The sequence below is a fragment of the Nostoc sp. genome (genome assembly GCF_036918015.1).
In the GTDB taxonomy this organism is placed as follows: Bacteria; Cyanobacteriota; Cyanobacteriia; order Cyanobacteriales; family Nostocaceae; genus Nostoc.
The window spans coordinates 55,811-143,996 of sequence record NZ_JBALEO010000012.1; the positions used below are offsets into that span (position 1 = coordinate 55,811).

78 protein-coding genes and 1 pseudogene are annotated in these 88,186 nt (G+C 41.2%); 39 read left to right on the forward strand and 40 right to left on the reverse strand.

The window, feature by feature from the left end:
• Window positions 1-284 precede the first annotated feature (284 nt).
• Window positions 285-1,559 (forward strand): glycosyltransferase family 4 protein, encoded by a 1,275-nt coding sequence (locus V7K61_RS03560; RefSeq protein WP_335050974.1) that lies wholly within the window; start codon window positions 285-287, stop codon window positions 1,557-1,559.
• 363 nt (window positions 1,560-1,922) lie between these two features.
• Here the strand turns inward: V7K61_RS03560 and V7K61_RS03565 are convergent, their stop codons facing one another.
• Window positions 1,923-2,054: a hypothetical protein gene (locus tag V7K61_RS03565; protein ID WP_335050976.1), complete on the reverse strand. Its 132-nt coding sequence runs from the start codon at window positions 2,052-2,054 to the stop codon at window positions 1,923-1,925.
• Between the two features lie 94 nt (window positions 2,055-2,148).
• Between V7K61_RS03565 and rsfS the strand changes: the two genes are divergently transcribed.
• The 5 genes from rsfS to V7K61_RS03590 all read left to right on the forward strand — a co-directional run bounded on the left by rsfS (window position 2,149) and on the right by V7K61_RS03590 (window position 6,573).
• A complete protein-coding gene (gene rsfS, locus V7K61_RS03570; RefSeq protein ID WP_094349127.1) occupies window positions 2,149-2,607 on the forward strand; it encodes a ribosome silencing factor in 459 nt (152 codons plus the stop codon).
• Entirely contained in the window at window positions 2,604-3,104 is a 501-nt protein-coding gene (locus tag V7K61_RS03575) for a CGLD27 family protein (protein ID WP_335050978.1), read from the forward strand. The genes rsfS and V7K61_RS03575 overlap by 4 nt, the downstream gene beginning before the upstream one ends.
• A gap of 94 nt (window positions 3,105-3,198) precedes the next feature.
• Entirely contained in the window at window positions 3,199-4,152 is a 954-nt protein-coding gene (locus V7K61_RS03580; RefSeq protein WP_335050980.1) for an asparaginase, read from the forward strand.
• Window positions 4,153-4,590: 438 nt separating this feature from the next.
• Window positions 4,591-5,073 (forward strand): group I intron-associated PD-(D/E)XK endonuclease, encoded by a 483-nt coding sequence (locus tag V7K61_RS03585; RefSeq protein ID WP_335050982.1) that lies wholly within the window; start codon window positions 4,591-4,593, stop codon window positions 5,071-5,073.
• 42 nt (window positions 5,074-5,115) lie between these two features.
• Window positions 5,116-6,573 carry a YcjF family protein gene (locus V7K61_RS03590; RefSeq protein ID WP_335050984.1) on the forward strand — a complete coding sequence of 486 codons (1,458 nt, stop codon included), beginning with the start codon at window positions 5,116-5,118 and terminating at the stop codon, window positions 6,571-6,573.
• A 303-nt stretch (window positions 6,574-6,876) separates the two neighbouring features.
• Here the strand turns inward: V7K61_RS03590 and V7K61_RS03595 are convergent, their stop codons facing one another.
• The gene (locus V7K61_RS03595; RefSeq protein WP_335050986.1) at window positions 6,877-7,926 is read right to left on the reverse strand and encodes a sugar transferase; all 1,050 of its coding nucleotides are present in this window, start codon (window positions 7,924-7,926) and stop codon (window positions 6,877-6,879) included.
• 198 nt (window positions 7,927-8,124) lie between these two features.
• Between V7K61_RS03595 and V7K61_RS03600 the strand changes: the two genes are divergently transcribed.
• A complete protein-coding gene (locus tag V7K61_RS03600; RefSeq protein ID WP_335050988.1) occupies window positions 8,125-8,922 on the forward strand; it encodes a 7-carboxy-7-deazaguanine synthase QueE in 798 nt (265 codons plus the stop codon).
• 279 nt (window positions 8,923-9,201) lie between these two features.
• On the opposite strand, the gene V7K61_RS03605 is transcribed toward V7K61_RS03600, so the two are convergent.
• Window positions 9,202-9,846 carry a DUF3318 domain-containing protein gene (locus tag V7K61_RS03605; RefSeq protein ID WP_292729213.1) on the reverse strand — a complete coding sequence of 215 codons (645 nt, stop codon included), beginning with the start codon at window positions 9,844-9,846 and terminating at the stop codon, window positions 9,202-9,204.
• 77 nt (window positions 9,847-9,923) lie between these two features.
• Complete coding sequence (locus V7K61_RS03610) at window positions 9,924-10,481, reverse strand: hypothetical protein (RefSeq protein ID WP_292774879.1); 558 nt, start codon at window positions 10,479-10,481, stop codon at window positions 9,924-9,926.
• A gap of 687 nt (window positions 10,482-11,168) precedes the next feature.
• On the opposite strand from V7K61_RS03610, the gene V7K61_RS03615 reads away from it, so the two are divergent.
• On the forward strand, window positions 11,169-12,047 hold the full coding sequence (locus V7K61_RS03615) for a LysR family transcriptional regulator (protein WP_335050991.1): 879 nt from the start codon (window positions 11,169-11,171) through the stop codon (window positions 12,045-12,047).
• Between the two features lie 131 nt (window positions 12,048-12,178).
• Here V7K61_RS03615 and V7K61_RS03620 read toward each other — a convergent pair whose 3' ends face one another.
• From V7K61_RS03620 to V7K61_RS03645, 6 genes are all read right to left on the reverse strand, one after another.
• Window positions 12,179-12,910: a HEPN domain-containing protein gene (locus tag V7K61_RS03620; RefSeq protein ID WP_335050993.1), complete on the reverse strand. Its 732-nt coding sequence runs from the start codon at window positions 12,908-12,910 to the stop codon at window positions 12,179-12,181.
• Window positions 12,894-13,955 carry a ParA family protein gene (locus V7K61_RS03625; protein WP_335050995.1) on the reverse strand — a complete coding sequence of 354 codons (1,062 nt, stop codon included), beginning with the start codon at window positions 13,953-13,955 and terminating at the stop codon, window positions 12,894-12,896. Before V7K61_RS03625 ends, V7K61_RS03620 begins: the two co-directional genes overlap by 17 nt.
• Before the next feature lie 117 nt (window positions 13,956-14,072).
• Complete coding sequence (locus V7K61_RS03630; RefSeq protein WP_335050997.1) at window positions 14,073-14,690, reverse strand: Uma2 family endonuclease; 618 nt, start codon at window positions 14,688-14,690, stop codon at window positions 14,073-14,075.
• A gap of 196 nt (window positions 14,691-14,886) precedes the next feature.
• Window positions 14,887-16,695, reverse strand: coding sequence for an ABC transporter ATP-binding protein (locus V7K61_RS03635; protein ID WP_335051111.1), 1,809 nt, complete (start codon window positions 16,693-16,695; stop codon window positions 14,887-14,889).
• Window positions 16,696-16,886: 191 nt separating this feature from the next.
• Complete coding sequence (locus V7K61_RS03640) at window positions 16,887-18,017, reverse strand: aldo/keto reductase (RefSeq protein WP_335050999.1); 1,131 nt, start codon at window positions 18,015-18,017, stop codon at window positions 16,887-16,889.
• A 153-nt stretch (window positions 18,018-18,170) separates the two neighbouring features.
• A complete protein-coding gene (locus V7K61_RS03645; RefSeq protein WP_094349146.1) occupies window positions 18,171-18,668 on the reverse strand; it encodes a bifunctional nuclease family protein in 498 nt (165 codons plus the stop codon).
• A gap of 340 nt (window positions 18,669-19,008) precedes the next feature.
• Here V7K61_RS03645 and V7K61_RS03650 point away from each other — a divergent pair, with 340 nt between their 5' ends.
• Window positions 19,009-19,689, forward strand: coding sequence for a riboflavin synthase (locus tag V7K61_RS03650; RefSeq protein WP_335051001.1), 681 nt, complete (start codon window positions 19,009-19,011; stop codon window positions 19,687-19,689).
• A 100-nt stretch (window positions 19,690-19,789) separates the two neighbouring features.
• Here V7K61_RS03650 and V7K61_RS03655 read toward each other — a convergent pair whose 3' ends face one another.
• Window positions 19,790-21,391 (reverse strand): M23 family metallopeptidase, encoded by a 1,602-nt coding sequence (locus V7K61_RS03655; RefSeq protein ID WP_335051003.1) that lies wholly within the window; start codon window positions 21,389-21,391, stop codon window positions 19,790-19,792.
• Window positions 21,392-21,481: 90 nt separating this feature from the next.
• A complete protein-coding gene (locus V7K61_RS03660) occupies window positions 21,482-22,300 on the reverse strand; it encodes a biotin--[acetyl-CoA-carboxylase] ligase (protein WP_335051005.1) in 819 nt (272 codons plus the stop codon).
• 77 nt (window positions 22,301-22,377) lie between these two features.
• On the opposite strand from V7K61_RS03660, the gene pgeF reads away from it, so the two are divergent.
• Window positions 22,378-23,163, forward strand: a complete 786-nt coding sequence (pgeF, locus tag V7K61_RS03665; RefSeq protein ID WP_335051007.1) for a peptidoglycan editing factor PgeF — start codon at window positions 22,378-22,380, stop codon at window positions 23,161-23,163.
• Window position 23,164: 1 nt separating this feature from the next.
• Here pgeF and V7K61_RS03670 read toward each other — a convergent pair whose 3' ends face one another.
• The 4 genes from V7K61_RS03670 to csaB all read right to left on the reverse strand — a co-directional run bounded on the left by V7K61_RS03670 (window position 23,165) and on the right by csaB (window position 25,476).
• Window positions 23,165-23,617, reverse strand: coding sequence for a retroviral-like aspartic protease family protein (locus V7K61_RS03670; RefSeq protein ID WP_335051009.1), 453 nt, complete (start codon window positions 23,615-23,617; stop codon window positions 23,165-23,167).
• An 84-nt stretch (window positions 23,618-23,701) separates the two neighbouring features.
• Window positions 23,702-24,085, reverse strand: coding sequence for an aspartyl protease (locus V7K61_RS03675; RefSeq protein ID WP_335051011.1), 384 nt, complete (start codon window positions 24,083-24,085; stop codon window positions 23,702-23,704).
• Complete coding sequence (locus V7K61_RS03680; RefSeq protein ID WP_335051013.1) at window positions 24,082-24,399, reverse strand: hypothetical protein; 318 nt, start codon at window positions 24,397-24,399, stop codon at window positions 24,082-24,084. Before V7K61_RS03680 ends, V7K61_RS03675 begins: the two co-directional genes overlap by 4 nt.
• 30 nt (window positions 24,400-24,429) lie before the next feature.
• A complete protein-coding gene (gene csaB, locus V7K61_RS03685; RefSeq protein ID WP_335051015.1) occupies window positions 24,430-25,476 on the reverse strand; it encodes a polysaccharide pyruvyl transferase CsaB in 1,047 nt (348 codons plus the stop codon).
• Between the two features lie 326 nt (window positions 25,477-25,802).
• Between csaB and V7K61_RS03690 the strand changes: the two genes are divergently transcribed.
• From V7K61_RS03690 to V7K61_RS03715, 6 genes are all read left to right on the forward strand, one after another.
• The gene (locus V7K61_RS03690) at window positions 25,803-26,513 is read left to right on the forward strand and encodes a TVP38/TMEM64 family protein (RefSeq protein ID WP_335051017.1); all 711 of its coding nucleotides are present in this window, start codon (window positions 25,803-25,805) and stop codon (window positions 26,511-26,513) included.
• Window positions 26,514-26,622: 109 nt separating this feature from the next.
• Window positions 26,623-27,621 carry a glycosyltransferase family 2 protein gene (locus V7K61_RS03695; protein WP_335051019.1) on the forward strand — a complete coding sequence of 333 codons (999 nt, stop codon included), beginning with the start codon at window positions 26,623-26,625 and terminating at the stop codon, window positions 27,619-27,621.
• A gap of 406 nt (window positions 27,622-28,027) precedes the next feature.
• Window positions 28,028-28,360, forward strand: a complete 333-nt coding sequence (locus V7K61_RS03700; protein ID WP_334927709.1) for a DUF2499 domain-containing protein — start codon at window positions 28,028-28,030, stop codon at window positions 28,358-28,360.
• Entirely contained in the window at window positions 28,357-28,656 is a 300-nt protein-coding gene (locus V7K61_RS03705) for a DUF3593 domain-containing protein (RefSeq protein ID WP_322637628.1), read from the forward strand. The genes V7K61_RS03700 and V7K61_RS03705 overlap by 4 nt, the downstream gene beginning before the upstream one ends.
• A 47-nt stretch (window positions 28,657-28,703) precedes the next feature.
• On the forward strand, window positions 28,704-29,477 hold the full coding sequence (gene hisA / locus V7K61_RS03710; protein ID WP_099099639.1) for a 1-(5-phosphoribosyl)-5-[(5-phosphoribosylamino)methylideneamino]imidazole-4-carboxamide isomerase: 774 nt from the start codon (window positions 28,704-28,706) through the stop codon (window positions 29,475-29,477).
• Between the two features lie 441 nt (window positions 29,478-29,918).
• The gene (locus V7K61_RS03715; protein ID WP_335051023.1) at window positions 29,919-30,323 is read left to right on the forward strand and encodes a hypothetical protein; all 405 of its coding nucleotides are present in this window, start codon (window positions 29,919-29,921) and stop codon (window positions 30,321-30,323) included.
• A gap of 186 nt (window positions 30,324-30,509) precedes the next feature.
• On the opposite strand, the gene V7K61_RS03720 is transcribed toward V7K61_RS03715, so the two are convergent.
• The 3 genes from V7K61_RS03720 to V7K61_RS03730 form a co-directional block, all read right to left on the reverse strand.
• Window positions 30,510-30,701, reverse strand: coding sequence for a hypothetical protein (locus tag V7K61_RS03720; RefSeq protein ID WP_335051025.1), 192 nt, complete (start codon window positions 30,699-30,701; stop codon window positions 30,510-30,512).
• A 479-nt stretch (window positions 30,702-31,180) separates the two neighbouring features.
• On the reverse strand, window positions 31,181-32,719 hold the full coding sequence (locus V7K61_RS03725) for a hypothetical protein (protein ID WP_335051027.1): 1,539 nt from the start codon (window positions 32,717-32,719) through the stop codon (window positions 31,181-31,183).
• A gap of 102 nt (window positions 32,720-32,821) precedes the next feature.
• Window positions 32,822-33,424, reverse strand: a complete 603-nt coding sequence (locus tag V7K61_RS03730; protein WP_099103437.1) for a DUF3318 domain-containing protein — start codon at window positions 33,422-33,424, stop codon at window positions 32,822-32,824.
• Window positions 33,425-33,656: 232 nt separating this feature from the next.
• Here V7K61_RS03730 and V7K61_RS03735 point away from each other — a divergent pair, with 232 nt between their 5' ends.
• A complete protein-coding gene (locus V7K61_RS03735) occupies window positions 33,657-33,917 on the forward strand; it encodes a hypothetical protein (protein WP_292729270.1) in 261 nt (86 codons plus the stop codon).
• A gap of 81 nt (window positions 33,918-33,998) precedes the next feature.
• Here the strand turns inward: V7K61_RS03735 and V7K61_RS03740 are convergent, their stop codons facing one another.
• From V7K61_RS03740 to V7K61_RS03760, 5 genes are all read right to left on the reverse strand, one after another.
• Complete coding sequence (locus tag V7K61_RS03740; RefSeq protein WP_335051029.1) at window positions 33,999-35,648, reverse strand: iron uptake porin; 1,650 nt, start codon at window positions 35,646-35,648, stop codon at window positions 33,999-34,001.
• Window positions 35,649-35,780: 132 nt separating this feature from the next.
• Window positions 35,781-36,410 carry a Crp/Fnr family transcriptional regulator gene (locus V7K61_RS03745; RefSeq protein ID WP_335051031.1) on the reverse strand — a complete coding sequence of 210 codons (630 nt, stop codon included), beginning with the start codon at window positions 36,408-36,410 and terminating at the stop codon, window positions 35,781-35,783.
• Between the two features lie 430 nt (window positions 36,411-36,840).
• Window positions 36,841-37,509 (reverse strand): phosphate signaling complex protein PhoU, encoded by a 669-nt coding sequence (phoU, locus tag V7K61_RS03750; RefSeq protein ID WP_094349164.1) that lies wholly within the window; start codon window positions 37,507-37,509, stop codon window positions 36,841-36,843.
• Window positions 37,510-37,537: 28 nt separating this feature from the next.
• Window positions 37,538-38,857, reverse strand: a complete 1,320-nt coding sequence (locus tag V7K61_RS03755) for a sensor histidine kinase (RefSeq protein ID WP_335051034.1) — start codon at window positions 38,855-38,857, stop codon at window positions 37,538-37,540.
• 53 nt (window positions 38,858-38,910) lie between these two features.
• The gene (locus tag V7K61_RS03760; RefSeq protein ID WP_094349166.1) at window positions 38,911-39,663 is read right to left on the reverse strand and encodes a winged helix-turn-helix domain-containing protein; all 753 of its coding nucleotides are present in this window, start codon (window positions 39,661-39,663) and stop codon (window positions 38,911-38,913) included.
• Between the two features lie 511 nt (window positions 39,664-40,174).
• Between V7K61_RS03760 and V7K61_RS03765 the strand changes: the two genes are divergently transcribed.
• Together V7K61_RS03765 and V7K61_RS03770 are read left to right on the forward strand one after the other, a co-directional pair.
• The gene (locus tag V7K61_RS03765) at window positions 40,175-41,158 is read left to right on the forward strand and encodes a hypothetical protein (protein WP_335051036.1); all 984 of its coding nucleotides are present in this window, start codon (window positions 40,175-40,177) and stop codon (window positions 41,156-41,158) included.
• Window positions 41,159-41,211: 53 nt separating this feature from the next.
• Complete coding sequence (locus tag V7K61_RS03770) at window positions 41,212-42,291, forward strand: hypothetical protein (protein ID WP_335051038.1); 1,080 nt, start codon at window positions 41,212-41,214, stop codon at window positions 42,289-42,291.
• A gap of 602 nt (window positions 42,292-42,893) precedes the next feature.
• On the opposite strand, the gene V7K61_RS03775 is transcribed toward V7K61_RS03770, so the two are convergent.
• Window positions 42,894-44,663 (reverse strand): pentapeptide repeat-containing protein, encoded by a 1,770-nt coding sequence (locus tag V7K61_RS03775; RefSeq protein WP_335051040.1) that lies wholly within the window; start codon window positions 44,661-44,663, stop codon window positions 42,894-42,896.
• Window positions 44,664-45,208: 545 nt separating this feature from the next.
• Between V7K61_RS03775 and V7K61_RS03780 the strand changes: the two genes are divergently transcribed.
• The 3 genes from V7K61_RS03780 to V7K61_RS03790 all read left to right on the forward strand — a co-directional run bounded on the left by V7K61_RS03780 (window position 45,209) and on the right by V7K61_RS03790 (window position 49,054).
• Window positions 45,209-48,229, forward strand: a complete 3,021-nt coding sequence (locus V7K61_RS03780) for a zinc-dependent metalloprotease (RefSeq protein ID WP_335051045.1) — start codon at window positions 45,209-45,211, stop codon at window positions 48,227-48,229.
• An 82-nt stretch (window positions 48,230-48,311) separates the two neighbouring features.
• Window positions 48,312-48,731, forward strand: coding sequence for a XisH family protein (locus tag V7K61_RS03785; RefSeq protein WP_094349046.1), 420 nt, complete (start codon window positions 48,312-48,314; stop codon window positions 48,729-48,731).
• Window positions 48,719-49,054, forward strand: a complete 336-nt coding sequence (locus V7K61_RS03790; RefSeq protein WP_094349045.1) for a XisI protein — start codon at window positions 48,719-48,721, stop codon at window positions 49,052-49,054. The genes V7K61_RS03785 and V7K61_RS03790 overlap by 13 nt, the downstream gene beginning before the upstream one ends.
• Window positions 49,055-49,078: 24 nt before the next feature.
• Here V7K61_RS03790 and V7K61_RS03795 read toward each other — a convergent pair whose 3' ends face one another.
• A complete protein-coding gene (locus tag V7K61_RS03795; RefSeq protein ID WP_335051047.1) occupies window positions 49,079-49,603 on the reverse strand; it encodes a histidine phosphatase family protein in 525 nt (174 codons plus the stop codon).
• 97 nt (window positions 49,604-49,700) lie between these two features.
• Entirely contained in the window at window positions 49,701-50,435 is a 735-nt protein-coding gene (locus tag V7K61_RS03800; protein ID WP_335051049.1) for a DUF1995 family protein, read from the reverse strand.
• 290 nt (window positions 50,436-50,725) lie between these two features.
• Between V7K61_RS03800 and V7K61_RS03805 the strand changes: the two genes are divergently transcribed.
• From V7K61_RS03805 to V7K61_RS03815, 3 genes are all read left to right on the forward strand, one after another.
• Window positions 50,726-51,538, forward strand: coding sequence for a DUF2382 domain-containing protein (locus V7K61_RS03805; RefSeq protein WP_335051051.1), 813 nt, complete (start codon window positions 50,726-50,728; stop codon window positions 51,536-51,538).
• A gap of 468 nt (window positions 51,539-52,006) precedes the next feature.
• Window positions 52,007-52,912, forward strand: coding sequence for a DUF2382 domain-containing protein (locus V7K61_RS03810; RefSeq protein ID WP_335051053.1), 906 nt, complete (start codon window positions 52,007-52,009; stop codon window positions 52,910-52,912).
• Window positions 52,913-53,424: 512 nt separating this feature from the next.
• Window positions 53,425-54,300 (forward strand): DUF2382 domain-containing protein, encoded by an 876-nt coding sequence (locus V7K61_RS03815; RefSeq protein WP_335051055.1) that lies wholly within the window; start codon window positions 53,425-53,427, stop codon window positions 54,298-54,300.
• A 379-nt stretch (window positions 54,301-54,679) separates the two neighbouring features.
• On the opposite strand, the gene V7K61_RS03820 is transcribed toward V7K61_RS03815, so the two are convergent.
• On the reverse strand, window positions 54,680-54,961 hold the full coding sequence (locus V7K61_RS03820; RefSeq protein ID WP_335051057.1) for a hypothetical protein: 282 nt from the start codon (window positions 54,959-54,961) through the stop codon (window positions 54,680-54,682).
• Between the two features lie 322 nt (window positions 54,962-55,283).
• Between V7K61_RS03820 and V7K61_RS03825 the strand changes: the two genes are divergently transcribed.
• The 3 genes from V7K61_RS03825 to V7K61_RS03835 all read left to right on the forward strand — a co-directional run bounded on the left by V7K61_RS03825 (window position 55,284) and on the right by V7K61_RS03835 (window position 60,486).
• A complete protein-coding gene (locus tag V7K61_RS03825) occupies window positions 55,284-56,198 on the forward strand; it encodes an ion channel (protein ID WP_335051059.1) in 915 nt (304 codons plus the stop codon).
• A 459-nt stretch (window positions 56,199-56,657) separates the two neighbouring features.
• Complete coding sequence (locus V7K61_RS03830; RefSeq protein ID WP_335051061.1) at window positions 56,658-58,370, forward strand: alpha/beta hydrolase; 1,713 nt, start codon at window positions 56,658-56,660, stop codon at window positions 58,368-58,370.
• 1,294 nt (window positions 58,371-59,664) lie between these two features.
• Window positions 59,665-60,486 (forward strand): SDR family NAD(P)-dependent oxidoreductase, encoded by an 822-nt coding sequence (locus tag V7K61_RS03835; protein ID WP_094349034.1) that lies wholly within the window; start codon window positions 59,665-59,667, stop codon window positions 60,484-60,486.
• Between the two features lie 82 nt (window positions 60,487-60,568).
• Here V7K61_RS03835 and V7K61_RS03840 read toward each other — a convergent pair whose 3' ends face one another.
• Window positions 60,569-61,792, reverse strand: coding sequence for a ScyD/ScyE family protein (locus V7K61_RS03840; protein WP_335051064.1), 1,224 nt, complete (start codon window positions 61,790-61,792; stop codon window positions 60,569-60,571).
• Window positions 61,793-62,228: 436 nt separating this feature from the next.
• Between V7K61_RS03840 and V7K61_RS03845 the strand changes: the two genes are divergently transcribed.
• The 4 genes from V7K61_RS03845 to V7K61_RS03860 all read left to right on the forward strand — a co-directional run bounded on the left by V7K61_RS03845 (window position 62,229) and on the right by V7K61_RS03860 (window position 67,096).
• Window positions 62,229-63,725 carry a glycosyl hydrolase family 57 gene (locus V7K61_RS03845; RefSeq protein WP_335051066.1) on the forward strand — a complete coding sequence of 499 codons (1,497 nt, stop codon included), beginning with the start codon at window positions 62,229-62,231 and terminating at the stop codon, window positions 63,723-63,725.
• Between the two features lie 293 nt (window positions 63,726-64,018).
• Window positions 64,019-64,603, forward strand: a complete 585-nt coding sequence (locus tag V7K61_RS03850) for a hypothetical protein (protein ID WP_335051068.1) — start codon at window positions 64,019-64,021, stop codon at window positions 64,601-64,603.
• A 248-nt stretch (window positions 64,604-64,851) separates the two neighbouring features.
• Window positions 64,852-66,009 (forward strand): FIST signal transduction protein, encoded by a 1,158-nt coding sequence (locus V7K61_RS03855; protein ID WP_335051113.1) that lies wholly within the window; start codon window positions 64,852-64,854, stop codon window positions 66,007-66,009.
• Window positions 66,010-66,016: 7 nt separating this feature from the next.
• Window positions 66,017-67,096 (forward strand): sensor histidine kinase, encoded by a 1,080-nt coding sequence (locus V7K61_RS03860; protein WP_335051070.1) that lies wholly within the window; start codon window positions 66,017-66,019, stop codon window positions 67,094-67,096.
• Window positions 67,097-67,190: 94 nt separating this feature from the next.
• Here the strand turns inward: V7K61_RS03860 and V7K61_RS03865 are convergent, their stop codons facing one another.
• Window positions 67,191-68,549, reverse strand: a complete 1,359-nt coding sequence (locus V7K61_RS03865; protein ID WP_335051072.1) for a sensor histidine kinase — start codon at window positions 68,547-68,549, stop codon at window positions 67,191-67,193.
• 261 nt (window positions 68,550-68,810) lie between these two features.
• On the opposite strand from V7K61_RS03865, the gene V7K61_RS03870 reads away from it, so the two are divergent.
• Together V7K61_RS03870 and V7K61_RS03875 are read left to right on the forward strand one after the other, a co-directional pair.
• Window positions 68,811-69,560 (forward strand): Uma2 family endonuclease, encoded by a 750-nt coding sequence (locus tag V7K61_RS03870; protein WP_335051074.1) that lies wholly within the window; start codon window positions 68,811-68,813, stop codon window positions 69,558-69,560.
• A gap of 103 nt (window positions 69,561-69,663) precedes the next feature.
• Window positions 69,664-70,836: an S-layer homology domain-containing protein gene (locus V7K61_RS03875; protein WP_335051077.1), complete on the forward strand. Its 1,173-nt coding sequence runs from the start codon at window positions 69,664-69,666 to the stop codon at window positions 70,834-70,836.
• A gap of 255 nt (window positions 70,837-71,091) precedes the next feature.
• Here the strand turns inward: V7K61_RS03875 and V7K61_RS03880 are convergent, their stop codons facing one another.
• Window positions 71,092-71,529, reverse strand: a complete 438-nt coding sequence (locus tag V7K61_RS03880) for a CAAD domain-containing protein (RefSeq protein WP_335051079.1) — start codon at window positions 71,527-71,529, stop codon at window positions 71,092-71,094.
• A 1,027-nt stretch (window positions 71,530-72,556) separates the two neighbouring features.
• Here V7K61_RS03880 and V7K61_RS03885 point away from each other — a divergent pair.
• Window positions 72,557-74,230 carry a sensor histidine kinase gene (locus tag V7K61_RS03885; RefSeq protein ID WP_335051081.1) on the forward strand — a complete coding sequence of 558 codons (1,674 nt, stop codon included), beginning with the start codon at window positions 72,557-72,559 and terminating at the stop codon, window positions 74,228-74,230.
• A gap of 271 nt (window positions 74,231-74,501) precedes the next feature.
• Here the strand turns inward: V7K61_RS03885 and V7K61_RS03890 are convergent, their stop codons facing one another.
• The 4 genes from V7K61_RS03890 to V7K61_RS03905 form a co-directional block, all read right to left on the reverse strand.
• The gene (locus tag V7K61_RS03890; protein ID WP_335051115.1) at window positions 74,502-75,203 is read right to left on the reverse strand and encodes a carbonic anhydrase; all 702 of its coding nucleotides are present in this window, start codon (window positions 75,201-75,203) and stop codon (window positions 74,502-74,504) included.
• Window positions 75,204-75,231: 28 nt separating this feature from the next.
• Window positions 75,232-75,543 (reverse strand): P-II family nitrogen regulator, encoded by a 312-nt coding sequence (locus tag V7K61_RS03895; protein ID WP_292743274.1) that lies wholly within the window; start codon window positions 75,541-75,543, stop codon window positions 75,232-75,234.
• 4 nt (window positions 75,544-75,547) lie between these two features.
• Window positions 75,548-76,516: a sodium-dependent bicarbonate transport family permease gene (locus V7K61_RS03900; RefSeq protein WP_334705803.1), complete on the reverse strand. Its 969-nt coding sequence runs from the start codon at window positions 76,514-76,516 to the stop codon at window positions 75,548-75,550.
• A 365-nt stretch (window positions 76,517-76,881) separates the two neighbouring features.
• Complete coding sequence (locus V7K61_RS03905) at window positions 76,882-77,115, reverse strand: hypothetical protein (RefSeq protein ID WP_335051084.1); 234 nt, start codon at window positions 77,113-77,115, stop codon at window positions 76,882-76,884.
• Window positions 77,116-77,130: 15 nt separating this feature from the next.
• Between V7K61_RS03905 and pcrA the strand changes: the two genes are divergently transcribed.
• Window positions 77,131-79,455 carry a DNA helicase PcrA gene (gene pcrA / locus V7K61_RS03910; RefSeq protein ID WP_335051086.1) on the forward strand — a complete coding sequence of 775 codons (2,325 nt, stop codon included), beginning with the start codon at window positions 77,131-77,133 and terminating at the stop codon, window positions 79,453-79,455.
• Between the two features lie 392 nt (window positions 79,456-79,847).
• On the opposite strand, the gene V7K61_RS03915 is transcribed toward pcrA, so the two are convergent.
• Genes V7K61_RS03915 through V7K61_RS03930 form a run of 4 tightly spaced genes read right to left on the reverse strand, consistent with a single transcriptional unit; the run spans window position 79,848 to window position 83,108 of the window.
• The gene (locus tag V7K61_RS03915; protein ID WP_335051088.1) at window positions 79,848-80,141 is read right to left on the reverse strand and encodes an antibiotic biosynthesis monooxygenase family protein; all 294 of its coding nucleotides are present in this window, start codon (window positions 80,139-80,141) and stop codon (window positions 79,848-79,850) included.
• A gap of 47 nt (window positions 80,142-80,188) precedes the next feature.
• Window positions 80,189-80,839, reverse strand: coding sequence for a retron system putative HNH endonuclease (locus V7K61_RS03920; RefSeq protein WP_335051091.1), 651 nt, complete (start codon window positions 80,837-80,839; stop codon window positions 80,189-80,191).
• The gene (locus V7K61_RS03925; protein ID WP_335051093.1) at window positions 80,836-82,185 is read right to left on the reverse strand and encodes an AAA family ATPase; all 1,350 of its coding nucleotides are present in this window, start codon (window positions 82,183-82,185) and stop codon (window positions 80,836-80,838) included. Before V7K61_RS03925 ends, V7K61_RS03920 begins: the two co-directional genes overlap by 4 nt.
• 5 nt (window positions 82,186-82,190) lie before the next feature.
• Entirely contained in the window at window positions 82,191-83,108 is a 918-nt protein-coding gene (locus tag V7K61_RS03930; RefSeq protein WP_335051095.1) for a metallophosphoesterase family protein, read from the reverse strand.
• Window positions 83,109-83,243: 135 nt separating this feature from the next.
• Here V7K61_RS03930 and V7K61_RS03935 point away from each other — a divergent pair, with 135 nt between their 5' ends.
• The gene (locus V7K61_RS03935) at window positions 83,244-84,131 is read left to right on the forward strand and encodes a hypothetical protein (RefSeq protein WP_335051097.1); all 888 of its coding nucleotides are present in this window, start codon (window positions 83,244-83,246) and stop codon (window positions 84,129-84,131) included.
• A gap of 66 nt (window positions 84,132-84,197) precedes the next feature.
• Window positions 84,198-85,028, forward strand: coding sequence for an ATP-grasp domain-containing protein (locus V7K61_RS03940; protein ID WP_335051099.1), 831 nt, complete (start codon window positions 84,198-84,200; stop codon window positions 85,026-85,028).
• Between the two features lie 321 nt (window positions 85,029-85,349).
• Here V7K61_RS03940 and V7K61_RS03945 read toward each other — a convergent pair whose 3' ends face one another.
• Window positions 85,350-87,383 carry a GAF domain-containing sensor histidine kinase gene (locus V7K61_RS03945; protein ID WP_335051101.1) on the reverse strand — a complete coding sequence of 678 codons (2,034 nt, stop codon included), beginning with the start codon at window positions 87,381-87,383 and terminating at the stop codon, window positions 85,350-85,352.
• A 94-nt stretch (window positions 87,384-87,477) separates the two neighbouring features.
• Here V7K61_RS03945 and V7K61_RS03950 point away from each other — a divergent pair.
• Window positions 87,478-88,186 (forward strand): annotated as a pseudogene (locus V7K61_RS03950) (cobaltochelatase subunit CobN); the annotation flags it as partial.

An 88,186-nucleotide genomic window follows, 5' to 3' on the forward strand; every position in this document is an offset into this window, starting at 1 on the left:
ACTATCCCAATTTGGTTTTAAGAGTTGGTAAAACCTAATATACTTAGAGCTTCTACGTAAGTACCAATCAAAAAATAACAATTGAAAAACTGTTTAAATAGTAAAAAAAATTTATAGTTCCCCTAAGTATTACATCTCAAAGTTTACTCAATCTTTAAGGAAAACACCTGACAGAAAAACAGTCTGGAGTCACAATTAGATATAGGGTTTTCCAAGCCCAAATGATATTTCAGACAAATATTTGTCACTAAATAAAAAACCGGGGTACTTCGGACTAAATTTTTATGCGGATTTTAATTTACTCCTACAACTACTATCCAGAACCGATTGGTATTGCCCCACTAATGACTGAATTAGCAGAGGGACTAGTGAAACGTGGGCATGAAGTGCGTGTAGTCACCGCTATGCCCAATTACCCTGAGCGGCAAATTTACCAGGAATATCGGGGTAAATGGTATGTCAACGAATACAAAAATGGCGTTCAAATTCAGCGCAGTTATGTTTGGATTCGTCCACAACCCAACCTATTAGATCGGGTGTTATTAGATGCTAGTTTCGTCGTCACTAGCTTTGTACCCGCTCTTATCGGTTGGCGCCCAGATGTGATTCTCTCAACATCGCCATCCTTGCCAAGCTGTGTACCAGTTGCTCTTTTAGGATGGTTACGTGCTTGTCCTGTGATTTTAAATCTACAAGATATATTACCAGAAGCAGCCGTCCATGTCGGTCTACTGAAAAATAAATTACTTATCCGATTGTTTACATTATTGGAAAAATTTGCATATAGCAGTGCCAGTAAAATTAGCGTCATCGCCGATGGGTTTGTGGACAATTTGCGAGCTAAGGGCGTAGAAGCTGAGAAAATTGTGCAAATTCCCAACTGGGTTGATGTAAATTTTATCCGCCCTTTGCCTAAAGAGGATAACCCTTTCCGCACAGCACATAATCTGAATGGCAAATTTGTAGTACTTTATTCTGGTAACATCGCCTTAACTCAAGGTTTAGAAAGCGTCGTCAAAGCTGCTTCTGTATTGCGCCATATCCCAGAGATTGTCTTTGTCATCGTTGGAGAGGCAAAAGGTTTACAGCGATTGCAACAGGAATGTCTAGACTGCGGCGCAGATAATGTGTTGTTACTACCATTTCAACCCCGCAAAGATTTACCACAGATGTTAGCAGCTGCGGATGTTGGTTTAGTGGTGCAAAAGAAAAATGTTGTATCCTTCAATATGCCGTCAAAAATTCAAGTGCTACTTGCTAGTGGAGGGGCCTTAGTTGCCTCTGTCCCCGACAATGGTACGGCAGCAAGAGCCATTAGGCAAAGTGGCGGTGGAGTTATCGTTCCTCCAGAAGATCCCCAAGCTTTAGCGATGACAATTTTAGATTTGTACCAAAACCCCGAAAAAGTCAAAACTCTGGGTTACAAAAGTCGCCAATATGCCGTTGAGCAATATGCTTTTGAGCAAGCTTTAAATCAGTATGAGTCCTTATGTGACTCATTGACAGCAGAACGTAGAACAATTCATTCTAGAGGCATAGTTACGAAACAAGAAGTTTAATCTTTGCAGCAAAGTTATTATGCCCTCATGTCTAAGTATTATGAGATTTTGAGGGTAGCTAATTTTACTATTAAAAATATAGAGATATACAAGCAGGTTGTCAGTTGGATTGTTGAACTAAAAATCTCACGGCTTCACTTCATTCAATCCGTAGGTTATTATTTATAAAGTATATATTAATACTTATTGCTGCGCGTATATAATAAAGCGCACTTTTGCTAGACCAGTCATTAGTATGCTGTGTTGTATCATAATTTTTGGTAGACAGTATAAAGCGTAAATGTGTAGTTACCTGAAAATTCCTAGCTTTACATTACATATTATGCTGTTTGATGAATCTGCAATTATTTTCGCTGTCAATTCCTACTGGAAAGCTATTGGTTGATTCATCGCTGCACAATAACCATCAGCTTTTAAGCTGTTGCGGATATCGAAATCTAAACAGCCAATGATCAAACTAATCTCATAGACACCTGTTTTTTTGTTAGTATTCAAAAAAACCTATTGACACATTTGTCAGATCAATTGTTCGTTGTTTGTAAGTAAATGTCAACAATTGTTTCAAAAGGAAGAAAGCACCTGAGGTTTAATGACTGATTATTTCCAAGGAAATTTCCCATTGCAATCTGTCCCACTGACGAAGAGTGCGGTAATAAGCCACGGCCAAACCGAAGAGGCGAGCGAAAAATTAGCTGCAACGATCGCTGTTGCGGCCTCAGACCGCAAAGCAGGTGAGATTTTATTGCTCAAAGTAGCAGAGGTATCTTACCTGGCTGATTACTTTGTGATGATGACTGGCTATTCTAGGGCACAGGTCAGGGCGATCGCTCAAGCAATTGAAGGAAAAGTCGAAACTGAGTTGCAACGCCGTCCCTTAAGGACAGAAGGAAAAGTTGAGGGGAGTTGGGTACTACAAGACTACGGTGATGTGATCGTTCATATCATGATGCCCAAGGAACGGGAGTTTTATAATTTAGAAGCGTTCTGGATTCATGCAGAACGTATTTCCCTTCCAGAATCTGATGAAGGTGAGGGTAAGCCAACATGATTAGGTCTTCGGTTTCTAATTGCCCAGTTCCTACAGACCAACAACCACTCAATGAGTATGAAGAGTTAAAAACTTCCTGGCTGTTTCGTGATACCACTTTAGATTTGCGCGAGTATATCACGAAACTTTCTTGGATTTGGGGTTTATCTTGGTTTTTTGCAGGGCCAATAGCTGCGGCAAGTTTTCCCCCTCACAAGTATATTGCACATTTTATTCTCTGTGGTGCAGCCGGAGCGAGTGTCGGGTTAGTACTGGTACTGGTAAGGTTGTACTTAGGTTGGTTCTACGTGTGCGATCGCCTTTGTAGTCCCACAGTATTTTATGAAGAGTCCGGCTGGTACGATGGTCAAACTTGGACTAAACCAGAGGAAGTTCTCAACCGCGATCGCTTAATTGTCGCATACGAAATTAAACCCATTCTGCGGCGGTTACAATTTACCTTTGCTGGCTTGGCGGGAATGTACGTTACTGGTACTATAGTTTGGCATTTGTTTTAAAAAGTTAGGAGTTAGGAGTTAGGAGTGATTAGTTAATAATTCATAACTCTTAACTCCTAACTCCTAACTAAAAAAAGGTAATAAATATAAACCCATGACAATGGGAAAACGAACTCAAGCCGCAGCACTGGAAGTCCGGTTGCTGCGGGAAGGTATTATTGAATCCAGGCATATAGTTCAAGCTGTTGTCTGCGACGAACGAGGACGGGTTCTAACCGTTGCCGGAAATTCTGAAACTGCTGCATTTATCCGTTCAGCCCTCAAACCATTTCAGGCACTCGCTGTCACCACCACAGGTACACTAGAACGCTATCAACTCAGCGATCGCGACTTAGCAATTATCACAAGTTCCCATAAAGGAAGAATAGATCAAGTCCGACAGGTATTTAACATCCTTTGGCGGGCGGATCTTGACCCAACTATACTCCAGTGTCCAATTCCTGAAGGAAAGCGGAGTGCTTTAGAATACAATTGCTCTGGAAAACACGCGGGAATGTTAGCTGTTTGTCAGCAACGCCATTGGCCCTTGAATAACTATTTGGATCGCAAGCATCCAATACAGCAGTTAATTTTGGGCAAAGTCGCAGAGTTGCTGCGGATGCCAGCAGCAGAATTTATCAGCGCTCATGATGACTGTGGCGCACCAACTTATCTGATGCAACTCGGTCACATGGCATCTTTGTATGCACTGCTAGCATCTAGTACCAACTTGGATATGGAGCGGATTGTCCGTGCGATGACTCATCACCCCGCGATGGTCGCAGGAGATGGGGAATTTGATACGGAACTGATGCGCTTAACTCCAGGAGAACTAGTCAGCAAAACTGGTGCTGAAGGAGTGCAGTGCATTGGTAGACTCGGTGAAGGCTTAGGATTGGCAATCAAAGTTATGGATGGGGCGAAACGCGCAAAATACGCCGTGGCTATTCACTTACTCCAGCAAATGGGGTGGATTAGTCCCAGCGCCGCCGAAAGCCTCTCAGAAAAGTTTGTCACCTTGGGAAAATACAAGCGTTTAGAAGTAATTGGAGAATTATCGTTTTTGTAGTTGCCAAACTCTTGACTATAGGTTATTATAAATAAGTCGAGAGCAACGCGGGATAGAGCAGCCTGGTAGCTCGTCGGGCTCAACGGGCAAAGTTAACTACACGCTTATTAGTTAGGTTTGCTATGGGCGGCACATAAAGAAACTTATGTGCGTTTATCTGTCAAACTCGGGGAAGCCAATAGCGTGGTAATCCCGAACCAAGCTCCAGAAATGGAGAAGGTGTAGAGACTGGAAGGCAGACACCCTAACGATAACGCCGAGGGTGAAGGGACAGTCCAGACCACAAACCAGTAAATCTGGGCAACGAAAGTTGTAGTTGGTAAGCATAACCCGAAGGTCAGTGGTTCAAATCCACTTCCCGCCACCAAATTAAAACAAAACCCCGGAATTTGAAAAGATTCCGGGGTTTTGTTTTATTTAATTATTTTTATTTTGCAGATGGACACAAAGCTTAGAGGAGACATAGCTGAACAAGCTGCTGTTCTTCATGCCTTAAAGCGTGGTTGGGGAGTTTTGAAACCTTTTGGCGATCGGCTACCTTACGATCTAGCATTTGATGTAGAGGGAACTCTAATTAAAATCCAAGTCAAATATGCTTGGTTTGATGAGCCTTCAGGCAATTATGTTGTAGATAACCGCCGTACTAAAACCAATCGGCGGCTGATGCTTCGAGAAGCATATAAGCTATCAGACTTTGATTTTGCTTTAGTTTATATAGAAAATCTTGACCTATTTTATATCTTCCCAATAGACATATTCATTGGCTACGGTAGCGAAATACACCTTGTTGAAGCTGAGAAAAGACAGCGTAAACCGCGTTCGGCACAATATAGGAATGCTTGGGAGTTAATTTTACAGGCATCTGTAGGTAAAGAAAGTTGTGTTCGATCGCCTGTTAAATTCCCAGAAGCAGAATTTTAATCTATTCTGGAAGAAATAGCCATCTAAAAGGCGCGGAGAATCATGGTTGTGAAGTTGCAGCGACCAATTTTAGTGGGAGGATTGGGACTTTCCTTTTCCCTGTGGATGTTGGACAGTTGGCACGATTCTATAGTGCAGGTGGGTGAGTTTGGTTTGTTGAGTGCCTTAGCTGTAGGTGGTGGTTTGTGGTTATTCCAGCAAAAACGCCCCAAAAACAGTTTAGAACAGCTAGATGGGATGGTAGTGGATCGAGCGACTGTGGAAAGTGCGATCGCTAAAACTGAAACTGTAATTAACCAACTGGCACAAGAATCAGAAAACCATCCAGCCTTAGAGACACTCAGAGAACAAATTGCCCAATTGTTGTTGGAATTAGACAGACAACAAATTAAAGTAGCTGTGACTGGCGGGAAATCCGTGGGTAAAAGCACTTTAATTCAAGTGCTAGAGCAAAATCTAGAGACACAAAATGTCGTGTCTTTACAAGAGACAGCACCTTTATTTAGGGAAGTGGGTGAAAATTCAGATGCGGCTATTTTGGCAGAAGTAGCAAAATCTGATTTTGTGCTATTTCTGACAAACGGAGATTTGACAGATTCCGAATTTCAAATCTTACAGCAGCTAAAGGCAGCAAATCAGCCTAATATGCTGGTTTTCAACAAACAAGACCAGTATTTAACCGATGAAAGTGCCAACATCTTGCTGTCTTTGAAACAGCGGATGCAGGGAAATGTAGTTGCAACTGCGGCCTCTCCCATTGCCATCAAAGTCCGAAAGCATGAGGCTGATGGTTCTGTGCAAGAGTGGATGGAGCAACCAGCAGCAGATATCCAGCAGTTAACGCAGCAATTGGGTGAAGTTTTAGCACAGCAAAGACAACGGCTAGTTTGGGTGACAACCATGAGGAAAGCCGGATTGTTGAAAGCTGAGGCGAAAAATTGGCTGAATGGAACCAGACGCGATCGCGCCACTCCAATTATTGAACAATATCAGTGGATAGCTGCTGCTGCTGCCTTTGCTAACCCAGTACCAGCCTTTGATATCCTAGCAACTGCGGCAATTAATGCTCAAATGGTAATGGATTTAGGTAACATCTATCAGCAAAAATTTTCCCTAGAACAAGCACAAACCGTAGCTGGAACAATGGGAAGTTTGATGCTGAAATTGGGTTTAGTTGAACTTTCTACAAAGGCTATTAGTACTGTTCTGAAAAGTAATGCCGTTACCTTTGTTGCTGGTGGCGTAGTGCAGGGAGTAAGTGCAGCTTATCTAACTAGAGTGGCAGGGTTAAGTCTAGTTGAGTATTTCCAACAGCAGGAAATAGCCATAGATTCTGGAACTGGTTTGAATTTGGAGAATTTGCGGCAAACATTGCAAAAGGTATTTCAGCAAAATCAGCAGATTGGTTTTTTGCAGGGATTTGTTAAGCAAGGTATGAAGCGTTTATTGCCAGAGGTGCAGCCGATTGAAGTGGTTAGTGTTCAGAAGGCAATGGGATAATCTCACACACAGGATTACCAAATTTTAGATTTTTAATTTTGGATTTTGGATTGAATGATTCAAAATCCAAAATTTTTTCAAACCCTGATTTTAATAGAGGATAAAAATACATAAACATCTTTGTTTTAATAAAAAGGATTGATCCGTGGGTTCAGTCTAAAATCTCAAAACCAAAATTGGCTGACACTTGCGTGGTGTTATAAGTGAACCTAAAATTTACCCAAGCCCATAATAGGCTTGGGCGTATTTAAGAATATCGTGAGAGTTGCGAGTTCTCAAAAAATTGTGAATAAGGATAATTAGCTAAACAGCACCACTGTTTCTATTAAACAGAATAGCTATAGTTTTGAAAATTAGCTTTAAATCGTACAGTAAACTCCAATTTTTTTGATACTGCAAATCCAGACGAATTACATCTTCAAAACTACGGACTGTAGAACGTCCATTTACTTGCCATTCGCCAGTCATACCGGGTTTTACATCTAAACGTTGCCACTCAGGTACTTCATAGCGTTCTACTTCATCGGGTGTAGGTGGTCGAGTGCCTACTAAACTCATTTCTCCTTTGAGGACGTTCCAAAATTGGGGTAATTCATCAAGACTAGTTCGCCGTAACAAGCGCCCTACCTTAGTAATTCTGGGGTCATTTTCATTCTTGAAAAAAGCACCTTGCACTTGGTTTTTGACTTGGGATTTCTTTGCTTCTGCATCCACACACATAGAGCGGAATTTCCAAATCTTAAAGTGTTTCCCCATCCAACCACAACGAATTTGACTAAAGAAAATGGGGCCGGGATCGTTAATTTGAATAGCGATCGCAATTGGAATAAACAAAATTCCTGTAATTAATAAACCAATCACTGACCCAATAATATCTAAGAACCGTTTCATCCAAGATGCCATAGAAGGATGAGTAGTGGGTAACTGCTCTACTTTACGGGAAGTTGTCTTCCGATTATCTACTATGTCATTTTGTTCTATTAACGACCCATCCTCCACAAGCTCTAAAGGAAAAACCTGATCCAACCCTGTGAGTTTTAGAACTGCCATGACTTGAGGTGTTACATTCCGCAGTGTTAATGTAATATCCTTAGCCTGAGCATATTTAAAATTACTTACCAGGGCACCTAAACCACTACTATCGATAAAAGTAGTTTGGTGAAAATCAATGATGATTTGCTTGGGATGTGAATTGGGCCCAATTAAGCCTTGGCAGGTTTGCTTAAAGCCTAAAGCCTCCAGCACGCTCAACCGCGTCGGCACCTGCACTATAGCAATGTCGTTTAGGGAATTAACTGGAAAATCGACCTCTGTCGGTTGGCTAGTCATGAAGCTCTGCACTTTCGTTGCCATGTATAATGTAATATGCCAAACATTAGTTTGTCCTACAAAATTACTTAACCTAATATCGAAATTAGTGGTAATCAGGACTAACTGCTATTTACCGAGGCTGAGATTGGAGATCGCTAGCGACGATTCACAATAGAACAAGAAGCCAAAAAACATCCTTGCTGTTGTGCCGACGCAGCGCGATCGCGTTGCTCTCATCAAATGATTTCTAAAAATACGGTTACACCTACCGCACGCCTGATTGAGGTCTTTTCTGCCATTCAAGGGGAAGGACTGAATGTAGGGACACGTCAGATATTTATTCGTTTTGCTTTGTGTGATTTGCGCTGTCACTTTTGTGATAGTGCCCACACTTGGAGTGCACCTACAACTTGTCGGATAGAGCGATCGCCTGGATTGCGCGACTTTGAAATTCACTCTAACCCTGTCCCATTACCCATATTACTCGAATGGGTGGAACAGCAAAATCTGCCTTGTCTACACGATAGCATTAGCTTAACTGGCGGCGAACCACTTCTTCATGCCTCATTTTTAACGCAGTTTCTACCCCAAGTGCGAGCCATCACTGGTCTCCCTATATACTTAGAAACCGGCGGACATCGCCCAGAACAACTAGCAATGATTATCCCATACTTAGACTCTGTAGGTATGGATTTAAAATTGCCCAGTGTTAGCGGCGAAAGTCATTGGCAAGAACATAGTAAATTTCTCCAGTTATGTTATGACTCATATTTAAATGTTTTTGTCAAGATAATTGTGTCTCAAAACACAGATCCCGCCGAGTTGGAACGTTCAGCTTCGTTGGTGGCAGAGGTTAGTCCAGATATCTCAGTATTTTTACAACCTGTTACGCCTTTGGCAGTATCAGAACAATTTTCTCCAGTACCTGTACTTGCGCCTTCCAGCGATCAAGTTTTGACGTGGCAAGCTTTGATGAAGAGGTTTGTCAAGCACGTGCGCGTGATTCCCCAGACGCATAAAATGCTGAACCAGTTGTAAAATTTGAGTTTGATAAAGATGTAGTCAAGAAAAAAGTAAGATTTTATGAAATGGTAATTGGGCTGTTGCTGCTAATTAGGGAGGCAGGAGCCTCCTCAATAGGAAGTCTAATTAGCTAAATCAAAAGACCACTAAGAGGTTTTATTACGTAAAACCTTCACTTTCCAACTTAGAGAGAAACTAAAATTAAAGTTCAAGACAGGGAGAAGTTCGTCAAACCCACCTTGATTTAGGTGTTTCGAGGGGTGGGCAATACCCACCCAACCTAATTTCTAGTTTCTATAACGCCCCCTCATCTGGAGCTTTGGATTTAGCTTTTGCCTTATTGGCACTGCGTTTGAGGGCAGAGAGTCTTGCTTCGTATCTCGATCGTTGACGCTTACTAGGAGTATTATCAATCAGGGTTTTCAAGGCGCTACCGAGACTCTTGTAGGCATTGGGGAGGCTATAACCAAAACGAGTTGCTAAAGCGATCGCTTTCTCATCAGCATTGAGCAATTCTCTTAGTTGCTTTTCCCCATTATTCTTTTGGTACAGTCGCCAGCCTGACACGCCACAAAGCGACAAAGCTAACACCAGCAGCAATCCATCTTGTACCCACAATTCTCCTACAGCACCACCTAAACCGATGGCTAGTGCTGCCATTTCCCAACCATCTTTAGGAATTGTGTCATTTTGAACGCGAGCAACCTCATGCCAGAACAGCAGATTACGCTGATCCATTGCGAGGGCATCCCATTTCACCAAATCAATTTGAATTTCTACCTGGTCTTTACCAATTTCTTCGCAGCGAACCAGGGGTGGATTGACCTCAGTTGTGCCTTCAACCGTGACCCAGCTTTGCAGTTCTGGTGGTAGTAAAGCTTTCAACCGCCGGAGTTCGCTCATTTCCGCTTTGGCAGAGGAGGTTGCATAGGATGTCATAATATCCAGCCCCAGAAAATTTCAGTATATAGTGAGGGTATCACTTTGGAGTATAGCTATTTAAGTGATGATCCGTCTCACTCACTAGGAAAACTTCCTCGCTTTTTTCGCGCTTCCATTGCTTTTTCTAGTAAATCTAACAATCCTGGTGCTTCTTCTTGGATACTGAGTAATAGTCTTTCCCCAAGTTCTATATTCCCCGGATCGAGACCTGTTGCCATCACTTCTGTCAAGCGAGGTATTGCTATGCCATCCACAATCTGAATTAATCCACTCAGACAACGGTGAAATTGTTTTTCTGTGAGAATCGAGTCTTCTAAAGGAAACTCAATAATGGCACGAATTTCACCATCGGATGGGTCATACTCCCATTGCAACATTTTGGTTTCCCAGGAAATGGCAAGCATTGTCTGGAGGATAGCTGCCTTGTGAGGATGGTCTTGGATTCCTCCCAGAACTTGAGGGGCAAATACCCGAAAAAATTTTCCTTCTTCATCCAGTTGGACAACTATTAGGAAATCTTCTAGATTATCAGCCTCCACACCTGTTATAATTCGGTCTTCCTCATCATCAAAACGGTAGTCCCAACCAAGGTTGTCTAAATAGTTGGCAATCTGTTTGAGGTTAGCTCCCATAAAAGCCTCATAAGGAACGTGGAGCAGTTGTTACCAGACCTAGTTTAACCTGCTAGGGGTAATTGTTTGGGTTGGTGTGGATACTTCTAATCCCATAGAAGTATGCAATTAAGGTATTGGTTATAGGGCATGGGGCATTGAAGATCAGAAAAATAGATGATTATTCGGCGCTATGAATAATATTTTTTGAAACACTCTTGCTCATTATTAAAGAAGCGATAATTACTATTTTTAAAATCTTAGCTGGTAAAGCATATAGCACTAAATCGCTTAAAATTTAATATTATTTTATAGTTTGAATTAATCTCTTGGTAGATCAAGTCTGGTGGCAGGATTTGTAATCAAACTTGAACGCTGAAGCCAAGTTTAAATAATTTCTACATAGCATCTGAGGCTTTTATAAAAATACGTAAAAACTTCAATAGCTGCTTCTAAAAACTAATAAATATAGCATATAGACTGATACAGTTTTATATTACAAGCAACAATTTTTTTCACGGGATGATTCTAGTGAGCAATACATTTTTGATTGTCGAGTATCAATGAAATTTATACGTAAATCAGCATTAATCATAGCGATCGCACCTCTAGTTTTTGTTACAAATTATCTAAAATATTTGCGCTACCTTGCGCCTCTCTGCGTTTATATATTTATAAAAAATTGAAACATTATAAAATGTAAAAGAAATGGAATTGCGACACTTGCGCTACTTTATTGCTGTCGCTGAAGAACTGCACTTCAGTAGAGCCGCCGAGCGACTGCACATCGCTCAACCGCCCTTAAGCCAGCAAATTCAGCAATTAGAGGCGCAATTGGGGGTAGAACTGTTTTACCGCAAAACCAAACGACAGGTGCAACTAACAGAAGCAGGGCAAGTTTTTTTGCAAGAAGCCTATCAGCTTTTAGCTCAACTCCAAAAAGCAATTGAGCTAACCCAAAAAACGGGAAGAGGTGAAAAGGGGCAATTACGAATTGGGTTTACCAGTTTGGTAACTTACGATTTGCTTCCTGTGATTTTGCGGCGGTTTAGAGAACAGTTTCCAGAAGTAGAGTTGGTATTGCAGGAATTAACCACAACTCAGCAGGAGCAAGCGCTACAGGATCGCCGCATCCATGTAGGTTTTGCCCATCCACCCTTAGAAGACAACACACTCAATCAAGAATGCATTCAGCAAGAAGCTTTAATTGTGGCTATGTTGGAAACTCATTCTTTAGCTGAACAAGAAAAGATTTCAGTGCGATCGCTAGTAAACGAAAACTTTATCATGTTCCCTCGCCATTTGGGGCCAGGACTTTACGATCAAATCGTAAGTCTTTGTCAGCAAGGAGACTTCAGCCCAAAAGTGACTCAAGAAGCGATTCAGATGCAGACGATTATCGGATTGGTTTCAGCGGGAATGGGGATTGCGATCGCACCGTCTTCATTGCAAAATCTTCAGAGAACTGGTGTAGTTTATCGTACTCTGGAAGAGAAAACACCATTAGTAGAAACGGCTATAGTGTGGCGGGAAGAAGATATGACACCTGTACTAAGGGAATTTCTACAAGTTGTCAGGAGTAGTTAACTAGCACCATAGTGATTTTATCTAAGTTGGTGGGAAATGGGGCGATCGCAGTCTTGATCGTTCCACAACCATGTCCTGCATATCTTGCTTAATTAGTTAGTTAACAATATCTACTATTAATCTACCCAAAGCTACAAAATTTGATGAATACTCTCAACAAGCTGCTCAATAAAATCAACTGTATCACCAACCATTGATTCGTCTATATACCAGCGATTACCTATGTTGAGGGTAGGATCTATATCTGCTTCATGAGCAATTTTGTTTCTGCGATCCACAATTAAGGTAAGTTGTTGCTTAATATCTTCAGGAGGTTTACTCATTTTCCTAGCAACCTCATTCCACAATTGTTTATCCGAAATTTGCCTAATTGCATCAGCTATTTTCTCAGGCTGCTGAAAGCTTTTATAACTTAAACCTTTTCTAATCTCATCTTCTAACCATGAAGTATTATTTAATCTATTCAAAATACTATTTGATATAGCTGGAATTAAACCAGAAATAGTATGAGACTGCTGTAAAAAGTTAGCTCCATAAACCTGCTGAATGTCACTCTCTATCCAAGAGGCGATATCTATGGCTATTCTTCTATCCTCACGAGCGCTTCCTAAGGAAACTTGAAAACGGGAAAAGGCTGAAGATGCTGGTTCAGCACGTTGTCCTCGATGAATTTCCAGCATACCCAACGTGACAACCTCATGGATATAATAATCCAAGGCACTAACAGTTAGAACTAGGGCAGCTCGTAAAATGTCTGAAAGATCCAGGGCAGCAGTAGCTTGAGCCTTAACAGAAGTATGAAGAGCAATCAGATCCCGAACACGCTGAATACTAATGCGAAATTGGTCAAGCGCTGATTGCATAACTGGATGATAGTGCAATAATTTTATCTGCTAAGTCAGAAAAAGTTTTTTTAAACTCCTCTTGCTTTGCCTGATTATTATCTAACACCTTGCCTTTTTGATTTAACTGTTCCGGTGTTAGCGCATAAACAGGTGTACTGTGTTCCTGTGATAGAGCAATTAAACTGTTAAAGTTAGAAATTTTTGTCAGGGTAAAATTACTATTAATCTCCTGGTTGGTATAGATATTATTAGGCAATAGGAGATTATTATCACGTAAAATTGGAACTAGTTGAGAAGCAACTCTTCGCTCAATTTTTTCTATCCATGATTGAAATGCTGCTGTTTCTTTACCCCTAATAATTCTATAGTTTTGAACTATAGTTCCTAAAAATTTCAAGTTAAATTCTGGGAATGGATAAGTGGCTTCCTTTAATATGGGGTTTACGCTTGCCATCCTTGCCCAAGCACACCATTTTGATAAAATTCTAGATAGAGAATCAATTGCCATGACAGAGAAAAAATCAGCCGTTGTAGGCACTAAGAAAAAGTCACTTGTCATCAGTAAATTCTGATTTATTGCTCCTAAACTCGGACTCATATCAATCAGAATATAGTCAGCATTAAATTTATTAGCAGTTTTTTCTAAAAGATCAGAAATAGCACCTGGCAAGTTTTTGAGTGTTTGAATTGATCCACTGAGTTCCTGCGCGATACCTAATGTTACTTCGTATTCAGCAAAGCCTACATGACCAGGTAATAAAAATAAACCTTCTTGTCCTTGTATCGGAATACAATCTACAGCTTCAATAGCCCGTGGCTGTGACTCAAAAGCAGGAGCCAAGCCAGTTTTTATATTTGAATGTGTGTTGTAGATGTTTTCTATCCTTGCCTCGTCATCTTCAGTTTCTTCTTTTAGAGCTATTCCTGTTAGATTACATTGAGGATCAGTATCTACAAGGATAACTCTCTTACCCTTTGAAGCAAGCATCCAACCTAAGTTAAAAGTCGTTGTAGTCTTACTGACACCACCTTTGTGATTGAACAAGGCAATTTTGTGAACCATCTTAGTTTGCTTTTGATACTTCTAAAATCTTTTGAATACAGGTATAATTTTAGAACCTATATGACTTAAATATAGCTTCTAAAAAGCTTACATAACAGCAAGTTTTTTAACGCGCCCTTACCCCAATTCCTCAACATCAGCACTTTCCCCTTCAAACTCAACAGGCTCAAACTTCACCTTGTTGTATAAATCCTGTAAGGAAATTTCAAATGGTACGGTTACAAGTGCGATCGCTTCATCTTCTTCATCATATTCACGAAGCGTCCATTGCTTTTTCCCGGTTTTGGAAAATTGATCTACATGAATTCGTGTTTGGTCAATTAATAGATATTCTTGGAAAGTGGAAATAGTTCGGTAAGCCTGAAATTTATCTTCGCGATCGTAGTTTTTAGTAGATTTAGACAAAACCTCAACAATAACTTGGGGATTTGTAATAATATCTGTACGGTTATTGAAAAATTCTGGTTCACCGGCTATTAGTATCACATCTGGATACGTGTAGATACGCTTTTGGTGTATCCACAGACGCATATCGCTATTAAACACTTCGTATTCTTCTTGTCTGAACGCGAAGTTTAACACAGCATAGAAATTACCAGCTATACGATTGTGATTTATTGTTCCACCCGCCGTAGGAATTATTTGCCCGTCAATGTATTCACTTTTGTACTCAGCAGCTTCTTCTAGCTCTAAATATTCCTCTGGGGTATAGTATCGCTGTTTTGTTATTTGCATAATTTTATCGGGTAGCAATGTTTAACGATACGGATTGTCTAGTGACCCATATTTACTGAACAGTTTAACGTGGTTAGATAGAGATGTTATGTGCTTTGTACATAAGTGTACGTAGGCACAGCCCGCACTTCGACAAAGCTCAGTGACCACCGTAGGCATCGCTATCTCAATTTACAAAGATTGCTAGCTTCTTTTCCTATTGATAACCAGCGGCTTGTAAGAGAAACAACTTGGCATAACGTCCTCCTAGCTGTAACAACTCTTCGTGAGTTCCCTGTTCTATAACTTCCCCGTTTTCTATAACTAGGATTTTGTCAGCCATTCGTACTGTCGAGAAGCGATGGGAAATCAAAAGTACCATCTGATTTTGAGTAATAGCGCGAAAATGATTGAAAATCTCAAACTCAGCTTGGGCATCTATTGCCGATGTTGGTTCATCTAACACCAAGATATCTGCTTGCGATCGCATAAAAGCACGAGAAAGAGCAATCTTCTGCCACTGTCCTCCAGAAAGTTCTTGTCCTCCCTTAAACCAACGACCAAGTTGAGTCTGAAAGCTTTGAGGTAATTGGTCAATAAAAGATTGGGCCATGCCTTTTTCAGCAGCAGTTTTCCACTGTGTTTTGTTTTCAAGATGTTCTACATCGCCCACGCCAATATTCTCGCCCACAGTGAACTGGTAGCGGACAAAGTTCTGAAAAATCACACCAACGCGACGCCGCAACACATCCACATCCCATTCCTGCAAATCCAAGCCATCTAAGAAAATTTGCCCAGAATCTGGCGTGTAGAGTCGGGTCAGTAGTTTGATTAAAGTAGTCTTACCGGAACCGTTTTCACCCACAATTGCCAGTTTCTCTCTGGGTTTGAGATGCAGCGAAATGTTTCTCAAGGCTGGCTTGGAACTTCCCGGATAAGTAAATGAGACATTCTCAAAACGGATACCATCTTGGGGATTTAAACCAATAGTTGCCTTACCCCAAGATTTTGGTACTTCTTCTTCCAGAAAATCGTAGAGATTTGATAGATATAGGTTGTCCTCATACATCCCTCCAATAGAAGTGAGGGCATTGGAGAAAGTTGATTGTCCTTGGCGAAACACAGTGAGATACATTGTCATATCTCCCAAGGAAATCTTACCTTGTACTGTTTCTAGTACAATCCAAGCATAAGCTAGGTAAAAAGCACCAGTACTGACTAAACCCAGGAGATAGCCCCACAATCCTCGCCGCAGAGTTAAATCGCGGTCTTCGCCATAGAGTTGTTCAAATAGGCTGCGGTAACGTCCTAGCAGCATCTCTCCCAACTGATAGAGTTTGACTTCTGTGACAAAATCTTCTCTTGCTAGCAGATTTTCTAAGTAGTGCTGTTGACGAGTTTCTGCCGCCCGCCAACTAAATAGGCGAAAGCCTTCTCCAGCAAACTTAGTTTCCGCAATAAATACAGGCATAGCTGCCAAAATCAGCACCACCACCGCCCAAACTGAGAAATTTACCAGCAAAATACCGTAGGTAATCAGGGAAAGGGCATTTTGCACCAACCCAAAGGTGCGGTTTACTAACGAAAGAGGACGAACCGATGCTTCTCGTCGGGCATTGGTCAATTTGTCATAAAATTCTGAGTCTTCAAATTGCCTAAGATCCAGTGTCAGCGCCTTTTCTAAGATGAGTACATTTACTCGCTGACCCATTAGCGCCCGCAATAACGACTGACAAATGATGATTCCTCGCTGACTCCCTGCTAGTAAAATTACAGCGATCGCTTCTAATCCTACATAAAATAGTGAAGGATAAATATTTACAGAACCATTGCTTTGTGAGTTCACTTGAGATGCAAATACCACTGCATCAACAATTAATTTACTGATGTAGGATATCGCCGCCGGTAATAGACCAGCCACCAAAGTTAAACTAGCCAGAAAAATAGTAAGCGATCGGCTAGTAGTCCATACTAAGCTTACAGCCCGTCCACTGTAGCGGAAAACCGTCAGTGATTGGCGTAGGATATTTCTTTTTTTTTAATTTTCATCTTTTTTGGTGAGACACCCCAGCTTGAGCGGATCTTCCTGACTCTTTTAATCTTTATATAATTTTAACAATAAAGAACTCAGAACTCAGTACCTAGAATGACGAGTCTGCGACTGGGTGGTGAATACCATGCTGAAATTAACGGATATTCTGACTCCAGTTTACATTTTTATCCCCACAATCTCCGACCTGCTTTCCCACTTAATTTTTGGTGAGTATCTTTTAACAAAGCTGGGATATCTAACTTTTCTGGACAGCGAGGCAAACAGTCACCACATTCTGTACAACGGTTGCCTTTCATTCCAGGGAACCAGTGACCGGCATTTTCAAACATTCCGTAACGATATTGACCATAGTCTTTCATATCGTATGCCACGGCGAGATTACGTAAACGTAGTACCTCTGGAATATTGATATTTTCTGGACAGGGCAAACAAGCATAACACTGGCTACAATTATCAGTTTCCAAAGCAATTTTTTGGTGATTTTCTAACTGCCAGAAAGTGGAAATTTCTGCTGATGTTAACTCTCCATCATGGTCAGCAATTTGCAAAGGTTCTCTTAATTCACCTGGGTTTGCTGGCCCTATACTCAAAGTAGTAATACGGCGATCTGCAAGTAAAAATCGATAATTCAATTCTAAGGGTGAATACGGATAACACAGGTCTTTTAAGGTTTGAGGTGGCGTGTAGAGGCGTCCTCCCTTATCAGCAGGCGAAATAATGAAAATGCCCATATCCTTTTCGGCAGCTAGTTGAATCGCTGGTGCGTGCCGTTGAAAAAAATAGTAATAATGCAGATTGACAAATTCAAATAAATCTGTATTTATTGCTGCCTGAATTACCTCTAATGGCCCGTGGGTGGAAAAACCAACGTGTCGTACTCGGCCATCAGCAACAGCTTCTTCTACGGCTTGCATACAGCCATTTTTGGCTTGCACCCACTCCAAATGTTGCCAAGTGTTCAAACCATGAACCCCTAAGCAATCTAAATAATCTAGTTGTAATTGTTCTAGGGATTCGTCAATGTACCGACGCATGGTGTCAGCATCTGCTGTGGCTGAGATTTTAGTAGTGACATAAAGCTTCGTTCGGGGTACTGACAACCCAGCTTTTAGTGCCCTACCAAGATACTCCTCGCTTTTGCCGTAACCTCTGGCGGTTTCTAGATGATTAATTCCTAGCGCTAAGGCTTGTTCGATAGTCTGGTGAGCATTTTCAAAATCAGCCAAGTAGCGCATTGTTCCCAAGGAAAAAACCGAGAGGCGCAGATTCGTTTTTCCAAAGCGTCGGTATTGCATTTTTAACAAAGAGTTAGAAGTTAGGAGTTATAAGTTAGGAGTTGAAGGAAGTAAATCATAGCTCTTAACTCCTAACTTTTTTTGCTTACAAGTTAGGAGTTGAAGCAAAATAACTCATAACTCCTAACTCCTAACTCATAACTCATAACTTTCCTAGCTATCGCCATTACCAAAGCGCTTGATCAAATCTTCAGGACGGAGATTGGAAATAAATTCACGGAAGGCTTGCTGTTCGGCTTCATCTGCATCGCGATCAACAGGGATAGAAGCATCGGCAATGACTTCTTCCATTACCCAAATGGGAGTATTTGTACGGAGAGCAATAGCGATCGCATCGCTAGGACGCGCGTCAATTTCTTTTTTGACTTCGCCTTGCTGGACAATTAAAGCTGCATAAAATGTATCCTTTTGCAGGGAATGAATAATGACTTTTTCTAGAGTCATGTTCCAAGTCTCTAAAATATTCACAATCAGGTCGTGAGTTAAGGGTCTAGGAGGCTTCTGATTCTCCAGTGCGCCCATAATTGCCCTAGCCTGTTCCTGACCAATGTAAATTGGCAAAGCCCGCCGATCTGAAGAATCTTTCAAAAGGACGATCGGGCTGCGGGTTATGGCATCTAATGCTATGCCAGCGACTTTCATTTCAATCATTGCCTAAGCCTCTACAATGCTTTGAGAGCCTTTGATGGCGTGTAACAAATAACACCCCTTTTTAGGCGGTTTGGTGACAGTAATAAACATAAGCATTCGTTCTCTATAATTGCTTCTATTAAACTCCGAACTTGTGGTGAAAACCAGAGTAAGTCAAATTGGTCTTCTTAAAGAATAACCTTCTTAACCAAGTATGCCTTGTGAAGGATGCTAATGTGTTAATATTCCTATCCTAAAAAAAGTCAGAAAATATACTTGGATGTTCGAGATTTCTATGACAATTACCAATTGACTTCAGGCAAAATTAGGCAATAAATAGAGTTAGTTTGACAAAAAAGCCGTGTTTACAGGATTAATCCAAGCATTAGGAACGATGGAACCCTTAGGGGGCGATTCTTGGCAAATTACTTGTGCAAGCCAGTCGGGTGAAGTAATTATGCAAGATTTGGCTTATGGTGACAGTGTTGCTGTCGATGGTGTTTGCCTAACAGTAGAACAAGTTTTAAAAGACGGGTTTATTGCCACGGCTTCACCAGAAACTCTACGCCGCACGACGTTGGGAGGCGAGCAAACCCAACAGAGATATGTCAACTTAGAAGCGTCGCTCAAGGTAGGCAGCAAAGTTGGCGGTCATTTTGTGATGGGTCATGTAGACGGCATCGGTCGATTACTAGTGGCGGAACAAACCGCTACTTCTTGGGAAATGACCTTTATTGCTTCCGTTGCGATCGCACGGTACATTGTCCCCAAAGGTAGCATTGCCGTCAATGGCATCAGTCTCACAGTCGCCGCTTATGAGCCAGAACTTTCCCAATTCAAAGTAGCGGTAATTCCCCTGACATACAGCGAGACAAATCTTCGCTATTTGGTTGCTGGGAGTTTAGTGAATCTAGAAGGGGATATTCTCGGCAAATACGTCGAAAAATTCCTTTATTCTGGCAACCCCCACACCAGAGGCACTGATGACAATAGTATAGATGGCATTACACCCGCATTCCTAGCAGAACACGGGTATTTGTAACTAAAAAAGTTAGGAGTTAGGAGTTAGGAGTTTGGAGTTTGGAGTTTGGAGTTTGGAGTTTTAAATTCATAACTCTTCACTCTTCACTCCTAACTTTATTCTAGCTGCCTGGTTGCTGGCTTACCTGAGCGGTTTGCAAACCTCGCACTAACTGACTGAGGGCACTTTGTAATTCCACGCCTGGGTCAGAAGCAACCCACCCATCTTGTGTCAGGTGGCGAACTTCAAAGTGCAAGTGAGGGCCTGTGGAATTGCCAGTGCTGCCAACTCGCCCGATGATAGTTCCAGGTTGTACCCACTGACCGGGTTGAACGAGGATTTCTGACATGTGACCGTAGAGAGTTTGTTCAGCAGATTTGTGATTCAGGATTACGGTTAAACCATAACCACCCACCCAGTTAGCAGTTTCCACTTGACCCGCAGCAGCAGCCAAAACTGGTGTTCCCGTAGGCGCACCCAAGTCTGTACCAGCATGGAAGCGTTGATTACCTGTGATTGGATGAACTCGCCAACCAAACAAAGAAGTAATGGGAGCGGGAATAGACAAGGGATACATCATTCCCGTACCACTATATGCAACTCTCCCCATGTAGGGGATTTGTGGCAATACTGATGCTAGTGAGAAGTCGTAAGCTACGTTGCTAGGGCGGGGTGCAATGTTGCCATCTGCCATTGGTGGCGGTAAAGTCCCACCACTCGGTGCAATGGGAGTTGCACTAACTCTTGTGGGGCTGAATTCAGCGGGAGTCGGGATAAACCGATTCGAGCGAAATGCGCTCTTGGTGACACCGCTAGAACCACTTTGAGCAGCACGCCATCTGCTGGTGTTGCCAGTAGTTGCAATTTGCCGCACGGGTGGAACTACTGGTAATTGGGCGTTTTGACTTCTTCTGAGCCAATTAGGTGCTGGTTTCCCATTAGAATCAGCTACACTCCTTTGGGGTGCTTTGGCGCAAGCGCCGCCTAATACACTTTGCCCTGACGGCAAAATGGCTCGACAACCACTGGAGCGTTCTGTAACAATTACAGAGTTTGGTGCTTGATAAGTACCTGTTGCACCACTGTCATAACTATTAGGATCGATATAGGCGTTATTATAATCCTTCGTTTTCTCCGCCGTTGCACTGACAGGGCTGTTAGAGTTATTTGATGGTTGAGCAACTACTGGAAGTTTTTCAGGTGCATAGCGGACAGGGGTATTGGGTTTTTCCTGTCTCGCCCTTACAGGAGTAACCTGTGAGGCCTCTACTTTGGGCTTTGACTGTCTGATAATCACAACAGGTTCAGCTGCTTCGATTTTGGGTGTAGACTGCCTAACTGGCTCTTTTGATTGAGCAACCTCTGGCTTGCCTAGTCTCTGTCTGAGTCTGGCTCGCCGTTGGGAAAATTCCGGTTGCGCTTGAGCGGCTTCCGGCGACGCAACAGCCTGTTTTTTAACACTTCGACTTCTCTGCGAGACGCTGCGCGAACGCTCAGTGTTAACTGGATTTGTAACTGCTGTTGGTTGAGAACTTTCAACAGTGGGAACTATATTGTCTATTTGTGTTTCCGTTTGGGCAAACACGAAGCCACCGCTAAGGAGGCTAACGCTACTCAGCCAACAGAGGCTCTGGGCTGGTAGTGTTGAGGCAAAACGTTTTTTTGTTAGACCTTGCTGCCATAAATGCAAACGATGATGGGCAGAATTATTGCGCTGCGTCATTTGTTCTCTCAGTTGTGTGTAATTAGCCTAAAGAGATGATGCTAGTGGTTTGTCTTGCCCAAAGAGCCAAATTTTGAACAAACCTCAAATTTAAACGGAAGATTTATGGTATCCCAAACTGATTGTACCGGGTTCAATATAAATTTCCGGTGTAATTAGTTCCTTTGTATCATGTGTTTCTAAATCAACTCGTAAATTTCCTTGAGGAGTCACTCCAACTACTGTACCTGAAAGATTATTGACGTACACCCGATCGCCCATGTTTGTAAGCAAGTCTAGATAGCCAGACAAGAGTATATTTACTCCTTCTTGAAAAAGGCACTCCATACCGGATTCTATTCCCAGTAAGACTCTAGAGGTGAGCATTTCCAGACAAGAAATCGGTCTGATATCTTGGGAAGCTTGCCACGATTCCAGATTGATGCCAGTTTCTGGTACTGGGTTTGTCCAGTTAATACCAACACCAATTACTGCTTGGGTGATTTGTCCTTTGTTTACTTTGGTTTCTGTCAAAATGCCGCCTAGTTTGCGACCATTTAAAACTAAATCATTGGGCCATTTTATCCCAACATCTATGCCGTGTTGGCGCAATTGCGACGCAATTCCCCAAGCAGTAGCGAAAGTTAGCTGGTAGCTGTCAGTAGCCTCTATTTTATGGTCGAAAGAAACTGCCACGGAAATATATAATCCCCCAGCCGGAGAAATCCACTGGCGGCCCCATTGTCCCCGCCCAGCAGATTGCTGAGTTGCGATTACTACTGTCCCTGAAATAGCCCCTTGGTTGAGTAAGTTCCAGAGGGTTTGGTTGGTTGAGGAGACGCTTTCAAAAAAGTGAAGAGAAAATGGTAAATATGTATGCTCACGCCCTGCTTGCAAGGCTGCTTCCAAGTTTTGCAGATTAAATCCCACAGCAGTTAACCCAAATTCCGTTGTTCAAGTTAGCATTGATTGGCTGATGAGTGATTTCTGTTTAGGTTTGGTTGAAGATGCACACTTGGCACTGGCGCAATTGGGAAGGACTCCCCTATCTAACTTGTAGTATTCTAGAAGGTTGGCACCACGGCTTCTTTACCCAACAGTTTTGGCCGCGATCGCCACAAGTTATCACAGAAGTATTGCAACCAGAGGCATCAGTCTATCGCTTAAAGCAGGTTCATGGCAATACTGTTCTCACCCCCCAAGAAGTTGAAAGCTTCTTAAGCTCTGCTGAGGAGGATTTAGCATCGGCAGATGGTTTAATGAGCGAACAGCCTCTACAAGCGGTTTGGGTCGCTAGCGCAGATTGCACACCCGTGCTAATTGGGGATGTGCGAACTGGACGGGTAGCAGCATTACACGCGGGTTGGCGCGGGACTGCTAAGAAGATTGTTCCCTTGGCGATCGCTCGATTACAATCTCAAGGCAGCAAACTCGATGATTTGAGAATTGCGATGGGCCCAGCGATCGCTGGTGAGGTTTACCAAGTCTCGATTGAAGTGGCTGCCGAAATCGGGGCTAGTATTATATCACATAATGACGAAGAAAAAATTATAACGGCATTGCATGAGTTACCAAATTCACCTTTACTAGAAGACCCAGATCCAGGAAAGGTAAGGCTAGATGTGCGGCGAGTGAATACCTTACAACTGGAAAATATGGGAATTAGTGCAGAACAAATTGCGATCGCACCTTATTGTACTTTCCAAACTCCAGAGCATTTCTTTTCTTACCGCCGAGAGAATGATAAAAAAGTACAGTGGTCAGGGATTGTTAGCGGCAAAACGAGTTACTAGCCTATATTCTCATCACGGGATAGTTAGGATGTTCAGGATTCGGGATAAGTTGTTGATTTCTACAGTCCACCAGTAAATCCAGCGTTTCTAGAACCGTCTGTCCAAGCAGGACGATATTACCTGTAACTAATGTGGCTTCGGTAGTTTCTCGTCCTGCCAATTCAATAATTACGGGTTCAGTTACTCCTATAGATTCTTCACTACCATTGGCGTATTGAGCAATCTGCTGTCCTCGAATTCTCAAACCAAGTTGCTGGACAATAGACATGGGTAGTACAGTACGTACTGCCCCGGTGTCCACTAATGCTTCTGTTTCATACACCCGCAGCATATTTGGATTTAGCATTCCTCGGCTGACAAGCGCTTCATCAATGGCATTCGTGAGCTTGACTTTAACTCGAACTGCACCCATAGGTTCATTGCTGGCAGAATTGGCACGATTCAGATTTACCATAATCTGTAGAATTTGTTCTGGAGTTTGAAGCTTGGAGAATAGAAAATATTTTTCCTAAGTTTTGACTGAGTTTGTGTAAGTAATTTAATTGCTATCTACTATTTCAAGGGTTAATATTCCTTTTGGTTTGTTAACGACCAACAGCATAATATCTAACCACAACGAACCTATTATGGTATCAGGAATGTCATCTCCAACATGGACGGGAATTATAACTTCAGTTCCATCAATAATAAGTTTGCCTTCATAGATATCGAATCGTGCTTCTCCTCGTGCTGTCCGCATTTCAATCTGTGCTGTCATCAATGACCACTCCAATACTTCCAAGTCTTGAGTATTGATAGCTAACCACCCATCTGTAAACCCAGTATCGAGTAAAGCTTCAACTGAAAATTTGTCATCATTAGCAGCAACAAGCTGAATTTCAAATAATAGTTCGCCATTATCCCCAAACGAACCTGAAATCATAACCTGCCGCAGGTTCCTGTATCGTTGAGTCGGAATATCGTAAGTTTTACTTCGTTAGTATTGCCATAAGCATCATGAATTTTTTGCATTATTCCCAAGAGTGTTGGGTCAATGAGATACCGTTCTGTTTCAGGGTCGATAGCAATATGCCAGTTATAATAAGTTTCGATCAGAGTTGGACGTAAGCGATCGAAAACAGCACGACACCGCATAGCAAGAGCATCACGTTGTTCCTGACGCTGGTGTACTTCTTCAGAGACTAAGGTTGATGCTGGTAAAATGCGAGTGCGTTTTGGCTGGGATATCTGTGTCATATCATTCCCTGTTCATATCTAGACAAAAACTTAACTTAAGGCTTCACTCAACAGTTCACAGTGCATTAAAGCGCCATCCACCAAAGATTGGATTTTCTCTGATGATAAAGGATCGCCATTAGCGTAATGCTCCATCCAAGTCAAACCAATTAAATTGGGGTCATCGGGTAAACTTGCTAAATCCCATCCAGGCATTTCCAAGTCTTCCATGAGACGATTTACCTTGGGGTCATAACTGAGAGCAAAGCAGCGACAACCTTCAGCAGCAGCCATAATTAAACTGTGCAAACGCATCCCAATTGCCATTTCCACGCCGCGAAACACACCTTTTAAAAGTTGCGGATCTTCCAGACACAAAATCTTGCTAACATCTTTAAGGTGTGGTTGAATAGCTTCGGCAATACTTAAATCTTCACTTTTTTGAAACGGTAGTAGTAAAATAAAAGCCTGTGTAGCTTTTTGAAAGTCCACCAAAGCACGAGTCAAATTTGCGAGACGTATTTCTGTAAGTTGGGGATGCGATCGCAACGTTACCGCAACTCTCGGCGCAGGTAAATCCCAAAGTCCTGGTACTGGTTGAGATTCCAACGCCCAAACTGGGTCAGGAGCTATAATACAAGGAATTTTCCAATCAGATAATAAAGCGGCACTGGCGCGATCGCGGACACTAATTTTAGTACAATTACCAAAGGTTTGCCGTGCCAGCCAACGAGTTTGTGGACGCACCAAAGGGCCAATACCCTGCGCCCAAGCAACAGTTTTTAAACCCATTTTCTGCGCTAATGCCATCAGCCCCCCGTAATAAAATGGGCTGATAGTGCTGGTAACATCTTGAATCAGACTCCCGCCGCCCCAAATAAAGGCATCACTTGAGCGTAAAGCTTGCAGTACAGCGAAAGGAGCCATGCGATCGTAGGTTTCTACATTGTAGCGATCGCGCGTTTCCTTTGGATTACCAGAAAGTACTATAGGCGTTACGTGAGATGGCAACATTTGCAAAAGCGTTGCCAATAAAGCTTCGTCACCACCATTACCTTTACCGTAATACCCAGACAATAATGCCCGTATGTTGACCATTTTGGATTTTGGATTAATAGCTATTGTTAAATGAATCTCTGTCTCCCATCAGGATAGCAGGCGCTATAATTACTTACATTTTTTCGATTCCGAAGTGTTCACTTCCGGTTTTATCGACAAAAGTCTTGCTAACTTGCGGTTTTCTGGTCTGTGCTTAGATACTTCGATACTTGAATAAAGGTTGCGATCGCTGATCGCTAAAACTAACTAATACAATAGATATCTAGTGATAAATCCTTGTAGAAACGCGAAATTTCGTGTCTCTACAAGGATTTAAATTTGAAAAAGATGGGTTTTGTTACACAAAAAGTAGGAGTAGAGTTCTAATGTGGAACTTGAAAACTGGTATTTTTCTACTCACGCTGAGTTGCATAATTGCAACTGGTATAACCGTATATCTTCTTGGCGGCATTGAACCAGTACAAATTCAAGCTTTGCTGAAATCTTCTGGTATCTGGGCACCTATTATTTATATTGCTTTGTACGTTGTGGCAACCATGTTAGTTTTGCCCTCAACGGTACTAAATTTGACTGGAGGTGCCATTTTTGGCCCTTGGCTGGGTACTATCTGGACTAGTATTGGAGCAGTCGTTGCGGCAATAATTGCCTTCGTTTTTACTCGGACCATTGGACGTAAAGCAGTTGCAAAACGACTAGCAGGACGCTGGCAAGCTATGGATGCTGAGGTGCGTCGTGGAGGGCTTTTTTATATGTTTGCCATCCGATTAGTACCAATCATGCCCTATGGCTTGGTCAACTTTGTCGCAGGACTGACTTCAATCGGTTTTAAAGATTATGTTCTAGGTACAACACTTGGTACTGTTCCTAGTGTCTTACCTTTTGTACTACTAGGTAGTTCTGGTCTGAAGGCAGTGAATACGGGCGATTTTTTGCCGCTAATACTTGCATTAGGCTTAACTGGAACGCTCGTAGCAGGATCTACTTGGTATCGCCATCGTCGAACTTTTTCCAAAAAAGCTGTAGAAAAGCTGAAAAAATCAGACTCTTCAGAAAACATAAATCCGAAGAATAAATAAAGTATGGGAATGAAACTTGAGTGTTGCTAAGTATACTGTGAATCACACCTTTTCGATCGCAGGCAGCCTGTTATCTTAGCTGTAAAAAAAAATTAAACAATATTTTTAGATGTTACCAAAGTATTCATTCATTGTTCCAATTTATAACGAAGAAGAAACTATTCCAGAACTATACCGCAGACTGAGTGCAGTAATGAATCGGATGGATGGGCTTGTCGAATTAATTTTAATCAATGATGGTAGCCGCGATCGCTCCCTACAATTACTACGAGACCTCCATCAAAAAGACCCGCGCATTTGCTATCTGAGCTTTGCTCGTAACTTTGGTCATCAAATTGCAGTAACTGCTGGTCTTAATTTTGTCCGGGGACAAGTTATTGTCATCCTTGATGCTGACTTACAAGACCCACCAGAACTAATCCCCGACATGGTTGAAAAATGGCGACAAGGCTATCAAGTCGTCTACGCTCAACGTACTCAACGCCAAAAAGAAGGATGGTTTAAGCGTTTTACTGCCTATTTCTTTTATCGTATCCTTAAGAAGCTTGCAGATGTAGAGATTCCTACTGATACTGGTGATTTTTGTCTAATGGATCGGCAGATTGTAGATATTCTCAATTCTATGCCAGAACGTACCCGCTATATTCGTGGTTTGCGTTCTTGGGTTGGCTTTCAGCAAACAGCAATTCGGTTCGAGCGCAACCCCCGCTTTGCCGGGGAAGTTAAATACACTTTTAGCAAATCCTTAGCGCTTGCTATCAATGGTCTAGTGTCCTTTTCAATAGTCCCACTGCGGTTATCAACCTACTTAGGCTTAGTAGCAGCAGTGGCGGCCATCTTGATGGCTTTATTAGTCTTATATTGGCGTCTTTTTGTCCCCCATTCCCCTTTAACTGGGTTTACGATTATTTTGATGGCAATTTTCTTCCTCGGATCTGTGCAGTTAGTCAGTGTTGGCATCTTAGGTGAATATATAGGGCGCATCTACGAAGAAGTTAAAGCCAGGCCCCTCTATACTTTGGCAGAGGTAGGTGGTTTTGAGCGCAAACCCTCCAACTCAACGAGCAATTCTGACAAACTAGATAATTTAGAAGACGTTTACAAATAAGAATCTTTGGCGTTGCATAATAAAGGTTTGTTTAAACAAATTTGAAGAAGAAGTCAGAATTCAGGAGTCAGAATGAAGACGCGACGCTCGTTCCTCGCTAACGCTTCGCTATCGATAGCGAGGAACGAGCGTCTGACTTGCTTGCCGCCGGCGCTATCAATGGGGGATTCAGACCCGCAACTGTTTTGTTGCACCACTAAATATGCATATTTAGTGGGGGTCTTAAACCCCTGGATTCAGACGCTCGCGGACTCGCTAACGCTGCGCTATCCACCAGTGGCACAAAATTCATTCTGAATTCTGGCTCCTGACTCCTGAATTCTGTTCGATAAAATTCAAGCTACATATCACCTTGACAGTGCTACTGTCCACTCCAAATCTCTAACTCCCAACTCCTAACTTTCTTATGCACACCCTTTCGATTCCCACCTGGATTATTCATGTTTCTAGCGTTATTGAGTGGATTGCCGCCATTTGGTTAATCTGGACTTACGGCGAACTGACTAATAACCGCAGCTGGTGGGGATTATCCCTGGCGATGTTACCAGCTTTAGTCAGCGCTATGTGTGCCTGTACCTGGCATTATTTCGATAACGCCGAATCTTTGGAATGGATGGTAACGCTTCAAGCTACCATGACTTTAGTTGGTAATTTTACGCTTTGGGCGGCGGCGTTTTTGATTTGGCGTTCTACCAATGTCAACACTGTTGAACCAAAACCTATCAAATCAGAGCAATGATTTCTAAAGAAACCCTGTTTGCACTTTCACTGTTTCCCTATTTGGGTTTCTTGTGGTTTATCAGCCGCAGTCCGCAAATGCCGCGTTTAGCGTTGTATGGATTTTACGGCACGCTTGTCTTTGTTGCTATCACCATCCCAGCCGGAATTTACGCCCAATTGCATTATGGCGAGTCTTTGGCCAATGTAGATTGGTTGCACGGTGGGGCAGAACTTTTTTTGACGCTTTCTAACATCTTGCTTGTGCTGGGTTTTGGGCAAGCTGTAAGGCAATTACAAATGAAAAATGAAAAATAGTAAATTCAGCTATAGATAGCGTTTTGATTGCAATAAGGAAGAGTTAAATGGACGTAATTCCAGCGATTGATTTACTAGAAGGGCACTGTGTGCGACTGTATCAGGGAGACTACGATCGCTCGCAAGTTTTTAGCGAAAATCCTGCTGATGTTGCCAAACAGTGGGTAGATCAAGGTGCTACCAGATTGCATATAGTTGATTTAGATGGTGCCAAAGCAGGTAAAGTAGTAAACCTGGGGGCAATTGAAGCGATCGCTCAAGCAGTGTCAGTACCCATTGAAATTGGCGGCGGATTGCGCGATCGCACCAGTGTACAACAGGTATTTAATCTAGGCATACAGTGGGCAATTCTCGGAACCATTGCCGTCGAACAACCGCAGTTAGTGCAAGAACTCTGCCAAGAATTTCCCGAACAGATTATTATCGGTATTGATGCCCGTAATGGTCGAGTCGCAACTCGCGGCTGGTTAGAAACCTCGGAAGTTTTAGCAACTCAACTGGCTGTACAAATGCAAGAATTGGGCGCAGCCGCCATAATTTACACAGATATCCACCGGGATGGTACACTTACAGGCCCAAATTTAGAAGCTTTGCGAGAACTTGCAGCAGCAATTTCCATCCCGATAATTGCTTCTGGCGGGGTAAGTTCTGTCACCGACTTGTTGAGTTTGTTGGCATTAGAACCTCAAGGCGTGACTGGCGTAATTGTCGGACGTGCCTTGTATACTGGGGATATTTTACTCAAAGAAGCATTACGAGCGATCGGGCCTGGGCGAATTCAGGATATTCCACCCAATCTCGGTTTTTCTACCTTTGCTTGACATTTTCTTGGCAAGTTCGACAAATAGACCATCTTGTAGAGACGCGATTCATCGCGTCTTTACCCAAGAATGTATTGCAATTATTAATTGAATTGATATTAGTTTAATTATTTTGGCAACTATCTTTAGATAGATAAGGTAAACACTACGTTATTTCTGATTACAAATCCCTTGTTAATTGTGAAAAATCTACATTTCACATTTAATTGGTTTTGTCAAGATGTAATCCCCTGTATGATTTTAAAAATCAGCAAGGCCTTCTCTGGACTGAATTTATATTCATGCTTTCAGTAGATGCAGTTATGACTTTGCAAATGTAACAATAAATATGTTCTCAAACAATAAATAGTTGCTGTGGTTCAGATAAAAAATTCAGATTTTATCAGACTCTAGTAACTTTGGTTTTTAGAAAATTGTTTGATGTTTTGAGAAGGTAACACAATGAATAAAATCCTAAAACGCGCACTTTTACCCAGCCTGATGGCTGCAAGTTTAGCTGGTGTAACCTTAGTTCCCGCCAAACCCGCTGCTGCTGATGACCAAGTATTAAGAGATGCAGGTATCGGGGCTGTTACCAACGTTGTAACCGGAGCTGTTAGGGGAAATGGCAGTGTATTAGGGAATGCTGTTAAGGGTGGTGTCACTGGTGCAGCTGTCAATGGTGCAAATGGTCTGAGAAATACTCGCAATCGCCGCCACCGTAACGCCGCTCAAGATATCGGAGTCGGTGCAGGGACTAGCGCAGTAACAGGCGTAATTACTGGCGATAAAAGAGATACTCTTGGCAATGCTATTGATGGTGCCGCTGTTGGTGGAGCAATCCATTTATTAACCAATGGTAAATAATTCGTAAATTCATCAGCTGAAATATTTTCCAACGGTTAACGAACTTACCCCTCCCTAATTCCTCTCCTTCGTAAAAGGAGCAAACCTAACCTCGCTCCCCTAGTAGGGGAGCGAGGTTGTAGGTTAAATTTATTTGAGATATATACTACCGTCAGGATTGGATGACGTTAGGTTTAATAGTAATCCCTAGCCCTTCAACGCTTTTCTAAAGTTTCGACGATAAGACTGATTTGTAATAAACAAAGCTGGCCATAGCAAAGATAAACCAATGCGATTGGTCAAACTTGGATTAAAATTAGTCCGTTCAAACCCATTCCAAAACTTCCAAGCGCCGGCTCCGTAAACTCCTATCAAGCCAATAAAAATTAAGGTGCTCATTCCCATCAACTCCGTTAGTAACTGACAGAATTTAAGTTAAGTTTTACCACACGAGGTAATCACCTCATAAGCAACACCGAGAAGGTATGACAAAACTCCCCAGGTTTTGATATCTAAGTCAGTTAAACACACATTCTCTTATTCCAGTGTAGATTAGCCTCACGCATCCCAGCTAGTTATCAGCGGTGGCAAGCTAGTCAAAGGATGCAAAAGCGTTATTTTTGAGGTGTTTTGGCGATACATTTTGCTTGTATAACAATTAAGCCCTTAGTTTTTAAGACAGAACAGCGCTGTAAAATGGCTAAGAAAGCAGTATGAGTTCCTTGCTGTAGCTTTAATGAAATATCTTTTGTTATCTATAACCACTGGATAAAACAAGTATTTATGGCGACACATTCAAATGTAAATGCTGATCCTCTATTACAAAAAAGTCTATACCATATTAAACTACAAAGTTCTGTGGCGCATTATTCTTATACTTAATCTACCCAATAAAGATAATATCTTTCATTATCCACCCAGCCTCTCTGAAAATCTTTGAGCGGAACAATTTTCAAATCATTGCGATTGACATTCAGTTTTTTATTTAAAATCAGCAGAACTTTCTTTCGCTCATCTTGATTTTGAAGTAGAGAATTAATCTGGCTTAATATCTCTGCTTGTTCCACTTCTTGACGACCTTTTTTAAATAAAGTAAAGCTTCCCATTTTTCCCACTTCTGGATAGTAAAACTTTCGATTGAGATAACCCGATAAAGGAGCCATATTCGCATCTCGACTGGCAACAATAAACTCATTATCTAATCCAGATTTGTGAATATATTGGGCTGTTTCGCGACTAGCAGAAAATGGTATAACTAAATCCCTTGAAAAACTATAAATTCCTCCCCCAAACTGGACATAAAGAATGAGCATCAAAGCGATATAATGCCATTTATGAATAAATGTAATTGAACGTGGAAGAATAGAAATTTTATTAAGTAAAAATATAGACTTTTGATAATAACTTCCCAACCATAAAGCCGCTATTAAAACTAAATAGAAATGTCCAAAATGCCGTGGCATACCTAAAAATCTCAAGTATGTAAAGGCAAATAATATACAATTGCCTATCATGTAAAAAAAGAAAACAACTGGCTTTTCAGATAATTTTATTAAAGTTAAAACTACAATAAATAAAGCAATTGCCGCACAAACAATTAAATCCAGCCATCTTTTATGTGCAGGAATAATTAATAAATAACTACCAAATACTCTGCCAACGCTTCTCAACAGATGACGGATATCTAATTCTATTAGCCAACCATTATTTAACCCACCGTGAAGATAACTATCTGTCGGAGGAGTAATAATATAAATGGATAAAATAAAAGATAATGTGATAATTACAATACTTAAAACTAAGTCGTACTTTTGAGTTTGACTAAAATACTGCTGCCGATGTTCGCGATCAAAACAAAATTCAGTCAGCAAAGTCAAGAATAAAGAAAATGATACTAATAAACCATAAGCACTACTATTTGCTAGTAAACCCAATAAAATTGCCAAATAAGCATAAGTTATTTTTCTAGATGCAAAAACTGTACAGAAGGCAAAAACAAATAACATACTAAAGGCATAGTTTCGAGAAATTAAAAGATATTCGTAAAAAGGAAAAAACCCAAAGGAAAATAGAAATTTTTGTTGATAGTTAAAAGGGCTATATAGGCAAAAAAGTGTAACTGAAACAACAGTAATTGCCAAATGGAAAATTTGCATAATAATAGGATCGTCGACTATTTTTCTCAGAATCGCCAGAGAAAAATACCATAGAACAGGATGACCCTCATAATGAATATTTGCAATTAAATCTCCCAACGATCCACTATCTCTGACAATCAGCCAGGGATTTAGTTCATCTCGCCACATGGAATGGTTAAGAATACCTATTAAACCAAGAAAAGAAAAAAGAAGAATAATAAACCAAGGAGAATTCAAAGGTAATTTTGAAGTATATTTGCTAATTTTATTGCTTAACATTGTTAGTTTAGAATCCAATTTGTTTGGATCGTCAAGATTGCTGTAAATGCGATTATCATCAGATATTATTCTGATCGTTTAACTATTCAGACAGATGAATTATTACTTATAACTTTCTGGTATACCCACTGGTGATAAACCTGCGATCGCTCGTAAGTTTTGGCAACGAATCAACTCAGTAAAATTGAAACTGGAACGTCCTTCAATTTTGGCTACCGCTTCAATTGCTGATAACAAGTGCTGTGCTGCTTCAACTTCTGAATAACCACGCCGTTGTGCTATTTTAATTGCGGCTGCATCGGCATTTAACTCTGACTCTTGAGATTTATTAGTGCGCCAGATCCGAAAAGCAGCGATCGCACTTAATCCCCCAGCGACAGCTACACCCACTACATCTGATTGTGCTGCTTCCAAGAATCCGCCTAACAGCCCAGCCAACACCACGCCTTGATAAATGTCGGGTTTAAACCACTTTACCCCCGTCAACCAGCTAACCATCTGCAACAGCAGCAAATCTCGTTGCGGCTTTGTCAGGCGGCGCCACAAATCAAAATTAATATATATCGGTCGCGCTTGGTTCCAGGGTTGGGGAAAGGAAGCGTCAATTACTTTTGCTTGCTCTGGCTTACTGACGATTTTTGTCGTCATCCGACCAGAAGCAGGCATCACATCTAACAAACGGCGAATTTCAACATTTGGCTCCATAAATTTAATTATTAGCCATAATGTGCATAGTAACTAGGTGTGTAAAAAATAAAGTTTTCATGTTAACCTTTGATTTATGAGATGCTCTCACAGTCTTGAATAAATTCAGATCGAGCTATAAGAATATTTATTCAGCAGTTTGATAGTATGGCGGGATTTTATAGTATTCCTTTGCCGCCAAATTCCAAACCTGAAAGTTTTGGTTTGCCATTAAGACTATATTTGTAACTACATGGACGCTTTTTCTCCCCTCCCACCTGAATGGACGAATAAGGCAATACACGCTTATGATTTTTGCTGTCCTAAATGCCACTCAAGTAGCCTAGAAGCTGAGAAAGTTTGGCTAAATCGGCGATCGCCTGTTCTTACGGAAGACCGTCGTCGTAAATGGCAAGAGTTCTATTACTGTCACTGTGGTTCTGTGTGGTGGGCTTGGAGTAGCGATCGCCCCCCAAAAGATATATCCAATCAGCCAGATTACAATCCTACATAGCTAATTTTTTTCTAAACAAAACCCCACCTAAAAGTGGGGTTTTGTTTATCTAATTCTGAGCTTTATATTTCATCCCCGATTTTAGAAGGAGAAAGTAGTACGTAGAGTACCTACGTATTCAGTGTCGTTAGCGTCGTTGTGTTCTGGATTGAAGATTACCAACAAACCAGGTGTTACCTGAATATTATCGGAAACCTTGTACTTGTAAAGACCCTCTAAGTGATAAGAAGTACTGTCGTCGAAGGTAGTATTGCCGGCGACTGTTTTGATACTACCACCAGTAACTTTGGGTGCTTGACCAAAGATAATACCTAAAACGTTGCCTTCGCCACCAAAGTCTTTCAAAGCAAGCGCTCCAGCCCAGTACCAAACATCTGCGTCTGCACCAGCATTAGCGCCAGTAAGAGCATCAGCGGTTGTATAACCTCCCCAACCACTAATAGCCAACTTAGGACTAAATTGGAAGCTAGCTTCTACACCGTAGTTATTGGATTCGGTACGAGTGTTAGCCCCAAAAGGAGTGTTGGCAAAAATACTACCTGTACCTTGGAAAAGGCTATTGGCAGCACCATCAGTTTGATAAGTGCGAGCGTAAGTTAAACCAATATTAAAGGCTTTGGTGGGTTGAAAAGATAACTGACCAAATATAGAGTTATCACCATCAAACAACCCATTATTAAGAGTAGGGTCGTTAGCAGTTCTAGCTAGATAAGCACCAGTCAAGCTGATGGCGCCTTTAGGATTGAAGGTAACAGTTACACCAGCGCCACCTTGACCTTGGCGATATATGGGGCTGAAACGTCCATAGCGTGAGAGCGCACCTTTACCAGAGCTTGCAAAGTCAGAGTTGAAAGTATTAACGTTTTCGTATAACTCACCACCAGTAGCATCAACTTTGACACGCACTGCATCAGTCAAGTTGAAAGCATAGTTGATTTTATCGATTACAACAGAGTTGTTGTTATCTCCATCAAAACCCAAGCGGCTCATGTTGGTACCAGTACCAGTACCCAATGCATCATTACCACGATTGGAGACGATATTTCCAGCATTCAAACGAATTTGTAACTGGTCTTTACCAGTGAAACTGCTGTACAAGTTCAAACGAACGCGATCGCTAAAAGTGGTATTGTAATTTAAATCTTGAGTAGGATCGCCACCACGAGCGGCTCTAGTGTCACCAAAAACATCAGACACGGCGAAAATTGCTTCTCCAACCAACTTGGTGGTAGTGGAGAACTGATTAGCTTCCAACTCAGAAGTGCGGGCTTCTAGTCCATCAACACGACCGCGCAGAGTTGCTAGTTCAGCAGAATATTCTTCTTGTAAACGCTGTAAAGTAGCTAAATCTTGTTTGCTGACTAAATCGGCAGTAGCTGTAGCAATCAGTTCGTTAACCCGATCTAAACAGGCATTCAAACCTGCGGCAAATTCATAACGAGTTAAAGCACGGTTCCCACGATAGGTACTGTTAGGATAACCTGCAATACAGCCGTAGCGCTCAACTAAAGATTGTAAAGCTTGGAACGCCCAATCTGTAGGCTGTACATCCGAAAACTGAGAAACTGATGTTACCTGACTCATGTCGTTAGACTCTTGAGCTTCAGATAACTCGCCAACATTTGTTACCTGTTCGTTAACTTCAGCAGCTAAGGCACTATTAGCAACGAAAAATGTAGCAGCTAATACAATCGGACTAACCTTGAAAAGATTCCAGAATCGTTTTGTCATGTTTTTACTTTCACTCACACCTACAATAATCCAACCATGAGAAAATGCTTTAAACACTTCTATTTTGTGGATTTCACACACAATCACAGCAACGATTATACCTTTACCCTGTGATTATTACAAGCAATTTAGTTAACATACTGCTGAACTATAGTTTTTAATTAATTTATTTGGTAGGCGCAAAATAATGCGGCGTTTGTGACGTAAAACTGTTCCTTCTTCTTCTAACTGCTGTAAGAGTCGGGTAACTGTTACTCGCGTAGTATTTAAGACTTCAGCAATATCTTGATGGGTAACATTTAAATCAATTAGCTTGCCCTTATCTACGTCACGGCCAAATTTTTCACTTAACCATACTAAAAACTGCCATAAGCGTAGCAAAATTGGTTTGCGATGCACAATTCTTAGTAGATCCTCTGCTTGTTGAATATGAGACAACAAAGCATTAATATCCTGATGCCACAAATGAGGTGGCACAATGCTTACTTCCACGCCCGTGAGACATTCAATCTGGTAGGGCTTGACTCTAGACAAAGGATAGCCAATCAGATCCCCTAGTCCCCAATAACCGAGAGTAATGAATGTTCCATCTTCACTCCATGTTAAGGTACGAACTGCACCGTATTCAATACGCCAAAGCACATCATTTTGAGGTGGAATTACTTCCCTACGGGTAAATATCTGCTGGGGTAATTGTCTGCTGAAAGCACAGCTATTTGACACGACAGAAGAGTTTGAAGTAGGACTTTTAGAATACATCATTAACCGTAATTACACAATTATCAGGGAATCTCGCTATTCACAATGATTAAGAAACTCTAATAACTTGTATCAAAATTTACCTGTATATCGGAAAGTCTATTCTCCTCAATCAGAGCTAGGGACTAACTCAAAATCTTCTGATGGCAACAACTTTTGCTTAAGGTATTTATCAATGAGATAGAACCAAAATTTTTAGTTGTTTACCCGCTACTTTAATTGTGTAAGTTTAAGAATAGGTAAGCTTTTAGTAAAATATTTAGTTAACTTATTTTTTATTATTTGGTATTTTCTGAAGACTAAGTAAGTATGTAGGCGCAAAAATTATGAAGATATTAGAGTGGAATGGCGCTTACTAACTCGCTGGATTTAGATCCCCGACTTCTTGCAGATACCTGGAGGGTAGAAGTCGGAGATTTGGGCAGCATATCAATTAGGAGCGTTGACCGGTGACAATATATGCTACCCTTTGACCGATATTTGTCGCATGATCTGCCATGCGTTCCAGACAACGAATTGCCAGTGCCAGCAGTATAATTGGCTCGACTACACCAGGCACATCCCGTTGTTGGGCTAAAGTCTGATAAACGCGATCGTAGGCATCATCTACAGTATCATCCAGATGCTTTAAACGGCGTCCACCGGCTTCATCAAAATCTCCCAAAGCCTTTAAGCTAGTTGCTAGCATCGCCTGCGCGTGAAGGGACATAGCTTCAATGTCGGGCATTGACGTATGAGGCGCGTAAGGAAAAATTTTAATCGCAATTTCAGCTAAATCCTCAGCATAATCGCCAATGCGCTCTAAATCTCGCACCAGCTGCATAAATGCACTCAAGCAGCGCAAATCGGGAGCCGTAGGCGCTTGTAGCGTCATAATCGCCGTACATTCTGATTCGATTTGACGATAAAAGCGATCGATCTTTTTATCTAATCGGGGGAGTTCCTCAGCTGCTGTTAAGTTACGAGCAAATAACGCTTGGTGGCTGAGGCGAAATGATTGTTCTACCAAGGCACCCATGCGTAATACATCCCGTTCTAAGCGCCTAATGGCGCGTGCGAGTTGTGGTCTTTGAGGATTGGGAGTATAATCGACGGCTTTCACACTTGTTGTCTCAAAGGTGAAGATATTACTAACTATAGTCTTGGCTTAGGGAGTTTGCCATAACTTCAGGAAATTGAAGTTGCATCCACGCACCGCCAGTTTCTGGATGGTTCATCGCTTTGATTGAACCACCGTGGGCGATTAGAATTTGCTCAACGATCGCTAATCCTAACCCATTGCCAACGATCGCTCCTATGGAGTTACTATCTTGGGGGGAATGAGTTCGCGCTTTATCTCCTCGATAAAATCGCTCAAAAACGTGGGGCAAATCTGCCTCAGAAAAGCCGACTCCCGAATCAATAAGATTTATTTCCAGGATTGAGGAAACAGGCTCATTATCCTTTGTTGATAAGATTTTCGCTTCAACATGAATACTTGTACCAGGAGGACTGTACTTAATGCTGTTGTCTAGCAAGTTGAGAAAAACCTGGTAAATCCTGGCTTTATCTGCCTTAATCCACAGATTTTCTGGGCCAGAATAAGAAAAAGACAGATGTTGACGCTGTGCCAAGGGTTCTAGTGTTTCCCAAACAGATGTAATTAGCGATCGCAATTCTACAGCTTTGGCTTGCAATTGCATATTTGGATTCGCTTCCATTTGGGTAAGTTCTAACCAGCTTTGCACCAAGTTAATCAGCCGGTCAACTTCTTGCATGAGACGGTTAACCCAGCGATTTAAAGGTGGTTCCAAGCGATTTTGTAAAGTTTCTACAACTAAGCGAATCGAAGTTAGCGGCGTTCTCAGTTCGTGTGCTAGATCGGAAAAAGAGCGATCGCGTATTTGATTTATATCTAATAGGGGTTGACGATTTTCTAAAAATACTCCCACTTGTCCATTGGGTAAAGGCAAGCTAGAAGCCCGCAAAGCCAGAGATTTGATTGTTCCCATCTCTGCTGCATCATCACAAGATGGATGAAATATCCATTCTCCCGTCTGGGGTTTTTGGCGATCGCGAGTTTGCTCAATTAAATGGTCGAGTTCATAAGACCGTACCAACTCCAATAACAAGCGCACCTGTTCTGGTTGCCACCTTTGCAGATACAAAATTTCCTGCGCCTGTCGATTGCACCACAGCAGTTGATTTTCCTCATCCACCTGCAAATATCCCACTGGGGCAAAATCTAGCAGGTCTTGGTAAGTTTGCAACGACTGCTGCAAATCTTGCCGCTGCTGTTTCACCATTGCTATTTCTTGCCGCAACCCAGGAATCAACAGCAGTCCCATCTTGTAAGAACGCAAGGTTAACGGTCGGAGTAAGCGCCCCAGGTAGCGGTTAAGTTGAACCTGTTGCCAAATCCAAAACCCAATGCCTACCGCTAAACCCAGAAAAAATCCCAATAAAAGCATTTGAGTTGTTAGTTTTTTGGTGACTACTAAAAACTAACAACTATCCCAACTAATTATCCAAACCTATAGCCAAAACCTCTTACAGTCACAATATATTCGGGGTGACTGGGGTCTTGCTCTAATTTTTCGCGCAACCACCGAATGTGAACATCTACAGTTTTACTATCGCCGACGAAATCCGGCCCCCAAACCTGATCGAGCAATTGTTCCCGTGACCATACCCGGCGGGCGTAACTCATAAACAGTTCCAGCAAACGGAACTCTTTGGGAGAAAGACTCACTTCTTGACCGCGAACTAGCACGCGACATTCTTGGGGATTTAAGGAGACATCCTTAAATTTTAATACTGGTATTGGTGGTAAATTACTTAGGCGTTGGCGGCGGAGTAAAGCGCGACAACGAGCCACTAACTCGCGCATACTAAAGGGTTTGGTCAGGTAGTCATCTGCACCCACTTCCAACCCCAAAACACGGTCAGTTTCACTACCCTTAGCACTGAGCATTAAAATAGGTACTGGGTTGCCTTGATGACGCAGCAAACGGCAAATATCTAGCCCATTGATTTGCGGCAGCATCAAATCAAGAATGACCAAATCGAAGGGAAGTTCCCCTGAATTGGTTTCAAAACTTTTGAGATACTCTATAGCAGACCGCCCATCAGGGGCAGTTATCACCCCGTAACCTTCTTCTTCCAGAGCTACAGCTAGCATTTCCTGGATTAATTCTTCATCTTCTACTACTAGAATACGGCTGGTTTGTCCAATGTCCGTTCTGGCAGAGTATTTGGTCGATTCACTGGTATACATTGATATCACAAAAGTCTAGGACTGTGCTTGTATCAATTAGGATGATTGAGTCTATTATCTCGCCTTACTGCAACTGTGCTTCTACTAGGGTTAATTCTTTTAGATTTTATTTACAAAAAGTAACATATACCACAGCAGTCTCCTAAATCATAAATCACTGTGGCTGCAAGTTTCTAATAGTTTTTAATTAAAGACTTGGAATTTTCGGTTCTGTCTTCACAAGATCCAAAGACATTATTGCATGAAGATTATCTTGACAGAGGAGATTAGGTTAGGTATATTTGTCTTAGTACAAAAGTACTATAAAGCCTCAAAGGGAAAACTATAACTGAAAAACAGAAGGACATATATGTGGAAAATTCGTACCCACTAAGTGTCAGATGTGGATCATTTCAGTATTTCCACTGCGTTAAAAATGTTGATTGAAAGGCTACTCTGATGTCTGCATAGGGTAGTCATTGGTATGGCTTGCTACCCAATAAATCATTTGCCTATTGAAGGGAGTTGGAAGATGACTACAGTTGGAGTCAAGGACAGCAAACAACAACTAATGCAAGCATTTCAACAAATTATTATCCAAAGAAAAAAACTTGAATCTAAAATAGCAACCAAACAAGAGGAAGCAGAAAAGGCAAAAAGTCAAGAAATTCTGCAAGCAGCTTCTGCATATACAGTTGATAGTATTGTCAAAGGTTTAGCTGATTTACAACTGGAGTTTGGCAGTATTCTCAATGGATTATCTGAAAAACTAGCTCAGGAAAATTCCAAGTTAGATGAATTGAACCGAGCTATAGAAATTGAAACCCAACGTCTACAAGAACTGCAACAAATTAGAGTTGTCGCGGATACTTTAGACGTTTTAAGTCAAGAACACCAAGAAAAATTAAAAATTCTCGAACAAGATACTATTAGCAAAAAGGAAGCACTAGAGAAAGAAATTACAATCAGACGAAAAGAATGGCAAAAAGAGCAAACAGAGTATGAAGAAAAACTTCAAGCATATAACGATTTATTAGCCAAATCTCGCCAGCAAGAACAAGAAGAATTCCAGTATAAGTTAGAAACTACTCGCAAACTCAATACAGACAGCTACGAAGGGATAAAGCGCCAACAACAAAGGGAAATACAAGAGAATTCTCAAAATAAAGGGAAAGATTGGGCAGAACGAGAAAAAATCTTCGCTGAACGCCAACCACTCTTTGCAGATTATGAACAAAAAGTAACTACATTTCCTAGCGAACTTGAAGAAGCCGTTAAGAAGGCTAGAGAAGAAGCAATTAAAGAAACAAGCCAAAAAGCTAAAATTGAGGCTGATTTATTTGAAAGAGAATGGGAATCTAACAAACAGAGCTATGAACAAAAAATTCAATCTCTAGAAGAAACAATTAAGAAACAATCAGAGCAAATAGAAGGCATTTCTGCTCAATTGCAAACTGCATTAAAACAAGCACAAGACTTAGCTATGAGGGCTTTTGGTAGTTCTAACCCTAAATAATTGTGAATTCGTAGTATCTTAATCATTTTAAATTCCTGAAGAGGAGGTTTGTTGTGGTGGGGAAAAAACCGACTGATAAGAATACTAAAGTAGAAATTCTTCAGGCGTATGAGGAGTTGGCAAAAGAAAAAGCAGCACTGAAATCAGAACTCGATAAAGTTGCCCAAGAAAACCAGTCTGGAACTAAAGAACAGCCTAAGTTAGAACAAAAAACAGCTATGAATCAGCTTTCTAGTGTCCAACAAAAAATGAACAATACAATTGAAAGCTTGGCAAAAATTCAATTAGGTTTTGGCAGTGCTGCTAATGAATTATCGGAACAGCTAACCACAAAAGCCTCTAATTTAGAAGAAATTAGGCGAACTTTAGAAGAAGAAATCCAACAATTAACACAACTACATAATTTAGAAGTTTCTGATGATATCTTGGATACTCTCATCCAAGCCTATGAAGATAATACTAAAGCTTATCAGGAAGAATATAGCCAACGTTCTGAAGTGTTATTCCAAGAAATACTAGAGCAAAGAAATACTTGGGGAAAAGAACAAGAGGAACAGCAACGGGCAATAAAAGAACGGAATGAAAACTTGAATAAAACTCGGCAACGCGATGCAGCAGAGTACAAGTATAATCTAGAACTTCAGCGGCAACTGCAAAATGACGAATACGAACAAGAGCAGAAAGCGCTATATAAGCAACTGGAAGAATTATTACAAGAAACAGAAAAGCAGTGGGCTGAACGGGAGAAAGCCATTTCTGAAAGAGAGAAACAATTTGAAGAGTTAAAAGCAAAGGTAGAGGCTTTTCCGAAAGATAAAGAAGCAGCCATCAAAAAAGCTACAGAAGAAGGCAAAGGCATCGCCCACTACCAAGCTAAAGTAAAATCAGATTTATATTCTAAGGAAGTGGAAGGGCAAAAGCGTTTCTATGAACAAAGACTGCAATCTCTAGAACAAACTATTACTAATCAAGAGACGCGAATTCAAAATCTTTCTAAACAACTTGAATCCGCTCTCAAACAAGTTCAGGATTTGGCAGTTAAAGCTATTGAAGGTAATTCAAATGTTAATTCCTATCAGGCAATTAAAGAAATAGCTTTAGAACAGGCAAAGACTCAAGCAAAAAATAAATAAGCTGATTTATTTTTGATGAAAATTGCAGAGACTTAATTGAATTTAAGCCTCTGCAAGTAACTCTAATGCTTTTTATTCAGTTTTCTTTGGTTTTTTGAGGTCTGGGGGAGGTTGTACTTTCTTCTTCTTTGTTGTGCTAGGCTGCGTTTGCTTTAATGCTTTGTTGGAATTTTGTTCTTGACTAGACATAATACTAAGTTTTAATATTTACATTACGGGTATTATTCATTACATAATCATATCACAGGGAATTTAAGTTTAACTAAAACAAGTTAGTAAATAATATTACCCCTGTAGGAACCTTCACTTTTAACAGGATAAATACAAATCTTAATAAATATAATATCTGATGCAAAAGAGACGTAGCAGTGCTAAGTCTCTACAAGGGTTCTGGATAATCCATATTTAATAAATCAATACGCTTGGGTTAGCGCCAAAAACCTTAAGTTGTGTAGGTTGGGTTGAGGAAAGAAACCCAACATTTTCATAGCTTTGTTGGGTTGCGCTTTGCTTCACCCAACCTACAATTTTTCACAAAGCCAAGCGTATTGATACATAAATGTATTGCCTCTTTAAAGTTTAGGATAAAATCTCGCCTTATCTCAATTCAGTCCCAGTTCTTCCTTCAACGCCTCCGGTATATTAACTGCTGTCTCTAATCCCCGCACACCTTCCCACTGCTGCTTTTTACCCCAGATCATCTCTTCTAGATTGGCGTCGCTAAGGTCTGCACCACCGAGAATGGCGTAACTGAGGTTGCTATGGCTAAGATCCGCGCCGTTGAGGATAGCACCACTGAGGTTACTGCCACTGAGGTTAGCACTGTTAAGGTTGGCATAGCTGAAGTCTGTGCCAAACAGGATCGCGTCGGTGAGGTCAGCACCACTGAGGTCAGCGTCGTTGAGAATCACGCCACTGAGGTCAGCTTCATTGAGAATCACCCGACTCAGGTCTACACCGCTGAGGTCGGCACCTAAGAACATTGCACCGTTAAGTCTGGCATTATTAAGTTTGGCACCGTTAAGTTTGGCATAGCTGAGGTCTGCGGCAACCAGGATAGCATCGCTGAGGTTGGTACTGAAAAGAATTGTGTCACTGAGGTTAGTACCGTTGAGGATGGCGTGACTCAAATCAGCACCACTGAGGTCGGCGCGGCAAAGGTCGGCATGGCTAAGGCTGACGCTATTAAGGTTGGCTTCACTCAGATTTGCACCGAAAAGGATGGCATTACTTAGATCAGCATGGCTGAGGTTAGTGCTGCTAAGGTCAGCGCGGTTGAGGTCGGCGCGGCTAAGGTCGGCGCGGCTAAGGTTGGTATTGCTAAGGTCGGCGCGATTGAGGTCGGCGCGGCTAAGGTTGGCACAGCTAAGGTTAGCACCACTGAGGTTGGTGCTACTAAGGTCGGCACCGCTAAGGTTAACACCGCTGAGGTTGGCACCGCTGAGGTTGGCATCGCCGAGGTTGGCACCGCTAAGGTTGGCACCGCTGAAGTTTACGCCAGTTAAGTTGGCATCGCCGAGATAAGCAAGGCTGAGGTCGGCACCGCTAAAGTCTGCCCCGGTTAAGTTGGCATCGCCGAGGTAAGCACCCTTAAAGTTGCCGCCTTTGAGAAATTGTCCGACTATACTGCTAAAGTTGCCAATTTCCAGGGCATCGCTATAATTGATAACCCGCAGCAGTTGGGATGTGAAAAAATTGTCTGTGTCTGGTTGGGCAGATGGGTAGAAGGTGATTTTTTGTTTGAGTTCATCTTGCCCTTGGGCGTAACGGTGTAACTCTAGTAATAAAATCAGTACGTTCAGCCCTGTATATATATCTATCTGTCTCAACCCGATCGCAATATTTTGTGCCGCTAGCTTTAACTTTGTTTTCTGAGGCAGGTTATCATCTGGTGTGCCATCGATAAATTCTCCTTGACACCAGCGACGATAAAAATCTTCTAGCCGCCCAAAAAGCAATTCTGGGCGAATTTTTTGACCAGTCACAACCAATTCCATTAGTTGGTTGACTATTTCAGGTTTCAGGGAACCACTACCCAATAAATCATAAATCTCTTCATGCATCTGGCGATCGCATACTTTAAAACAAAACCCAGTGGGTAAACTGCCCAATGTGCGATCATCTATCTGAGAACTCAAACCGTTCTTTGCTACTGTCCATTTTTCTAAGCTTTTTTGCAGTCTTGGAGAGTATAAATATTCCTGTAAATTATCTTGAGCTAATCTAACACTTTTGTCTGGTTCTTTAATATTTTTTCCTAGAGGTAAAACTGCTTCAGTTTCTAGCGATGTGGTCTTTGGCATCTCTTGTAACCTTGTACCCCTCACATAATTTCTCAGCAGCTGCCAAACTTGAGATAAATATGTTGACATTTTTGTTTCCGTTGTTACATTTAAATAACTGTTTTTGATAATCCTGAATTAAAAACTTTTCTATGGTAGTTTGCTTTGCATTGCCAACAATCAATAGTATAAATAAATACTATAGTAAAAAAATCATGAGTTGGCGATGTTTACGGCAGGCTACTTCTGATGAATTTGCCAACGGCGTTTCTGGATGGCGGCTTCTCGCTCACCTGTAGTAGCCTTAAGCTTCCTCTCATAATGTAAATAAAGTGTTAACTTCAAAATTATTTCCCAGATCAACTAATTCTATGATTTAGCTAATTTGTGATACTTTTTTTCCAAGAAATTTCCTAGTCTGATGGAAAAATCATACTTACTGTTTGTGGGAGATGCAATTGTTAGGAAAAATCCTACACTAAAACAGCACAACAAAGCTGAAAAATGGCAACTAAAATTTAAGTCGAAAGTTTCTTGCCTAATATAAAGCAGCTAAGAGAATCGCCAGAGGGCAGGCTATATGGCTTTGCAAAAGTTAAACATTAACGAGAGATAGTTATCAGGTAATGGATGCGATGAACAGATTAACCTTTTATATGATTTTGTTACATAGTTTATTTTTAGGGATAGCGACAGCTAGCGCTAAGTCACCGTTTGTTAACAATGTTGATACAGCCAAGCATATTGTTGGAGAAGATGTGGTTACAGTCAGAAGTGGAGAGAAATCCAATAGTCAGTTATCGACAGAAACTTCTTCAGCGAAAATCTCAGCCTTATCATCAAATAATATTAATATTTCTCAGAAACAGAGGCTAGCGTCAAATCACGTTTGGGTAGTTAATCAAAATAAACACGTACAGCCTCAACCGTTTATTTGGATAGTAAAAAACCTGAAACAAGCAGGTCAGCAACCATTTTTACAAGTTGCAAAACCCTCAGAGAAAGCAAATGCAAAGCCCAGTACTACCGCGAAACCAGCAGCAAAGGATGATTTAGAGCCATTTAACGAAGTAATTAAAAATACCCAAAAATCTGGGGGATTGTTCACCCTTTATCGGAATAAAGAAAAGAATAAGATTTATCTAGAAATTAAGCCAGAACAACTTAATAAAAATTACCTAGCTACGGCAACCCTGGAATCGGGTATTGGCGAACGGGGTATTTACAGTGGTATGCCTCTGCAAGATTTTTTGTTTTATTTCAAACGGGTGGATGATAAATTACACTTTGTCATCCGCAATGTCAATTTTCGCACTCGTGAGGGAGATCCCCAGGTGCGATCGCTGACGCGATCGTTTAGTGATTCTGTTCTCTACACCATTCCCATTAAAAGCATTCATCCAGAACGCAAAACTATTCTCATTGACTTGGAAGATTTGTTACTCACAGACTTAGCTGGATTGTCTGTAGGTTTAGGAGTTCCAAAAACCACAAGCCAGTCCTATTTTGGTACTGCTAAAGCCTTTCCCCAAAACTTAGAAGTCGAGTCAATTTTGAATTACTCTAATAGCGTTGACGGCGACAATGAAATTGCAGGCTTTGGGTCGCTAGCTGACAACCGTGGCTTTACCTTGCGCGTCCACTACAGTTTCTCCCAACTACCCGATCGAGATTATCGACCACGCCTTGCTGACGATCGCGTTGGCTATTTCATCACCGCCTACCAAGATTTATCCAAAGACGACGATCGCGGCGATTCTTTTGTCCGCTACATAAATCGCTGGCATTTAGAAAAACAAGACCCGAAAGCAGTCATTTCTCACCCCAAAAAACCAATTGTCTTCTGGATTGATAACGCTGTGCCCTTAGAGTACCGCGATGCGATGAAAGAAGGCGTTCTCATGTGGAACAAAGCCTTTCTTAAAGCCGGATTCAAGGATGCAATTGAAGTCCGCCAAATGCCAGATGATGCTACCTGGGACCCGGCAGATATTCGTTACAACACAATTCGCTGGATTAACACAGTCGATGGCTACTTTGCAATGGGGCCATCTCGCGTTAACCCATTGACAGGGGAAATTTTGGATGCAGATATTCTCGTAGATGCTAGCTTTATCCGGGCACTCAAGGGTGAATATCGCAAAATCGTCCAACCCAGCCAAACAGAAAATCGCACGACTTTATCAGCTTTAATGCAAAATCGTCTACTTTGCGCCAATGGTTTAGATGGGAAAAACAATGGTGTACCCCAGAAGATGCAAGGACAAGAGGGGTTGTTGAATCGTTTATCGAAAATGGCAGGCGAGTACGATTTATGCTATGGCATGGAAGCTGCTAACCAGTTTGCCTTTGGTTCGCTGGCGATGTCACTGCTGCCTGATACTATGGCTACTCCAGACAAAGTAAAAGAATATATTAATCAATATTTACGTTTAATCATCGCTCACGAAGTTGGACATACTCTTGGTTTACGTCATAACTTCCGTGGTAGTACACTGCTAGCACCACAGGAGATGAATAATACAGAAGTTACCAAAAATAAAGGTCTGACAACTTCTGTCATGGATTATATTCCCCCAAATATCGCCCCTCAAGGTACAAAACAAGGAGATTATTTTCCGAGTATGGTGGGGCCTTATGATGACTGGGCAATTAAGTACGGCTACACAACAATTCAGACATCAACTCCTCTAGCAGAAAAGCCAATTTTGGAGGAAATTGCTGCACAATCCTACAAGCCAGAGTTGAGTTATTCCACAGATGAAGATGTATATGACCTCGACCCAACCGCTAATGCTTGGGATAATAGCGGTAATGTGCTGCTTTATTCTCAGTGGCAATTGAATAATTCGCGGGTGATGTGGGAACGTCTCGATAAACGTTTCCCAATTGCTGGTGATAGTTATAGCGATGTGAGCGAACGTTTTAGTACAGTATTGGGTAACTATTTCCAGCAAATATATTTCACCACAAAATACATCGGAGGACAATCTTTCTATCGCATTCACCCCAGCGAGCTACCTGCCGAGAAAGTCTCTGGAGTTCCCCAACACCGTTTACCATTTGAACCAGTACCAGTTGAAGAACAACGCCAAGCTTTAAAAACGCTACAAAAATATGTATTTGCAGAAGATGCCCTCAGTTTTTCACCAGAATTACTGAATAAATTAGCACCTTCTCGTTGGCGACATTGGGGTAGTTCTCCACTAGTTGGTCGTTTGGATTTTCCCATTCATGACTTGGTGCTACTAATGCAGGGTTCTGTGTTGCGAGATTTACTCTCAGGCGATCGCCTCTCTCGTCTCAAGGATATTGAACTCAAAACTCCCGAAGGAAAAGCACTGACTCTTCCTGAACTATTTGACACTTTACAATCAGGTATTTGGACGGAAGTTATCCAACCAAAAGCTAAACCAATGAAGATTACCAGTTTGCGACGAGGCTTGCAGCGTCAGTATTTGGACATTTTGACTGGTATGGTCTTGCGAAAAGAAAATGTTCCAGAAGATGCTCGTACTCTGGCTTGGTATAAACTCAAACAGCTTGATGAAAAACTTAAGGGGGTTAATTCTGAGGATGAATATACCAAAGCGCACTTACTGGAAACACGCGATCGCATCGAGAAAGTATTGAATGCGCCGTTGCAAACGAATTAAAAAAGTTGTAGAGACGCGATTAATCGCGTCTCTTTGGCAAAAAATATATTTAGAATGCTCATAAAGGCTGAGAAAATAGTTTATGTCAGCTAGAGATAAATTTCACAATGTTGTGAAATCGGCATTACAAAAGGACGGGTGGCGAATTACTCATGACCCTTTGCTAATTCGTATAGAAAATATTACCGATATGTACATCGATTTGGGAGCAGAGAGAATTATTGCGGCAGAAAGAGAAGGACAAATAATAGCGGTTGAAGTTAAAAGTTTCATCGGCACTTCAACTATTTCTGAGTTTCATACTGCGGTGGGACAGTTTATTAATTATCGATACGCATTAGAAGAGATAGATTCCGAGCGAGTTTTGTATTTAGCAGTGCCTTTAAACACTTATAACGATTTTTTAAATAAACCATTTATCAAAACTATTATCCAGCGCAGTCAAATCAATCTGATAGTTTATGATGTGGAAACGGAGGAAATTATCCGATGGCAGATTTAGATAAATATCGAGAGTGTATTCGGCAATTACTTACAGAATATGCTCAACGCGCCTCCTCTAATAATGAAATTGAAGCTCAAACAATTTTTGACGTAGAACAAGACCATTACCAACTCATATATATTGGTTGGCAAAATAGACGTAGGGTTTTTGGCCCTGTGATGCATTTTGATATCAAAAACGGCAAAATTTGGATTCAGTGGAATGGTACAGAAGAGGATGTAGGTGAGCAACTTACGGCGATGGGAGTACCAAAACACGATATTGTCGTTGGGTTTCACCCGCCTTACATACGGCAGTATACAGATTATGCTGTGAGTTAATCACAAATCATGACAGTATGTATCCTAAGCGCAGATCATTCGCTTTATGTGTGTTTCACCGTTGAGAAACTGTATGCGGTAAACATCTGGATTACTCAGTTTTTCCCATTCCGCATAACCAATGCGATCATCAAAATGCTTCAGGATCAACGCCATTAAATTGCCATGCGTGACGATCGCAATTGTGCTTGTTTCTTGTTGTAATACTTCATCAATTACGGCGATACCACGCGCCATAGCACCACGACTTGACTCACCACCATCTAGATATAAATCAAGATTGGTAAATGATTCAGCCAATCGCTCACGCCAATCAGCAAGCGGTGTTGCACACAGCACACGCTCGGAAAGACGGTTATCAATATCAATTGAGAGACTCAGACGTTCAGCGAGGGGAGCAATTGACTGATATGCTCTCATAAATGGACTGGAGATCACCCGCTCGATCCCAAAACCGAATAACAAATCAGTCAGAGCGATCGCTTGGAGATCACCTTCTGATGTAAGAGGCGCATTAGGTTCTTGTCCCACGGCTTGGCAATGTCGCACAATATGCAGGGTTTTCTGTATCAAGTTTATGTATAGAAAAATCAAGATGAGGCAGCAGATGAGAAAGTTAGTTTTTTCCTGCTACCTCTGCATTATCCTAACTACTCAATGCCTTTAAGAACCGTTGCAAACTCTTAAACACACTGGGCTTTCTCGCAGGTGTCGCGTCTGTTGTTGTTTGTGGTTGTCCTTTTAAAACAATGAGATCCAAATCATCACCAGATGGTTTTGTGGGTAATTCGGCAATTCTCTGATATTCGCCGCCGGCTTCCAGCCAAACTTCCCACTGTCCTGGGTAGCAGCGATATAGGGCACTTTCATCGTCTATGGGGCGCACGTAATAGGCAGATTCAATGGTACTGATAAAGCGATCGCGGATTTTTCTCGCTGTATAACCAATGCCCACGGTTCCAGAATCTTCTAAGCGAGGATTTAACAAGACTAAAGGGCGATCGCCTATTACTTCACACAGCTTTTCCAACTGCGGCACTTCTACGGATGTGGGGGCGATGAATAAGAAAATTTCATCCTCTGGCTGAATTTTTGTCTGCAATGAAGCAGCCCTACCCGTACCAATATCCAAAATTTGAAATGGTGCATCTGCCCAATCACGACGGGCTAGGGCAGCAGCGCCAGCGTCAGCAAAGAAAATCTTCAAACGGGAATCATAATCTGTAAACGCCGGTAGAAATTGTTCCGCCACTGGCATAAACTTCAGTTCCGGGAACAGAAACTCAACTTGTAAGCGAGTACAGCCATCTGCAAGGGCAGCTTGAACGGCTACACGAGATTGGGCGATCGCATCTTCAAGACTATTTGGAAGTTCACTCATAATCTGCATGGTTCTGTAGTGTCTACTCCCATTGTTTCAGTATTGGCTCTTAATTAGGACTTACGCAGACGAGATTTCCCAATCCCCACACCCCCCACACTCCTCTTCCCCTTCTCCCTACACTATGCGTGAGAAATCCGGGTGAAAACGCAGGGCTGTTTCATTGAGTGTTCCTCTGATAATATAAATCCTCAAATATCTCCATTGAACTCAGTCGCCAGCAGGAGGATACTTAGCGCAATATTTTTTACACTAGAAAATAAACCTTATAAACAACTTAGGAACAGCGTATGCCTCTTCATAAACTTGAACATTTTGATCAAAATTATCGAGACACTTTTGGCGGAGACGATCTCAAAGCGCTGGATCTCTATACTGGCGGAGGAGACAGAGTTGGCTCAGTTGCTGACGTTTTAGTTGATGATGATGGTCATTTCCGGTATTTAATTATTGATATAAGCTTAGATTTTGTTAGCAAGAAAATCTTACTACCAATTGGTCTTTGCCGGATCAGTTATCCAGAAAGACGCGTCTATGTTGACGGGTTAAGCAGACAGCAAATAGAAGGTTTACCCGATCATACAGAAGATGCGATCATTAACAATGATTATGAAGAAAAGGTACGTAGTGTATTTCGTTCTCCAACTAGCGGCGTGATTTCCGATCGCGATACATACAATTACCAAAAAGATCCAGATTTATATGGATTGAATGAGCAATCTCATCAAACTTTTAAACTCTATGAAGAACGATTAATTGCTAACAAACAACGCATCAAAACCGGAGAAGTAACGGTTGGTAAGCATATTGAAACAGAAACTGTAAGCGTTACAGTACCCGTTCAAAAAGAACGAGTTCTGATTGAGCGAGTTACACCAACAGAAGCAGGAAAGGCTATAAATCCCAATGAACTTCAGTTTCAAGAAGGGGAAGTAGCACGCATAGAAGTGTACGAAGAAACTCCTGAGATACATAAAGAAGCATTTGTGCGTGAAGAAATCCGGGTGAAAAAAGTAGTAGAACAGGACACTGTGGAAGCACAAGACACCATTCGTCGAGAAGAGTTAGATGTTGATACTGTGGGGAATTTAGACGTGCAATAAAATGCGATCGCCACACATGAAGCTATTTAATTAGTTGGTTCATAAATATGTTTAATAGATTTATCTGAATAATCATACAGGCAAAGTTAATTTTATCTCTGCCTGTGTTTTTTTATTAAACAACAAGACTTCCGACTTATGAGACAAGTCGGAAGTCTGAACAGTCAAAAAAATTGCATCTTGATAGATAAATTATGTAGAGATGCAAAGATACAAAATTTTGCGGCGATCATCTTAATATATCTGGATAATCCCGTGGATCAAAGCTAAATATATTTTTACATTTTACAAAAGAAAGTGAGATGCTCCCATTTCGTGTCTCTAGTGAGCCATATCGCTCAAAAATCTCTCTAACTTTCGATTATTTAACCCTGGAAATAATTCATTCGACAGAAGGATGTACAAAAATAAATAAATGTCTAGTTTAGATATTAAGAGATGACAAAAAAATATTTGAGGTAAAACATAATGGTTCTTTACAAATTAGAAGATTTTGAGCCTAGCTATCAAGAGAGTTTTGATGGTCATGACATTAAAGGGCTGGGCGTATATACACAGGGAAGTGATGAAAAAGTTGGTACTGTTAGCGATGTTTTAGTTGATGAAGAAGGTCATTTTCGCTATCTAGTTGTTGACTTAGGCTTCTGGATTTTTGGTAAAAAAGTATTACTACCAATTGGCCGCGCCCGTATCGACTATAACGTAGATCGCGTTTACACAATTGGTTTGACTAGAGAGCAAGCTGAAGATTTGCCTGAGTTCAATGAACGTCAAACCCTTGATTACGATTATGAAGAACGGGTGCGTGGAGTATATCGCCAACCCACAGACTACAACCTTCCTGTAGAAGCTGCAACACCATTAGACCCTTTAGCAGGATTAGATCCTTTAGGAGCACCTGTAGCAGCATTAGATACAACTCCCACTTACGCTCGTGATAGCTACACTTACGATAATGAGCCTGCTTTATACGGGTTAAATGAGCAAGATCATCAAACTCTGAAATTATATGAAGAACGGGTGATCGCCAGCAAACGACGCCAAAAAACTGGAGAAGTAACGATTGGCAAGCGTGTTGAAACTGATACCGCACGGATTGCAGTGCCAGTAGAAAGAGAACGAGTTGTGATTGAACGTGTAACTCCAGCAGATGCGGGTACGGCTGTTTCTGGGCGCGAAGCAGACTTCCGTGAAGGCGAAGTTGCTCGCATAGAAATCCACGAAGAAACTCCTGAAATTCGCAAAGAAGCATTTTTGCGTGAAGAAGTGAGAGTTAGAAAAGTGGTCGATCAAGACACAGTTGAAACTCAAGAAACCGTGCGTCGTGAAGAGTTAGATGTGAATTCTGGTAATCTTCCGATTGAAGAACGCTAACTAAAAATAGTCATTAGTTAATCGCTAATGACTAATAATTAATTCTACAAAGTATAGGTGAAGCAATTGAATTCTCTTGACCTTTGCTCACAATAGCTGATACCACTTACAATACTTTTCGGATAAACCCAACAATCTCTTTTGATCTGGGAAAAGGTTAAGGGCAAAGGGATAACAAATAAAGGGAAATTCAAACCCTTACCCTTTCCCCCGGATTTCTCACGCATAGTGTAGGCTTCAGGGGAAGGGGAGTGTGGGGGGTAAGACTTCTTCCCCATCCTCCCACACCTCCCACACCCCTTGGATTTCTCACTTGTGAGAAATCCAGGTTCTCCCTTAACCGAAAAGCATTGATATCACTTATAATTTTTGGATTGCAAATATTATTCTGGATATGAGTTGGATAAATGCAGCGATCGCAAATACTTTCTAAATGGTATCCAGATGATTAATACATTTAATTTAGCTAAGTAGAAAGCAGTTAGTAAATTTTCCAGATGAATAGCCAAACTATGGCAAAAAACACTTTACAGGCAAAGAGTAATTCTCGCACTATCTCCTCGCTGGCAGATTTAAGAAAGAAGGTGAACAATTTTGCTGTGTTTGATAAGCAAGGTCAGCTAGTAGGAGTAGTTCGTGATTTAATTGTGGATGGTAATCGTCGGCTAAACCTCGTTGTCTCTAACCAGGCTAATCAACAAACTGCTGAATATAGCCAGCAGTTAGCTGATAAACATCCTTCTTTATTTCGGTTGCAGAGCCAGAGAATAAAACAGATAGACAAGCCGACTAAATCTGTTTTCATAGACTTAAACAAATCAGAAATTGAATATATGCCTGAATATTTAGAATCAGAAACACCAGGCGATTTTGACTCAACTGAGCAACTAGCTAACAATCAAATTACAAATAGCCCAGTTGAGCCATTAAATAATTTAGAACAGGTTCCTGAAGAACAGATTATTCGTCTACTAGAAGAACGACTATTTGTTGAAAGCAGTAAGCGTAAAGTTGGTGAGGTAATTGTTCGCAAAGTCATCGAAACCCGGATGGTACAAGTTCCTGTCCGGCGCGAAAAGCTGATTGTGGAACAAATTAGCCCAGAACACAAACAACTCGCAGAAATTGATTTAGGACAAGGAGAAATTCCTGGGCTTGATTTGACCGAAGTCGAAAAACTTGAAGCTACACATAACAACGGTTTGACGGTAAGCGGCGAATTTAGCTCACCTAAAATTGCTAATTTATTATTGAATGCGATCGCACTAGAGCGAAATAACGGCTGCAAGCAGGTGCGTGTTACCATTGCTGTTGAAGATGAGTCACACCAAAAAAAATACCAAGAGTGGTTTGACCGCTGTTCTAAAGGTCAATCACTAAAGCCATAACAACAAGTTTCTCATAAGTTTCTAGCAGATAAATTAGTAGGGTGGGCATTGCACACCCTATTTTTTTGCTGATTTACAGCAGGTTTCATTTATTTGATACCCCATTTGTCCGTGATTCTTTAAAATAAATTTTTAGTACATTCATGAGTTGCTTGGAATCGTAGCCACAGACTGAGAGGTAAGAATAAAATTATCCAACATTTAAAAATTATAATTTTCATATAAGAATTATATTCTTTCTGGCTCATACCTTGAACTTTGTCAAAATCTAAAAAATGACCTAAACCTAAAGCTAGTGGAATTAAAACAACACCAAAAATAAGGGTTTCAGTAATAAATTGACCCATATATGTTTATAAAAAAATAAATACTTGACAATCTATATACTCTCAGGACATGAACCAAATTTATCTAAAAGCTCAGATATAAGCTGATGATTTGAACAACGCCAAATGACGCTAACATTACTAGATAGATTAAAGCCTGGCTCACCATAACCTGATAATGCCATAGCATCAGGAACTATAGTCTCTTTATAGATACAAGTTAGAACTTTATTGTCAGGTGGCGAAATGGTATTACGTCCACTATCGTGTTGCAATGTTCCAGCAACCCATCCATTGGGGGTTAAATGCCATTCTCTCGATTCTTTACTTGACATATTTTATTTTTGTGTTTGCCGTGTTGATTTTATTACATTTTAGATACCAATAATGCTAGTAAAAATACTTATTTAAGCTAAAAAATTCACTCTTGTTGACTGGTTCCCAGCCTCTAGGCAGGGAACCCATTCTGGGAGGCTCCGCCTCCGATCTTCTTGACAAGAGGCAGAGCCTCTTTTAAATACATTCCCAGCCTCCAGGCTGGGAACAAGGCGACACAAGCCTTTGGGCTTGTCTTAGTGCCATTCTGTCTAGAGTGAATGTCTCTAATGCAACTTAATTTACAATACTAAGCAGTTGCCGTTCTTTTGGCTGCTTGCAATGAAATTTCGACTGAAGAGACTTTCACTCAAGAAAAGACAGCATTTGATCTCACCGATTAAGATTCAAGTTCAAAATGGAAAATTTGAGATTATAGGTATGGGTGCATGGCATTCCTACTGGCGCGATCCTTATCATCTGCTGCTAACAATTCCTTGGACTGGCTTTCTGCTGCTGATTTGTACTTTCTATATAACTATTAATGCTCTATTTGCCCTAGCTTACTTGATAGGAGGAGATTGTATTGCCAACGCCCAACCTGGGTCTTTTTTAGATGTCTTTTTCTTTAGCGTCCAAACCCTAGCTTCTATTGGCTATGGGGCAATGTATCCAAAAACAACTTACGCCAACATTATTGTCACTATTGAAGCGATGATCGGTTTGGTGGGAATTGCTGTGATGACAGGACTAGCGTTTGCTCGATTCTCCCGACCTACAGCCCGTGTGGTCTTTAGCCGTGTTGCTGTAATAACACCTCATAATGCGATGCCGACTCTCATATTTCGCAGCGCTAATAAGCGTCGCAATATAATTCTGGAGGCGCAGATGCGAGTCTACTTAATGCGCGACGAAGTAACCCTAGAAGGGCAGTTCATGCGTCGGTTCCACGATCTCAAACTACTGACGAACCAAACACCTAGCTTCACGTTAAGCTGGTCAGTGATGCATGTCATTGATGAGTTTAGTCCTCTATATGGGATGACACCAGAATCGTTAACCCAGACAAATACTATGCTGATTGTCTCTTTGAGTGGCATTGATGAAACGGTTGCCCAGGTTGTCCATGCCCGTCATAGCTATGGTGCGAATGAGATTTTGTGGAACAATCAATTTGTCGATATCTTTTACCACACACCCGATGGACATCGCTACATTGATTACAACCGCTTCCACGATGTTTTACCTTTAGAGTAAAGGGATTAAATTTCTGAAAGTTACTCGGAAGTCTGATTGAGTGGTGGTTGTAAGGGTTTAACGACCACCCGGCCATTTTCAATTACAGTGCAATTTTTAACCGTGCTCTTACTGTGGTTAACTGGCACATCCTGGCACTGGTTTTGGTGGGAGATATTTTGCTCTTGTTGTTGGTTGAGGACGACAACACAACAGGCGCAGGAAGCAAAGGACATATAACTTAATTTTGATCTCTATATCTATTATCGCGCTACCGATGCTATTTGACTGAAAAATTTGCTACTCATGTATTTTGATCGTTCAAAGCTCCGGTCAAATTTATGGTAAGTACTTGCTTTATTGTGCTTGTAGCCTGTTTGATATATCTAAACCAATTCAACAGGAAAGCGGTTATAGATCCCGCCCCGCTTTCCTACCTGCCCAAAGTTGTTTGGCAGGGTTAGATAGTGGGTTTTTCTAATGAAAAAATTTTTGAGATATCTGGGTTTAGGTTTGCTATCTACGTTCTTAACTGCTACTCCCGGATTGGGGGCTGAACGCATTAGCTTTTATTATCCTCCCTTTGGCGAATTTTCCTTATCGGTGGACTCGCTGGAAACCTTTGCGAAAGTTGGCAAAATCGATCAAGATTTTTCATTTTATGCTAGTCGTGCTACTCCTGAACAACTCGCTCAACTGCGGGATTTACTCCAGCAGCGCTTTAATCTCACTCCTACACTAGTATCTCAAGTTACCTACTCACCGATAGGCGAGCAGTTAGTGCAACAACTGGGCAAATTACTCCTCACTGAGTCTCGAAAGAATGGCTTTTATGCCATACGCGCCTCTTTAATTTTGTCTGCTGCCGATCAAAAAGAGGGGTTAACGGTTGTGAATTTACTACGGAAATTTCCTAGCGATACTATACGAGTGAATTTCACAGAGGGGTTAAGGATAGTCGATGACTTGTCGCAATTGATTAAAAAAAAGGATGAAGTTTTTGCCTCTCTGCAAAAAGAAGCGATCGCTCAAGCAGCCACTTCCAATATTGATTTCTCCCAAAAACCAGATTTGCGATCGCCAGGAAAATTTACCTGGCAGAAAAAAAGCCTGGAGTTAAATGACATTTCTCGCTCACGCCGTCTACCTGTAGATATCTATCTCCCTTCAGCAGGTTCACAAAACACTGGAGAATTATTCTCGCCTCCCTTTCCCCTGATTGTAATTTCTCACGGACTGGCCTCAGATCGCTCTACCTTTGTCTACCTGGCTGAACATCTAGCATCATACGGTTTTGCCGTTGCTGTACTGGAACACCCTGGTAGTAATGCCGAACGTTTTCAACAATATTTTGCGGGTTTGGCAGGGCCGCCTGATGCAACAGAATTTATTAACCGACCTTTGGATATCAAATATCTACTCAATGAACTCCAGCGTCTAGATAAATCCGATCCCACTCTCCAAGGAAAATTCAATTTTCAGCAAGTTGGGGCGATCGGTCAGTCTTTTGGTGGTTATACTGTTTTGACTTTAGCAGGAGCCAATATTAACTTTGAGCAACTGAGCCAAGATTGTAAGCCCGATAATTCATCCTTTAATTTGTCGCTGTTTTTGCAGTGTCAAGCAAACGAGTTACCTCCAAAGAATTACGAACTGAAAGACGATCGCATCAAAGCCGTCATTGCGATTAATCCCATTGACAGTTCAGTTTTGGGTCAGGGGGGAATCAGTCAAATTAAAATTCCCATCATGCTGGTAGCAGGTAGTCAAGATGTTTTTGCACCACCCGTATTTGAGCAAATTCGCCCCTTCACCTGGCTTTCTGACTCCAATAAGTATCTGGCTTTGATCGAAAATGCCACCCACTTTTCAGCGATCGCCGAACCTACTCCTGAAAACGATGTCTTACCTGTGCCACCCGCCTTGCTAGGCCCCGATCGTGCTGCTGTTTATTCCTATCTCAACGCCCTCAGCGTCGCTTTTTTAGAAACCCATCTCCTCAACCGCCCTGAATACCGTTCTTATTTGCAGCCTTCCTACGCCACATTTATCAGCAAAGAGCCACTTAATCTCAGTATTTTACAGTCGTTGTCAGTAGCTCAGTTCAATCAAGTTTGGAGTGAATCAACTCCCCAGTCTAGCAAACCATCAAATCCTCAACCTACTTCTACCCCTTATCAACCTTTGAGGTAATGAAACAGCCCTGTTGCTTATATAGCATTCCTAAATCATTCGTGAGAATTTGAGATTGTTTTAACCCCCCTGTAGTCCAATTACCCCCCTTAATCCCCCCGATGTATTGGGGGGAAACAAGAAATCCAGTTCCCTCCCCTTTATAAGGGGAGGGTTAGGGTGGGGTAAAACTGACGCGAAAAAGCAGGTGAGTAAACTATTTCAGACTTGTGTATACACCGTAGCTTGGGGGGGACGGCTCACACATTGAGATCAAAAGTGCGATTCCTGCTCTGGGCTAAGGAACGAAACCCAACATTTTGCTTGGTTTCTTGGGTAACGCTTACGCTCAACCTTACAAATATTTTTAACCGAGCAGTATGTATTGATATCCATCCTTGCTGCGAGCAAGTCGATTTAAGCGTGGGGTAATAATTACTAATTACGTAAATTTACGGGGTACGGTTTTAGGCAGAATCATCAATTAAAAATCATGTTGACTTACAGTTAGATGCCCGACTTCTTTAATAAATCGGGGATCTTAGTGTTCGCGAATGATTGAAGTTTTCTATCGACGAGGCAAGTCTCAAGCATTACTTTGATGAACTCAAAGATAAACCTAAACAAACTACTATTTATCCGAAAGTTTTAGCAGATAATTTCAGACAACTATCTAGCCTTATTTGATTATTTTCCATCAATCAAAGCCATCAACCTTACTTTTCAAGAAAACAGTAAATATACTGTTGCAATTATATAAGTTAGTTGAGACTTCTAACTATTGCAACCATCAGCCAAAAGCTATATGTCTTTTTTGTTTCTAAACCATGAATTAGATATCACAATTTCCTAAAACAGGGCTATTTGTCAGGAAAGTGAGATATTTGTACTGAGGGATTCATAAAAACTTATTTAATAAAATCTTTTGTATATATATACTTGTCGTTAAGAACTATTAAGAAATTCTTATTAAAAAATATTGCAATACCTTGATTTAATTGCTAACGTGTGTATGACAAGGATGCTGATGAACGCTCGGATCTAGGAGAAATAAAATCTATGAGCTATACCTATTCAGCCAAGTGTGTTAGGCTTTGACGGGTTCAAAACGAGAAATTTCTGCCTCATATAGACAACTATGAGGGATTGCAGATTAACCAAGAAATGTCTCATTGCTAAAGGCTTAGTTTCAGTTTGATTTGAATTGCGATTGATTATTTGTCTTACTTTGTGCCTACAAGTGAGTAGCTCTTGCTTGTGTGTATCGGCAATGACGAGGAGTTTGGTAAGACTTAAATTTTGGAGAATAAAACTAATGGAGATTCAAGGTAAAGTTGCCCTAATTACAGGGGCTTCGCGTGGAATTGGACGAGCGATCGCCATCGAATTAGCGCAACAAGGCATCAAGCGGATGATATTGGTAGCACGCGATCGCCGCAAGTTATTGGAGGTAGCCAAGGAAATCGAGGCTATGGGTACAGAAGCTGCGATCGTCGCCTTAGATTTGACGCAGACAATAGAAGTAAATATCGCTGTCGCTCAACTCTGGCGCAATTACGGACAGATTCACCTGCTGGTTAATTGTGCGGGAGTTGCATACCAAAGCTCATTTTTGCAATCTAAAATGCCCCAAGTTCAAGAAGAACTCTCAGTGAACTTGTTAGGAATGTACAACCTTACTAGTTTGATTGCTCGACGCATGGCTAGCCAAAGACAAGGGACAATTGTCAATGTATCGAGCCTGATGGGGAAAGTGGCTGCACCAACGATGGCGACATACTCAGCAACCAAGTTTGCCATCTTAGGATTTACCCAAGCCTTGCGCCAAGAATTAGCTGAACACAATATCCGCGTCATTGCATTACTGCCTTCCCTGACAGACACAGACATGGTGCGTGACTTAAAATTATTTCGCTGGGTGATCCCCATGACTCCCCAGCAAGTGGCTAAAGCACTCGTCACCGGAATGCAAAATGATTCATCAGAAATTTTAGTTGGATGGCAAAGTCATTTAGCCGTGTTGTGTCAACGCCTCGCCCCTTGGTTGTTAGAGCTAATTTTACGAATAGCAACACCGCCAGCACCAAGCAGACAACGGCTGATTGAAAAACTTATCCCTTCGCGTAGCGTCTCGTAGAGAAGCCGAGGGCGATCGCTTCAGTAGTGCTGAGTATTGAGTGCTGAGTGCTGAGTGCTGAGTGCCCAGTAGTACCCCATAGTTAAAAGTTCAAAATCTTCAGTCCCTTGGCTTTACCCTTGTGCAACAAACTAAGGCTCACAGTGCCAAGAAATGCTAATAAGCTGAAAGTAGAAGTAGATTCAGGAACAGACTTGGAATTCTCAATTTTGATAACTTGTCCAAGTCCAGGGCGATCGCCTCGGTTTGTCACATAGATAGCACCATCAGCACCAATAGTCAAAGCAGTAGGAGACTCTAATCCATTGCCACTAAGAATAGTTGTGCGAGTCCCATCGCTGGCTATTTTTATTACAGAACCATCTAGATTACCTTTCCAGAGTGACTGATTAGCGTACTGCAAAGCATATAAATTACCCTGGGCATCAAAATCTAAGTCAGTAAGTTGCGTGAATCCATCGGTATAAATTGTTGGTTGACCATCAGCACCAACTCGATAGATTTTTGCTTCACCTTCTGGAAAAGGAAAACCAGTTAATTGGCTAATATAATAAGCGCCATCTGGGCCTTTGGCGATATTTGTAGGTACTGCTTGGATTTCAAATGGCGATGACGATGCGCCAGAGGGAAAAATTGGATTAGTTAATGTCTGTCGGGGAATTGTGGCGATCGCCTTTAAATTACTGCCATCAGTACCTACACTGAGTAATTCATTAGCACCAGTATCAACCGCAACAATATTATTTCCATCTAAAAGAAGAGAGAAGGGATTGCTAATTAGATCGCCTCCATCGGGATTATTTGCAAGTTCATAATTAGCTAAATCCGCAACACTAGTCCACGAATTTGTATTGAAATTAGCAGTGATGATTTTTCCTAAGTCAGTGTTACCTAATGCCGCCCGAAATGTCGGATTTGAACCATACCCAATTGCAATATAAGGCTTGCCAGTAGCATCAAATTTGATATCTTGAGCCCCAGAAGTATCAGTACCATCTGGTAATGCTAAAGAAGGAAGTCCTGTAAGTATACGTTCTTGCTTACCATTTCTAATTTTGGTGACTGCACCAGTTGTGCCATAACATAAAGATTGGTTTGCAACGCTCGGTGAAGGAACACAAGCTCCACTGCCGCCTGTTCCTGCTTCGGTGACGTAGAGACTCCCGTCATTACCAAAAGTTAGACCCCGTGGATTATTAAGACCATCAGCAATTACCGAAAATGATGCCGCCTCTGCTGCTTTCATTCCTGAAAAAGCAGCAATACAAACACTCAAAAATGTAATTCCAAATTGTTTTAGTTTCATTAGACCTGTCCTAAAATTAAATTTGCGTAAAGCATAGAATAGAAAAATGTATCTTGATAAGTAATAATATTTAATGTGTATAGTTTCTGTGGATTTTACAGCTTATTTAAAAGAGGGAAACAGATTCAAACCCAGAAACCCAGATGAAATCTGAATTTTTGAATTTCGAGTTGTATCATACCATTTCCAAAAATCTTTGCAACATAATGAATGGCTGTAGGGGCCTACATCTGCACGTCTCTAGCAACAAAAATTAAATAGGATTGCTGTATATTTTCCAACACTTTTTATATAAGTGTGACATCCAAACTGTTTAACTACACAGATATTGCGGGACTACAAGACGATCGCAGTTTGCATCAATACATAAAGTTGCAGAGCAGAAATTGCTGTGCGATCGCATAATTAGACATACCTTGTTTCGGAGCAACCAGAAATGCTTTCCTTCCCCACAACTCTGACTCCTTTGCCCGAAATCATTGATGGCTTACCGAATATTTCTGGTTGGGAAACAGAGGTTCTCTCTGTGGTTAACCAAGATCAACCAGTATTTTTACCAACAACGAATATACGCTTAGAAGACGTAAATGCTGTGTTTGCGATCGCTTTGCACATGCACCAGCCAACTATACCTGCTGGAAATGACGGTACACTGATCAGCAATCTGCAATATATGTTTGAACATCCCCATGAAGGGGATAACCACAATGCAGATCCCTTTGCCTATTGTTACAGCCGCATGGGTGACTTGATCCCCGAACTGGTAAGTCAAGGTTGCAATCCGCGTGTGATGTTGGATTACTCAGGTAATCTGCTGTGGGGACTGCGGCAAATGGGACGCGGTGATGTTCTCGATAATCTTAAACGGATTACTTGCGATCGCACCTATCAACCTTATGTAGAATGGCTGGGTACAATGTGGGGTCATGCAGTTATTCCTTCCACACCCATAGCAGATATTAAATTACATATCGTTGCATGGCAACATCACTTTGCAGCAATTTTTGGCTGGGAAGCACTAGCGCGAGTCAAAGGATTTTCGCCGCCAGAAATGCACCTACCAAATCACCCTGATGCTCTCTTTGAATTTGTGAAAGCGCTGAAAGAATGTGGATATCGCTGGCTACTTGTTCAAGAACATTCTGTAGAAACTCTTACGGGTCAATCTCTCACTCATAAACATTTACCACATCGTCTGATTGCCCGTAATTCTCAAGGTGAAACAATTAGCATCACAGCCTTAATTAAAACCCAAGGCTCTGATACTAAATTAGTTGCACAAATGCAGCCTTATTATGAAGCCAAAACATTATCGAGACAACAAATTGGCAGTGTATTTATACCACCAATAGTTAGCCAAATTGGTGATGGTGAAAATGGCGGTGTGATGATGAATGAATTTCCTAGCGCTTTTAAACAAGCTTGGGGGGATATGGTAAATAATGGCGGAGGAAAATCTGGTGTTGTTGGAGTGTGTGGTACAGAATATTTAGAATTAATCGAAGCTGCTGGATGCAAACCTGAAGACTATCCAACTTGTCAGCCAGTCGGACAATATCAAATTTGGGAGCGAGTTTCACCAGAAAATAATCAACCGGAAGCTGTAGAGAATGCCATTCAAGAATTAAAGCAAACAAACTCTAATTTTCATCTGGATGGAGCCTCGTGGACAAATCATATAAGTTGGGTAAAAGGATATGAAAATGTGTTATCTCCCATGTATCAATTAAGTAGTTTATTCCATCAGAAGTTTGATCCATTGCTGCAAACTGACTCAGCAGAAGCTATCACGAAACAGTCTCAATACCGTAACGTTCTTCTACATAACCTTTTGCTGCAAACCAGTTGTTTTCGTTATTGGGGACAAGGTGCTTGGACTGATCACGCACGGGAAATTTACCAACGTGGTGAAAATTTATTGCAGATGAATTGAATTGGAGGCTGGAACGCATATCGATTCTTAAGACTTAGTTCTACTTAAAAATTAGAGAATTAAACCCCCTTTTTTAAGGGGGTTGTGTCATTAATACATTGCATATTACAGTAAATTAAGTACACCCTTCCCCTGTTAAGGGGCTACGGTGAATTACCCCCCTTAATCCCCCCTTGTAAAGGGGGGAAATAGCAAATCTAATTCCCTCCCCTTTCTAAGGGGGGGGTTAGGGTGGGGTATTTTTGTACCTCACCAAATCGTAATCTGCTGTAGTTTATAAATAGGCAATATCAATGAAAAATATTTATGACATTTTAGCAATGATTAGAACAAGACCAGGAATGTATTTAGGAGAGCGTTCCTTAACTGCATTAAGTAGCTTTATTGATGGCTATTTTTTTGCTATAGGGGAAAATGGGATCTTAATTGAAGAAGAGAACCCTCCCTTTAGTCAGTTGAACAACTGGGTAGCTCGATATTATAAACGGTACGGATCAACAGCAGGATGGAAAAATATTATTCTCCGAGAAGTTGGAGACGAAGCAAAAGCATGTGATGTATTCTTTGAACTCCTTGAATTATTTAAGCAAAGGTTTCCTGTACTCAAGTATCGTGTTTTCTTAAATCCAAACCATAAATCTACTGGAGCTATATATCGACGTATATGTATAGATGGGATATACAAAGACTTAGATCCACCTAAAGAAATTAGAATTGTGCAATATACAACAGATTCTGGCTTTTACCGTTTCGATGTATCCCAAGCCGGAGAAATTACAGAAATTGGCTATTTTGAGACAGAAGAGTTAGTGATGGAAGAAGTTAAGAGAGAGTTTGACGTTTCTTTAGATGAGTGGGAAAACTTAAATACTATCTAAGTATCTTAAACTTATAAAAGAATAACTTCAACACGATTTCATGCTGATTTTATCTCGTTACCAGTCTCCGACTGGGAATGCCCGTCGTTGGGGCTACCGCCTCTTGGTGAATCTGAATTCTGTTTCGATAAAAAGTCAGGTGAATTGAGATTTCGTTCAAGTAAGTGGGAAATCTAATTGTAGGTTCATGGGTGCTGAGATCCGAATTGGATGAGCTACCTGGGATTAAAACTTACAATGAGGTAGTTGTGTTTCGAGTTGTTGTTGGCCATAGCGACGATCCTGATTCTCAAAATGCGATCGCTGAAGTTCTTCAAGAATGTAGCCGTTCTCTTGCCGACTTCCTTCCTCAGGCTGGAATTTTATTCACTGCTATAGATTTTGACCATGTGTTAATTTTGCAACGCATCCAAGACGCTTTCCCCGGAATTGAGTTGATTGGTGGAACTACAAATGGAGAAATCTCTTCAATTCTGGAGTTTCAGCAAGATTCTCTCACCTTAATGCTGTTTGCTAGCGATGAAGTGGAAATTCACTCAGGTATTGGCCGAGGAGCATCTAAAAATCCAGCCCTTGCAGCCCAAGAAGCGATCGCCCAAGCTAAGGCAAAGAGTGCATCTGTACCACAATTGTGCCTTACCTTCCCCGATAGTCTAACCAGCAATGGGGTTTTAATTTTAGAAGCTTTAAAACAAAGCCTGGGAGAGGATATTCCCATCATTGGGGGAATGACTGCCGATGACTATACCTTTGACAAAACCTACCAATTCTTCCAAGGTGAAGTACTGAGTGATTCAGTTCCAGTGCTGCTATTCTCTGGAAAACTACTATTTTCTCACGGAGTTGCCTGTGGTTGGACTCCCATTAGTCAACGTAGCCGTGTAACGAAAGTGGATGGCAACGTCGTCTATGAAATTGATGGACAGCGTGCCTTAGATTTCTATCGGCATTATCTCGGTGAAGAAAGATTTGCATCCAACTATGCCATCTATGCTCTGGCAGTTTTTGAGGATCGAGATCATTTCTATTTACGCGCACCCAATGGCTACGATCAACAGTCTGGTAGCGTGAAGTTCTTCTTAGATATTCCTGAACAGGCAGTTGTGCAAATCACCGATACAACTCGTGACAATATTCTGTCCGCTTCTGAGACATCCTTGAAGAATGCTCTTGCCGATTATCCCGGTGTGGAGCCAACAGCAGCATTACTTATTTCCTGTGCAGCCCGTCGGCGAATTCTGGGAACTATGACAAGACTTGAATATCAGCTTGTCAAAACTCATTTACCAAAGGCATTACCTTGTTGTGGTTTCTATGCTTATGGTGAAATTGCTCCTTTAGTGGGTAGAGGTCAAACCCAAATTCATAATAAAACGTTTGTAACACTGTTAGTAGGGACAAAATGAGTAGTGTATGGATAACCAAGACAATTCCATACAGATCCAAGAGTTGGAAAAGACAAACCGCATCTTGCGAAAAAAGCTGGAACGCTGTCAAAATGAACGCTACCAGTTAGAAACTGACATTGCAACAAAAGAGTTTTTACTTAAGAAAGTCATTTGTGAGTTAGAAGACTCTCAAACAAACTTGCAGCAAAGAGGCCAAGAGTTAGAAAATACCTTAGATAGTTTGCATAAAATGCAGGCTCAAATAATTCAAAGCGAAAAGATGTCTGCCCTTGGTCAAATGGTGGCTGGGATTGCTCATGAAATCAACAATCCAGTTAGCTTTATTTATGGAAATCTCAGGTATATCAGCCAATATACCCATGACTTATTGCGACTTGTCCAGCTTTATCACCGTTACGTCCCCAACCCACCTGCTGAAATTCAAACCGAACGCAAAACTATCGATTTAGAGTTTTTAGAAAAAGACGCAATTATGGTATTGCACTCAATGAATATTGGGACGGAGCGGATTCGAGAGATTGTGCTGTCACTGCGTAACTTCTCGCGCCTGGATGAAAGTGAGTTCAAAGCCGTAGATATTCATGAAGGCATCGACAATACTTTGATGATTTTGCAGCACCGCCTGAAAGCCACTGATAAAAGCCCAGGGGTTAAAATTATCAGAGAATACGGCAATTTATCTCATGTAGAGTGCTACGCTGGACAGCTAAACCAAGTGTTTATGAATATTCTAGTAAATGCGCTCGATGCCCTCGAAGAATTCAATACCCAACGAACTTATCAGGAAATCCGGGATAATCCCAGTTTGATCGCGATTCGTACCTCTGTCGTTGATTTGCAATGGGTGAAAATTGCGATCGCAGACAATGGCTCTGGGATTCCTGAATCGATTCAAAAACAGATTTTCAACCCCTTTTTCACAACCAAACCTGTTGGAAAGGGCACAGGAATGGGCATGGCTATCAGCTATCAAATCATCACCGAAAAACATCGCGGTAAGTTAGAATTTTTTTCGACACCTGAAAAAGGAACGGAGTTTGTGATTCAAATTCCTATCCAGCAGGAAGGTTGCCCAGTAATCTAACACAACTTTAATTCGTAATTCGTAATTCGTAATTCGTAATTCATAATTCATAATGGGCTACGCCACGCCAACGTAATTAGTAATTTAGAATCAATCAAACTAAAGGCAATAAAATTTCAAATTTTGTACCTATATCAATCTGTGAATGAAAATTCAATTTACCGCCATGTCTCACAGTGATAATTCGGTAACTTACTGCTAAACTAGTATTTTTACCATTCTTTGTTTCAAGAGAAAAAGACTCTGTAATTTGCTGTTTTAATTCTTCAGACATTCCAGAGCCATTGTCAGCAATGCGAATTAAAACCCAGCGAGAATCTGGTGCATCTGGATTACTTGCTTCTTGTGATATAACTTCTGTGGTAATCTCAATTCGCGGTTTTTGAACAGTCTTTGTCTCTTCTAAATGTAACTGCTGTCTCACTGCTTCATTGAGTAAAGTATCCACAACTTCACTTAAGATATTCATCAAAACCTGGTTTAATTGCCCCATAAAGCAATATACTGGGGGTAATTGACCGTAGTATTTGACGATTTCGATTTCTCCTTGAAGACGGCTATTAATTAATAAAATAATGCTATCTATACAGGCGTGTAAATCTACTGGCTTGGGAAAAATTTCATCAATATGACAGAAGTTTTGCAAGCTAGTAACAAGTTTTTTTAATCTTTCCGCTCCGGTGCGAATACTAGCAAGCGATCGCGACAAATCTTGCTCTAAAAAATCAAATTCAATCTCTTCTTTAAGCTCATTAATTGCCTGAGAAACTGATGGCAACTCTCGATCGTAAGCTGCGATGAGTTTGAGTAAATCTTGACTGTAGTTTGAAACATAAATTATGTTACCCCAAATAAAACCCACTGGGTCTAAAACTTCGTGGGCTACGCCGTCTACCAAACGCCCCAAGTTTGCCATTTTATCATTTTGAATCATTTGAGCTTGACTGCGTTCATAGCGGATCAGATTGTCGATTCCTCGAATTTGCCAAGAAATAATATTCAATTCTTGGACATCTAACAATCTATAAGCACCAGATTGCGTTTGTACTACAATTGGTTCTGCTAATAATTCTGGCGATCGCTTTAGGCTAAGTTGCATTGTTGTTAAAATCGATGTTGTATCAGTAACAAGCAACATCGGTGTCCGCACATAGCTGTAGAGAACAGCTAATGATTGCTGAACAAATAACTCTTGTCCGAATGGACGAATCAAAAATTCTAGTAGTCGCCGCCGCGAAATCATCCCAATGAAATGTCCCTGTTCTACCAAAATTACTCCTGGTAGCAAAGGGTATTTGTCCAAAAAACTAGCCACTTCCATACCGGTGTGGCTGATTTCCACCGAGAAATTATACATTGGTAGTTCTTGGAGCGTTGAATCTAAATCAAGATCGCGATCGCTTCCCTCAGACAAAAATGGTGGTGAAATTTGGCAACTGAATTCTTCTGGCACTACACACCCTGATTTTTTCAAAGACAGGTAAAGAATAAGTTAATATTTTACATTCTGCCACCCTCAAAATCCGATTTTAGTTTAGGTATCTAATAAAACTAGTGGTCTGTCAAGCTGAAAATCTTTCTCAGGCGACTGGAAGTAATTGGCGTGCAATTTAGAATCTGAGTGGAGAATATTGAGAAAGCGATGTCTACGACGGGCTACGCCTACGCAAGCTAAACTAAAAATAACCTTTACGAAGAGTGCAAAGGTAGCGTTATGACCTCTGTAACCAATCCACCAAATGCCCTTACTCCTTTCCCTTTCCCCGATCATACTCAACTTCCTGAGTCCGATGGTACGTTCGTGAAAAATTGGCAAGAGCATCCTCAAAGCATCCTACTAACTGACTCTATTACACCCATCCTCAAGCAATTAAATCCTGAAGGTGAATACTGTATAGGGCAGGACTTAGGCATTTACTGGCGCTTAACCGATCCCCTTGAAAAAGGCGCAGAAGCACCAGATTGGTTTTATGTACCGAATGTACCATTTTTGCTCAATGGGCAAACGCGACGTTCTTATGTGTTGTGGCGAGAGTTTATTGCCCCGTTGATTGTCTTAGAATTTGTCTCTGGGGATGGTAGTGAAGAACGGGATAAAACTCCTTTGAAGGGTAAATTTTGGATTTATGAGCAAGTGATTCGTCCTGCCTTCTACGGCATTTATGAAGCGAGTAAAGCCAGCCTAGAAGTTTATCATCTAATTGAAGGCCGGTATCAGATATTACCAGCAAATGAACGAGGACATTATCCTATAGTTGCTTTGGGTGTTGAATTAGGTTTATGGCAGGGAGTTTATCAGAATGTAGAATTACCCTGGCTGCGTTGGTGGGATTTACAAGGTAATTTGTTGTTGAGTGGCGATGAAAGAGCAGAACAGGAATCCCAAAGAGCCGAACAAGAATCCCAAAGAGCCGATCGCCTAGCTGCCCAATTGCGATCGCTCGGCGTTGAACCAGAAACCTGATATATTATTACGAATTACGAATTAAAAAAGGGCTGGTCTAAAAGAGTCATCTGTGGCTTAATTTGTTTAGACGCAAATTTTTACTGCTACCAGGGTAATCACGATGACAAATAGACCTCCTTCCGAACCGGAGTCATCTCAAAAAACTGCCCTTGGCTTTGATGAATTTATAGCCATTCTGGTTGCCTTCACCACTATCGGAGCGATTCTTTTTTGGTCATTGTCCCGCAGAGATTCAAGTTGGAACTTAAACGGGCTGCTGTTGCCTTCATCTACTCCGTCTCCTAGTGTTCGACCAAATCCAGTATTGCCCTCTCCTACTGCCAAGGTAGAACCTTATACAGTCCCCAACAACGTTTTGCCCTATTCTTCACCTGAAGCTGTTGTTGAACCCAAGACACCTTCATTCCCAACTAACAGCGCAACTCCTTACCGCGCAATGTTACCATCTATTCTGGTAATCCCAACTCCATCCCCACAACCACAAACAACTGTATCCTCTCCGACAGAACTTGAGTCATCACTCAAATCATCAGCATTGCCTTTAGTAACTCCGGCAAAACCAAAATCAATCATTCCGCCGCCAATTGCATTTAATGATGTGCCCAATGACTTTTGGAGTCGGCGTTTTATAGACGTTCTTTCTGCCCGTGGGATTCTCAAAGGGTTTCCTGATTATTCTTTTAGACCTAATCAGCCTGTAAATCGCGCCGAATTTGCTGCCATACTAGAAAAAGCCTTTGACCAAGAACCGTCTAAGACTGCGATCGCATTTCAAGATGTACCAACAAAATTCTGGGCAACTTCAGCAATTGATCAAGCCATAAGTGCGGGATTTCTCAAAGGCTACCCGAAAAAAACCTTCAAACCACAACAAAATATTTCACGAGTGCAAGTTTTAGTTGCCCTTGTCAGTGGGTTGAATTTGAAAGCACCTACTTCCCCAAATCAGATTATTAGTGTCTATAAAGATGCTAAAGATATTCCACCTTATGCTATAGCTAAAATAGCGACTGCTACAACTAATGGTTTGGTAGTTAACTATCCAAATCCCCAAATCCTCGATCCCAACAAAGTAGCTAGTCGGGCAGAAGTGGCGGCGATGATTCATCAAGCTTTAGTCAAACGGGGCAAACTGTCGGCAATTACATCTCCTAATATAGTGCGAAGGAGTAGCTCGCCGCAGGCATCGCCTAAAATATCTTCAGAACTTCCACAGACTCCAAAACCGAACCCAAAAGTTAAATTGCCCACCGGAGGTTCGCCTCAACAATAATTCGTAATTCGTAATTCGTAATTCGTAATTCGTAATACTCGCCTCCGGTGAGAAGAAAGCTACATAATTCGTAATTAAAGCAAGGGTCAGAAAGAGCGAGTTCTATACGAATTGTTAATGAACTTAGTAGGGCATTTTGAGAGAAGCCTGAACGCCGACTTCTGGCGTTCAGGCTTCGCTAATTTGGTATTAGGGCGTACTCTTACACAGAAGTAAGCTACGCGTGGAGTCTCATAGAGAAGCGATAATTAGATATTAAGCTTCTGGAATTTGTTTACCGACAACTTGTGATTTAAGAGTGGTGATTTCACTAGTTAACTCTTTCCTGGTTGAGGCTTTGAGTAAATAGCGGTAAACAAACCAGGCAGAGTAACCAATACCGATCAGCTCAAAAGTAGGTGCTACCAAAGGGATATCATTCAAAGCGTCTAATATTGCCAAGAGTACTTTAACGGCAACGATTGATCCTACAATTAAACCAACTGTCACCAGGGGTTGCTTATATTGATTAAAGAAGCTTCCCAGATAATCTGGTAATGTTGCTAAAAAGGTAGAAACTTGCTCCCCGTATTTTACCCATTCGTCTTGAGGCTGTGCCGGAGGCTGGAGTTTGGTGATGGTTCCCGTTTGGTTGTTGATCTCTGCCACTGTAGTCTCTTTAGATGCGGTTTCGGTAAATTCTTGTTCTGGCATTTTCACTCCTATTAATTTGACAGTTGAGTTTTTCTAATCTGGATAATTACAACCAAAAGGTTGTTGATTAGGTAATGTACTTGCGAATTAGTACAATTTGGTGAAAGGCACAAAAAGATTTTAGTGTCCTATAACCATACTTGCCCCATACTATCTACTGCATCAACTACAAGGTAGACAGTCACTAGGAGGATAGAACTCAGAAGGCAGCAGGATGTATTATAATCAACTTCCTGAGTTCTATTTTTGGAATCAACCGGAATCATCAGGTTGTGATTATCCCATTCGGTGTCATTTGCTCATAATCGTACTAAATCTAAGTACAAATCATGCAAAAATCACTCCGCTTCTCATTTATATAAGCCTAGAAGCCGATTTTATCCGATATTAAAGCTATCTTAAGCCGCGTTCGTCAATTAACGCATTCGTATTGATATTAATACGTAATAAAAATTTTTCTGTGTTCATATAGACTAGACTTCTAAGCTGTTTTATGATATAAGTGCCTGGGATGAGGGAGGCAAGGAGATAAACAAAACTCAGCACTCTTTTGCCCAATCCCTAATCCCCAAGAAGTATCAAACCTTTTGTTTTTCTCCTGATTGTATTAATTTTATAAGGAAGCAATAAGGTAGAGTAATGGCGTAGACGATCGCAAGAACTCATTGCTTACTATCAACCGCATATTGTGGAAAGTAGTGTAGTAGGGAAAAGACGCTCTCAGGAGGGTCTTTAATGCAGGAAACTATATCGTTGCTCGTAAAAAAAGTAAATTCTATTAAACTTAGTAATTATACTTATAAAATTTGTTGTAAAAATTACTTATCTTATCTAAGATGATGCTAATTATCTCGCAAGCAATGATTTGCTCTTGCGATAAAAGAAGATAATGTAGATGTTAATGACTAAATTAAGGTATTTTGACAATCTAGACTAATTTGATTATTTTTGCGGGAAGGCAAGGAGGTTTGAGAAATGCCTTCCTCAAAAGCCAACCCCTATCTACAGCAGTTTAAAAAGCAAAAAAGTGTCAGCCGAAGAGCCATCGACAGACGAACTCCCAACTATAGAATTTCCTTCACGAGGGAAACTCAAAGCTAGTTCTTGGCGTATCCATCAAAAAATTGGCTATGGGTACTTTGTAGCTATTGGAATTGGCTTTTTTGGCTCACTGACTGGGTTAGTGATTGCTAATTACTACCGGGGAAGGGAAGTTAGACAATTTAATCAAGCTTATGAACAAGGACAACTACTGAGTAATTATAAAGATGCTGTAGTAGGGGCGCAATTACATAGTTCTAACCTAGTTGCTGTATTAGAAAATTCACAACAACTGCAAAACAAAAAAGCTGATTTTCTGAAGAATGTTGAAAAAGCCAAGCAACTAGAGTCAAAAATTGGCGGATTTCTCGATAGTAAACCTAAAAGACTAGCAGCAACAAGTTCGACTTTACAGACGTTATTGCTGGATTACAAAAATAATTTAAATGCCTACGTTGACCAAATTGAGGTCGTCTTACAGAAAATTGACTCTCAAAAAGTGCAGCCTCAGAAGATTTCTTCGGCCCGATCGCAGTTATTAACAATAATGCGTGGTGAAACAGCCATGCGACTAGACCAGCTTTCTCAAAGCTTGACTAACATCCTGCAAACTGCTGAAGATCAAGAGCAAGAAAGGCAAAGAGCCGTTGAGCAGGCGAGAATAGTTGAGCGATTTATCGTGATCGCGAGTATGCTGGTTTCGGTAGCGATCGCAGCTATTGTAGCTTGGCGTACCAGTCGAGCGATCGCAGAACCAGTGATCACTGTAACCCAAGTAGCTGAACAAGTTGCCAGGAAACATAATTTCGATTTACGAGCGCCCGTCACCACTGAAGATGAAATTGGCCTACTCGCCAAATCTCTAAATCATCTGATTGAGCGAGTATCTCAGCGAACAAAAGAACTACAACAAGCTAAAGAATTAGCCGAAGCTGCTAGCAAAGCAAAAAGCGTATTTTTGGCCAATGTCAGCCACGAATTACGCACACCATTAAATGCTGTCATTGGCTTAAGCCAACTACTACAAGACGACGCTACCGATCTTGGTTTATCGGCAGATTTTATCACAGATTTAGAAACAATTAACGCTGCTGGTAAGCATCTACTGCACTTGATTAACGAAATCCTCGACTTGTCAAAAATCGAAGCGGGGAAAATGACCCTGTATCCTGAGACATTCGAGATTGCAACGCTGATTCATAACGTTGTTCTCACCGTCAAACCAGCTATAGAAAAAAATGCCAATGTTTTAGAAGTGGATTTTGATGAGCAACTTGGCACCATGTACGCCGATCAAACTAGGATGCGGCAGGTATTGTTAAACTTACTCAGCAACGCCAGTAAATTTACTACAAACGGCAAGGTGACGTTGACAGTTAACAGAGAAAAGGATGAATTCCGATCGGATGCTCCTTTAGGCAGCATTATTTTCACCGTTACTGACACAGGTATCGGTATGTCTAACCGTCAACAGCAGCAGTTATTTCAACCTTTTACACAAGGTGATACCTCAACTACGAAAAAGTATGGAGGTACGGGATTGGGGTTGGCAATTAGCCGCCACTTTTGCCAGATGATGGGTGGTGAAATTATTGTCAAAAGTCAGCCGGGAATTGGCTCTACTTTCACTATTCGTCTGCCAATGACTGTGCAGGATTGAGGGTATTGGGGATTGGGGCATAGGTTATTCCCCTCATCTCCCCCTACTCCTTTCTCTTTTCACCTAATCATAAGAACCCCACCCCCGCCAAAGCTATGCTTTGTCTCCCCTCCCCGCAGGCGGGGAGGGGTTGGGGGTGGGGTTCTTTTATTATGGGTAAGCACCCGGACATGATATCAGTGAATAGCAAAGAGTTTTTCAGTTGGGAATCAGAGTCTCCAACAATTTTTGAATTTTGAAATTGTTTAATTATTAATAATCCTCTGCTGAATTAAGTAATAATAGTCACTCTCCCTGTATCCAAGTCGTAACGACCGCCAACAATTTTCAATTTGCCTGACTCCACCTGCTTAGTTAAAAGCTTTGAGTGCTGCAATCGTTCAATTTGATATTGCACATTTGCCACCACAGCATTTTCAACTGCATCACCCGGCTGATCCTTGACCCTTTTCAGGGCTGGCTTAATTGCCTTAACAAAAGTACTAATATCACCAGGTAATGATTCCTTTTGGACAGCGGCGGTTACAGCCCCACAACGCTCATGACCCATCACCATCAGCAGTGGAGAACCTAATAAGACAACTGCATATTCAATACTACCGATCGCTTCATGTGTGGCAATATTTCCGGCAATCCGCACATCAAAAATGTCCCCAATGCCTTGATCGAAAACAATTTCTGCGGGGACTCGTGAATCCGCACAACTAAGAATAGTTGCAAATGGATGTTGAGCTTGAGCAACTTCGTGCAGCCGCAGCTCAGATTGATCGGGGTATTGGGGATGATGATCGACAAATCGCTGATTTCCCTCAATCAGCTTTTGCAAAGCGGCATCGGGACTGAGGGATTCAGTGGAAGTTGAGGGGATTTCGGCAGCTTTAGCTTGTTCTACCCGCCAGAGTAAATCGCTGGCAGTTAGCATCATTCCAAATGCCCCGGTCATTCCCAACTTCAAAAAGTCACGACGTTCCATGAAATGTTTCATTGAATTTATAACTCTCTTACAGAGACGCGATACATCTGACAGAGCGAATTTCCATCACATCGGAAACGTAACAAGTACCTCCGAATTTATTCAGGAGTGGTCTGATATTTTCGACAACACGCTTTAGTTCTTCTGGCATACAAAATGCGAGGATGTAAACATTATCAAGCATGGTCATGTCTAAATCTTCTGTTGTTCCTCGTAATCCTTTACCAACAACATTTCTAATGACGGCATGACTATGTACACCAGACTTGTCTAAACTATCTAAAATTTTGGCAAGTTCAAAGGAGTTGGCGATAATTTCTATCTTTTTAACTACGTGCATATTATTACCTCCAGAATAGGTTAATTCCGTAGAGATATAGCGGAATTCCCACAATAATATTGAACGGAAATGTGACTGCTAGAGCGGTAGAAACATATAGGCTGGGATTTGCTTCGGGAACAGTCATCCGCATCGCCGCCGGCACAGCAATGTAAGAAGCGCTGGCACACAATACAGCGAATAACAGCGAATTTCCCGGAGGCATACCGATGAATTTGGCGATCGCTAACCCAATGCCTGCATTGAGTATTGGAATTAGTATGGCAAATAAAATCAGGAAAACTCCGGTTTTTTGCAAGTCTTTAATTCTTCTGGCAGCCACCAGTCCCATATCCAATAAAAAGAAGGTGAGAATGCCATAAAACAACCCTTGAGCAAAGGGTTCTAATACGTGCCAACCACGTTCTCCTGTCAAGACACCGATTAAGAGGCTACCGACTAGTAGAAAAACTGAACTATTAAGAAATGCTTCTTGCAAAACTTCCGACCAAGCAAACTCTCGCTTCTCATCGGCGGTGAATATACTCACCAAAATCAGACCAACAATGATCGCCGGAGATTCCATCAGGGCAAGAGCTGCTACCATGTAACCATCATACTGAATACCAAGCTCAGTGAGAAAAGCGCCGGCAGTGATGAAAGTGACGGCACTGATAGAACCGTAAGTTGCTGCGATCGCCGCAGCATCGTAAGTATCCAGTTTCCACTTCAGAATAAAAAAGGTGTAAATTGGAACAAAACAAGCCATCAACATTGCTGCCAGGAGTGTTAGAATTACCTCCTGATTCAGTCCGCTTTTGATTAGTTCTACCCCTCCTTTAAAACCAATTGCAAACAGCAAATACAACGAAAGGAGTTTGGGTACTGGTGGGGGAATTTCCAAATCAGACTTGACAAAAACAGCAGTCATGCCTAAAAAGAAAAACAAGATTGGCGGATTCAAAATGTTGGATACAATTAAGCTAAAATCCATATCCACCCCTCTTTATACTGGTAAAACCTGCAATTAAAGAAATTTTTCATCTTTAAAAATTTAACGGTTCAATGATGATGTATCGTGTATTGTTACCTAATGTCAATTGGGTACTCAAGGAGGGAATAGTCCGATTGGTGACTATACTCTCAGTTAGATATGTACAGCGTTTTGCAAGCAAATAAACCACGGTCTAGGAAACATTTTCATGTCCCCACGAAAACGTATTGGGGCAATTTATTAATTTAATTGCTCCTAGTGTTGACAACAGAACAAGTTAGAGCTTGCTCATCATATTTTGATGTTTGATTCCCCGTGGCTGATTTTACGACACAACGCGCAGGAATAACTAGTGGCTAAGTTTTCTACGTAGAAAAGTTAACGTATTGTCGGGGCAATTCATGAATTGCCCCGACAATGTTTTGGTCTATGTTTCGCGGATTTTTGGCATAAATCCGATAAAGATGATACCTGACAATCTTTGTTGACCAAGTTTCGTTAGGATGTTGTAATCTGGGCAATAGCGACTTTCTATTGATGTGACCCCAGGCGTAGGCGTAGCCCGCACTTCGGCTGCGCTCAGTGACCGTCGGAGACATCGCTTTTTCACATCTATGACAACAACCATCGACTTTCTCAGTCACCTTAACCCAAGCCAACGTCAAGCTGTCGAACATTACTGCGGCCCGTTGCTAGTTGTTGCTGGCGCAGGTTCCGGTAAAACACGAGCGCTGACTTATCGTATTGCAAATCTAATTCTGAAACACCGTGTCGATCCAGAAAATATCCTGGCGGTTACTTTTACCAACAAAGCCGCGCGGGAGATGAAAGAACGGATTCAACGGCTGTTCGCGGAACAGCTGGCGATGAAACAACACGGACAGCGATTGGATTTATTGACAGAATATCAACAAACGCTACTGCGATCGCAAGTTTACAAAAACACGATCAAAGATTTGTGGTGTGGCACTTTCCATAGTCTATTTTCTCGCATCCTCCGCTTTGATATTGAAAAATATGTAGACGAAAAAGGACGCAAGTGGAATCGTAATTTCTCTATTTTTGATGAATCAGATGTTATCAGTCTGATCAAAGAAATCGTTAATAAAGAGCTAAATTTAGACGATAAGAAGTTTGACGCCCGCTCTGTTCGCTACGCTATTAGTAACGCTAAAAACCAAGGTTTATCACCCCAAGAATTTGAGCAAGACCAACCAAATTATCGCGGACGAGTAATTGGTCAAGTTTATAATTTATATCAAGATAAGTTAGCACAAAACAACGCTCTCGACTTTGACGATCTTATTCTTGTACCTACTAGATTATTTCAACAAAATGAGCAGGTATTGGGTTACTGGCATCGCAAGTTTCGTCATATCCTCGTAGATGAATATCAAGATACTAACCGCACTCAGTATCAACTCATTAATTTATTAGTTACTAATGGCGAAACCAAAAAGAGCGAATGGCAATGGGAAAATCGCTCAGTTTTTGTTGTCGGCGATGCAGACCAATCAATTTACAGTTTTCGCATGGCAGATTTCACCATCTTGCTAGGATTTCAGGAAGACTTTGGCGATGGTTTGGTAGATGATGACACCCGAACGATGGTTAAGCTAGAAGAAAACTATCGTTCTTGTGAAAACATTTTGCAAGCGGCTAATGAATTAATTGAAAATAACACCCAACGGATTGATAAAATCCTGAAAGCAACGCGGGGGACAGGTGAGCAGATTACTTGTCATAAAGCCGATGAAGAACTTGCAGAAGCGGCATTTGTAATTAATCAAATTAGCACTTTAGAACAGCAAAATCCAGAGTTAAACTGGGGTAGTTTTGCCATACTTTATCGGACAAATGCCCAATCTCGGCCCTTTGAAGAATTGTTAGTGAAATATCAAATTCCTTACACAGTTGTGGGGGGAATGAGATTTTACGATCGCAAAGAAATTAAAGATGTCGTAGCTTATTTAAGAGCAATAAATAATCCAGCTGATACAGTCAGTTTATTGCGAGTTATTAATACTCCCCGGCGGGGAATTGGCAAAACCACTATTGACGCTTTGATGAACGCATCTCAGCAATTAGGGACAACTTTGTGGGAAATACTCAGCGATGAAACATCAGTTAATACATTAGCTGGACGGGCGACAAAAGCTGTAAATAACTTTGCCGCAACGATCAGCCGTTGGCAAGCACAAGTCGCCACGCTTCCCGTAACAGAGGTTTTGCAAGGAATACTAGAAGATTCTGGTTACGTTCAAGACTTGATGAATCAAGGCACGGATGAAGCCACAGATCGGGTACAAAACGTTCAGGAACTTTATAACGCTGCACTGCAATTTCAAGAAGAAAACGAAGAGATTTCCCTGCGAGATTTTCTAAGTAGTGCCGCCCTCAGTTCCGATTTGGATAACTTAAAAGAAGGACAGACAGCCGTTTCTTTGATGACTTTGCACGCTTCCAAAGGTTTGGAATTTCCCGTGGTGTTTTTGGTGGGATTAGAACAGGGGCTATTTCCCGGCTACCGTTCCCTAAGCGATCCTGCATCTTTGGAAGAAGAACGCCGCCTGTGTTATGTGGGGATTACTCGCGCCCAAGAGCGGTTATTTTTATCACACGCGCGGGAACGTCGTTTGTATGGTTCTCGTGAACCTGCGATGCGATCGCAATTTCTCGACGAATTACCAGAAGAATTAATATCTACCAAACGCGCGAGTCGTCAAAGTTATACCAAAGCTGCCTCTACTCCCAATGGAAAACAAGACACAACACAGAATTGGCAAGTAGGCGATAGAGTATTGCACAAGACTTTTGGTCTTGGTGAAATCACTCACGTCTTCGGAACGGGTAATAAGATGTCTGTAGCAATTAAATTTGCCAGTTTGGGACAAAAAATTGTTGACCCAAGAGTAGCACAGTTGCAACGAGTAGAGTAAGAGGTATATAAACGACTAGATAGACTATATTTTGATGGTGCGTTGCTACACAACAAGCTGTGTCAACTACAGAAGAAGCATTTATAACTCCAGAACGTGCTGGAGTAATTGAAACTTGTTCATTTATAACTCCAGAACGTGCTGGACTAACTAAAACTTGTTCATTAATAAGTTAGGAAGAAGTTTTATTAACTAAAACTCCTATTTTACTTATCATTTTTTTGACTTTTTATAATTAATGATTAAATCGATTAAATTTAACTTTAGTTTTACTTATCTAAAAACGAGTATTTGTAACTAAAACACCAACATTTATAAGTTGAGCTTAAGTTGTATTAACTCCAGCTTCTTCTGAACTTATCAAAGGATGAGTTTTTGTAACTTGTTGTTTTTCATATTTCAATTTCTTCAAAGTGTTCAACAGTGGGAAATGGCTCATAAAAATGATGTAGAAGTTTTTTCCACTCTTGATACTCAGCAGAACTTCTAAATCCTACAGTATGAGATTCTAAAGTTTCCCATCTGACAAGTAATAAATATTTACCTTTGAATTCTATACATTTATGTAATTCATGGGATAAATATCCGTCCATTGAGGAAATAATTTTAGAAGCTTTTTTGAAAGTAGCTTCAAAATCGGATTCTAAATCGGGTTTAACATGAAGAATAACTGCCTCAAGAATCATATACTATTTGGTAAGAATTAAGTTAATACTATTTAGTATAATGTGAATCAAAAATAATTCTTGAGTAAATAGGTAATTGCAGTGCAAAACGGAGTGTATTGGTCATTAGCATCTAACTCCTGATAACCTTCAGCAAGCAGTTGTATTTCTATTTCAGTCAAACCTTCAGTAGCCAGCAATGCGGCATCAATTGCTACTCTACGCATCTTTTGCAGTTTGTCAATGTCAAGTGCAAGCTTCTTAATTGTTGTTTCAGCAATAGCTTTTTTACCTGGATTATCTGTCGGTTGAATTTCACCAGAAGCAGGATATTTAAAAAAATCAGCACAGTTTATTTCCAAAGGTGAAACCATAAGATTTTCATCGTACCAATACTTTTTCTTATGTCCGCAATGTACTGGAACAGTAGGAGGTTCTTCACTTTCTCCTTGACATGAAGCGATGAGATTTGTGTACTCAAGTGCCAGATTTGGATAAGTACTACGAAGTTTGAGGTGTTCTATGTGGCTAGTTGTTCTAGTGATACGCATTCCACAATAGCAACAGATATATCCCTGTTCCTTCAGTAAAGCATCATGTACAACAGGTTTTTCTGGTGTTTGAAAATTATCATCCCAGCTAGGTTTCCAATCATCATTTTCCAGAGCCTTCCACTTGGTAAATCGTTCTGGTTCCTGGCTCTTTTTGATGTGCTTCATCTGTTGAGAATTTCCTTCCGCCGAATGAGTACATCAGCTTTGACAAATTCTGGTTCATCTGCTCCAATTTCAATAGCCAATTGTTGACGTAATTGCCTAGCACCTTCAATATTTCCAGCATCAATTAGTCGAAAAAGTTCTAAAAGACTTTCCTTAATTTCCTGTGGACGTTCTGGAACACCCATGAGGTCTTCTAAGATACGATTGCTGTCTCTACCAAAGGAACTTTCTGGTTTTTTAGCAACAACACCTTCGTGTGTTTTTTCTAGAATGTAAATTCCTTCCGGCTTGACTTGGCTAAGTACTTGAGGCGAATGGGTCGTGACAATAAATTGGCAGTTGGGGAATGTTCTTGTCAACGCCGGAATAATTTCTCGTTGCCATTTTGGATGTAGATGGAGTTCAATTTCATCAATTAAAACAACACCCTCACCTTCGAGTGGTTCTGTTAAACCTGGGTTAGCGATCGCTAATCGTCTTGCTAAATCTCCAACCATTGCCAACAAGCATTTCTCCCCATCAGATAGTTGATTGACTGTAAGTTCTTCACCTTGTTTTCGCACAGTCATTCGCAGGGGTGAACGCCGTACCCGTAAGTTAGAAAACCCTGGAATTAATGAATAAATAGATTGTCTTACTGCTTCTAGCTGCTGGGTTTTAAATTCAGGATTATCCCGCCTTTCTTCGTTTTCTAAATCTTCCAAGGATCTAAACCATTGAAAGAATCTATGGAAACTAATTTGTACTCCATTTAGTGCTTGATCATACGCATCTATCTGTTTTAATAAATGCGTTTCTGTAATCTCCATGTCAATCCCAAGAACCGAACGTTTAACTGGGTAATAAACTGCTAAAGGCAAGTTAAACTTAGGATTTGCTTCCCACTGACGGTAAATATCTTGAGAAACTGCATTTAACTCTGCATTTTCTTTGTTTGGCTCTTCGTTGCGTTCTTTACTAAAGTTTGTAAGAAACCAGCTTACTTCCCTTGATTGCAGAAAAATTTTAATCCCATTATGTGTCTTTTTATGTCCGTTTGTAATATCCTCTTTACTGAAAAAACGCTTTTCTATATCCGGCTTTCCAGGAATAGATTTTTCGTATTCATTAGAAATTTGAGAACCTAAATAAAAATTTACTCCTCCTTGAATCCTATTTATCCTTCTTGACTCTGCATATGCAATCTCCCTTATCATCTGTGACAAAAGAATAGCGAGACAATCAAGAATACTCGATTTGCCCACGCCGTTAATACCAATCAGCGCCGTTGGACTCGTTTCACCGAACTCAAGCGTCAAATCACCGATTCCACGGAAAGATTGCATTTTTAAGCGCTTGACTTTCATAATAATTACGCTGATTTCAACTGAATAATACCTTTATCAAAAACGCGATTATTAGTAGCGATCGCACTTATTTCTATTCTATCTTTATACACTTCATAATAAGCAAAACTTAAGTCGCTAGTAGAATACCCTGTCCACTCAGAACGCCCTACAGGACGATTACCAGCACCTGCACCACAAATTAAGTAAGTTGTACCATCAATAGCACGAGTGCGTTCATAATTATGTTCGTGGCCATTGATGTAAAGTTGAACCCCGTATTTTTTAAATAGAGGAGTGAAAGTTTTAATAAAATCTGGATTATTCCCATATTGACCCGATGAATAAATCGGATGATGACCAAACACCACTTTCCAGGGAGCATTACTAAGACTTAATTCTTTTTCTAACCAAGGTAGCTGGTTTTTCCAATCAGCATTTCCGTTAGTATCTAAAGCAAAAAATTGCACAGTTCCCCGGCGAAATGTATAGTAACGTCCCTTCATATTAAAGCCAGCATACTTGACTTGTAGATCGCCATTAGCGGTACGAATATCGTGATTACCTAAACAAGCCTGAAATTTCACACCTTGCTTGAGTAAACCTTGATAAGGACGCTCGAAAACTGCATTAATTTTCTCAATTTCGCCGTTATTGTAAATGTTGTCTCCAGCTAAAACGACTAAATCATAAGGATTTTTCTGATGATACGCATTCATCGCTCTAGCCACGGCATACTGTCCTTTAGCCCCAGTCCCCGTATCTGCTACAGACACAAAACGTAATAACAAGTCCTTTTTGGCTGGGTTGGCGGCTATAGCTGTTGTTGAATCGCTAATATCAGCACTTTGATGATTTTGATGAGCAAACATCCAGCTTAAAAATCCTGTACCAATGGCGCTGACGCTACTTAAAAATAAAAATTGACGGCGTTTGAGTTTCATAAGTCACCAAATTTAATAAATAGTCAGTTTAGCGAAAACAATGAGCAATGAAGTGATACATTAATGCAAAAGAAGGCAGCACCAGTAATAATGTACGTTGTTTGTCTTTGATTCGCTGCTTTTGGTGAAAGTTCCATGTCACAAGACAATCAGTCAAAACCGACGGATGAGCAGGTAACTCAACCTCCCCAAAAACCTTACCAGAGAGTTCAGCCATTTTGGAAGGCTAAAATTATCCAACTTCTCCAAGGAACGATTGGGGTTTTAGAAGTAACGGTGGAAAAACTAGAGACAGCACCCCCACCTGGTACTGAGGAAAAACCCAGTTTTTTTCAGCAGCTTCAGTTGAGGTGGGGTGGACTGTTAAGGACAATCCGCTTGTTTTTACCATCAAATTTGTCAACAAAGTTATCAGATACAGCTTTGACGGGAATTGTGACTGGAGTTGCTGTAATTCTCGTTTGGACAACTACGACTATCTTTACTGGTAAACCTACGGAAATAGCAACTGTTCCCCCGGTTGAAGAGGTTCCGATACCGACACCAACGATAACAACTCCACCGGAGTCAGTCGCACCAGAACCACAGCAAGCAGAGGAAATTACACCGCCGCCAGAAGTACAGATTACGCCACCAACGCCGGAACCCGAACCAGAACCAATTCCTACGCCAACGCCAATCCCAACACCAACGCCGACACCCATCATAGAATTGACACCGGAACAAGCTTTGATTGCGGCTATTGAAAATCAGGTAGCTGAAATTAGCGATCGCGTTGCCTCTGGTCTGATAAAGTCAATTCAAGCCAACTTCCGTACAAGTAACTTGACTGTCAAAATTAGTAATGATTGGTACACTCTCAATGAATCTCAGCAAGACAAACTAGCTGCGGAGATATTACAACGCTCTCAAGAACTTGATTTTACTCATTTAGAAATTATCGACTCCCAGAATACGCTAATAGCTCGTAACCCGGTTGTTGGGACTGAGATAGTAATTTTTAAACGGCAAACAGCAAGTTAAAATAATTCGTACCTCGACTTCGCTCGGCAACCTAATTCGTAATTTGGAGTTTAACTTTAAGTATTTATGTTAGACAACGTTTCGCTATTGCTGAAAGCTTGTGAAAACTTAAACATCAGCTATGAAATTCTTCATCCTTCGGAAAATTTAGTCAAAATAAAATTGAATAGTAAACAGCATTATTTTTGTAACTATAGTACTCCCTTACTTAATCAAGCAGTAGCACACTTGCTCAGAGACAAAGAATACACTTACCATGTTTTAAATAAAAAAGTTAAACTTCCTCGGACTGTGGGTTTTCTTTCCCCTGTTTGTGACACCAAATATAAGATTTACTTAAAATTTCCAACTATTCAAGATATTGTATTGGAAATAAAAGAAAATTTTGAAACGCCAGTAATTATTAAAAGAAACTCCGGTGCAAGCGGACATAATGTCTTTTTATGTAAGAATCTAGATGAAATTGAGACTGCTTTAAAAGAAATTTTTAATATCAATAGTAAGTATGATTACGTCGCTCTTGCTCAAGAATTTATTCACATCAAATCTGAATATAGAGCGGTTTTCTTAAATAAAGAGTTGGTTTTGCTCTATGAAAAAGATATAACTGATGCGAAATTTATCGGCAATCTCAGTCCTCTCCACTGGGATGGTGCGAAAGCCAAATATATAAACGATCCACAAATACTATCAGAGATTGCTAATTTTGCTCAACCAGTTTTTGAAGAATTAGACCTTGATTATGGTGGTTTTGATATCGTATTAGATCGAGATAATCAATATTGGTTAATTGAAATCAACTCCCACCCAAATTTTGGCATTTTTATTAGAGACAATGGAGAGGAGCGTGTGTTGAAAATTTTTGAAAAAATGCTTGTTAGCCTAGCCTCAAATTGAAGAAATAATATCATGTCCGCTTCATTGCTTATTAAACCCGAAGAACCCCACCCCCGCCAAAGCTACGCTTTGTCTCCCCTCCCCGCAAGCGGGGAGGGGATTAAGGGGAGCCAGCGCGGTCTTCTCCCAAGGGGAGACGCCAAGGGCGATGGGGGTTTCCCCCATGAGCGACTGGCGTGTGGGGTGCAATGACTGTGGTTAGCATAACTAATTAATTATGCGGACATGATATAAATCATCACAAAGACGCGATAAATCGCCGTCTCTACAAAAGACTGATTATTGTAAAGACGGCGATTCATCGCGTCTCTTGCTTAACTCCTAACTTACCACTCTCACTGCCTGAGTTGGTATCCATACAGTAAAAATTGAGCCGATACTTACAGTTGATTCTACTTCAATTCGACCCCGATGGAGTTCTATAAGCTGTTTCGTTAAAGCTAGTCCAAGCCCAGTACCTTCGTAGCGGCGGCGATAAGGTGTATCGAGTTGCTGAAATTTCTCAAACAGTAATGGTAATTGTTCTTCAGGAATACCGATTCCGGTGTCTTCTACTTGAAAAATAGCAGTATCATCTTCCACCCAAAGACGTAAGGTAACGCTGCCACTCTCAGGGGTGAATTTAATCGCATTAGTTAACAGATTCAAAAGAATTTGTTCTACTCGTTTTGCATCGGCGGTAAAGCGATCGCGCCTGGGATCGATTTGCAAATCAAGTATAAGATTAATTTGTTCGCTTGTTGCTTTTTTTCGCAGTGACTTTACAGCATTTTCGGCAACATTCACCAAAGAAAATTCCGAAATATTTAAAGCTGTCTTACCAGCCTCGATTTGCGATAAATCGAGGATGTCATTAATCATTGCTAATAAATGTTCTCCACTGTCGTGGATGGTTTGCAGATAACCGCGTTGTCGTTGACTCAATTCACCCAAAGGCCAGCGTAATAACGTCGAAGACATCCCAATCACATAAGTTAAAGGCGTGAGCAATTCATGACTGATAGTAGCGAGAAACTCACTTCTGATCCGGCTAGCAGCTTCGGCGGCGAGGAGAGCATCACGCAGAGCCATTGTGCGCTCAATCACTCGTTGTTCGAGATTTTGTTTTTCTTGAGTGAGGGTTTGCATTAACTCAGCTTGGTGAATAGCGATCGCTAATTGTTCTGCGATCGCAACTAGCAAGTTTTTTTCGCTATCATTCCACTGGTGGGGTTCATCGCAATGATGAGCAATCAGCAATCCCCACAGTTTATCCTCAAACATAATTGGTGCAGCGAACTTAGCCCTAACTTGGCATTCCCTTAAAAAATTTAACAAACACTCTTCCAGAGCATAAGTTTTTTCGACATCATCCACGGCTAAGGTAAAACCTTGGCGATACTTCTCCCAACATTGAGAGGTTCGGATAAAGCAATTTTCTTCTGTGTAATTCAATACTGAGCTAATAGCATTTGTAGCACGGGATTCATAGACAATATAACCTCCATACTTTTGGCAGTCTCCTAGTAGAGGTTGATCGTTTGCTGATATAAAAGACGAGTGTCGATCGTTGTTTTCGTGTATAGAACAATAGATTTCGGCAGGTTCCTTAACTGATAGTTCCATACCTGTTGTCAGTGCCGTTTCATTGAAGGGAATAGTCTCAGACTGGTATGGTTGAGTATTTACTTGAGAACCTGCAAATTTATAAATTACTAATCTGTCTAATTCCAAAAACTCACGCACCTGTGTAATTGCCGTCGCCATAATGACAGGCAAATCCAGGCTTTTGCGGATCTGCGTTGTTACCTGATTCAATAGCCGCTCTTGAGAAATCTGTTTTTTTAAAGCATCTTCCACTGGCTGACAGATATAAACTGCTGGCCCAACTGGGCTTGGAGATGCTATTATTTCTTGGTTTGGCTGAATTAGGAGATATTCTAATAACAACAGCGTGAATTGACTTTGGAGCGTGGCATTATTAGGTCTAATAATTTGCTGATAGCGTTCGAGATTTTGGTGAGTATAAGAATCGCACTCAAACAAGTCTCTCAATTCGGAGATAAATGTTGCGATCGCCTCCAAATTAAACGTCAACTGAGCATTGATTTCTGAGTAAATTTCTTCTCCCTCTGTTTCCCTGCTTCCTTGCTCAAAGGTTCCTACCAAAAGGACGCTAAACTGCTCAGAAACCACTAATGTAAACCTTTGCCTTTGCCACTCCACAGGTATGTAAATCCGCACCAACACAGCTTCTGTCAGTACTAGAGCGGCACTTCCCACCGTTTGAGCCATCTGTTCTAACAACTCCCCAAGCTGATTAAATACAACAATAGGCAAGGTTCGAGAAAAGCTCAAATCAGGAGAACTAAGCATTTTCAATCATTTTGGTAAGAGAGGGCTGAATCCAGGGAAAAAAGTTTGTTTTGATTATGTACTAACCAATAATTTAAAACGGTAACACAGGATTATGCATCGTATAAGTAGCACATCGGGTGGATGGAATCAGTCAGAGGGTTTAATTTTTTTAGAACAAACTCCCGCGCCTTTCGTGTTGATTACGGCTGCTGATACCGACATTCAAACCTTGGCAGCTGCGGTGACAAAGTTACCCCCAAGCTTTCCGGCATTAAGAGTCGCCAACCTATTGCAGTTGCAGCAACAATTAAGCATAGATACTTATGGAGAACAAGTTTTGGAACTTGCCCAAGTAATTATTTTGCGCCTCTTAGGAGGACGTTCTTACTGGGGTTATGGATTAGAAGTAGTGCAAGAAATTGTGCAACGGAATGGTAGAACCCTCATTGTAATGCCAGGGGATGACGCTTTCGATCCCGATTTAATTTCCCAGTCTACCGTGCCCTTGGCTATTGTTAACCAAATATGGCAGTATTTTAGCGAAGGCGGCGTGGAAAATTTCGTTAATGCTCTGCAATTTATCTCCGATAGTTGCTTATTAACTGCATATAATCCTGCACCACCCCAGCCGATTCCGCGCGTGGGATTGTATGAGTGGGGAGTGAGGGAGCAGGGGGGCAGGGGAGCAGAGGGGCAGGGGGGCAGGGGAGAGTTAGAACTTTGTTCATCCACCTCAGAACTCCGTTCATCCACCTTTGAACTGGATGAATCCACCTCAGAACTCCGTTCATCCACCTCTGAACTGGATGAATCCACCTCAG

What these genes read in the sequence shown, in the direction of transcription:
- V7K61_RS03560 (WP_335050974.1), top strand. Translation starts at nt 285, where the DNA reads ATGCGGATTTTAATTTACTCCTACAACTACTATCCAGAACCGATTGGT.
- rsfS (WP_094349127.1), top strand. Translation starts at nt 2,149, where the DNA reads ATGACTGATTATTTCCAAGGAAATTTCCCATTGCAATCTGTCCCACTG.
- V7K61_RS03575 (WP_335050978.1), top strand. Translation starts at nt 2,604, where the DNA reads ATGATTAGGTCTTCGGTTTCTAATTGCCCAGTTCCTACAGACCAACAA.
- V7K61_RS03580 (WP_335050980.1), top strand. Translation starts at nt 3,199, where the DNA reads ATGACAATGGGAAAACGAACTCAAGCCGCAGCACTGGAAGTCCGGTTG.
- V7K61_RS03585 (WP_335050982.1), top strand. Translation starts at nt 4,591, where the DNA reads ATGGACACAAAGCTTAGAGGAGACATAGCTGAACAAGCTGCTGTTCTT.
- V7K61_RS03590 (WP_335050984.1), top strand. Translation starts at nt 5,116, where the DNA reads ATGGTTGTGAAGTTGCAGCGACCAATTTTAGTGGGAGGATTGGGACTT.
- V7K61_RS03595 (WP_335050986.1), bottom strand. Translation starts at nt 7,926, where the DNA reads ATGGCAACGAAAGTGCAGAGCTTCATGACTAGCCAACCGACAGAGGTC.
- V7K61_RS03600 (WP_335050988.1), top strand. Translation starts at nt 8,125, where the DNA reads ATGATTTCTAAAAATACGGTTACACCTACCGCACGCCTGATTGAGGTC.
- V7K61_RS03605 (WP_292729213.1), bottom strand. Translation starts at nt 9,846, where the DNA reads ATGACATCCTATGCAACCTCCTCTGCCAAAGCGGAAATGAGCGAACTC.
- V7K61_RS03610 (WP_292774879.1), bottom strand. Translation starts at nt 10,481, where the DNA reads ATGGGAGCTAACCTCAAACAGATTGCCAACTATTTAGACAACCTTGGT.
- V7K61_RS03615 (WP_335050991.1), top strand. Translation starts at nt 11,169, where the DNA reads ATGGAATTGCGACACTTGCGCTACTTTATTGCTGTCGCTGAAGAACTG.
- V7K61_RS03620 (WP_335050993.1), bottom strand. Translation starts at nt 12,910, where the DNA reads ATGCAATCAGCGCTTGACCAATTTCGCATTAGTATTCAGCGTGTTCGG.
- V7K61_RS03625 (WP_335050995.1), bottom strand. Translation starts at nt 13,955, where the DNA reads ATGGTTCACAAAATTGCCTTGTTCAATCACAAAGGTGGTGTCAGTAAG.
- V7K61_RS03630 (WP_335050997.1), bottom strand. Translation starts at nt 14,690, where the DNA reads ATGCAAATAACAAAACAGCGATACTATACCCCAGAGGAATATTTAGAG.
- V7K61_RS03640 (WP_335050999.1), bottom strand. Translation starts at nt 18,017, where the DNA reads ATGCAATACCGACGCTTTGGAAAAACGAATCTGCGCCTCTCGGTTTTT.
- V7K61_RS03645 (WP_094349146.1), bottom strand. Translation starts at nt 18,668, where the DNA reads ATGATTGAAATGAAAGTCGCTGGCATAGCATTAGATGCCATAACCCGC.
- V7K61_RS03655 (WP_335051003.1), bottom strand. Translation starts at nt 21,391, where the DNA reads ATGACGCAGCGCAATAATTCTGCCCATCATCGTTTGCATTTATGGCAG.
- pgeF (WP_335051007.1), top strand. Translation starts at nt 22,378, where the DNA reads ATGCACACTTGGCACTGGCGCAATTGGGAAGGACTCCCCTATCTAACT.
- V7K61_RS03670 (WP_335051009.1), bottom strand. Translation starts at nt 23,617, where the DNA reads ATGGTAAATCTGAATCGTGCCAATTCTGCCAGCAATGAACCTATGGGT.
- V7K61_RS03675 (WP_335051011.1), bottom strand. Translation starts at nt 24,085, where the DNA reads ATGATTTCAGGTTCGTTTGGGGATAATGGCGAACTATTATTTGAAATT.
- V7K61_RS03680 (WP_335051013.1), bottom strand. Translation starts at nt 24,399, where the DNA reads ATGACACAGATATCCCAGCCAAAACGCACTCGCATTTTACCAGCATCA.
- csaB (WP_335051015.1), bottom strand. Translation starts at nt 25,476, where the DNA reads ATGGTCAACATACGGGCATTATTGTCTGGGTATTACGGTAAAGGTAAT.
- V7K61_RS03690 (WP_335051017.1), top strand. Translation starts at nt 25,803, where the DNA reads ATGTGGAACTTGAAAACTGGTATTTTTCTACTCACGCTGAGTTGCATA.
- V7K61_RS03695 (WP_335051019.1), top strand. Translation starts at nt 26,623, where the DNA reads ATGTTACCAAAGTATTCATTCATTGTTCCAATTTATAACGAAGAAGAA.
- V7K61_RS03700 (WP_334927709.1), top strand. Translation starts at nt 28,028, where the DNA reads ATGCACACCCTTTCGATTCCCACCTGGATTATTCATGTTTCTAGCGTT.
- V7K61_RS03705 (WP_322637628.1), top strand. Translation starts at nt 28,357, where the DNA reads ATGATTTCTAAAGAAACCCTGTTTGCACTTTCACTGTTTCCCTATTTG.
- hisA (WP_099099639.1), top strand. Translation starts at nt 28,704, where the DNA reads ATGGACGTAATTCCAGCGATTGATTTACTAGAAGGGCACTGTGTGCGA.
- V7K61_RS03715 (WP_335051023.1), top strand. Translation starts at nt 29,919, where the DNA reads ATGAATAAAATCCTAAAACGCGCACTTTTACCCAGCCTGATGGCTGCA.
- V7K61_RS03720 (WP_335051025.1), bottom strand. Translation starts at nt 30,701, where the DNA reads ATGAGCACCTTAATTTTTATTGGCTTGATAGGAGTTTACGGAGCCGGC.
- V7K61_RS03725 (WP_335051027.1), bottom strand. Translation starts at nt 32,719, where the DNA reads ATGTTAAGCAATAAAATTAGCAAATATACTTCAAAATTACCTTTGAAT.
- V7K61_RS03730 (WP_099103437.1), bottom strand. Translation starts at nt 33,424, where the DNA reads ATGGAGCCAAATGTTGAAATTCGCCGTTTGTTAGATGTGATGCCTGCT.
- V7K61_RS03735 (WP_292729270.1), top strand. Translation starts at nt 33,657, where the DNA reads ATGGACGCTTTTTCTCCCCTCCCACCTGAATGGACGAATAAGGCAATA.
- V7K61_RS03740 (WP_335051029.1), bottom strand. Translation starts at nt 35,648, where the DNA reads ATGACAAAACGATTCTGGAATCTTTTCAAGGTTAGTCCGATTGTATTA.
- V7K61_RS03745 (WP_335051031.1), bottom strand. Translation starts at nt 36,410, where the DNA reads ATGATGTATTCTAAAAGTCCTACTTCAAACTCTTCTGTCGTGTCAAAT.
- V7K61_RS03755 (WP_335051034.1), bottom strand. Translation starts at nt 38,857, where the DNA reads ATGCTTTTATTGGGATTTTTTCTGGGTTTAGCGGTAGGCATTGGGTTT.
- V7K61_RS03760 (WP_094349166.1), bottom strand. Translation starts at nt 39,663, where the DNA reads ATGTATACCAGTGAATCGACCAAATACTCTGCCAGAACGGACATTGGA.
- V7K61_RS03765 (WP_335051036.1), top strand. Translation starts at nt 40,175, where the DNA reads ATGACTACAGTTGGAGTCAAGGACAGCAAACAACAACTAATGCAAGCA.
- V7K61_RS03775 (WP_335051040.1), bottom strand. Translation starts at nt 44,663, where the DNA reads ATGTCAACATATTTATCTCAAGTTTGGCAGCTGCTGAGAAATTATGTG.
- V7K61_RS03780 (WP_335051045.1), top strand. Translation starts at nt 45,209, where the DNA reads ATGAACAGATTAACCTTTTATATGATTTTGTTACATAGTTTATTTTTA.
- V7K61_RS03785 (WP_094349046.1), top strand. Translation starts at nt 48,312, where the DNA reads ATGTCAGCTAGAGATAAATTTCACAATGTTGTGAAATCGGCATTACAA.
- V7K61_RS03790 (WP_094349045.1), top strand. Translation starts at nt 48,719, where the DNA reads ATGGCAGATTTAGATAAATATCGAGAGTGTATTCGGCAATTACTTACA.
- V7K61_RS03800 (WP_335051049.1), bottom strand. Translation starts at nt 50,435, where the DNA reads ATGAGTGAACTTCCAAATAGTCTTGAAGATGCGATCGCCCAATCTCGT.
- V7K61_RS03805 (WP_335051051.1), top strand. Translation starts at nt 50,726, where the DNA reads ATGCCTCTTCATAAACTTGAACATTTTGATCAAAATTATCGAGACACT.
- V7K61_RS03810 (WP_335051053.1), top strand. Translation starts at nt 52,007, where the DNA reads ATGGTTCTTTACAAATTAGAAGATTTTGAGCCTAGCTATCAAGAGAGT.
- V7K61_RS03815 (WP_335051055.1), top strand. Translation starts at nt 53,425, where the DNA reads ATGGCAAAAAACACTTTACAGGCAAAGAGTAATTCTCGCACTATCTCC.
- V7K61_RS03820 (WP_335051057.1), bottom strand. Translation starts at nt 54,961, where the DNA reads ATGTCAAGTAAAGAATCGAGAGAATGGCATTTAACCCCCAATGGATGG.
- V7K61_RS03825 (WP_335051059.1), top strand. Translation starts at nt 55,284, where the DNA reads ATGAAATTTCGACTGAAGAGACTTTCACTCAAGAAAAGACAGCATTTG.
- V7K61_RS03830 (WP_335051061.1), top strand. Translation starts at nt 56,658, where the DNA reads ATGAAAAAATTTTTGAGATATCTGGGTTTAGGTTTGCTATCTACGTTC.
- V7K61_RS03835 (WP_094349034.1), top strand. Translation starts at nt 59,665, where the DNA reads ATGGAGATTCAAGGTAAAGTTGCCCTAATTACAGGGGCTTCGCGTGGA.
- V7K61_RS03840 (WP_335051064.1), bottom strand. Translation starts at nt 61,792, where the DNA reads ATGAAACTAAAACAATTTGGAATTACATTTTTGAGTGTTTGTATTGCT.
- V7K61_RS03845 (WP_335051066.1), top strand. Translation starts at nt 62,229, where the DNA reads ATGCTTTCCTTCCCCACAACTCTGACTCCTTTGCCCGAAATCATTGAT.
- V7K61_RS03850 (WP_335051068.1), top strand. Translation starts at nt 64,019, where the DNA reads ATGAAAAATATTTATGACATTTTAGCAATGATTAGAACAAGACCAGGA.
- V7K61_RS03860 (WP_335051070.1), top strand. Translation starts at nt 66,017, where the DNA reads ATGGATAACCAAGACAATTCCATACAGATCCAAGAGTTGGAAAAGACA.
- V7K61_RS03870 (WP_335051074.1), top strand. Translation starts at nt 68,811, where the DNA reads ATGACCTCTGTAACCAATCCACCAAATGCCCTTACTCCTTTCCCTTTC.
- V7K61_RS03875 (WP_335051077.1), top strand. Translation starts at nt 69,664, where the DNA reads ATGACAAATAGACCTCCTTCCGAACCGGAGTCATCTCAAAAAACTGCC.
- V7K61_RS03880 (WP_335051079.1), bottom strand. Translation starts at nt 71,529, where the DNA reads ATGCCAGAACAAGAATTTACCGAAACCGCATCTAAAGAGACTACAGTG.
- V7K61_RS03890 (WP_335051115.1), bottom strand. Translation starts at nt 75,203, where the DNA reads ATGGAACGTCGTGACTTTTTGAAGTTGGGAATGACCGGGGCATTTGGA.
- V7K61_RS03895 (WP_292743274.1), bottom strand. Translation starts at nt 75,543, where the DNA reads ATGCACGTAGTTAAAAAGATAGAAATTATCGCCAACTCCTTTGAACTT.
- V7K61_RS03900 (WP_334705803.1), bottom strand. Translation starts at nt 76,516, where the DNA reads ATGGATTTTAGCTTAATTGTATCCAACATTTTGAATCCGCCAATCTTG.
- V7K61_RS03905 (WP_335051084.1), bottom strand. Translation starts at nt 77,115, where the DNA reads ATGTCTCCGACGGTCACTGAGCGCAGCCGAAGTGCGGGCTACGCCTAC.
- pcrA (WP_335051086.1), top strand. Translation starts at nt 77,131, where the DNA reads ATGACAACAACCATCGACTTTCTCAGTCACCTTAACCCAAGCCAACGT.
- V7K61_RS03915 (WP_335051088.1), bottom strand. Translation starts at nt 80,141, where the DNA reads ATGATTCTTGAGGCAGTTATTCTTCATGTTAAACCCGATTTAGAATCC.
- V7K61_RS03920 (WP_335051091.1), bottom strand. Translation starts at nt 80,839, where the DNA reads ATGAAGCACATCAAAAAGAGCCAGGAACCAGAACGATTTACCAAGTGG.
- V7K61_RS03925 (WP_335051093.1), bottom strand. Translation starts at nt 82,185, where the DNA reads ATGAAAGTCAAGCGCTTAAAAATGCAATCTTTCCGTGGAATCGGTGAT.
- V7K61_RS03930 (WP_335051095.1), bottom strand. Translation starts at nt 83,108, where the DNA reads ATGAAACTCAAACGCCGTCAATTTTTATTTTTAAGTAGCGTCAGCGCC.
- V7K61_RS03935 (WP_335051097.1), top strand. Translation starts at nt 83,244, where the DNA reads ATGTCACAAGACAATCAGTCAAAACCGACGGATGAGCAGGTAACTCAA.
- V7K61_RS03940 (WP_335051099.1), top strand. Translation starts at nt 84,198, where the DNA reads ATGTTAGACAACGTTTCGCTATTGCTGAAAGCTTGTGAAAACTTAAAC.
- V7K61_RS03945 (WP_335051101.1), bottom strand. Translation starts at nt 87,383, where the DNA reads ATGCTTAGTTCTCCTGATTTGAGCTTTTCTCGAACCTTGCCTATTGTT.